A 106,766-nucleotide genomic window follows, 5' to 3' on the forward strand; every position below is an offset into this window, starting at 1 on the left:
CCAGAACACCTGACAGCGGCCCATCACTCATTGACTCACCCTCCGTCGTCCGTTCAACGGACATTGGTCCGTTGCACTCTAACCGGGAAATCCTCTGCTTGACATCCTCTCCCGCGCTTCTAGAGTTGCGCTGACCGTACAGCGGACACTCGTTCGGCAAAGCGGCGCGAGGCGGTAAGGAGAGGGCGATGGAGTCGATGGACGGACGGCCCGTGGTGCTGCGCGGCGGCACCGTGCTCCCGATGGACGAAGGGCGGCAGGTGCTCCCCCGCACGGACGTCCTCGTCGCCGGCGACCGGATCGCGGCCGTGGGGCCCGATCTCCAGGCGCCGGACCACGCCGTCGAGATCGACGCGAGCGACGGCATCGTCATGCCCGGGATGATCGACACCCATCGGCACATGTGGCAGACCGCAATGCGCGGCTACGGCGCGGACTGGACCCTGACGCAGTACTTCGTCTGGTACTACCTGGAGCACGGGAAGCTGTTCCGGCCCGAGGACGTGCACGCGGGCAACCTGCTGGCCGCGCTCGAAGCCGTCGACGCCGGGGTCACGACCGTCGTCGACTGGTCGCACGGTCTCCAGACGGTCGACCACGCCGACGCGGCCGTGGACGCGCTCCGGTCGGCGCCCGGCCGGTACGTCCTCGCGTACGGCAACATCCAGCAGCCGCCCGCGGCCTGGACGGGCACACCGGAGTTCCGCGACTTCGTGCGGCGCCGGATCACCGGGGACGACCTGCTCGGCTTCCAGCTCGCCTTCGACGTCTTGGGCGACCCCGCCTTCCCCGAGCGGCCGGCCTTCGAGGTCGCCCGCGAACTCGGCGTCCCGGTCACCACGCACGCCGGAGTGTGGGGCGCCACCGGCGACGACGGCATCCGGCTCATGCACGACCACGGCTTCATGACGCCCGAGACCGTGTACGTGCACGCCGCGTCGCTGTCGGCCGACTCCTACCACCGCATCGCCGCCACCGGCGGCTCCATCTCGGTCTCCACCGAGAGCGAGCAGAGCGCGGGCCAGGGCTACCCGCCCACCTGGGCCATCCGCGCCCACGGCATCCCGGTGTCCCTGTCGATGGACACCAGCGTCTGGTGGAGCGGCGACCTGTTCTCCGCCATGCGCGCCACCCTCGGCGCCGACCGCTCTCGCCAGCACCTGGAGGCGCACGCCAGGGGCGACACGGTCACGCACTGCAGCCTGCGCGCCGACCAGGTCGTCGAGTGGGCCACCCGCGGCGGCGCCCGCGCCCTCGGCCGCGACGATCTCGGCGTCATCGCCGCCGGGAAGAAGGCCGACCTCGTGCTCATCAAGAACGAGGCTTCGCCGGTGTCGTTCCCGTTGCTCAACCCGTACGGGCACGTCGCGTTCCAGGCTCAGCGCGGGGACGTGCACACGGTTCTGGTCAACGGCCGGGTGGTGAAGCACGAGCACCGCCTGGTCGGCGTCGACCTCGCCGCGGCCCGCCGCGCCGCCGATCGGACGATCGAGTATCTGCGCTCGACGATGGGCGAGGAGGCATGGCAGAAGGGGATGAACCCTGACATTCCCGAGACGACCATCCTCGATAATCCGTATACCTATACCGACTACCACAGCGCCTCGACCCACACCGCCGGGTGACGAATACTTATCTCTGAAGCGGTTCGCCCGATTTAATGTACAGCCGGAATAGATGTATCCTCCCGGCTGCTTTTCGACGGCTATTGACGTGCGGAATGACATGACTATCGTTGAACAGATTAAGAAGGGTGCGGTCCATGCGCTGACTGCCGCCGGGACCGCCAGACTGCCTGGCAGATTCCCACGAGGAGGCACCGTGGTCGCGGTGAAACCCGAAATGGTCATCGACGACGAATTCACCGAGCTGGACCAGCTTGAGGTGATCGAATCCAGCGAGCTCAAGCTCAGCGGGTCGTACCACTCCTACACCTACAAGGCGGCGGAGGACACCGGCGACCTACCCGCCAAGGGCTGACGAGGCTGTCGGCCGGTCCGGTGGAATCGCGCGACGCCGACGTTCTGCTCCTGTTTCCGCCGCAGACCGAAGCCAGGTTCTTTCCCTATTTGAGCCTGCCTTATCTCACCGGTCATCTACGGCGGCACGGGCGGCGGGTCCACCAGGCCGATCTGAACATCGCCCTCTTGCACGACCTGCTGGAGCATCCGGAACTGCTGGGCGACATGGTGCGCGAGCAGCCGGACGACGGGGCGGGCACCTGGTACCGAAGGGCGATGGCCGACGTCGTGGCCCGATACGTCGACGAGCTCCGTGCGCATGTCCTGCGGAAGGAGCCGGCCGGAGAGCTGGGCCCCGCTCGTGCGGTCAGGCTCGCCCATCACGCGATCGAGCTGCTGGTGCGCGATACGTTCCTGATCCGGACGTGGCAGGATCTGGCCCAGCTCGACGACGCGGTGCGGCGGTCCGCCCGGTTGCCGCCCGCCGCGTCGGGGATACCGCTTGAGCGGCTGCACCTCATGGTCGAGGCGCTGCTGGCCCGGCACCGGCCGCGCGTGGTCGGCCTGTCCGTGGCGTTCTTCAGCCAGCTCGCCCCCGCGCTGCTCATCGCCGCCTGGATCAGGCGGCTGCGGCCGGACGCCAAGATCTGCCTCGGTGGCCAGCAGGTGATGCTCCGGCACGAGGAGCTGGCGCGGCTGCCCGGCGTGCGGGCCGTGGTGGACGCGCTGTGCTGGACCGCCGGCGAACAGCCGCTCGAACGCTGGCTGGACGCGCTGGACGGGAACATCCCGGCGGACGCGGTCCCCGGCATGACCTGGCTGCCGCACGGCGCACCCGCCCATCGCGCCCAGCAGCCGGTCACACTGCGCTTTCACGACCTCGGGCCGCCCGACTTCGCCGGGCTGCCGGTCCGGTCGTACCTCAACGAGACCATGGAGGTCGCGATCATCTCGTGCGTCGGCTGCTACTGGGGGCGGTGCGCGTTCTGCTCGTACGGCAACCGGTCCCTCGCGCCGGGCGCCTACCAGCAGGGGACGGTGCGCCAGATCGCCGACGCCGTGGAGAGCGTGGTCCGCGACACAGGCGCGGCCTTCGTGTCGATCTCCGATGAGAACACCAACCTACGGCTGATCGTGAAGGCGATGCGCGAGGTACGCGAGCGCGGCGTCAACGTGGGGTTCGGCGTACGCAGCAGGCTGGACGCCACCCTGGCCGACCCGGACTTCTGCCGGAGCCTCGCCGAGGTGGGATGCGAGCTGATGTCGGTCGGCTACGAGGGGACCTCCCAGCGGCTGCTCGACCTGATGGACCGGGGCGTACGGGCGGCCGACTACCAGCGGATCGTCGAGAACGTCGCGGCGGCGGGCATCGTCCTGCGGTTCTCGGTGATGGGGTACGTCTTCGACGAGACGCCCGCCGAGTTCGAGGAGTCCCTGCGCTTCCTCGCGGCGAACCAGGAGCGCATCGGCATCGACGCGCTGGAGCTCATGGTGTCCGAGCCCGGCAGCAGGCTGGCGCGGGACCCGGACGGCTTCGGCCTTTCGCTGGACACTTCAGGCGCGCTCGCCGGCAATCCGGAGCTGAGCTACCTTTCCGGGCGGATCGGTCATCCCCTGACGGTGCCCGGCGGACCCACTCGGGCGGAGGCGCTCGACCGCCTGGTGCGCGTCTTCCACACGGTCAAGCCGGGCAAGGTGAGCGCGATCCTGCCCCGCCGCACCGGGGGCCGAGCCACCGTCGCGGCTGCCAGGCCGTATCCATGGGTACGGACGGTGCCGGCGGGCGTCGACGCGGCCGGGTTCACGGGGGCGAAGCGCGAAGCGGACCCGTACGGCCGGATTCTGGTGGCTGATCTGGTCTGGGAGCGGTTCTACGCGCTGCCGCGGAGAGACGTCGAGCAGCGCGCCGACGGCGTCCTCGTGGCGCGCACCTCCCAGGGAGGGCGGTTGCTGGCCCGCCTGGTCGAGGCGACGGCAGGCACAGAACACACGGATGAGGAACACGCGGACACAGAACGCGCGGGCGCGGAACGCGCGGATGAGGAGCATCGGGAGGCGCCGCCGGTGGTCGCGGGCGGCGAGCCCGTCAGGAGGCCGACATGACGACCGACATCACGACCGGGACCATGCGGGCCGACGAGACCGGCCCGGCCAGGCTGGGGTTCGGTCTCCTCATGGACATGCCGTGGGGCGGCGGGTCGCTCGGCCGGCGAGGCGTCGGGTTCGTGGAGACGGACGACGGCGGGGACATCACGCCACGGGTGCGCGCCTTCGCCGAGCGCCATGGCGACGACTTCGCGTACGCCGCCTTCGCCTACCAGCCCCGCTCACGCGCGACCCCGCGAGCGGCCGACTACGGCCGCGCCTACGACCGCTTCTTCCAGGCGCTGCCCGCCGGGCTCGGCCGGGCCTTCCATCAGACCGAGTTCAACATGGGCACGCCCGAGCGCTACGATCGGCGACCCGCGGCCGAGTTCACCAACGAACTCGCGGCTCGCTACGGGTTCCGCTGGGTGGTCGAGGACCTGGGCATCTGGAACCTCCGGGGCTATCCGCTGCCGTACCCGCTGCCGCCACCGCTGACCGAGCCGGGCCTGGAGATCGCCACGCGGAACGTGGCCGAGACGGCCCACCTCCTGGAGCTGCCGCTGCACGTCGAGTTCCCCGGGTTCACCGAAGGCGGGTCGTTCGTTCTCGGGCACCTCGACGCTTTCACGTACTTCGCGCGGCTGGCCGACGACGCAGACGTGCACGTCACGCTGGACGTGGGCCACCTGCTCAGCTACCAGTGGCTGCGCGGACGGACCGGCCGCCACATGGTCGACGACATCGAGGCGCTGCCGCTCGAACGCTGCCGCGAGCTGCACCTGTCCGGCTGCCAGATCGTAAAGGGCAAGTTCCGCGACCTGCATCACGGGGTGCTGCTGGACGAGCAGCTCGAACTCACCGAGTACCTGCTGCCGCGCTGCCCCAACCTGCTCGGCGTGACCTACGAGGACCCGATGTTCCGCGACGACGGCCGGCTGGTCGAGAAGTCGCGGCGGAACTACGGCCGCCTGAAGGCGCTGGTGGGCGCGTGGCGAGACGGCACCGCCCAGCGGGATGGGGCGGCGCGATGAGCACCCCGGTCGTGCGATCCCTCGACGGCGAGCAGCTCGCCGACCTGATCATGCGGCTGCTGCTCGACAGCGGCCTGCGGGAGCGGCTCGCCGCCGACGGCGCCGCGGCCGTGGCGGCGGACGCGGGCGAGCTGGAGTGCCTGGAGACCATCGACCTTGACGAGCTCGACGCGGCCGCCCGACGGTTCCGCTCGACCATCTGGCGGCTCGGTGCGGGAGGCAGCCTCGCATCCGCGTTCCCGCGCAGCGTGTCCGCCTTGGCCGCGGATGGCATCGGCGATGCGGAGTTGCTCGACGGCTTCCTCGGGTCGCCGCGTTTCAGCAGGTTCCGGCTGATCCCGTACTCGGGGCCCGGGGTGTCGGTGGAGGAGGCGTTCGCCGCGTTCCTGCTCGACCTGACAGAGGAGCGGGTCGCTGACGCCGCGATCCTGCGGGAGACCGTGGGCCACGAGCTGATGATCGCCCTGTTCGCGGCGCTGGCGTGCGAGCAGCCGCTGTCGTTCGTCATCGAGAGCGAGGGGATCGTCGAGACCGGCCGCGGTCACGCCGCCCTGCGCCGGTACGCGCCGGCCTCCCTCGTTTCCTGGGGCGAGGCCACGCCGGACGCCGGCCAAGCAAGCGTGCCGTACGCGTACTTCGCCACGCCCGCCGGGATCACTCGCGGTGTGATCTCCCAACGTGTGGCCACGGCGTTCGCGGTCGAACCGACGGCCGAGAGCGACGCGGCACGTCGCGCGCTGTCCCGGCGCGGCCTGTGGTGACCCGGTAGGACGTACGACCTGGAGATGAGGGACAAACCCATGCACATCGTGTTGGTGGACATGCCGTGGTCGTCGATCGACGCGCCGTCGCTCTCGCTCGGCGTGCTCAAGCGCCGGGTCCTCGACGTGTTCCCGGACGCCGAGGTGGACGTCGTCCATGCCAAGCTCGACTACATCGACTGGGTGGACGAGCATGTGGGCTTCACGTTCGAGGAGTACGACACCTTCGTGAGCTCCTACTTCTCCGGTCACAGCGAGTGGATCTTCTCGGCGGCGCTGAACGAGCGGCCTCGGTGGAAGGTGGCGGAGTTCGCCGAGTTCCTCGGGGGCAGTGTGCCGGAGCCGATGCTCGCCAAGGCGACGCAACTCCATGAGCTCGCGCCGCTGTTCATCGAGGAGACCGCGGCCCGGATCGCGGCCATGACACCGGACGTGGTCGGCTTCACCGCCACCTTCGCGCAGAACGCCGCGGCCCTCGCGGCGGCGCGCGCGGTCAAGAGGCAGGCGCCGCATGCCGTCACGGTGTTCGGTGGCGCGAACTGCGAGGGTCCGCAAGGCGCGGCGATGCACCGCAATTTCCCGTTCATCGATTTCGTCGTACGTGGTGAGGGCGAGCTGGCCTTCCCGCAGTTGCTCTCCGCGATCGGCGCCGACGGCGGGGACGGGGGCGATGTCAGCGAGATCGCCGGACTGTGCTGGCGCGGGCCGAGCGGCGAGTCCGTCGTGAACGCGGTGGAGGCGCGGCCGCTACCGCCCGACGCGCTGGTCCCGCCCGACTTCGGCGACTACTTCGAACAGCACGCCAGGTCCCTCGCGGGCACCTGGGTGGAACCGCGGCTCACCGTCGAAGGCTCGCGCGGCTGCTGGTGGGGCGAGAAACACCACTGTACGTTCTGCGGACTGAACGGCTCGCTCATGCAGTTCCGCAGCAAGGACCCCGGCCGGTTCGTAGCGGAGATCCTCAGCCTCGTCGAACGGCATCGGGTCCTCGACGTGTGGGTGACCGACAACATCCTCGACATGGCGTACCTGACGTCGATGGCGCCGCGCCTCCAGGAGTCCGGCTACGACCTGCGGATCGGGTACGAGATCAAGTCGAACCTGCGCCGGGACCAGCTGGAGATCCTGCGCGCGGCCGGCATCGACTACATGCAGCCCGGAATCGAGAACCTCAGCAGCCGGGTGCTCACCCTGATGGACAAGGGAGTGACTGGCTGCCTGAACGTACGGCTGCTGCGTGACGCGGAGACCGTCGGCATCAACCTGAACTGGAACTACCTCTACGGCTTCCCGGAGGAGTCCGAGGCCGACTACGACAGCGTGATCGACCAGGTGCCCGCCCTGGTCCACCTCATGCCGCCGTCGAACGCCACCCGGCTGAAGGTCGAACGCTTCAGCCCGTACTTCGACCGGCCCGAGCTGGGTTTCGGGGAGCTCCGCCCGGCCGCGCAGTACCGGCATATCTACGATCTGCCCGAAGCCGAGCTCGCCGACCTCGTCTATGTCTTCGACTCCCCGCGCCGCGGCATCGACGCGGACTGCCTCGACCGGCTGCGCGCGGCCGTCGCCGCCTGGACGGACGCCTACCCGCGCAGCCGCCTGACCCACTGCGACCTGGGCGACCACATCGTGCTCGTCGACACCCGGCCCGGCTTCTCCTGGCACCTGCTCGACCTCACCGAACCGCTGGAGCTGACGGTGTTCCGCCTGCTCGACACGCCGCACAGCCCGGCGGCGCTCGTACGCAAGGCCGCGGCCCGGCACGACGACGTGACCGAGGAGCGGATCGACGAGCTGCTCGCGCGCTGGCGCGAACTCGGCCTCATCTTCTGCGACGCCGGCCAGGCGGTCCACGTCGCCCCGGCCGTCGCCAACCAGGACCTGATGCGGCTCGACGGCGAGAATCTCAGTCGCGGCGAACCGCTCGTACCGGCACTCTCGAAGGCTGCGGTACCAGTGGGGACACCCCGATGAGCACCGTCGCCGGGCTTCCGGCTCACGTACCGATGACACTGTGGAAGGATCGCGACCCGGCGGCCATGCGCGTCCGGGGGATGTACGCGGGCCGCGTGAACGTCACCGGCGACCCCCTCGCGACCGTGTCCCGGCTGGCGGCGGACGGCGTCCAGCTCGCCCAGCTGGACGACATGGTCGATCTGGACGACCCGGGCGGCGCGGCGGCGGTGGCCGCCCTCGCCGTCATCCGCGAGCTGACCAGCCACGGGATCGCGGTCGACTGGACCCTCCGCATGTCGGTCGGCCCGGCCGGCTGGCGGCCGCTCAGTCACCTGCACCCTCCGGCGGCCGTGTACGCGGGGTCCGCCGGGGACGGCATCGCGGCCGAGTGGCGCGACACCTTCCACATCGCGAAGTGCGGCTACCGGCTCGGTCCCGGCTTCATCGAGATCCGCGACCGCCGGACGGGCTCGTTCAGGCGCCTCGTCATTCGCAACCCGAACCGCGAGGAGGCGATCGCGCCGCTGCTGCGGGGCATACGGGCGGCGAGCCTGGCGCCGGCGGTGACGGAGCGGTATCTGCGGGCGGACCTGCTGCATCAGGTGGGGCGGTACGTGTGGTGGACGCCGTACCGGATCAGACGCTGGCCGCTCAGCTCGACGATCCCCTAACGGGCCTTTAGCGGCCCTTTGCGGCCGTTAGCGGTCGGCGCCCGCCCATGCCTCGTTTCCATCTTGGGCGCTGTCCCGCTCGAACATCTCCAGCCACCGTTCGGTGACCGCACCCGCCTGGCGCTTGATGCCGGGCTCGGGGAGGGATTCGGGCGGATCGACGCCCAGGTGCCGCAGGCAGCCGAGGACGGTTCCCGGGTAGTCGGCGAGCATGTCCTCGTAGTAGACGACGTGCGGGACGCGTTCGCGGCGGTCGAAATACTGCTGCCACGCCCTCGTCTCGTCGTCGAGGTGTTGCAGGTGGCGGCGGATCTCGGCGTAGTCGTAGTGGGGCTCGGACTGCGCCCGACTGGTCGACAGGTAGATCCCGTCCACGATCCAGACGCCGGTCTGCTTCGCCAGGACGTACGAGATGGCCTGCCGGATCCGGTCCCTGCGCCTTAGCCAGATGTATTGAGGCGACATGAGAAGCTCGTCCAGATCGACTTCGAGTCCCTGTAGGTGCTCGCCATGCACCTTGATGCCGAAAACCCCGTTCGGACTGGTCCGGCAGGTCATTAACCGACCGACATAGCCTTTCACCCGCCCTTCCGGATCGGCGGTGTCGAATCCCCAGCGCTCGAAATAGTCGAGAACATGGGTGTCCGCGAGATATCCGTCGGCGAAACCGGCCCGCCCGGTGTGCCAGAGCGTACGGACGAGCATATTGCTGCCGGAACGCGGCGCCGCGGCCAGGACATAGCGGGTCGGCGGGAGTCCAGCGAACGGCGGGAAGTCGAATTCCGGGCTGTTGGTCCGGAAAAAAGGGGCCACAGTGCATACCTACCACCGCACCAGGCGATCAGTCAGGACACGGGCGCCGAACGATATCTAGCCACGACCCGCTGCGCTGCGGTCTGGTGGGGTGTCGTCGCGGGAGGCGAAGGTCAGCGCGACGGCGCGGGCCAGCTTACGGCACCGGCGTTCGACATCGCGGTCGATCCCGAGCGCCCGTATGTGGTGCATGTGCAGGAATGACGCCACCACCGACGATTCGGTCAGATGCGGGGCGCCGACTGGAAGGCGGTCCATGTAGGCGGCCACGGCTCGCCGCCGGTGCTCCCATGCCCTGACGATCCGCGAGCCGCCGGGGAGAGCCGCGAGCGTCGCCCGGTCCCCGCCCGGGTCCGCCAGGCCGACCGCTTGGCGGACGACCTCGCGGTCATTCGGGGCAGCGTGCCCGGCCGGAGGGTGGTCGATCTGCCAACGCGCCCCCGCCGCCCGGCCTCTCATCAGGGCGGCCGTCAGATCGACCAGGCTCGCCGCAGTGAGCGCGTGCGGGTGTACGTGGCGAGCCGCCGACAGGGCCGTGAGCTGGGCGACCACCGCGGCGGAGTCGGCCGCGAAGACGGCCTCCGCCCCGGCCATGACCTCTCCCGACCCATATCGTGCGGTTTCCGGGTGGTACGTAGCCAAGACCAGGTCACCCACGAGGCCACGACCACGCAACTCGGCGGCCCACGCCCCGACCCGGGCGGCGGACGGGCCGTAGTCGTGCTCGCCGACCAGGTGCAACCGCAGCCGTAAGTGCGGACGAGGGTCGCGGTAACGCACGAACCACCACATCGGCGGCTCGTCCCAGGTCTCACGCAGGTCGGGCAGGTGCCTGGTGAGGATCGTGTCGACCACACCGGGATCCCCGTACAGCTTGGCGTACAGGACACGCGCCCCAGGTAGAACCCCGTCCTCACGCCCGACCAGCGGCAGCGGCCCCGGCACCGTCACGGCGGCGGGAGCACGGGCGGGCGGCGCGGTGGCGGCCATCGAGATGACGACCTCATGCGCGCGGCGGCCGAACCAGCCGTGGTCCGCCGGTCCCGTCGCCTCCGACACGACGACGGCCTCGCCGGCGCCGTCCAGGTGGGCGCGGAGCAGCGCCAGGCTCATGGGCTCGTCCAGATCCAGGCGCAGCCGGCGATCCGCCGTACCCACGGACACGACGGCGGGCAGCCGCAGGCGGGCGCGCAGTGCTGTCATGGCCCGCACCCACTCCGGCCACGGGGTGTCCGGCCCGGGCAGGACGTCGGTGGAGATGCGCCATCGGGCGGGCGCGAGCACGCTGCGGCCGTAGCGGATTCGCGGCAGGAACGGCAGACACGCCGCCGCCCCCCAGGAGAAGGGTGACACCACAGCTGCCCGAGCACGCGGGATCTCGAACAGCAGGCGCGCGATCGGCGGCATCGCATGCCGCGCCACGGCACTGCTCAGCACCGGCTCCACCAACTGCCGCCGCGACGGCGACAGCAGGTACATGCGGTCGTTGTCCGCCGTGACCGCCAGATCCCGCCAGGAGATCCGCCCGTCCGGACTGGCACGGTGCTCGGCCAAGGAGATCAGGTTTGGCAGCAGGAGCGGGGTGCGGGCGACGTCCTGGGCGCGCGGGTGCCGAGCCGGGAACGACAACTGCACGGGCACGGCACCATCCACCGCGACGGGTAACCGACCGTAGAGACCGACCATCCGTCTCCGGTCACTGTCCTGCCAGCCACTGTCCTGTGGGTCGCGGTCGCGTGGGAGGCCATCCTGCCGGTCGCCGTCCTGCCCGTCGCCGTCCCGCAGGAGGTCGGTGAAGCGGCCCGCCAGGCCGGCCGCCGTGCCGTCGACGGCGAGGACCGTCATGGTGAAGGCTCCGGCGGCCAGCGCGTCGGCGGTGGGCGCGCAGACTTCGGCGACCAGCTCCATGTACGGGACCGGTCGCGCCCCGTCCATCCCGTCCGCCGCCAGAGCCTCGATCGCGGCGTCGTCCAGCACGATCTCCCGCGCGCCGTCCAGGGCCGCCTGCTGCGCCAGGGCGAGCAGGCGCTGATCCCTGCGCGACAGAAGCGCGGGGACGGCCGGCCCGTCGTAATGGCCAGGAAACCCCAACCCCGCCGTGGGATCGACGAGTTGCTCGATCGGTACGACGCCGCCGACCCCGTACCGGTCCAGGAACATGACGTGGTACTCCCGCCAGGCCGGATGCCCGGACGGGTCCGGCGTCAGCCGCCATAACGCCCCGGCGGCGGACTCGGCATCGGCAGCCACCTCCCGAGGAAGTACCGCGGTGCCGCCCAGCCGCAGGTCAACCGCGAGCGGCTGAGCGACCTCGACCGGCACCACGTCCCGCATCCGCTCCCCGACCGCTCGCCTGGCCCGTACGGCAGCCTCAACGGTCACGCGGTCGGCCGCCCGCAGCCCCACGTGGATCGCCCGCAGTTCCCGAACCAACCCGGCAACCTCCAACTCCCGGCCCAGCGAGCCAACCTCGGACGCCCGGCCCAGCGGGGCGGCCTCTTGTACCTGATCCTGCGAGACGGCCTCTACCTGGTCCTGCGGGACGCTCTCTTGCGCCTGATCCTGCGGGACCTCTTGTGCCTGGTCCTGTGGGTCGGCCTTTCGTACCTGGCCCTGCGGGGTGGCGTCGCCGGGCGAGTTCGCAGCCACGTCCCGTAACCGGTCGAGCACGTACGCGAGCCCGTCGACGCTGGTCGAAGGAGGACGCAGGCTGGTGATCAGCACCCCACACGTGACCAGCTCCGCGACCATCGCCTCGATCGCCGGGACCCTGGCATCGGGGAACGCGGCGGCCAGCCCGTCGACCAGATCACCGGCCCGAACGGGTGCCTGCGCCAGCTCCATGACCGTGCGGACGGCCGCGCTGTGCCGTACCGACGCCTCCGTCAGTTCGCTTCGAGCCGGATCGCCCGCGTGCGGCTGCCAGGGCACCACGAGGCGTTCCCCCCGTACGAATGCGAGATCGTTCACCATGACCGGGAGGCGATGCCGCAGCTCCGGGTCCGATTCCAGCCGGGCGATCACCGCGGCCAGCCACACGCCGTCCGCGGTCGTCCGCGTACGCGGGACTCCGGCCTCATACTCCGGTGCCGCGCCGAAGCGGAGCGGGGCCACGCCCGCGAACGTCCCGAACGGCGTGGCTCGGCCGCGCATCCGCACCAGATACCGGGCCAGTGACAGCGCCATACGCCGGAGGCGACCGGGGCGGGGCCGACGGCCCGCGCAGACTGCCTCGATCTGGGCCGCCAGAACCGGACTGGCCAGCGAGACAGCCGCTGCCACGGGTTCCCGCGCCCAGACCTGGACGAGCCACTCGCACCACCGCTCAACGGCGGCCTCGTCATCCAGCTCGCGCGACAGCGGGCCATGCGGCTCGGGCCATGGCGCCACATCCGGCTCGGGGCGCGGCGCGACATATGGCTGAGGGGGCGGTGGGACATCCGGCTCGGGCCATGGAGGGAGATCCAATTCAGTCCCATGCGCGGTGGCGCGGATCAGCGCCGTATCAAAGTGCCGGTACGGCTGCGAACGCTGCACGCTCACGCTGAGGCCTCCCACATTGCGCGCCTGACCCGGCGGCGGTGGCCGTCCAGCTGCCGCCGGGACGGCTCGGCGGGCCCGTCACCCCCGAGTGTCGCACGCGGGTCGCGACCGTTCCGTACCGCGAAGACGATCAACCACGAGCTCAGGGCCTGCTCCACCGGCTGCCGAAAATCTGTAGTGGCTGCGGTAGACATTCGCGATGACGGAAGCTAGAGTTTCTGACATCGCAAGGAACGGATCCAACCGGGCAGAACACGAAGACCCCAGCATCACGACGAACCGCCCGGATGAGTTTGACGAAATACCAGGTGATGGCAGCAGGTCGGACTGACGGGGCCAGCGCAGTGGCAAGGGGCCCTGGCCGTGGACGTGCTGCCACACGAGAAGTAGGAAAAGAAGTTCGAGTAAGAGAAGGGAGTGTTGAACGCCATCGGGATCGCCCGCTGCCGGCTGATCACTCGCCGCTCGGGTACCGGAGTTCCACAGATGGGAAGGTGGTACACGGTCACGCATCCGCGATCCCCGCGTCATGGCCGTCCACTACGGCTGATGCGGACGACAGTAGGCCGGCCAGATGGCCGGTAGATGGTGTTGAACCTCTTCGGGGCCCCGGCGCAATACGCGCCGGGGCCCCCTGACGCATGCGGAAGGCATTTATGGATCAAACACCTCCAGCACGTAGCGACCCCACACTCGCACCCAGCAAAGCCAATGACCGGTTCGACGATGAGGACTACCCCGGCTACAGCATGGGCGCGGCCGCGGAGATGCTCGGCGTCACCGCCGCCTTCCTACGTGCGTTGGGCGCCGCCAAACTGATCGAGCCGCAACGCTCCAGCGGTGGCCACCGTCGCTACTCCCGCTACCAACTACGTCTGGCGGCCAGGGCCCGCGAGCTCGTCGACCAGGGCACCGCCCTCGAAGCCGCCTGCCGCATCGTCATCTTGGAAGACCAGCTCGCCGAAGCGCTGCGGATGAACCGTGCCCGGGAGCGTTCGGACGAAGGCTGACGCCTGACGACGGTGATCACGCCTTGAGGGCTTCGTCAGGGGATCTCACCGGTGCGCAGGCGCAAGAGGTAGCCGGTGATGTGGTCGTGGGCGGCGGTGACGGCGCGGGTGGCCAGGTTGTCGATTTCCTGCGGTGGCCGGGCGTCTCTTGGGACCAGCGTGGCGTAGCCGTGCGCCATGGACAGATGAACGTAGACGAAGTCCGTCGTCTCGGCCCAGGAGACGTCGTCGGGCAGGGCGGACGAGGTCAGGGCCATGAGGGTGTCCATGAGGCGGCGGCCCTGCTCCTGAACGGTCTGTTTGTAGGGGGCGCCGAAGTCGTACGAGTAGACGAGGTCGACGCCGGCGCGATGGTCCAGGGCATAGCGGGTGTACGCGCCCGCGGTGGCGGCCAGCCGGTCGACCGGATCGGGCCCCGCCTGCTCGGCCGCCTGGGCCAGGAGGTCGGCGATGTCGGCGACGATGGCGGCCGCGCAGGCGGCCAGCAGAGCCTCGCGATCGGGAAAGTGGCGGTAGGGCGCCGCCGACGACACACCCGCGCGGGCGGCGACCTTGGACACGGAGAAACCCGCCACGCCGATCTCGGCCAGGAGTGCGATGCCCTCGCGGATCAAACCGGCGCGCAGGTCGCCGTGGTGGTAACCGCGTTGCGGTGTCGTTGGACTGCTCACGGCGAACGATTGTCCCCTCTTCCAGATGTTAGAGTACTCTTACTTTATGTAAGAGCCTTCTAACATTCGGAACAGAGGCGCATCATGCAGCAGCGAAATCTCGGACAACAGGGCCTGACGGTGTCGGCTCTGGGATACGGCGCGATGGGGATCTCCCTGGCGTACGGACCCTCGAACAAGGAGGAGGGGGCCGCGACGATCCGCCGGGCCCACGAGCTGGGAGTGACGTTCTTCGACACGGCCGAGCTCTACGGACAGGGCGAGAACGAGCGGATCGTCGGGGCCGCGCTCGCACCGGTGCGGGACGAGGTGGTCATCGCGACGAAGTTCGGGTTCGACTTCACCGGCACCCGGGAGGGCGGCGTCGACAGCCGTCCCGAGCACATCCGCGAGGTCGTCGACAACAGCCTGCGCTACCTCGGTGTCGACGTCATCGACGTGCTCTACCAGCACCGCGTCGACCCCAGTGTGCCGATCGAGGAGGTGGCCGGGACGGTCAAGGAGTTCGTCGAGGCCGGGAAGGTCCGCTACTTCGGCCTGAGCGAGGCGGGCGCCAACACCATCCGCCGCGCGCACGCCGTACATCCCGTGTCGGTTCTGCAGACCGAGTACAGCCTGTTCGAGCGCGAGGTGGAGTCCCTCTTCCCCGTCCTGCGCGAGCTCGGGATCGGGTTCGTCCCCTACTCGCCGCTCGGCCGGGGCTTCCTCACCGGCCAGGCCAAGCCCGGCGCCGAGTACGACGCCACCGACATGCGAGTCTGGGACGCCCGCTTCCAGCCCGGCAACTACGAGAAGAACGTGGCGGCCACCGACCAGCTCGCCGACCTGGCCGCTACCAAGGGCGCCACGGTCGCCCAGCTCGCCCTGGCCTGGCTCCTCGCCCAGGGCGACGACATCGTCCCCATCCCGGGCACCCGCGACCCCAAGCGCCTGGCGGAGAACGTCGCCGCCGCCGACCTCACCCTCGACGACACCGATCTGAAGCGCATCGCCGACATCCTCCCGACCGGCGGCTTCGGCGCCCGCTATCCCGACCAGCACCTCCCCACCTGGGACTGACCCCGCGCGAGTACGCTACTTCCGGCCCAGTGTGTCATGACGCGCTGGGCATGGTCGGATACGTACAGTAGTCGTCATGAATGCCGTTGATCTCGCACGCTGGCAGTTCGGGGTCACTACGGTGTACCACTTCCTGTTCGTGCCCGTCACGATAGGGATGTCACTGCTGGTGGCGATCCTGAACACGGCCTGGGTGTGGACCGGCAAGGCGGCCTACCTTCGCGCCACCAAGTTCTTCGGGACGCTCTTCCTGATCAACTTCGCCATGGGCGTGGTGACGGGGATTGTGCAGGAATTCCAGTTCGGGATGAACTGGAGTAGCTATTCAAGGTTCGTCGGCGACATCTTCGGGGCGCCGCTCGCGCTGGAGGCGCTGCTGGCGTTCTTTCTGGAGTCGACGTTTCTGGGGCTGTGGCTCTTCGGTTGGGAGCGGCTGCCGCAGAAGGTGCATCTCGCGTGTATCTGGATTGTCGCGTTCGGCACGGTGCTGTCCGCCTACTTCATTCTGGCCGCCAACTCGTTCATGCAGTGGCCGGTGGGCTTCCGGCTCGACGGGCGGGCTGAGCTGGTCGACTTCGGGGCCGTGTTGAGCAACAAGGTGCTGCTGGTCACCTTTCCGCACACGATCTTCGGGTGCTGGCTGGCCGGTGGGGTGATCTTCATGGCGGTTTCCGCCTGGCATCTGGCTAGAAAGCGGGATATTGACGTCTTTCGTCCGTCGCTTCGGCTGGGCATCGTGGCGGTGCTGCTGGGCGCGCTCGGCACCCTCGTGTCCGGTGACCTGCTCGGCAAGATCATGACGCAGACCCAGCCGATGAAGATGGCCGCCGCCGAGGCGCTTTACGAGACGCGGCAGCCCGCACCGTTCTCCCTGTTCACCATCGGGACGCTGGACGGCACCAAGCCGATCTACCAGCTGGAGATCCCGGGACTGCTGTCCCAACTGGCCACCGGCTCGTTCAGCGGCAAGGTCGAGGGCGTCAACAACGTCCAGGCGGACTACGAGCGCAGGTTCGGACCGGGCGACTACCGTCCCTACATCCCGGTCGCCTACTGGGGTTTCCGGCTGATGATCGGCTTCGGCATGCTCGCCGCGCTGGTGGCGCTTCTCCTGCTCTGGATGACCCGTGGACGACGGATCCACGGCAAGGACTGGGCCTGGAAGGCCGCCGTCTGGTCGGTCGTGCTGCCCTTCCTCGCGAACAGCTTCGGGTGGATCTTCACCGAGATGGCCAGGCAGCCGTGGATCGTCTTCAGCCAGATGAAGACCGCGCGTGGCGTCTCACCGAGCGTCGGCGCGGGGACCGTACTCACCTCGCTGATCGTCTTCACCGCCCTGTACGGCGCGCTGGCCCTGGTGGAGGTCGGCCTCATGATCAAGTACGGCAGAGCGGCCCCGCCGCCCGCCGACGGTGCCGAGCCGCAGGACGGCGGCGAGACGTCCTTCGCCTACTAGGGGGATCGGGTAGTGGAGCTCACCGAGATCTGGTTCGTGGCGATCACCATCCTGTGGGTCGGCTACTTCGTCCTGGAGGGGTTTGACTTCGGCGTCGGCATGCTGCTGCACGTCATGGCGCGGAACGACGCCGAACGCGAGGCGATGCTCGACACGATCGGCCCCGTCTGGGACGGCAACGAGGTGTGGCTGATCACCGCCGGCGCCGCCACGTTCGCCGCCTTCCCCGAGTGGTACGCCTCGCTGTTCAGCGGGTTCTACGTCCCGCTGCTGCTCATCCTGCTGACACTGATCGTGCGCGGGGTGGCCATCGAGTATCGCGGCAAGCGGAGCTCCGTGACGTGGCGGCGGTGGTGCGACGCGGGCATCGCGATCGGCTCGTTCGTGCCCGCGCTGCTGTGGGGGGTCGCGTTCGCGAACATCGTGCGGGGCGTGAAGCTCAATTCCCATCACGACTACGTCGGTACGGTCGGGGATCTGCTCAACCCGTACGCGCTGCTCGGCGGGCTGACCACGCTGTTTCTGTTCGTCACGCACGGCGCCGTCTTCGTGGCGTTGAAGACCAGCGGCGAGATCAGCAGGCGCGCGACCACGCTGGCGCTGCGGAGCGGCGGCGTCGCGGCCGTGCTCGCGGTGACCTTCCTGGTCTGGACGCAGTTCCACGGCGGCGGGCCCGGCACGGTGATCCTGGCCGCTTTCGCCGCTCTTTCCTTCGTAGCCGCGCTCGGGGCCGTCGCCATGGGCCGTCAGGGGTGGGCGTTCCTGCTGTCTGCCGTCGCTGTCGGTGTGACCGTGATCTGCCTGTTCGCGGTCCTTTATCCCAATGTCCTGCCTTCGACAGTCAACCCGGCCTACAGCCTGACCCTCCAGAACGCGGCCTCGACGCCGAAGACGCTCGGCCTCATGACCAGGATCGCGGCGATTTTCCTGCCGCTGGTCGTGCTCTACCAGAGCTGGACCTATTGGGTTTTCCGCCACCGAATCAGCGCCGGTTGAGGCCTTTTCTCTGCGCCAGTACGACCATTTGTATACATTGTCGCCCCTAAAAGGAAACGAAACTCCAACCTCCTGTAAAACGCGATTGCCAGCCTTTCTTTCGGGGCACTGAGAATCGAGAGCCGAGGAAAGGATCATCCATGACACTCGCTCTCGGCACGTCTCTCCAGGAACGCGACGAAGCCGGCCTCGCGCTGGCGGAGGACGCCGAGCGGATCGCCCGCGCGTGTCATGCCGTGGCCCTGCGCTTCCATCGGGGCGGTCGGCTGCTGAGTTTCGGCACCGGTCAGTCGGCGGCCGACGCGGCGCATCTCGCGGTGGAGTTCGTCCATCCGGTGATCGTGGGGAAGCGCGCCCTGCCGGCCTTGTCGCTGGCCAATGACGCGTCGGCGATGAGCGGGCTCGCCCGCGTGGGAGTGTTCGCGACCCAGCTGCGGCTGCTCGGACGCGCCGGGGACATCGCGGTGGGCATCACGATCGACGACGACTGTGACGAGGTGGCGGCGGGGCTCGCCGTGGCGCGTGAAATGGGCATGACGACGCTGGCGCTGACCAAGGCGGGCGGGCTCGACAGCGCGGTGGTGGATCACCTTCTCACGGCACGCAGCCCTGATCCGCGGATCGCCCGCGAGCTCCATATGACGACATATCACGTGCTGTGGGAGTTGGTGCATGTGTTCTTGAACGACCCTCTGCTCACGGCGACGGAGGTCTCCCGATGACCTCGCCGGAAGATCCGGACCGATCGAGTTCGGTGAATTCGCCAGGCGGTTCGGACCGGTCGAGTCCGATGACCTCGCCGGGAGGTTCGGACCCGTCGAGTCCGATGAATTCGCCAGGCGGTTCGGGCCGGTCGAGTTCGGAGTGTCCCGATGAGGTTTGTGTGACCTGCTCGGACACGGCCGTGCCCGTTCGGATCGTCGCCCTGCTGCCCGGCCACCTCGCGCTGGCCGAAACCGCCGTCGGTGCGGAGGAGATCAGCGTGCGGCTGGTCGACGCGCGGGCCGGCGACGTGGTCCTGGTGCACGCGAAAGAGGCCATCGTGGTGCTGGAGAGAACAGCGCCGGAAAGAGCGGTGCCGGAGTGAGCGGTGCTGGAAAGAGCGGTGCCGGAGTGAGCGGCTCTGGGGAGAAGGCTGTGAGCGACGCGCTCTATCCCTTCCTGTCCTCTGCGGCGGGCGATGTCGACTCGCTGCTGGCCACGGTGACCCGTTCCACGGCGGAGAAGGCCAGGGAGATCGTCGCGCTGCGGCGGGAAGTGCTCACCCTGCTCGGCCCCCGGATCGCCGCGTGCGCCGGGGCGCTCGCCGCGGCATTTTCCAGCGGCGGTCGACTCTTCACCTTCGGGAACGGGGGCAGCAGCACCGACGCGCAGGCCGTGGCCCACCTGTTCCTCGCTCCCGGCCTCGGACACAGAGGGCTGCCGGCGATGTCGCTGACGGCCGATGTCGCGCTGCTGACCGCGCTCACCAACGACATCGGCTTCGACGCGGTCTTCGCCCGGCAGCTCGCCGCCCTGGGCACCGGTACGGACATCGCGATGGGCATCTCGACGAGCGGCGGCTCGCTGAACGTCGTGCGCGGGCTCCAGGAGGCCAAGCGCCTCGGCATGGTGACGGTCGGGCTCGCGGGCTCGGGAGGCGGCCAGCTGGCCGAGTGCGGTGCCGTAGATCATCTGTTGGTCATCCCGTCCTCATCCGTACATCGGATCCAGGAGGCGCAGACCACCGTGTGCCATGTGCTGTGGGAGTCGGTTCGGCGGGCGCTGGACGAGGCGGACTGACCGTTGGACCCGAGCGTGCGCTCCCGGATCCGGGTCGAGGGCATCGTCCAGGGCGTGGGGTTCCGGCCGTTCGTCCACGGCCTGGCCGTCCAGTACGGCCTGTCGGGCACGGTCGGCAACGACGGCTTCGGGGTGTTCATCGAGGTCGAGGGCCCAGCGGGGGCGGTGAACGCGCTGGTCGAGGCGGTCCGATGGAACGCGCCCGCGCTGGCGGTCGTGGACCGGGTGAGCGTGGAGTCGGTGCCGCCCACGGGCGCCCGCGGCTTTCGCATCGTCCCGAGCAAGACGGGCGGATCAAGGGAGACGGGCAGACCGAGCGAGACGGGTAGACCAAGCGGGACGTGCGTACCGAGCGAGATGAGCGTCCACAACGAGACCGGCGGACCAGGCGTGATCGGCGGTGTCCCGCGCGCGCATGTGTCGCCGGACGCGGCGACCTGTGACGACTGCCTGGCCGAGCTGTTCGACCCGGCCGACCGCCGCTACCGCTACCCCTTCGTCAACTGCACCAACTGCGGCCCCAGGTTCACGATCATCACGGCCATCCCGTATGACCGCGCCGCGACCACCATGCGGACCTTCGCCATGTGTACGGCATGCGCGGCGGAGTATCGCGATCCCCGCGATCGTCGCTTCCACGCCCAGCCGGTCTGCTGCCCCGCCTGCGGTCCCACCCTCGTCCTGCACACCTCCGACGGCACGATGGTCGCGGGCGATCCGGTGTCCGAGGCGGCGGCGCTGCTCCGCGGTGGTTCCATCCTCGCGGTGAAGGGACTCGGCGGCCATCACCTCGCCGTGGACGCCACCGACGAGGACGCGGTCGCGGCGCTGCGGGCCCGCAAACACCGTGGCGACAAGGCGTTCGCCGTGATGGCGCCGGACCTGGCCACCGTACGCGAGCTGTGTGAGCTGGACGGTGAGGCGAGCGGGGTGGTAGCCGCCCTCACCGGCGCGCGTCGCCCGATCGTGCTGCTGCCACGACGCCCCGGCTCGCCCATCGCCGTCTCGGTGGCGCCCGGCAACCGGGACATCGGCGTGCTCCTGCCGTACACGCCCCTGCACCACTTGCTGGCCCGCGAACTGGGCCGCCCCTTCGTACTGACCAGCGGGAATCTGTCGGGCGAGCCCATCGCGCACCGCGACGAGGACGCGCGGCGGCTGGCCGCCGACGCCTTCCTCACCCACGATCGGCCGATTCACGCGGGCCTTGACGACTCGGTGGTCCGGGTCTTCCGCGACACGGAGGTTCCGGTACGGCGAGCCCGTGGGCACGCTCCCGCGCCGCTCGCGCTGCCGTGGACGTTCCCCCGCCCGGTTCTCGCCTGCGGAGCGCAGCTCAAGAGCACCTTCTGCCTGGCGACGGGCAGCCATGCGTTCGTCTCCCAGCACCTGGGCGACCTGGAGAACTACGCGACGATGCAGGCCTTCGCCGGCGGCGTCGCCCACTTCCGGCGGCTGTTCGGGATCGAGCCGGAGGTGGTGGCGCACGACCTCCACCCGGAATACCTGTCCACCAAGTACGCCCTCACCCTCGACGGCGTCCAGCCGCTCGGCGTACAGCACCACCACGCCCACATCGCCTCCTGCCTGGCCGACAACGGCGAGAGCGGCCCGGTCGTCGGCGTGGCTCTCGACGGCACGGGGTACGGCACGGACGGCACGATCTGGGGCGGCGAGCTGCTCGTGGCCGACCTGGCGGGCTTCGAGCGGGCCGGACACCTGGAGCCGGTGCCGATGCCCGGCGGCGTGACGGCGATCCGGCAGCCCTGGCGGATGGCCGCGGCCTTCCTGCACAGCGCGTACGGCCCCGAGAACTTCGACGACCTCGACGTGGTCCGCCGCAACCAGGACCGGTGGCCGGCCGTGGCGGCGCTCGTGGCGAACGGCCCGGCGCAACGGGTGACGTCGAGCGCCGGGCGGCTGTTCGACGCGGTGTCCGCACTCCTCGGGATCCGGGACACGGTCACCTACGACGGACAGGCGGCGGTGGAGCTGGAGCAGCGGGCGGACCCGGGCGTCCACGGCGGCTATCCGGTCGACGTCGCCGGAACGGTCATCCGCAGCACCGACCTGATCCGCGCGGTCGTCGGCGACCTTCGCCGGGGCGAGGCGTCAGAGGTGATCGCGGCGCGCTTCCACCACGGGCTGGCCGAGGCGGTGGTGACGGCCACGACGCGGGTCGCGGCCGCCAATGGGCTGGAGGTGGCGGCGTTGTCCGGCGGGGTGTTCTGCAACACCCTCCTCCTCGGCGCCGTGGTCGACGGGCTGCGCCGCCACGGCCTGCGCGTCCTGCTGCACCGGCGCGTGCCTTGCAACGACGGCGGCATCAGCCTCGGGCAGGCCGTGGTGGCAGGGGCTCAGGACCGAGCGACCCGCTGAACACGGCACGGTGGCGGGAGTTCAGCACCGAGCGACCCGTTGAACGGGTCGCCGGGCGTCAGCAGATGCGCGGCAGCGGGTCGCCGACCAGCAGGTCCACGATGCGAGTGCCGCCGAAGGCGGTCCTCAGCAGCACCAGGCCGGGCGGGTCCTCCCCGACCCACCCGATGATCGCGGCCCCGGCACCGACCGGATGGCCGCGCATGATGTCGACCGCCCGCTCGGCGTGCTCGCCGTCGACGACGGCGACCAGCCGCCCTTCGCAGGCGACGTACAGCGGGTCGATCCCGAGCAATTCGCACATCCCGGTGACCGCGGGCTGGACCGGTACGGACTCCTCGTCCATCACCACGGAGACGCCCGAGGCGCTCGCCACCTCGTTCAGCACAGTGGCCACCCCGCCACGGGTGGCGTCCCGCAACGTTCGCACCTGGGTGGGGAGGGCGTCCAGCAGCTCGGCCACCAGGCCGTTCAACGGGGCGGTGTCCGAGACCGTGTCCGCCTCGATGCCGAGCTCGCCACGGGCCAGCATGATGGCGACGCCGTGCTCGCCGATCGGCCCGGACACGATGACCGCGTCGCCGGGCCGGGCGGCGGAGATGGACGGCGTGGCCGGGCGTTCGACGATGCCGACCCCGGCGGTGGTGATGTAGCAGCCGTCGGCCTTGCCCCGCTGGACGACCTTGGTGTCGCCGGTGACGATCGTGACGCCCGCCGCCTCCGCCGCGGCCGCCATCGAGGCGACGATCCGCCGCAGGTCGCCGACCGGGAATCCCTCTTCGAGGATGAACCCGGCGGACAGGTACAGCGGACGGGCCCCGCACACCGCGAGGTCGTTCACAGTGCCGTTGACCGCCAGGTCGCCGATGTCGCCGCCGGGGAAGAACAGCGGGGAGACCACGAACGCGTCGGTGGTGAACACCGCGCGGGAGCCGCCCAGCGCCAGCGTGGCCCCGTCCTCCAGCGGGGCGAGCAGCGGATTGCGGAACGCCTCCAGGAAGACCGCGTCGATCAGGGTCCGGGTCGCCTTGCCGCCGGAGCCGTGGGCCAGGGTGATGCGTTCCTCCCGGACCACCGCGCGGCGGCGCCGTACGCGCTCGATCCGGTCGAGGACCTGCTTCTCGGTGGTCATGCCCGGGTCGCCTCCCGCACTCGTTCCCGGCTGAACCGGCCGAAGTTGTAGTACGCCGCGCACGCTCCCTCCGACGAGACCATGCAGGTCCCGATCGGCGTCTCCGGGGTGCACGCGGTGCCGAACACCTTGCACTCCCACGGCTTGAGCACTCCCTTGAGCACCTCGCCGCACTGGCAGGCCATGGGGTCGGCGATGCGCGTACCGGGGATGTCGAAGATCCGCTCCGCGTCGAAGGCGGCGTACTCCTCGGCCATCCCCAACGCCGAGTGCGAGATGAAGCCGAGCCCACGCCACTCGAAGTGCGGGCGCACGCGCATCACCGTCCCGATCGCCTCCATGGCGACCCGGTTGCCCTCCCACGGGACCACCCGCGCGTACTGGTTCTCCACCTCGCCACGGCCCTCGGCCAGCTGGCCGAGCAGCAGGTCGACGGCGTGGAGGATGTCGAGCGGCTCGAACCCGGCGACCACGAACGGCTGCCGGTAGTCGCGCGCGATGAACTCGTACGGCCGGCAGCCGATGATCGTCGAGACGTGGCCGGGACCGATGAAGCCGTCGAGCCGCAGGTCGGGCGAGTCGAGGATCGCCTTGACGGCCGGGATGATCAGGACGTGGTTGCAGAAGACGGAGAAGTTGTCGATGCCCTCCTCGGCCGCCCGCAGCACGGTCACCGCCGTCGACGGCGCCGTGGTCTCGAAGCCGATCGCCATGAACACGACCCGCCGGTCCGGATTGTCCCGGGCGATCTTGAGCGCGTCGAGAGGTGAGTAGACCATCCGGATGTCGGCGCCCTGGGCCTTGGCGTCGAGGAACGTGGCCGCTCCCCCGGGCACCCGCATCATGTCGCCGAACGACGTCATGATCACATCGGGCTGCCGGGCGATGTGGACGGCGTCGTCCACCCGGCCCATGGGGATGACGCAGACGGGACAGCCCGGCCCGTGCACGAGCGTCACGGCCTCCGGCAAATAGTCCTCGATGCCGTGCTTGTAGATGGTGTGCGTGTGTCCGCCGCACACCTCCATGAACTTGTACCGGCGTCCCGGCTCGCACCGGGCGGCTATCCGCGCGGCCAGCGCCCGGGCCGCGTCGGCGTCGCGGAACTCATCGACGAAGCGCATCGCGCTCCTTGCGTAGGAGGGTCATGAGATGTCCGATTCCTTGAGCGCGTCGATCTCGTCGGTGTACGCCTGCCCGAGGCCGTGCAGCATGTCCATCACGGCCTTGGCCTCGGACTCGGAGATCTTCGACAGGGCGAATCCCACGTGGACGAGCACCCAGTCGCCGGGCTTGAGGTGGTCGTCGGCGAGCAGTCCCATGTTGATGCGGCGGCGTACCCCGCTGACGTCCACCATGGCGAGGTCGGTGTGCTCCTCGACGTCCCCCACCAGCTCACTGGGGATCCCGAGACACATCGGCTTCCTCCTTGAACTGCACCGATTCCAGGACCAGCTCGTCGCCGCCGCTGACGTCCACGTCGTCGTCGCCGCACCGCGCGCAGACCGCGAGCACGTCGACGGACTCCGACTGGTGACCGCAGGCCCCGCAGTCCACGGTGACGGGCGTGACGACGAGGTCGAGCGCCGCCCCTTCGGCGGCGCTGCCCTCGGCGGCGAGCGCGAAGGCATGGTCGAACGCCTCGCCCACGACGGCGTGGCGGGCGCCGATCCGGACCCGCAGCCCGGTGACCCGCCGGCCGTCCGCCTGCTGCCGGACCAGGTCGACCAGGCCCTCGCACATTCCTAGCTCATGCATGAAGTGCCTACATCCTTCTCATGTTCAGGTAGCGCTTGATCTCCGGCCATTGCGCGGCGATCATCGCGACGGCCGCGCACAGCGTCACCAGAGCCACCACAGGCCCCTTTCTCATCCGTTTCCACCTCCTCGGTTTTCGGTAACCCCGGTCCATCGATGGCTTCGATCAAGTCTCGACAAGGGATCGGACCGTCTTGAGTGCCGGACCGAGGGCGGCGCGTACCGGCTCGCTCAGCTCGACCAGCACGTCTTCGTCCGGCCCCCCGGTCATCACGGTCGCCGGTTCGCAGGCGACGACGAGCACCCGGGGCGGTATCCGGCCCAGCTCGGCGGCCAGCCGGAGCACGCGTACCGGATCCATGCCGTGGGTCTCCATGGGTACGCCCGCCTCCGGCTCGGCCGGTTCGAGTACGGTCAGCGTCCCGGGAGCCTCCCCACGGGGCGCGGCGTCCACGAAGATCACCGTGTCGTAGTCGCGTTGCAGGGCGTAGGCCAGGTCCATGCCGCGGATCCCGAAGTCCACCACGTCCACTCCGGGAGGCAGGTCCTCGGCCGCCAGCAGCCGCGCCACCTCGACGCCGAAGCCGTCGTCGCCCAGGAAGATGTTGCCGATGCCCGCGACCAGGACGCGGGCGGGCCGGCTCTCCGCCACGATCGGCTCCACCTCCTCGGCGGAGTAGAAGAACCGGTGTCCGGGCAGCTTCGCCTCTCCCAGGTCGCGGCCGGGGTCCTCCTCAAGGGTGACGGCCAGGTGGAGGGCGCCCGCTTCGTCTTGTTCGACGCTCTCGACGACGGCCACCCGGCCGCCTAGGGCGAGGTCGAAGACGTCCGCCCGCGATCGTGGGCGCAGCCGCACCCGGCTGCCCGCGCCGAGTGTCACGCCGTCCACGATCACCGTGTCCGGGCCCCGTCGTTCCATCCGGGCCCAGAAGTCATCCGTCGCGGTCATGTACCGGCTCCCGTTCGATCAGCGGACGGATCTCGCGTACCGTGCCGTGCAACCGCATGAGCCGCTCGGGTGTGAGCGAGGCGCATCGGTCGAGGATCTCCCTGGCCCGGGGATCGCCGTCGCGGATCTCCCGCCGCTCCTCCTCGGTCAGGGCGAGCACGCTCAGGGTGAGCAACTGGTCGATCTCGGTGGCGTCGAAGAGGTCGCCCGGGCTCTCCGGCGCGATCCGGGGGTAGTCGTACAGGATGATCGGCGCCGACAGCATGGTGTGCCGCTCGCCCTCCTCGCCCACCAGGACCGGCCAGGCGCCGGCGTTGTCGCAGCCTTCCGCGAGCGGCCGCAGCTCCTCCGGCGGGTCGGTCAGGGAGACGAACCCGCCGCGCGGCGCGTGCAGGACCGTGTGCGCGGAGAGGAACGCCTGCTTCAGCCCTTCGGTACGGCTGCCGCCCGCCCAGCCGGTCGTGTTGGCGACCTCGACGGTGATCCGGAAGAGGCCGGACGCCGGGCGCACCGCGCTGATCTCGACCCGCCCGCGCAGCGCCCGCCAGCTGCGCGAAAGCGCCCCGACCCCGCGCCCGTCCGGGCCGATCAGCCATTCGACGTCCCCGCCCTCGGGTATGTCGATGTCCACCACGGCGGCCCGCTGGACGAGACCCGCGAGGTCGAGCCCGAGCGCGGCGACCTCCCGCTCGGTCGCCTCGTCCCTGGCCACGTGGCGCTCGCCCCCGGCCGTCAGCTCCGCGACCGGCACGAGCTCCTCGCCGGTGCCGCGCGCGACCTGGCGGGCGACGGAGTGCAGGAAGCAGACCCGGACGTCGACGGTGTCGGCCGGGTCCGCCTCGATCAGCACCTGGGTACGCATCAGCGAGGAGTCGCCCGTCTCGGCGCATCGCTCCGGGTAGACGCCGCCCAGGGTCCAGCGCTGCGCGTTCTTGAGCGCCGAGGGGCGGTAGGGCCACAGCAGGTAGCCCTCGTACAGGACCGCGCGCGCTACCTTTGTCACCTGGTCCATCGATCAGCCACCGTCCTGCTCTTTTCCCTGAGGCTCGCGTACCAGCAGCGCCGACACGACGTCGTCCCAGGTCGCCAGCGTGTGCCGGACCTTGTAGTCGTACAGCCGGTCGAAGGCGTCGCGGTCCAGCCGGAGCCAGGCGCTGCGTGGGAAGTAGTGCTCCATGACGTCCTTCCAGACCTGGACCGGCATCCGGAACGCGACGTCGGTGTCCCACGGGATCCGGGCCGCCCGCAGCAGGCCGGCGTCGAGGTAGAAGATCGTCCCGCTGAACAGGAAGGTCAGCGGGACCTCACCGTCCGGCAGGGAGTGGAAGTACTTGGCGACCGCCACCTCGAAGTCGTAGGTGCAGGCCACATCGATGCTCGCCACCGTGCGCCCGTCGAAGCCGGGTACCTGTGTCACCACCCGCGCCCACAGCAGGCTCCTCGACGTCCGGCCCCAATCCTCGGGTGCGCCGAACAGGTCGGTGAGCCGCAGCCGGGTGGGCGAATCGTACTGGCGCCGCGCGGCATCGATGCGGATGTGGGTGTCCAGCGCGACGCTGCGGATCGGCGACGGGCCGGCGCCGTCGATCCGCAGCGTGAACCGCACCGTCGGCACGGCGGCGAACTCCACCGCCTCGGCGCTCTCGATCACGAACCTGAGCGCCGGCGGCGGCGCGTCCTCCCGCGTGCCGAAGGCGGAGTCCGGCTTCATGCCGGGGACAGGTTGGGCATGGCCGGGTCGATCGGGTCGTGGTCCTTCGGGTTGATCCCGGTGGATCGCGCCGCCGTCGAGCGGCCGTCGGGAAGGTGACCCGGTTGCTGCTCGTAGTTGCCAACCGAGTTGCCCTCGTGAACGCCCTTCAGGTGCGCGGTCCTGTCGGGCCGCACATCGGGGCGGCCCACCTTGATGGAGCCGGTCATCGTGGAACTCCTTTCGACACGCCCACGGGCATGGGCATGGGCTTGGCTCGGCGCCGCAGCTCGGTGAAGAAGGCGCCGACCTCGTTCCAGACGTCCTGGCCGCCGGTCAGGCCCTTCCAGTGAGACCTGAGCACGGCGACGAGGGCGAAGCAGTCGTCGATCGGCACCAGCCAGTGGTCTCGCGCGTCGCGCGTCCGGTTGACCAGCAGCGCCTCCACGTCGGGGGCCAGCCGCCGCAGCACGGGGTTGGCCTCCTCCACCGCGGCCCAGGCGGCCGGCTCGACCGCGGCCTCGACCGCACCGGCCGGGCCGGGGTACCGGATCACGATCCGGCCCTCAGCCGAGTCGGGGCAGGCGAAGGCCATCTGAACGGGAATGTCCAGGGTCGCCCAGGTGGCGTCGTCGAGGACGAAGTCCGGCAGGTACCACCGGCGGTCGGGCACCAGGCGGTAACGGTCCCCTTCGGCCGGTGGATGCTCGAAGAGCAGCGCGCACGGACGGCAGGCACAGCGCGGTTCGCGAACCGCCGGTTCGAGCAGGTGCCGGTGGTCGGCGGGGATGGGCGCGGCACACAGCTCACACCGGCAGGGGCTGTCGTCGTGGTCGACCGCAGGCTGGTCAGCCGCAGGCCGGCCAGCCGTACGCCGCTCGGCCGACTGGTCGATGAGGCCGCGCAGACCCCCTCGTGCCATGTCGCGCTCCCTCACGACATCCGCGCGCCGGGGTCGCGGCGCAAGGCGTCGATGGAGATCAAGACGGGTGGCGGGCCGATCTCCTCGATCTCCACCCGGTCAAGCTCCGGGGCCGCGTTGCGGATCGCCTCCTCCAGCAGAGCCGCCCGATCGGCGGTGCCGCAGCCGCCGCGACCGCGCAGGAGTCGTACGCTCGCCACACCGTCCGCCACGGCCACCGTCTCCACGGCCGCGCCGCCGAGCCGGGGCCGTACACCGCTCACGGCCTGCTCGACCCGGGCGGACACGTCCAGCGGGTGCAGGTCGTGCAGCACCAGCAGGTAGGAGACCAGTTCGTCCTGCGCGAGCGCCGGCCCGAGCCGTTCCCCGCCGATCGCGACGATCCGGGCGAGCGCCTCGCCGTACAGGTCGAGCAGCGCCTGGAGCACCTCGATGGTGGACTCCGGGTCGGGCAGCGACTCGACGCCGTCCAGCAGGGCGTCCACCCGGGCCAGCCGGTCGGCCACCTCACGGTCGGTCAGTGACATCACCCGCCCCCTAACCGGAGAGGCTCGTGCCCAGCGTCGGGGAGTGCACCTGCTTGAGCACCTTCCCGTCGCCGAGGTACATGTGGACGCCGCACGGCAGGCAGGGGTCGAAGCTGCGGACCGTACGCATGATGTCGATGCCCTTGAAGTTCTCCGGGCCGTTCTCCTCGAAGATGTGCATGCCCTGGACCGCGTCCTCGTACGGACCGGGAGTGCCGTAGACGTCCCGCGGGCTGGCGTTCCACGGAGTGGGCGGGTACGGGTGGTAGTTGGCGATCTTGCCGTCGCGGATCACCATGTGGTGGGACAGAACCCCGCGTACCGCCTCGTGGAACCCGCAGCCGATCGCGTCATCGGGCACGTCGAAGTCGGCGAAGACCCGCGTCCGGCCGGCGCGTACCTCGGCCATCGCCTGGTCCAGGAAGTGGAAGGCCATCGCGGCGGAGTAGGCGACGAAGTAGATGCGGGCCCGGTTGCGCTCGATCGTGTTTGACCATTTGGGGATCTTCCACTCGAACCGCATCTCCGGCAGGACCGCGCTCTTGGGCAGGTTGATCTCCACGCTGGTGCCGGTCGCCCGGACGCCTCCGGTGTCGACGATGCCGGCCAGCGCCGTCGTCCAGAGCCGCGCGAGGGCCCCGCCCCCGGTGTCGAGCGCGAGGTGATCGCCCGTGCGGTCGTCGTACCAGCGGGGGCTCATGACCCAGCTGTAGTTGCCGCCCGCCAGGTCGCGCTTCTGCGGCTTCGGCAGCGTCGTCTGGTTCCACGGATGACGCCGGTCCACCGGGTTGCCCAGCGGGTCATGGGTGACGAAGACCTCCTCGTTCACCCAGTCGTCGTAGAACGAGCTGCCCAGCAGGATCCGCATGCCGAGGTTGATGTCCACCAGGCTCGTGGTGCGCAGCTCGCCGTCCAGGACTATGCCCGGAGTGACGAACATGCCCCGGCCCCACTCGCCCATGTTCCGGTAGTCGTAGTCGACCACGGCCGGGTCCTGGAACGAACCCCAGCAGCCCAGCATCGTCCGCCGCTTGCCGACCTCCTCGTAGCCGGGCAGCGCCTCGTAGAAGAAGTCGAACAGGTCGTCGTTGACCGGGACGACCTTCTTCACGAAGTCGAGCACCCTGAGCAGCCGGGACAGGTAGTCGGTGAACAGCTGGGGCGTCGCCACCGTGCCCACGCCACCCGGGTAGATCGTCGAGGGGTGTACGTGCCGCCCCTCCATCAGGCAGAACATCTCCCGGGTGACCCGGCTGACCTGCAGCGCCTCGCGGTACATCGCGCCGGTGAACGGGTTGAACGCCCGCATGATGTCGGCGATCGTCCGGTACCCGTGGATGTCGCCGTGCGGTGCCTCGGTGGTCTCCGCCCTGCGCAGCAGGGTGGGGTTGGTCTCCTTGACGATCTGCTCGCAGTAGTCGACGAAGACCAGATTGTCCTGGAACAGCGTGTGGTCGAACATGTACTCGGCCGCCTCGCCGAGATTGATGATCCACTCGCCCAGCGGCGGCGTCTTGACGCCGTAGGCCATGTTCTGGGCGTAGACCGAGCAGGTCGCGTGGTTGTCGCCGCAGATGCCGCAGATGCGGCTGGTGATGAAGTGCGAGTCCCGCGGGTCCTTCCCGCGCATGAACACGCTGTAGCCCCGGAACAACGAGGAGGTGCTCTTGCACTCGACGACTTCCTTGTTGTTGAAGTCGATCTTCGTGTAGATCCCCAGGTTGCCGATGATGCGGGTGATCGGGTCCCAGGACATCTCGACCAGCTGCCGAGTCTCCTGAGCCTCCTTGGATCGGATGGTCACCGCGACGTTCCCTCTCCCCTAGCTATGGTCCGGTTGGTAGCCGCTGGTCAGCTCAGGCCGGTTGTGGCGCCACTTCGGCTCCTTGTTGACCGTCCTGTTGGTGATGCCGCGCAGCTTGCGGATGAACGACCCGTACGCCCCGGTGGCGGTGGAGGACACCAGCGCGCCGGGTGGCTGGTCCATGAATGGCATGAACTTGTCCGGAAAGCCGGGCATCGTGCAGCCGATGCAGATGCCGCCCACATTGGGGCAGCCGCCGATCCCGCCCATCCAGCCGCGCTTGGGGACGTTGCAGTTGACCACCGGCCCCCAGCAGCCGACCTTGACCTGGCATTTGGGGGAGTTGTAGTCCTTGGCGAAGTCGCCCTGCTCGTAGTAGCCGGCGCGGTCGCATCCCTCGTGCACCGTCTTGCCGAACAACCAGGTCGGTCGCAACTCCTTGTCCAGGGGGATCATGGGAGCCAGCCCCGCGGCCTGGTACAGCAGCCAGGTCAGGGTCTCCATGAAGTTGTCGGGCTGCACCGGGCAGCCCGGCACGTTGATGATGGGCAGCCCGCCGGCCGAGCGGAAGTCGTGGCCCAGGTAGTCGCCGAGCCCCATGCTGCCCGTCGGGTTGCCCGCCATGGCGTGGATGCCGCCGTACGTCGCGCAGGTGCCGATCGCGACCACCGCCCACGCCTGCGGCGCGAGCCGGTCGATCCACTGGTTGACGGTGATCGGCTGTCCGGTGACCGGGTCGTTCCCCATCGACGTCCAGTAACCGTCGCCGTTGATCTGCTCGTTGGGTATCGACCCCTCGACCACGAAGACGAACGGGCGTAGCTGGCCCTCCGCGGCCTGGTGGAAGGGGGCCATGAAGTCCTTGCCCGTCTCCGCCGCCAGCACCTTGTTGTGCAGATGCACCTTCGGCAGTCCGGGCACCAGGCCGAGCAGCACCGCTTCGAGGCTCGGATTGGAGGCCGCCGTCACCGAGACCGTGTCACCGTCGCAGCTCATGCCCTCCGAGGTCCACAGCACGTGAACCTCGTCCACAGCGGTTTTCGTCGTGGTTTCGCTCATGTACCCGGCCCTCGTCTCGACAGCTGGGGGAATGCCGTAGGTATCGCCCCTAATGACAACGAGTAAGCGTTCGATGCACATAGTGACCACGTCGATGGAGGAATGCGGACGACCAAGTCACTTCCCTTACCGATTCCTGCACGTTCGGGGACGCGGTCCGCATCATGCGCCGCGTGGTCAGGGAGCGTGTATTATCCATACTATTTAGGTAGGAATAAGGGAATGCAAAGGGTCGGTGAGCAGCGGTGTCGCACTCCACGTCGTGGCCTAGCCTCGACTCCATGTCGAACCCCACGGACGTTCCCGCTGCCCTGCTCCCCGACCCTGACCGCGCGACCGTCGCGATCGCGCCACCGATCGCGGGCGAAGGGCACTGGGCGGGGGGTCCCAGCGCGGTCGCGGCGGACGGGCTGATCTATCTCGCCTACCGGCTGCGCCGCCCCGTGGGGGAGGGTCGCGGGTACGCGGTGGTAGTGGCCCGTTCGGTGGACGGCGAGCGGTTCGAGACCCTGACGACGATCACCCGCGAGGAGATGGCCGCCGAGTCCCTGGAACGGCCCACCCTGGTACGCACCGAGGACGGGCGCTGGCGGCTGTACCTGAGCTGCGCCACCCCGGGCACCAAGCACTGGCGGGTGGAGGTGCTGGAGAGCGACGACCCCGCCGGATTCGACCCGCGCTCGCGCGAGACCGTCCTGCCCGGCGACCCCAAGACCGGCGTGAAGGATTCGGTGATCGTCCGGCGCGACGGGAAGTGGCACCTGTGGGCCTCCTGCCATCCGCTGGCCGACTCCGACGAGGCCGACCGGATGGTGACCGACTACGCCACCAGCGCCGACGGCCTGGAGTGGACGTGGCACGGCACGGCGCTGAGCGGGCGGCCGAGGCTGTGGGACGGGCGGGGCGTACGGATCAGCTCGGTGCGTTTCGACGGTGACCGGGTGCTGGCCTTCTACGACGGCCGGGCCAGCGCGGCCGAGAACTACGAGGAGCGCACCGGGATCGCCGTAGGAACCGACCCCGGCGAGCTGACCCCGGTGGGGACCGCCCCGGCGGCCATGTCGCCGCACGCGGGCGGCGGCCTGCGTTACCTCGACATCGTCGACCTGCCGGACGGCCGGATCCGGCTGTACTACGAGTACACCCGCGCCGACGGCGCCCACGAGCTACGCACCGAGCTGCGCTGATCGTCAGGACGGGTGCGGGCGCCCGTTCCTGGACTGCCGCTGGCCGGGCGGTCGGCTGCCGACCAGGCCGCCCGAACGCTCCCTGGGCCTGAGCCAGTCGCTGAAGTCCTCGCCGGTCACCTGCTGAAGGAGCCGGATGTCCTCGGTGAAGTACGGGATGAGCTGCCGCCGCTGCTCCCAGGTCAGCGGGCGGCGCGGGGCGGCCCGCCGCTGGAGCAGCTGCTCGACGGGATCGGCCAGAGTCCCGGGCAGGAGCCGCCGGACCGAGGACAGCACCGCGTGCCGCGGGCTCGCGGCGGGATGCGCCGTCACGTTCTCCCTCGGCATCTCGGTCAGCAGCCCCCGCTCCACCCCGAGGAAGCCGCAGATCCGGTCGAGCGTGTCGGCCGGCCGGTCGACGAGGTCCCGGTAGCGGAAGAGCAGCACCTGCTCGCGCGGGAACAGCTCGTACAGGGCGGCCAGCTGCTCGCCATACCTGCCGAGTCCCACGTAGTGCCAGAAGTGCGCCCACCCGGCCGCGATCCGTTTGCCCTCCGCCTCGCAGGCGCGCACCACGTCGCCGATCGGTTCGAGCCCGGCCGACCACAGGTGGGTCCAGTTGGAGTGGGCGCGCTCGACCGGGTCCCGCACGATCACGATGAGCCTGGCCTGCGGGATGGCCGCCTTGATGCGCCGCTGCGCGTCCCGGTCGTACAGGTAGAAGGGCGTGCACTCGCCGGCCAGCGTCCCGGCGGGCGCCGCGGCGAACAGCGCCTCGTAGTCCTCGCGGCGCCAGACGTGCTCCCGGTACGTCTCCACGTCGCCGGGCCCGCCCCTGGCCGGTGGCGGGCCGTCGGTGAGGAAGTACTTGGGCTCCTTCACCTGTGGCAGGAAGAGCTGCGGATGCCGCTGGAGAGCGGCGTGCAGGGCCGTCGTTCCCGCCTTCGGGACCCCTACGACCAGGAAGTTCGGCATAGCCACGGTCATCCCTCCAAATCCCGGCGCCTAACATCCAATTTCCTACCAGTTATATAGGATGTTCAAGTAGGCAATTGGACAGGGGATGCTCACCGTGGAGGACCCGGGGCCGGTTACTGGATGCCGCGGAGGGGAAGTCCCGCCTTGCGATAGATGTCGTCGATGACCGTCATGTTGGCGACGGAGTCCGCAGGCGGGGTAAGCGGCGGGGTGCCCTGCTCCACCGCCGCCACGAAGGCGCGCAGCTGGCAGGTGTACGTCGCGTCGCCCGCGACGCGCTCGCGGCGCCGCCGGCCGTCGACGGTCACAGTCATCCGGTGGAAAAGCTGCGGGGCGATGAAGTTCGTGATGCGCAGCGACCCGCGTTCGCCGTCGACCCGCGCGGCGATCTTGAGCAGGTTTCCCGACCACATGGAGGCGTGAATCCGCCCGGTCGCGCCGCTGGAGAACCGCAGGTCGGCGGCCATCGCCCGGTCGACGCCCGGCGATCGCAGCAGGGCCGCCGCGCTCACGACGGAGGGCTCGCCCGGCCCGAGCGTACGCAGGCAGTGCACCGCGTAGCAGCCCGCGTCCATGAGCGCGCCACCGCCGAGCTCCAGCGAGTAGCGGATGTCGGAGAAATTGGGGAGTGGAAAGCACATCCATGTCTCGACATGCCGGACCTCGCCGAGTTCGGTGGCGACGATCTCCAGAGCCCGTTCCATCAGCGGGTGATACCGGTAGTGGAACGCCTCCATGACCACCACGCCGGACTTCGCGGCGGCGTCCGCGACGGACCGCGCCTCGGCGGCGTTGGAGGTGAACGGCTTCTCGGCGAGCACGTGCTTGCCCGCCTCGATCGCCTTGAGCGTCCACTCGGCGTGCAGAGCGTTCGGCAGCGGGTTGTAGATGGCGTCCAGGGAGGGGTCGGCGATCACCTGCTCGTAGGAGTCGTGGACGAGCGGGATGCCGTGCTTGGCCGCGAACTTCTCGGCCCGCGACCGATCCCGGGCGGCCACCACCGCCACCTCGACCTCGGGCACGGCGCGGGCGGGCTTGACGAGCGCCATGGGGGTGATGCGAGCTGCGCCGAGCGTCCCGATTCGCATGATCGCATGATGCCAGACCGCCGTGCCGCGTGTCGCTTTGCCCGGACTTGACAGCCAATCTGTTGGAGTGGACGGGGTCCCTCGCGTATGGAGGAGCGAATCGCGTCCGTTCAGGACACAGTCCGTTCAGGAAAGGAGCCGCGTGGAAAGGATCATCTCGGCCGCGACGCGGTTGTTCGCGGCCCTCGGTTACGACGCGACGACGATGGTGCAGATCGCCGAGGCCGCCGACCTGGACATCGACACCGTCATGGAGCTCGCCGGTTCGAAGCGGGAGCTCTATCTGGCGGTGATGGGGCGCGGTTACACCTCGCAGAAGGCCCTGCTGGAGCACGCCCTCGCTCGTTTGGACGAGTCGGGAGCGCCGCAGCTGGCGGTGAGTGTCCACGCCCTGGTCGACGACTACCTGAACTTCTGCCTCGACAACCCCGACATCTCCGCGCTGCTGATGCACCGCTGGCTGGGCGACGCCGCCGATTTGCAGAACCTGGAGCAGATCTACAACGAGCCGTTGGTCCATACGGTCTACAGCAAGTTCAACAGGGCCGCCGAGATGGGTCTCATGGACTCCGAGGCCGACGTGGAGCTCTGCGTGCGAGCGATCGCCTGGTCCGTCATCATTTTCGTGCGCTACGCCACGATGAGCCCGCCCCTTTCCAGCTTCTCCGAAGGCGAAAGGAGCGTGGACCGCTTCCGCACCCACCTGCACCGGATCACCACCCGGATGCTCGGCCTGTCGCCCACGAGCACGGGCGAAACGTCTCCCTGACTCCCGCAGGGGCCAGGTTCCGCCCGACGCGAGATTCCGGAATTCACCGTCAACATCAAGCAAGCGCGCCGAAGCATGCGCCTTTCCGAAGCCTTTCCGTATGGGGGATCGCCCCGCGCGATGATGCCACGCGGAGCGACCGTTGTGCGTGGGTCGGTGCTGGTGGATCAGTGGTTGTTGTGATCCCACCAACCATTGTCGTGGTGGTGATTCCACCAACCATGGCCGTGGCCGTGGCCGTGACCGCCCATGCCGCCACCGCCGCCGCCGCTCTTGCACCACTGCTTGGACCAGTGGCCGTGGCTCCAGCAGAACTTGCACCAGTTGTGGTGGCTGTCCCACCTCCACTCGCACTTCTTGGCCACGTTCTGCGGCGTGGTGCCCACCTGCTGGGCGGTGGGCGAGCAGGCGCTCGCGGCGCTGGCGGCCTGCGTGGTGGCCGTTCCGGTGACGATTACGGTGGACGCCGCCAGGGCGGCGCTGAGAAGCAGACGCTTGAGCACCAGAGATCACTCCCTGAATGACGATCGTTCCCCCGATGATGATGGGGATCGGATGAGAGCGCCGGATTCGGTTTCCCCGGGATACGCCGATACGGCATGAACATATCCCACCATAATCGCGGCGAGCGGCCCGGTCTCCCGGCGACAGGCAAAGCCTCATTTCACAACATGCCTCCACATAATACGAATGCGCCAGATATGTCGGGAAATGCGGGATTGCGCGAGGAGCGGCACCCCAAAGCATCGCGCCGGGAATTCATCGTCTTCACTGGAGAGGCGCTCGGCGCTTCCCCTGGCTCTTCAACGACGCACCAGGAAAATGGTAAATGACGGAAAAGGTGATTGCCTGGCGCTCGCCCACGAGCGGCCCTCCCAGACCGGCTGCCCGCGCCGCCGCATCGACGGGACCTCCCGGGGAATGGGCGGCCGCGTACCTGTACGACGAGTCCGCGTCATATGGTGGGCTTTTACTGAGGAATCGGGCCGGTCGGAGTGGTGGTGAGCGGCGAGGGTTGGCTTCGTGTACCGATCGGCTCAGGGTCTCGTCGTTGGCGCACGGTCGGCACCAGCCGGAACATCCTCGCGGTGGCGCGTACGGTCACCTCGGCGAGCCGGCTGCTGGACGTGCTGCCGCTGTTCCGTTCGGATCCTCGCGTCCAGGTGCTGTTCACGGTCGCCGCGGGTTCGGCGTTCGACGACGGGATCGGCGACTATCTGCGGGACGTCGAGGCACGTGTCGTCTCTTGGGCGCAGGCCGTGGACACGCCGTTCGACCTGGCCGTCTCCGCCAGCGCCAACGGCGACCTGCACCGGCTGAGGGCCCCGCTGCTGCTGGTCCCGCACGGTGCCGGGCACAACCGGCTGCTCCCGGCCGCGGGCGGCGTCTCGGGTCTCGCCCGGCGCCAGCTGGTGCACGACGGCCGGCTCGTACCGGCGGCCATCGCCCTGCCGCACCACGAGCAACTGACCCGGTTGGCGGGCGAGTGCCCGGAGGCGGTGCCTCTGGCCGTGGTGACCGGCGATCCGTGCTTCGACCGGATCCTGGCGAACGCGGCGCGGCGCGACCGCTACCGGCGCGCCCTCGGCACCGGCGACCGCAAGCTGGTGCTGATCAGCTCCACCTGGGGCGAACACTCCCTGCTCGGCGCCAACGACGACCTGGTCGCGCGGCTGACGGCCGAGTTGCCGGTGGACGAGTACCAGGTGGTCCTGGCCGCGCATCCGAACGTCTGGTACGGCCACGGCGGCCTGCAGGTCCGGCTGTGGCTGGGGGACGCCCTCGACGCCGGCCTCGTGCTGCTCCCTCCCCGGCAGGGCTGGCAGGCGGCGCTCCTGGCGGCGGACGTGGTCGTGGGCGACCACGGGTCGGTCACCTTCTACGGCGCCGCGCTGGGCCGCCCGACCCTTCTGGCCTCGTCCGGTCGCGAGGCCGAGGAGCTCGATCCGGCCTCCCCCACGGCCGCGCTGTCCCGGGCGCTGCCCCGCCTGGACCCGCGGCGGGACCTGCGGGGGCAGATCGAGCGGATCATGGAGACGTACCGGCCGGGTGCCTATGACGAGGTCACCGGGCGGACACTGGGCGAGTCCGGCCGGGCGGGCACGTTGTTACGGCACGTCGCGTACCGGCTGATGGACCTCGAACCCGGACCCGAGCCCGCCGCCACCGCGCTGCCCGATCCCTTGGGGGAGCGTGGCGAGGTGCTCTCGTTCCTGGTCGAAGCCGAGGTCCAGGACGGCACCGTGTCCCTGCGCCGCTTCCCGGTGACCGGCGCGGGGCAGCGCTTCCCCGTGACCGGCGAGGGGGAGCGCGTACGAGACCCGCATCTCGTCGTGGACGCCGAGGAGCCGGACCGGCGGCGGCTGGAGACCGCGGCCATCATCGTCCGCGGGGACCCGGCCGACGGCTGGGCGGCGGAGACCCTGCGGCGCTACCCCGGCTGTCTCATGGCGGCCGAGGTGGCCGGTGCGCGGCGGGTCCGCCTGGCGCTACGGGACGGGCGGCGGTTCGACGTCACCGCCTCCGCCGGAGCGCGCGGCGAGCTCGACCCCCGGTGCCTGCCGTCCGCGGTGTACGGCTGGCTGGTCAACGGCGACGGCCCCTTGACCAGCGTCCGGGTCGGCGACCGGGAAGCGGCCATCGACCTTCGTTAGCCGCTCAGGCGAGCGAGCAAGGGCCGCCGACCTCGCTCAGCCGAGCGGAAAGCGAGCCGCCGACTTCGCTCAGGCGAACGGGAAGCGGCCGTCTCAGTCGCTCAGGCGGGCGCGGAGTTCCTCGGCCTTGGGCAGGTTGCCGGAGGCGAGGCAGACCGCGATGGCCTGCCGCAGATGGCCCCCGGCGTCCATGTGGTCGAGGTCGGCCAGCAGCTCCAGGGCGCGCGTCTGCTTGGCCGGAATGCGGCGCTCGCGCATGATGTCCGCGGCGATCCGCGCCGAGTGCAGCGCCTGCGCGGAGTGGCCGAGCTCGCGGTGGGCCTCGCCCAGGACGAGGTGGATCTTCCCCTGGCTGAGCCGGTCATCGGCCGAGATCATGAGAGCCAGAGCCCGGTCGAAGGCGGCGATCGCCGCTTCGTGCCGACCAGCGCGGCTGTGGACCAGGCCGAGATGGTAGCTCTGCAGGCCGATCCCCCGCGTGTTGCCCAGCCCTTCGTGGATGGCCAGCGCGGCGGCGAAGTGGGCGGCGGCATCCTCCATCAGCTCCCGGGCCTGGCCGAGCGACTCCAAGGCGTCCCCTTGGGCCCGGGCAGCCTGCCCGAACGGTCCCAGGGCGGCCGCTTGGGCCAGGGCGACCTGCCCGAGCGACTCCAGGACGACCGCCTCCATCCTCGGGTCATCCGCCTCGCGGGCCGCCTGATGCGCGTGGACCAGCTCGGCCTGGGCCTGGTCGGTTTCGCCGAGCTCCAGATGGGCGCGGGCCACCTGGTTCCGCATCCTGGCCTCCACGGCGCGGTCGCCGACGCGGAGCGCCGCGGCCACGCCCAGCCGGTTGGTCTCGATCCAGTCCGCGTAGTGCTTGCGCTCGTGATAGAGCGGCCACAGGGCCTCGGCCAGCTGCCAGACCAGCTCGTCCCATTCACCTGCCGCCACCGCGCGCAGCAGCGCGAGCACGTTGGGGCGCTCCTTCTCCAGCCAGTCGAGGGCCGCGCCGGGCGTGGCGAACGGCAGGCCGACGGCCGACAACCGCTCCCGATGGTCGGCCAGGCGCAGCCGGGGACCCATGGCGGCGTCGGCGGCGGCCACCTGCCCCAGGTACCACTCCGCCACCCGCCGCAGCGCGGCTTCCCGTGCCTCGGGCGGGTCCAGGCGCCGCGCGCACCGGGCCGCGTGCAGCCGGACCAGGTCATGGAAGCGGTAGGTGTCGCCGTCGAGCTCTTCGATGAGACTCGCGTCGAGCAGCAGGTCCAGCGCGTGGTCCGGCTCGCTCTCCAGGACGGCCCGCGCCACCCCGGCCGAGAAGCCGGTGCCGGGCAGCGTGCCCAGCAGGCGGTAGAGCCGGGCCGCCTGCTCCGGCAGCCCGGTGTACGCGGAGTCGAAAACCGCTTCGACGATCGCTCTGCCCTCCGTCATCAGGTGGTCCAGCCGTCGTTCGGCGTCCCGCAGCTCGCCGACCAGCCGATCGACCGTCCACCTCGGCCGTTGGACCAGCCGCGCCCCGGCCACCCGCAGGGCGATCGGCAGGCCGCCGCACAGCCGTACGAGCTCACTCACCCGCTCCCGCTCGGCGACGACCCGATCCTCGCCCAGCATGCCGGACAGGAGTCGTACCCCCTCCTCGTCCTGGAGCGGCGCGACCCTGACCGGCCGCGCCCCCGCGACCAGCAGCTCGCCGAGCTGGTGGTGGCTGGTCACGACGACCGCGCTCGCGGCGGAGGCGGGGAACAGCGGCGTCACCTCGGCGGCATGCTCGGCGTCGTCCAGCAGCACGAGCAGCCGCAGGTCGGCCGTCATGGAGCGGAACATGGCCGCCCGTTCCGGCAGCTCCGCCGGGATCCATTCCTCGTGGACGCCGAACGCGCGCAGGAACCCGCCGAGGACGTCACTGACCTCGGTGCCGCCCCGGTGCCGCAGCGCGCCGAAGTCGGCGTACAGCTGGCCGTCACTGAACCGCTCGTGGACCTGGTGCGCCCAGCGGCGGCTGACCGCGCTCTTGCCGACTCCCTTGAGGCCGCTGACCACCGCGATCGCGGGTCCCTCCTCAAGGAGAAGCAGGCGGTCGAGAAGCGCCAGCTCCGTGGTCCGGTTGACGAAGCCGGGTGGCGCGGCGGGCAGCTGCCGGGGGATCCGTACGGGCGGCGGAGGCGTGGCGCCTATGGTCACGGACCCAATGTCCCTGGCCTGCACCACCCCGCCGGACACCTGTCCGGACACCTCGTTGCGTATATCAGCGTCGTTCGCCTGCCCAGCGCTCTCCGGCCCAGCCACGGTTCAGTAGTGTTCCCGCCGCACTGGATCGTGGCAAGCGGAGCGCTAGTGTGGGAGAACGTCCTTGACGGAAAAGAGCTGCCGGCGAAAAGAGCTGCGATGGATCCGAGTGTCATTCCCGCTCTGGCGGCGGTCATCTCCGCGATTGTCGGCGGCGCCGCGGGCGAAGCCGGCAAGAATGCCTGGACCTCTTTGACGGGCCTCGTACGCCGCCGTTTCGGCGACGACGCCGTAGCCGCCATCGAAACAGCGCAAACCCCGGAGGAAACCGCCAAAAACCTGGTCGAACGCGCCCAGGAAGACGCTGAATTCGGGCAGAACCTGACGTCGTGGACCACGGAGACGGCCAGGCTCGTCCAGACCAAGCACGACGTGTCCAACACGATCAGCGGCGATGCCCGGATCACCGGCCCGGTGCTCCAAGCGGGTGACATTTTCGGGTCGATCAATTTCGGCAAATCCAGTTAGGACTGAAAGGCCCGCCCGATACCGCCATTCCAGCGGTTAAGCGCTTGATTTGTACGAGTCCTTCCGTTCCCGTCCATAGACCAACCGCCTACGCGCGGATACGTTGCACGTATCCCGATATGACGACACCCCCAAACCCTTGGGAGGACTCTCGCATGTGCGGAATCGCCGGATGGGTGGACTTCAGCCGCGACCTGGCCAGTGAACACGGCACCGCCCAGGCCATGACCGAGACCATGAGCTGCCGCGGCCCGGACGATCGGGGCCTGTGGCTGTCACCGCACGCCATACTCGGCAACCGGCGGCTCGCGGTCATCGACGTCGAGGGCGGCCACATGCCCATGACGGCCGAGGGCCCGGTCGTCATCACCTACAGCGGGGAGATCTACAACTTCGTCGAGCTGCGGGCCGAACTGGCGGCCAAGGGGCACCGCTTCCGCACCAGGAGCGACACCGAGGTCGTGCTCCACGGCTACCTCGAATGGGGCGCGGGCGTCGCCGACCGGCTCAACGGCATGTACGCCTTCGCCATCTGGGACGACCGCGCCCAAGAGCTCTTGCTGGTGCGCGACCGCCTGGGCGTCAAACCGCTCTACTACTACCCGCTGCGCGACGGCGTGCTGTTCGGCTCGGAGCCGAAGGCGATTCTCGCCAACCCGCTGGTCGAGCCGGTGGTGGACACCGACGGCCTGCGCGAACTGCTCACCTTGGGCAGGAGCCCGGAGCGGGCCGTCTTCAAGGGCATGCGCGAGCTGCGCCCCGGCCACCTGCTGCGGGTACGCCGGGAAGGGCTGGCCATCCGCCGCTACTGGGCGCTGGAGCCGCGCGAGCACACCGATGACCTCGACGTCACCGTCAGCACGATTCGCGCCCTGCTCGAAGACATCGTGGGCCGCCAGCTCGTCTCGGACGTGCCCCTGTGCAGCCTGCTGTCGGGCGGCCTGGACTCCAGCACCATCACCGCGATGGCCAGGAAACACGGGCAGATCCGGTCCTTCGCCGTGGACTTCGCCGGATACGCGGAGCAGTTCCAGCCCGACGAGCTGCGTGGTGATCCGGACGCGCCGTTCGTACAGGAGCTCGCGCGCTACGTCGAATCCGACCACACCGACATCATGCTCGACACCGCGGAGCTGACCGACCCGCGCCTGCGCTCGTCGGTGGTGCGTGCCTTCGACATCCCGAACTTCCTCGGTGACATGAACGGCTCCCTGTACATGCTGTTCAGGGCGATCCGCGAGCACTCCACCGTGGCCCTGTCCGGCGAGTCGGCCGATGAGCTGTTCGGTGGCTACGCGTGGTTCCACATGCCACAGGCGGTCGAGGCCGACACCTTCCCGTGGCTCGCGATGGTCATGCGTGACCACGATCCGGCCGATCTGCTCGACAAGGCGCTGTTCGACCGGCTCGACCTGCCGTCGTACACCGCCGACACTTACCGGAGCGCGCTGGCCGAGGTGCCGTACCTGCCTGGCCAGAACGCCCTCGAACGGCGGATGCGGGAGGTCTGCTACCTGCACCTGACCCGGTTCCTGCCGGTCCTGCTGGACCGCAAGGACCGGTTGAGCATGGCCGTCGGCCTGGAGGTCCGGGTGCCGTTCTGCGACCACCGGCTGGTCGAGTACGTCTTCAACACGCCGTGGGCGATGAAGACCTTCGACGGCCGGGAGAAGAGCCTGCTCCGCGCCGCCGCCGGCGACCTGGTTCCCGAGTCGATCCTGCGGCGGGTCAAGAGCCCCTACCCGGCGACTCAGGACGTCGCCTACGAGCAGGCGCTCCGCGACACGTTGAGCGACCTCGTCCGCGCCGGGAAGGCGCCGGTCCTGCCGCTGCTCGACGCGGCGGCCGTCAGGGAGCTCACTGCGGCCCCGGTCGGCAAGACGACCACGACGATGTCGAGGATGAGCCTGGAGCTGGCCCTGGACCTGAACGTCTGGCTCGAGTCCTACGGCGTCCGCCTGGACCTGTAGACCGGGCCTCCTAGCCCACGCTCAGGCCACGCCTAGCCCAGCCGTACGGTGATCGTCTTCGAGCTGCCACCCCGGTCCGACAACCGCCCCCACCGGAGGGTGAGCCGCGCGCCCGTCGTGGCGCTCACCAAGAGCGGATGGCCGCGCAGCACCCGGGTCACCGGCCGGTCCCAGGTCACGGTCAGCTCGCTCAGGTCGCGCCGGGGATCCGACACGGTCAGCGTGGCCGTGCCGTCGCCGCACTCCTTGACGAGGACCGCGCACGGAGCGGAGGCGGTCAGGCCGTCGACCGCTCCGGCGTTCCAGAAGTTGACGGCGGTCAGGCCGAGCGACGGCACCTGGACACCCTGCTGGCGCGCGGTGTTGGCCAGGACGCGTAACCAGGTCGGGTCGGTGGCGCGGGCGCGGGTCCGCGCCGGGGTCGCGCCCGGGAGGAGCACGTAGAAGTAACCGGCCGCGTCCGGGTCGGTCCCGTGGTCGAGCCAGAGGGTCACATAGTTCCGGGTCACCGAGCCGGCGGCGCGGTTCTCGCGCAGCGTGCGCAGGAGGCCGTGGAAGACGTAGCCGCCGTGGCCCGCCAGGTGCGCCCAGCCCGCCTTCTGGTCGAGGGTGAGGAGCGCGCCGGTCCGGCGGTTGTCCACGATGGTCTCGACCGGCACGCCGTCCCGCCCGGTGATCCCGGCCCCCAGGCAGACCACGGCGTCGTCGAGGAAGAACCACGACTTGAACGCCTCCATCGTGCTCTGGAGGCCGTTCAGGTGCTGGCCGACCGTCGCGTACCTGCCGTCGGTGGCGCCGCCCACCCAGCGGCCCGGCGGGCAGGTGTCGCCCCACGCCGCCCCGGCGCCGTCGGCCAGCCGCTTGGTGGAGACGGTCGTGCCCGGCAGCCGGTAGGGGTCGACGGTGGCCCAGAAGGAGTCGGAGTACTGGTCGCCGTGGCCCTTGGCCCACCAGTAGAGCATTCCCGAGCCGGTGTGCCAGCCGCGTAAGTTCTCGCCGTTGCCGTGCTCGTAGTGACCGATCCGGTAGGAGGCCATGCTGAGCCCCGCGCACCAGCCCGGCCCTCGGTGGACGGCGCGGGCGCTCATCGGCAGCAACCTGTGCCCGGCCGGTTCCGGCGCGGCGGGGATCGTCTCGTCGTCCAGGATCGCGGCCAGGCGGGCGTGAAACCCGAGGTCGGCCTCTTCGAGCATCGGCTGGACCGTGTCACGTACCGCCCAGCCCTTGACCATGCCCTGCCAGCGGGTCCGGGCCGCGACGGGCGCCGCGTCCCCGAGCAGCAGGATCGCCGAGGCGATCAGCCGTCCCCTCCTGTGGTCGCCGTACGGATCCCGGCCGATCCCCCGCCCGCTGACCAGGTCCATGCAGAAGCCGTCGTGAACGAACGGCGCGAATGACCGCTCGACCATGTCGAAGAGGTTCGGGGCGGCGAGCTCCCACGGAGTGCCGCGCAGCACCGCGAACAGCGTCGCGAGGCCGGACAGCATCACCATTCCGTATCCGCCCTGGTAGGGGATGGAGGTGTGCTGGATGAACGAGCCGTCCCGGTAGAAGCCGTCGCCCTCGGTGACGTACGGGAAGACCGGGTCCAGCGCCGAGACGGCCAGCGCGGCCTTGTCCGCGTCGGATCTGAGGATGGCCCGCAGCAGCATCACTGTGCACAGGTCCACCCGGTTGGCTCCGGTGCTGTTGCCGCTGTAGTCGTCCAGGCGCCACTCGGGTACGAAGTGGTCCACGGCCTCGCTCAGCGCCCGGCTCTGCGCGTCCGTCAGGTGCGGGCCGATCAGCAGGGCCACGTCGAGGAGCCGCTTCGGGGTGCCGATCTGCCAGGGCCACCAGTTGCCGACCGGGCGGGCGCCCGCCGCGTACACCTGCCGCCGGTAGTGGTCGAGGCCGGTGGCGACGGCCGCGGCCAGGCTCGCGTCGCCGGTCAGGCCGGTCCCGGGTAAGGCGTACGCGCGGGCCATGGCCTGCAGCCGCACCGGGGTCTGGACGAAGGACGGGAACGCCAGGCCGGGCCAGAGCGACGTGCCGGTCGGCGCCATGGTGTCCCGGTAGCCGGCCGCGGTGCTGCCCAGCTGTAAGAGCCTGGTCCGGTACGGCTCCGCGGTCGCGTCGAACCCCGCGCCCGCCGTCACGTCCCGCCACCGGCGGCGCAGGAGGGCGAAGTCCGCCGGGTGGGCCGATCGCCACGCGGCGGGGACCAGCCCGCCGGCCACGGCGGCACCGCCGAGCCGGAGGAACAACCGCCTGGAGTACTCGTTCACGCAGGGATCAGTGGCCGGAGACGATCTGGATGAGCTGGGTGGCGGCGGAGAAGTCGGCGGTCAGCCGGTTCTTGGTCACCGCGAACGCGAGGCCGCCGGCCGTGTCCCCGTACGCGAAGCTCCCGCCCGCACCACCCATCCCGAACGCGCTCATGACCGGCTCTTCGACCCCCGGCAGACCGATGGAGAACCCCAGCCCCCACGAGGAAGGATTGCCGAAGACCTGGTCGACGCCCTCGGCCGTGACAGCCGTGACCTCGCGCAGCCGCTCCGGAGAGATCAGGCGCACACCGGGGACGTCGCCCATGAGCGCGGCGTACACGCGCGCGATGGCGCGGGCCGAGGTCTTGCCACCCGCCGGGATGTCGGCCGCCAGAATGTCCGCCCGGTTGCCCAGAGCGGCCGACGCGAACGTGGCCGGCGGGCCCGCCCTGAACATCGGCGAGTCCGCCGGCATGCCCGCCATCAAGTCCGCGGCACCCTCCTGGTCCTCCAGCACGGCCAGGCGGCCGTGCTCGGCGGCCGGCACGCCGAAGTAGAGCTCGTCGGCCACGCCCAGCGGCCCGGTGACCTCCTCCCGCAGCACCTGCGAGATGGGCTTGCCGGTCGCCCGGCGAACGATCTCACCGACGAGGTAGCCGAAGGTGTAGCCGTGGTAACCGACCGCGGTGCCCGGCTCCCACCACGGCTCGGCGTCGGCGAGCGCCGCGCACATCTTGTCCCAGTCGCACAGGTCCGCCGCCGTGGTGTCCGCGGGCAGGCCCGGCACACCGGCCGCGTGGGTCAGCACGTGCCGGACGGTCACCGCGCCCTTCCCGTGCGCGGCGAACTCCGGCCACAGCTCGGCCACGCGCGTGTCGTACGAGAAGGCGCCGCGCTCGGCGAGCACGTGTGCCACCGTCGCGGTCGCCGCCTTCCCGATCGAGTAGTTGTTGAACACGGTGCCCGGCGTCACCTGCCGCCCGGTCGCCGGATCGGCCACTCCGGCGACCGCGTCCACCAGCTGCTCGCCGTGCAGGTAGACGGCCACCTGCACGCCACGCTCCGCCCCTGACTCGACCATCCGGTCGATGGCTTGCTGGACCTGCTGCTGGATGTCGCTCATCACCGCGCCCCTCCCCCTGCTGCTACCGCTGTCGCGGGTGTAGACAGGCTAACGGCCGGAACCTCATCGGAAAGGGCGACAACGGCTTGTCAGGCGACTGGCGAGCGGCTGTCAGGCGGCCGGGGAGCGGCGTCTGAAGCTCGCCAGACCCAAGCCGCCGCCCAGGAGCCCGACGATGATGCCCGCCACGCCCATGACCCGGGCCGTGCCGTCGGACGCCGGCGACGAGGCGGACTGCTTCATCACGGCGACCGTCTGCTGCGCGGCGGGCGGAGCCGCCGTGGTCATGGCCATCCTGGCGTGCTCCCCGCCGGACGCCGCCGCCACCAGCTTCAGCGTGGGCAGCGGGTGCTCCGCCTCCTTGCCGTCGCTCTTGGGCGCGTCCGCCCACTTGACGACCTCGCCGCCGGTGTAGGTCTGCTCGGTCGGGAAGGCGATCTCGTCCACGTCCTTGGGCAGAGGCCCGACCGACACCTCGAACTCCTGGAACTGTCCCGGCTCGATCTTGCCGCCGGTCCACGTGACCTTCAGGACGGATTCGGTGACCTTGTCCCCGTCGTCGGCGACCACGGGCTCGGGCAGCTTGCCCTCGGTCATCTCGGCCTTCCAGCCGGGCACCGGCTTGACCGAGACGAAGGGCAGGGGATGGTCGGTGGGGAAGGTGACGACGAGTTTGGTGGTCGAAGCGTCGTCACGCTCGTTGGGCACCCGGAAGGCGAGCTTGGTCCAGCCGCCCTTCTCCGCGGTCCCGGGGTTGATCGTGACATGGGCGAGGGCGGGGATCGCGAGGCCCACCGTGAGGGCCAGGGCTGCCGCGGCGACGGTGCCGACTCGGCGGTAAAGCATGGGAGTCTCCACTTCGTTTTCGGAAATGCCGGACACGACGCGCTCGACTGCTCGCGTCGTTGGGGGGTCAGGCAGAACGAAGTGGTGGACCGCGCCGTACAACCGCGTACCGCAACATGCGCTCGCGCGGCCGGTCGAGAACGAGATCCGCGGCCACGGGGGCGGCGGGCGGCCAGACAGGGCCGGCGACAGGCGTGAGGATCCGTACGGCGCGCGAGGCGAGCCGGCGCAGCAACGACCAGAGGGCGGCCTCACCACCGGCCAGCCACCACGCGGTCAGCAGCGTGGCGACGGCGTGACACAGGAACATGCCGGGCCAGGTGCTCTGGCCATGAACACCGGTCAGGTGCGGGGACTCGCCCGTCGAGGCGAACAGCACGTGCAGGCCCACCTGCGCCGTGCCCAGCAGCCCGATGATCAGCGGCTGGGATCGCTCCCTGCCGGCCATCGCGGTGGCCGCGACCAGCACGACGGCGCCCGCGCCCGCGACCATGCCCGGCCCTGGGGCGTTGCCGCCCGCCAGCCAGTGCCCGATGGCGGACAGGGCCACGCAGACGACCGTGAACGAGGCCGACCGCGCAAGACGCATCGGCAGCCTGGCGCGCGTCGCGCCCACCTGCCGCTGCGAGTCCTGTGTACGGGTCACGATCAGGCCTGGTGCTCCTTGATCTCCGCGATCTGGGCGGTCTGCTCGGAGACGAGCCGGGTCGCCATCTCGATCGTGGGACCGTGCTTCCCGCCGCTCTGGGCGGACGTGGCCATCATGACGCCGTGGTCGAGGTGCTGCGAGATCAGCGACAGCCAGAGCTTGTCGAAGGCCTTACCGGACTTCGGGGTCAGCTGGGCGACCTGGTCGGCGACGCCCTTGGCGTCCTCAGCCGGTACGGCCACCTGCCAGGACTTCAGCCACGACGACATCTTCTCGATGTCGGCCTTCTCGTTGGTCTCCAGCTTCTGGCTCAGTTCGCGTACGTACGGCGTGTCCGTGCGCTTCGCGACCAGTTCGGCCAGCTGGATGGTCTGCCGGTGATGAGTGATCATCTCCTGGCTGAAGGTGACGTCCTGCTGGTCGTAGGCGGCCATGGCGGCGGGCGCTCCCGCCGCCGACGCGGCACACCCACCGGCCAGTGTCGCGCAGAGCAGGGCGCCGACGATCGTGGTCCAACGCATGCTTCCCCTTGGGGGGTGTGGGGATGGGTCACGTGGAGATACGCGGTGCGCCGGATAACAGTTCAACAACGGGCCGGTCGGCGCGTCACTCACGAGATGGCCTGGAGTGACGCGCTCGCCGGCGCTGCCGTACCAGGTATTCGCAGCCGACCTCCGGATGGATGGGCGACGGTGGATGAGTGGCGGTCGGGGTCGGGTGGCGGTCGAGGGCAGATGGCGAGCGCCGCGCGGTGACCGTGCCGCGCGGTGTCGGGGGTCAGGTGGCGGGCAGGTTCACCAGGAACAGCGGCCGGGTGGTCGGCTGTGCGGAACCGCCGGCCGGTTCGACGGTGACGCCGAGCTTGGCCACCCCGGGTCCAGGCGCGGCGATCACCGGCTGCGTGCGGCCGGCGGCGTCGGCGCTGAGCAGCCCGGCCGACCTGATCCGCCCAGGGGCCAGCTGCCAGAGCTGATAGACCTGGCCTTCCGGCAGATTGGCCAGCCCGGCGGCCAGGAACACCATCTTGCCCCGCGAGCGCGACACGACCACCGTGCCGCGACCGCCCTGCTTGGCCGCGGCCGTGGCGATGCGGGAGTCCGGCGCGGTCAGCACCGCGGCGACCTCCTGGTTCATCCGACGTACCTGGTTCAGCTCGTCACGGGCCTGCAAGGCGCCGGCACCGAACACGACGGCCGCCGCCAGGCAGGCCGCGACGCCCACGCCCGCCATCAGCGGCCGCCACCGCAGCCACGTCCGAGGCCGCCGGGACCGCCCCTGGGGGCGACGCCCAGCCCCATGCCCGGAGCGCCGCGGTGTCCCCCAGTTGTCTTCCTGGGCGGGTACGGCGACGGTCGGCGGGACCTGCCGAACCTGATCGATCTGGGCGAATACCCGCTCCTTGAGGCCGGGCGGCGGCTCGACGGCCACGGCGGAACCCAGCCGGGCCGCGGTCTCGGCGAACGCGGCGACCTCCAGCGCGCACTCGGCGCACCCGGTCAGATGGTCCTCGAAGTGACGCCGCTCCAGCTCATCGTCGACGGCGTCCAGCGCGTACGCGCCGACCAGCGTGTGCGGATCGGGCCCGCCGGTCATGCCTCTCATCGCTCCACCCCCAGGCAGTCGCGCAGCCGGATCAGCCCGTCGCGCATCCTGGTCTTCACCGTCGCGAGCGGGACTTTCACCAGCTCAGCGACCTCACGATAGGAATATCCGCCGTAATAAGCGATGGTGACCGACTCTCGCTGCAACGCGGTCAGGCCCTGCAGGCAGCGGCGCAGGCGCTCGCGTTCGAGCCGGGTTTCGACGGATTCGGCGACCTCGTCGAAGGGCCGGTGCACGTCCATCCGGGCCGCTCGCTCCTCGCGATCCATACTCGCCTGAGCCGAACGGACCCGGTCGATCGCCCGGCGATGCGCGATCGTCAGCACCCAGGCCATCCCCGAGCCCCGGCCCGACTGGAAGCGCGCGGCGTTGCGCCACACCTCCACCAGGACCTCCTGAGCCACCTCCTCGCTCTGGGCCCGGTCTCGGAGCACCCGCAGCACGAGCCCGAACACGCGCGGCGCCACGACCTCGTACAGCCGCTCGAACGCCGCCCTGTCCCCCCGCGCGACGTCCTCCAGCAACTCCTCGACCCCGGGGACCCGCTCGCCTCCCCAGCCCGGCTCACGTCCCGCTTCGACGCGGCTCGACGACCCATACCGAGCTTCGAAACCCCCCGGCGCACGTCCTGGTTCGATGCGGCCCGACGTGGGTCCCGGTTCGATGCGGCCCGGTTCGCGTCCCGCTTCCATGCACCCTCCCGCCGTGGCCGACTTGGCGCCGGCCACAAGTGGTTCGGATCAGAGAGCGCGATGGATGTCCTGGAGCTCCTACGGCTTTCGCGCGACCCCGCACACCGCGCTCACCAGCTTGGACGGCTCGTCCCACGCGTCGCTGGGTCGCCGCCACTGGGGAGTGGGTACGACGCCGGGCTCGACAAGCTCAAGCCCCTCGAAGAAGGTGGCCATCTGGGCGGGACTGCGCAGGTGATAGGAGTTGGCGGCCGCCTTGTTGTAGGCGCTGACGGCCTCCATCAGGGCCGGGTTGGTGTTGGTGCCGTCGCTGAGCACGAGGTAGCTGCCCGGCGATAACGCGGCCATCAGCCGGTCGACGATCCCCCACGGGTCGTCCTCGTCGGGCACCTGCCCGGCGATGCTCAGCATCACCAGGGCGATCGGCTGACTGAAGTCGAGAGTCTTGGCCGCGCCTTGGAGGATGACGTCGGGGTTGCGTACGTCGGCGTCGATGTATGCGGTGACGCCCGGCTCGGTGCTGGTCAGCAGGGCACGGGCGTGGACGAGCACGATGGGATCGTTGTCGACGTAGACGACCCGGGTCTCGGGGGCGGTGCGCTGGGCGACCTCGTGGATGTTGTTGGCCGTCGGCAAGCCGGTCCCGATGTCCAGAAATTGCCGGACTCCGACCTCTTCCACCAGGTACGTGACCGCGCGGATGAGGAACTCCCGCTGCAGCCGCGCAACTTCGGCGAAGTCAGGAAATGTCCGAAGCAGCAGCTCACCGGCCTCGCGGTCGGGCGCGAAGTGATCCTTGCCGCCCAGCAGATAGTTCCACACGCGGGCTGAATGGGGGATGGTCGTGTCAATGCGTTCCCATGCGGACTGGCCGGTGGGGCTGCCATCGCTCATGACACTCCATTCCTGAGGTTGACCGCGGCCCCCGGCCACGCTCGTCCAAGAGCCACTTTAGTGGTCTCTTCGGGCATAACGCGTACGAGATATCAGTCGGCGACCGAGTGCCACATTCTCCTCAATCCCGGCGGGTCTGGAGGTGGGCGGTCGCGGTCGCCACGGCCACGGTCTTGCCGTCGGGCGCGATGAGCTCGCCGGCCAGGAAGCACACCTCCCTGCCGCGCCGCACCACCCGCCCCCGGCCGGTGAGCCGCCCCGGCCGCGCCGGGCGAAGGTATTGGACGTGCAGGTCGAGGGTGACCGCGAACTGGTCTTCCGGCAGCGTCGCGACCAGCGCCGGCCCCAGTGTGTCGTCGAGCATCGCGGCGAGGAAACCGCCCTGGATCACCCCGACGGGATTGACGAACCGCTCGCTCGCCTCGAACGCCACCTCGATGGTGCCCCGCTCGGGATCCACTTCCATCAGCTGCCAGCCCAGGGTCTCGGCCGCGGCCGGCGGCGGGACCCGCCCGGCCAACACATCCCAGAATGGCCCGCGCCGCCGCGGTTCGGTGTCCATGAACACAGTGAACAGACCCGCACCGACAGTTCCGCCGCTGTTCCGCCACGGCCCCGCGGTCGGCAGCTCGAACAAGCCATCCGACAGCTCCAACAGACCGTCCGACAGCTCGCACGAACCGTCCGACAGCTCGAACAGGCCGTCGGGCAGCTGAACAAGCCGTCCGGCAGCTCGAAGGCAGCGCACATCACGCCGTCAGCGGCCACCAGCACGTCGCCGGTCACGGCGCTGCCGTCGATCACGGTGCTGCCGTCGGCGAAGCCGGCGCAGCGCAAGCCCGATGCCCACACCCGATGCCCCCAACCACCGATGCCCACAAACCGGGAAAACCGCCCATTTCCCGGTCGATCAGGAAAGTTGGGGAAGTTTGCCAGGCAAAGGAGCGGAGGGGGTTAGCGCTTTGGGCGGATTTTGTCGAGGTTTTGGGTGATTAGCGGCTCCCGAGTGGCGAGCGCGCGTGCCACATCCCGTAGCTGCTTGGCCCGATGCACCTGGGCCCGCCAGCCCGTGCCGGAGGCCCGATGAGCCATCTCCACCTGGACCTCCTCCACCCGATAGCCCTTGCGCAGCAGGTCGATCGTCAGCGCCGTCTCCACGCCCCACCCGTGCGCCAGCGGCCGGGCGGCCTCGAAGGCGTCTCTGGTGATGCAGCGCTGGCCGTTGAGCGGCTGAGCGGGCTCGAAGCCGGTGGCCCTGCGGATGCCGTCCCTGGACAGGCGGACGACCAGGCCGTGGCCGCCCAGCTTGACGCGGGTGACGAAGACCGCGATGGTCATGTCGGCCTTGCCGGCGCGCACCGGCTCGATCAGCGGGGAGGCGGCCCGGGCGGTGTCGCCCAGGTCGGCGTCCAGGAAGAGTAAGTGGTGCGGCGTCTCACCGTCGAGCAGGCGCACGGCTTCGGCGCCCGACTCCATGGCCGCCGCCTTGCCGCGGTTACGGCTGTGACGGACCACCCTGGCCCCCGCCGCCCGCGCCACCCGGCCGGTCTGGTCGGTCGAGCCGTCATCGACGACCACGACCAGATCGACGCCGGGCAGCGCGAGGGCCGCGGTGACCGTGGCACCGATGCGGTCGGCCTCGTCCTTGGCCGGGACGATGACCGCCGTATCCTTCATGACCCCTCGGAGATGAGGAACTCCTGCGGCACCTCGTCATGCACGGTGAAGACCGAATCGAGACCGGTGACCTGCAGAATCTTGCGTACGGCCGGCCGTGGGGCGGCGACGTCGAGCGCCCCGCCCTGCTCCTTGACGCGTTTCAGCGCGGACAGCAAGACGTTCATCCCCGTGGAGTCGCAGAAATCCACGCCGGACATGTCGATGACCACGCGGCTGGGCCCGTCCTGCAGCAGCCGAGCGAACTCCGCCTGCAGGTGGGGTGCCGTATAGAGGTCGATTTCACCGGTGATGGCGACTAGCGCATGGCCGGCATGTGATCGAGTCGAGACCTTGAGCTCCACATGGGCAGGCTAGCGGCGCGGAGGCTTCCGGTCACGTTGTCACGCCGATAGGGCAACCTCAGGATTTTGTCCTCCGTTTGGACTCCATGAAAACAGAGAGTACGCGAAGCTTGACTGTGTGACACCGGCATGGCCGGAGAGGGGGGCGGCCCGGCACCTCGCTTCTGGTCACTACTTCACTTGAGAAGGAGGGGCCGGGCGAGACCCACGGGCCCGAGCATTCATGAGAACAGAGAAACCCGAAGACCCGCACCGACGACGGCTCCGCGAACGACTGGAAGCCATCCTCATCCGCACAGAGAAGGCCACCTCGTGGCATGACAGAGTGGGGCGCCTGCGTAGCCTGATCAATCACGAAGGCTTCGTCCCCGTACACACGAAACTCGCCGGCGAAGACCTCGACTTCCTCGCCGACGCCCGCGACGACCTGCTCAGATTCTCCGAGCTCGGGCTGCGGCTGTTCGACCTCCACCAGCCGCGCGACGCGGGCGGCATCACGAGCGACGCCGAGCACCCCATCCTGCGGTGCCGGAGTTGTATGTGGCGCTGGCCGTGCCCGACGTTCCGCGCGATGTCGGAGTCGTTCGGCGCCGGCCACGACAGCGCCCTGCCGGAGTCCGGTTGAATAGCCCGACCTGAGCGACCTGACGGGCGCGCTATCCCGAGACCAGCGGCAGCCGGATCTCGAAGCGGCAGCCCGGCCCGTCGTTGACCACACCGATCACCCCGTCGTGCGCCTCCACGATGCCCTGCGCGATCGCCAGGCCGAGCCCGGCCCCGCCGTCTTTGGTCGGGGTCCGGGCCGCCTCGCCCCTGAAGGCCACCTCGAACACCCGGTGCAGGTCCTCGTCGGGGATCCCCCCACAGCAGTCGCTGACCGACAGGCACGCCATGCCCGAGTCGACGGCCGCCCGCAACACGACCGTGCGGTCCGACGGCGTGTGCCTGATCGCGTTCACGACGAGGTTGCCCAGCGCCCGGCTCAGCGCGTTCGGGTCCGCCCGCACGGGGACCGCCTCGGCCGCCTCGGCGGTCAGTCGCACCCCCTTGGCGCGGGCCAGTGGCTCGGCCCCGGCGAGCGTGTCGGCGACCAGGTCGGCGAGCCCGATCCGGGCAGGAGTGAGCCGCAGCGCCCCGGCGTGGATCCGCGACAGCTCGAACAGGTCGTCGACCATCGCCGACAACCGCTCCACCTCCAGCTTGATCTGGCCGTGATAGCGCGCGACGGTCCCGCGGTCGGACACCACGCCGTCTTCCAGCGCCTCGGCCATCGCCCGCAGCCCGGCGAGCGGGGTGCGCAGGTCGTGGCTCACCCAGGCGACCAGCTCGCGTCGAGCCCCTTCCAGGGCGCGCTCCCGCTCGTACGCCTCCTCCAGCGTGTTCGCGATCGTCTGCAGTTCCGACGGCAGCCCCTTGGGCGCGGTGAACGGCAGATCGCGTACGGCCGCCACCAGCCGCCTGCTCTCCCCCACGACCCGTCTGGCCAGCACGAACGCCACCCCCAGCCCGACCAGCCCGCCGACGGCCACCACGCTGAGCACGATGTCCCTGACCGCGCCCTCGATGATCATCTTGAGCGTGATCGCCACCACGCCGGCCAGCGTCGCCACGATCGCGACCACCATGACCACGGCCAGCATGACCCCGATCGAGCGGGTACGCAGCCGCCACATGACGGACACACCCAGGATCCCCACCAGCAGCCCCAGCCCCGCCGTGACCGCCACGATCATCCCCAGATCGCTCATCACCGCGGGATGGGGAGTCACGGCGCACCGTCGAGTGGGTCGCCAGCGATATGTGGGTCGCCGGCGGGTTCGAGCGGTTCGTACCGGTACCCCACGCCCCAGACCGTGACGATCCGCCGCGGCGCGGTCGGATCGGGCTCGATCTTCTCCCGCAGCCGCCGGACGTGCACGGTCACCGTGGAGGAGTCCCCGAACGACCAGCCCCACACCTGGTTGAGCAGCGCCGACCGGCTGAACGCCTGCCGAGGGTTGCGCACGAGGTAGGCCAGCAGGTCGAACTCGCGGGCGGTGAGCAGCACCTCGGCCCCGCCCAGCCGTACCTCGTGGGCCCCGACGTCGACCACCAGGTCGCCGTCACGCAGCACGCCCGTGCCGCCCGTGACCGAGGCGCCGCGGGCGCGGCGCAGCACCGACTGGACGCGCAGCGCCAGCTCACGCGGGCTGAAGGGCTTGGTCACGTAGTCGTCGGCGCCGGTTTCGAGCCCGACCACGCGGTCGATCTCCTCGCCGAGCGCGGTCAGCATGATCACCGGGACCGGCCAGCGCTCCCTGAGCTTCCTGCACACCTGCAGCCCGTCGATCTTCGGCAGCATCAGGTCGAGCACCATCAGATCCGGCGGGCTGGCCAGCGCCCGCCGCAGCGCCTCGGCGCCGTCGCCCACGCACTCGACCTCGTGCCCGTCGCGCTCCAGATATCGCGCCACCACTTCGGCCACGGTCGGGTCGTCGTCGACCACCAGGATGCGCGTGTTCACCCTTTCACCGTACGGCGGAGGCGTGCCGAATCGACACTTACGTCATTGCTTCGTAAGCCTCGCGGATCATGCTCGCAGGACGTACGGTGGGCGCATGAGTCGCGTCGTCATGCTCGTATTGGGGGCCCTCCTTGCCCTCTTCGTGCTGTTCAATTTCGTGATCCCCATGATCATGGGGCTGCTCAAGGTCGCCCTCATCATCGGTGTGGTCGCCCTTCTGGTGTTCATCGCCGTCACCTTGGTCGGGAAGTCGTCCTCGTCACGGTGACGCTTTTCCTGTTCGACCCCTGGCTCATCGGCGTGACCATGGTGGCGATCCTGCTGCTCGCCACCTGGGCCGCCCGGCTGCTGCCCGCCATCGGCGGCGACGCGCCCGGCTTCCCGCTGATGTACGCCCGGCGCACGGCCTTCCAGCGCCAGCGCCATCCCGCGGCGGCAGGCCGGCCACGGCCACGAGCTCCGTCATCGCGCCCCGCTTCCGGGTAAGCGGGGCTCTCTTCAGTGAGCCCTGATCCATCTCTCTTTGATTGAAGGGCTCATGTTCGACTCTTTCGTGTCATTTCTGCTGGCCGTGTCCGGCGACAACGCCGCCGTGGCCATCGTGCTGTTCACCGTGGCCGTACGCCTCCTGCTGCTGCCGCTCGGCATCCGCCAGGCCCGCGCCACACAGGTCCAGAAGCGCTTGGCGCCCAAGCTGGCCGAGCTGCGGAAGCGGTGGTCGCGCAACCCCGAGAGACTGGCCAAGGAGACCACCAAACTGTACGCGAAGGAAGGCACCTCGCCTTTGGCCACGATCCTGCCGGGATTGGGGCAGCTTCCGTTCATGTGGGTGATGTATCGGGTCGCCACGCACCCCACCGCTTTCCTGGGGCATGACCTGCTGGGCGCCCCTTTGGGGCAGCATGTGGCGGGAATCGTCACCAATTACGGTCTGGTTAGCGGGCCATTTTTGGTCTTTGCCGTGGTCATCGCGCTGATCGCGGTCGTGGCGTGGATTTCGGCCCGCAAAGTCAGCGCCACGCTGCCCGACGAGCAGCCCGCGCTGATACGGAAAATCATGCCGCTGATGCCGTTCGGCACGGTGCTGGCCGCCGCGGTGCTGCCGCTGGCCGCGGCGCTCTACCTGCTGATCTCCACGGCGTGGACCGTGGGAGAGCGGGCGATCCTGGCCACCCGGCCGCTGAGCGCGTAGCCGCTATCCAGCCTCTCGCAGTGCGTGGACCTGCCCGTTCATCAATCCGTTGGGGGCGTGCAAGATCGCCCACACCGTCGTGATGTCACCGTCGTGGCGGACTCCCCAGCTCTCCGCGACGTACTCGACGATGCCGAGTCCCCTGCCCCCGAGCGACGACAGAGTCGGCCGGCCGGCACGGGGCTCGGTGGCCGCGCCGCCATCGCTCACAGCGACCTCGATGTGTTCGTCGCTCCGCAGCCAGGCCACCCTGACCATGCCCGACGGCAGCGGATGCGCATGCCGTAGCGCGTTGCTCAGCAGCTCGCTCACCACGAGGACGGCATCGTCGATCGCGGTGGCGAAAACCCCGCGATCCTGCAGGTCAGTGCTCAGACGCTGGCGGGCGACGGCGACACTGGACGGCGCGTACGGCAGTAGCACCACGCTTGACACACCCACCTCCCCGCTCCCAGTGCCCCCCACGGGAACACTCCCCGGTACGACCGAAATGCCCCGTTACTCGATCCCAGAAACCGCATCTCGATCACAGCTTGTACACATCGGACGATAGATCAGCGTAACCGTTACCACCTCGTTACCGCATCGGTGTGTCGGATCGGATAGGGGAAGCGTTGCCCAACACGAGCCGCATTCGAGTGCCTCCACCGGGTCGCGGATGGGCACTCACATCGCCGCCCTGAGCCCTGGCCAGACTGCGCACAATGTAGAGCCCGAGGCCGACTCCGCCGAACCTGCGACGGTCACCGCTGTCGACCTGGACGAACCGCTCGAAGACCCGCTCCCGATCCGGCGCGGCGATGCCGACGCCCTCATCGTCCACCACCACGACCACGGCGTCGTCCTCGGGCCAGGCGCCCACACTGATCAGGCCGCCCGTCGGCGAGTACTTGAAGGCGTTCTCCAGCAGCTGGCCGAGGATGATGTCGGTGGCGAGCGCGTCGCCTCTGACGTACGGCAGCGCCTCGGGGATGGCCACCTCCACCCGGTGCCTGTCGGACAGCACAGGCAGGCCGAGCGTGGCCGCGTGGATCCGCTCGGCCAGATCGAACGCCTCGATGCGCACCGGCGGCTCGTCGGCGCCCGCCCTGGCGCCGAGCAGCAGGTGGTCCATGAGCTGGCCGAGCGACCTGGCCCGCTCGGCGATCGTGTGGACGGCGGAGCGCCGCTCGGTGTCGTTCAGCTTGTCCCAGCGCGCGTCGAGCGTGCTGGCGAACCCGCGCACGATCGTGATGGGCGTGCGCAGCTCATGACTGGTCGTGGCCAGGAACAGGTCCTTGGCCTCCTCCAGTTCCTTGGCCGTGGTCACGTCGCGGAAGTCGACGACCACCTCTCCGGTCTCCTCGATCTTGGCGCTGACCACGTCCAGCCAGCGCCCGCTCTCCAGCTGGTAGGTGAGCTTCTCTCCCGGGCTGGGCAGCGGGAAGGGCAGCGGCCCGCCGATGACGGCCTCTCCCGGCGTCGCGGTGAGCTCGGCGGCGGCCGGGTTCCACTGGCTGACCCGCCCGGCGCGGTCGAGCACGGCGATGCCGTCGGCGCTGGCATCGAACACCGCCCGCTCGTGCGCCCGCTGACGTACGGCCTCCTGATAGGCCACCGCGTTGCCGACCGCGATGCCGGCGTGCCCGGCCAGCAGCTCCAGGAGTTCGAGCTCCAGATGGCCGGGCTTGCGGTCGGCGAACAGCGCGTACAGGGCCCCGTAGGGACGGCCACCGACCGCGGCCAGGCCGAGCGCGATCGTGTGCAGCCCGTCGAGCTCGGCCCACACCAGGTCGCCGAGCCCCTGCGACTCCAGCATCACCGTCTTCCCGGTGCGTAAGAGCTTGCCGACCAGGCTGGTACGCAGCTCGGCCGTCACGTCCTTGAGCGAGTCGGGCAACTGGTGCGCGCTCACCAGCCGCAGCCGCTCGCCCTCGATGAGCACGAAGCCGCCCGCGTCGGCGCCGGTCAGCTCGGTCAGGCTGGCCGCGATGCGGTCGAGCACCGTGGACAGCTCCAGCTCGGCGTTGATGTCGCCGACCACGTCGGTGAGCCGGCGCACCAGCCGGGCCCGCCGCGCCATGCGGTTCCTGGCGGCCTCGTCGGCCTCGGTCAGATGGTGCACGAAGACGTAGCCCGCCACGGCGCTGCCCGTGAGCAGCGCGCTCGTGTCGACCCTCAGGTCGAGCACGGTGCCGTCCCTGCGCAACCGCTTGGTACGCAGCGACACCTGGCCGCCCGTACGCACCCGTTCGAGCACCGCGTTGTGCTCCGCTGTCAGCTCCCCCGGCACGATCGGCGCCCTGCGGCCCAGCATCTCCTCGGCCGACCAGCCGAAGAGCCGCTCCGCCGCCCGGTTCCAGACGAGTACGGTCTGGTCCCTGTCGAGCGCGACCACGGCGTTGGGCGAGCTGGCGAGCACCGCGCGAGCGATCTCATCGTCACTGCCTGCTCTGTCGTCACCCACACCTCCATAGTGCCTGTGGCGTGCGGCGTTCGTCGGGCGATCCGTCCGATACGCTGCGGGCACGGCCTTTCAGGGCGGCGGAAGAGGGTGGCGGGTATGTCCAGTGGAGACCTCGATGCCCTGCTGCGGGTGACTTCCGCCACCTATCGCGGCGAGGTGCCGCCCGATGTGGCGTTCGGCACCTATGACGGCGCGGTCGGCCGGCTGGTGCTGGCGGTGAGCGGCAAGGGCATCGTGGCGTGCAGCTTCGAGTCGGAGGACACCGTCTTCGAGTTGGTCGTCCGCCATGTGGGCGCGTTCGTCGGGCCCGACCCCGGGCGGCTCGACCCGGTGCGCAGGGAGCTCGACGCCTACTTCTCCGGCCGCCTGCGGGCCTTCGCCACACCGGTGGACCTGTCCATCGCCACGACGTTCGCCCGTACGGTGCTGCAGAAGACCATGGCCGTGCCCTACGGCGAGACGGCGACCCTCGACGAGATCGGCGAGAGCATCGGCCGCCCGCGCGCGCTGCGCGCGGTCGGCAACGCGCTCAACGCCAACCCCGTCTGTGTGGTCGTGCCGTGCCACCGGATCGTGCCGGTCGACGGCGAACTCGGCGACTACGCGGGCGGCCAGGCCGCCAAGCGTCATCTCCTCAACATCGAGAAACGCTCACGGGCCTGAGGTACGTACTCAGAAGCGAGCTCAACGACGCGTGATCGACGCGCGCCTGGTCGCCCAGCCGATCGCCAGCGTCACCAGGGCCGCCACCAGAGCCGCGCCCAGGGCCCCGTTCATCCACGGCTGCCTGGTGAACCCGGTGGCCTCGCGTACGGCCGCCCAGAGGCCGTCCCACCGCTCGACCGTCGGCGTGGAGGTGGTCAGCCAGTAGGCCACGAAGCCGAGCGCCCAGGGCACCAGCATGGACCAGCGGGCGGGCGCGTCCTCGTTGGTGTTCCACCCCGAGGATCCGCCGAGCACGAAGTAGTCGACCGCCAGCACCGCGAACATCGGCACGAACACCGCCCCGATCACGCCCAGGAACGCCCCGTACGAGTTCACGTCGACCACCAGCGCGATGGCGGTGGTCAGCACGCCGATGGCGATCGAGAAGACCCGCCGGTCGACGCGCGGCATGAGGTTCTGCAGGGACATGGTCGTGGAGTAGACGTTCGCGAACGACTGGTCGGCCTCCCGCAACACCAAGATCGCGAAGAACAGCGCGCCCAGCGGCACCGCCACGAACGCCCCGAACACGGCCGTGCCGTCGGCGGCCACCGCGGCGGACCCGGCGATGGCCACCGCGTAGACGCCCAGCCCCAGGCAGGCGACCTGCGCCAGCGTGTAGCCGCCGACCACGCCCGCGAAGGCCGCCCGGCTCGACCTGGAGTGCCGGGCGAAGTCCGCCGCGATCGGCACCCACGAGACCGACAGCGCGATGACGTAGTCGACCGCGGGCGCGAACGCCGTCCACGACCCGCCGCCCTGCGGCGGAGCCTTCGACAGGAACGCCACCGCGAACCAGACCAGCGAGATGATCACCCCGATGGTGACGTAGCGCCGCAGCAGCCGGACCGACCCGAGCGGCCAGATGGTCAGCGACGTGGTCAGCGCCCCCGCCACCACCACCCACACCTGGTACGGCACCACGGCCCCGAAGATGGCCATCGCGCCCTTGGCGATCACCCACAGCTCGAAGGCGCCCCACCCGATCATCTGGACGATGTTGAGCACGGTCGGGATGTAGGACAGCCGCGCCCCGAACAACCCGCGCAGCAGCACCATCGCCGGCCGCCCGGTCTGCGTGCCCGGGATGGCCGACAGCCCCACCATGGCCGTGCCGACCAGGCTGCCGACGAGGGCGGCGAGCAGGGCCGCGCTCAGGCTGAGCGGGCTGCCGCCGAGCGGGTCGAGCAGGAACAGCGCACCGCTGAACCCCAGCAGGCTCACGGCCAGGTTCGCCCACAGGGCCCCCTGGTCGAGCAGCCCGAGCGTCTTGGGGGGCGTCCCTTCGAGGGTCAGCGGGACTTCGTCGACGACATGCGTCATCTCACACTCCCTACGCCGGCATTACCCGGACAGGTTCATGCGGTCGGCGACAGGTCAGTCGCCCTCTCAGCCCGGTGCACCCCGAGCTCCCGCGGTTTGTGTAGTTGTCGAGCGGATTATGCCATCCGTCAGGCGACGAACGGCGGGCGCCCCGTCTCACTGACCATCGGGCGGCGCGCGCCCGCCCACGACTGCATGCCGCCGTCGACGTTGACCGCCTCGCGCCCGAGCTGGTTGAGCCAGGCCGCGACCTGGAACGACCGGCCGCCGACCCGGCAGACCACGTAGACGGTCCGGTCGCCCGGCACCTCCTCGACCCGCCCCTGGATCTGCGTCATCGGGATGTGCACCGCCTCGGGCGCGTGCCCGGCCACCCATTCGTCCTGTTCACGCACGTCGAGCAGGTAGGCGTCGGCGGGAACGTCGCTGGCCGAGATCTCTGGAACCGTCATGCCTCCATCATCTCGCGTCGCTGGTCATCTCGCGTCGCTGGTCATAGGCGGCACGCGCCGTGGCGATCTCCTGCCGGTGCTCCTCGGTCCAGGTGACCAGGCTCTTGATCGTCTGGTGCAGGGTCCGGCCGAGCGGCGTGAGCGCGTAGTCGACCCGCGGGGGCACGACGGGGTGAACCGTGCGGCTGACCAGGCCGTCGCGCTCCAGGTGGCGCAGGGTCACGCTGAGCATCCGCTGGCTGACCCCGTCGATCTCGCGGCGCAGCTGGGTGAAGCGCAGGCTCTGGCAGTCGAGCAGCGCGATGACCAGCAGCGACCACTTGTCGGCGACGCGGTCGAGTATCTGCCGGACCTCGCAGTCCTCCCTGGTGTCCCACTGCCACACGTCGTAGTCGTCGTCCACGGTGCTCTCGCAGTAACCGGGTGACTTAGAAGTGCCGTCTTCCATGACATTTCATACTGCCGGATGATTTGGACGGTTACCAGAGATAACCGAATGCCGATAAGTAACCAGGAGTTGACCATGTCCAAACGCGCTTGGGGCATGTTGATCGTGCTGTGCGGAGCCATCTTCATCGAGGGCACCGACGTGGCCATGCTGAACGTGGCCCTGCCCTCGATCAGGGCGGATCTGGGGCTGTCCACGGGCATGCTGAGCGGGGTGGTGAGCGCCTACGTCCTGGGCTGTGGCGGTTTCATCCTGCTCGGCGGCCGGGCGGCCGACCTGCTGGGCAGGCGCAGGATGTTCCTGCTCTGGCTCGGCGTCTTCGTGGTGTTCTCCGGGTTGGGCGGGTTCGCGACCGAGGGGTGGGTGCTGCTGGTCGCCAGGTTCCTCACCGGGGTCGCGGCCGCGTTCATGATGCCCGCCGGGCTGTCGCTGATCACCACGAGCTTCCCCGAGGGCAGGCAGCGCAACCGCGCGCTGCTGGTGTACGCGGGGACGGGGGCCGCCGGGTTCGCGCTCGGGCTGGTGATCGGTGGTCTGCTGAGCTCGATCGGCTGGCGCTGGGTCTTCTTCGCGCCCGTCCTCTTCTCGCTGGCGATCCTGATCGCCGCCGTCCCGCTGCTGAAGGAGCGGCCGACGCCCCGGCCCGCAGGTGGCGTCGACCTGGCCGGGGCCGCGACCATCACCGGCGCGATGACGCTGCTGGTCTACGGCCTGGTACGGCTGGAGCACCCCGCCGACGGCCCGGCCTGGACCGTCGGCGCGTTCGCGGGCGGCGTGGCGCTGCTGGCGGCGTTCGTGGCGATCGAGCGGCGGTCGGCCACGCCGCTCGTCCGCCTGGGCATCCTGCGCTCCGCGCCACTGGTGCGCGCCAACCTGACGGCGCTGCTGCTCACCGCGTCGTTCTTCGGCTTCCAGTTCCTGGTCACGTTGTACCTGCAGGAGTTGCGCGGCTGGTCCACCGTCCAGACCGGCCTGGCCCTGCTCGCCGCCGCCGCCGACGTGGTGCTCGCGCCGACGCTGACCCCGTGGCTGGTGCAGAGGTACGGCAACGCCCGGGTGATCTTCGGCGGCCTGCTGTCGGGGCTCGCGGCTTACGGCCTGTTCGTGGGGGTCGGGATGGACTGGTCGTACGCGGCCATGCTGCCGTCGATGCTGCTGATCGGGCTGATGTTCGCCTTCGTGTACGGCCCGCTCACGATCGTCGCCACGGAGGGCATCGCGGAGGACGAGCAGGGCTTGGCCGGTGGGCTGCTTAACTCGGCCTTCCAGTTCGGCGCGGCGCTCGGGCTGTCCATGGTCACGGCGGTCAGCGTGGCGGCACTGGGCGACGCGACCTCCGCCGAGGCCGGACTGGCGGCCATCAGGACGGCACTCCTGGTACCGCTGGCCGCCACGGCCGTCGCCGCGATCATCATGGCCACCGGCCTACGCCGACGCCCACCCTCCCCCGCACACGAGTCCGGAGAGCCAGAGAAGCCCGTCATAGTCGGAGCGTGACCACCAGCACGGAGGCGTTACTTCAGCAGGCGGGACAGGCGGCGGTCGGCCAGCGGCTTGCCGCCCGTCTGGCAGGTGGGGCAGTACTGCAGCGAGGAGTCCGCGAAGGACACCTCGCGAATGGTGTCACCGCAGACGTCGCACGGCTGACCGGCGCGATTGTGCACGCGAAGGCCGGACTTCTTCTCCGCCTTGAGGTCCTTGGCGGCCAGGCCGTGCGCCCGCTCGACCGCCTCGCGCAGCGTGGTGACGATGGCCTCGTGCAGGTCGGCGATCTGGGCGTCGGTGAGGGTCGAGGCGATCTTGAACGGTGACATCTTGGCCGCGTGCAGCACCTCGTCGGAGTAGGCGTTGCCGATGCCCGCGATCACCTTCTGGTCGCGCAGCAAGCCCTTCACCTGGGTGCGGCTCCCGTTCAGGATGGCCTTGAGCGTGGCCACGGTGAAGGCGTCGTCGAGAGGGTCGGGGCCGAGGGCGGCGACCCCCGGCACGTCATCCGGATTTTTCGTGACATAGACGGCTAGGCGCTTCTGAGTCCCCGCCTCGGTCAGCTCGAACCCGGGCGCCAGGCCCTCGTCGTCGGGCGCCAGGCGTACCCGTACCGCCAACGGGCCCTTGCCCGGACGGACCGGCTTCGCGCCCGAGAGGTCCTCGCGCCAGCGCAGCCACCCCGCGCGGGCCAGGTGGATGACCAGGTGCAGGCCGTCGCAGTCGAAGTCGAGGAACTTGCCATGCCTGGCCACGCCCGTGATGGTCAGCCCGCCGAGCGCGGTGACCGGCGGGTCGAACGTCTTGAGCGCCGAGAAGGCGACCACGTCGACGCCCAGTAGCGTGCGACCGACCGCCCGCTCGCGCAGGAAACCGGCGAGCGATTCCACTTCGGGGAGTTCAGGCATGCCACCAGGGTACGACGCACCTTCGTCCACAGCCTGTGGATAACTATGGGACATCCCAGAACGCCAGCTCGTGCGCCATCCCCTCACGGAACAGCGCCTCCGCCCGCGCGGGCTCGGGATCGGCCTGGTCGATCATCTCGGCGATCCGCACGGTCAGCGCCGCGAAGCCGGGATCGGCGTACGTCTCCACCCACCGCCGATAGCGCGGCTCGGTGGGCAAGTCCTCCGCCAACAGCCGACCGAGCGTCGAATATCCCCACATGCAGGGATAAAGCGCGGCCAGCCCTTCGCCATAATCGGCGGCCGACTCCAGCAGGAACGCCGTGTAGGCCGCGCACGCCGGCCCCTTCCGCGCGCCTTCCAGATCCGCCCCGAACGAGGCCGACAGCTCCCGGTGCAGGCTCAGCTCGTCATGGAAGGTCGTGTGCGCCAGGTCCACCAGATCGCCCAGATGCGCGGCCGGCGCCTGCCAGGCCAGCCGCGCGAACACCCGCACATAGTCCAGCAGGAACAGGTAGTCCTGCTCCAGCCACGACCGGAACACCGGCTCCGCCAGATCGCCGCGCCCGATGCCGACGACCGTGGGATGCGCGAGCTGCGCGTCGAGGAGGGGGCGCCCGGCCGCGTGCAACTTCTCGGAGATACCCATGAGCGGCAGGCTAGTGTCAGGGAATGAGTGTGACGATCGCGGAAGAACTCCTCTTGCTCGCCTACAGCGAGAAGGAGGGCAAGCAGCTCATCAGCGCCAGCCAACTGGATCCGGCGCTCGGCGGCGCGATCCTCGCCGAGCTGGCGATCACCGAGCGGGTGGCCCTGACCGGCAAGAAGGTGTCCCTCGAGGACGCCACGCCGCTGGGCGATGACGAACTCGACGCCGCGCTGGCCCGCATCGCGGAGGAGCGCAAGGAGCGCAAGCCGGACTGGTGGGTCCAGCGGTTCCACTCCACCAAGCTGCGCCGGCGCCTGCTCGTCCGGCTCGCCGAGACGGGCGTGCTGGCCGAGGAGCGCGGCAAGGTGCTCGGCATCTTCCCCACCACCCGCTGGCCGGAGGCCGACGGCGGCGTCGAGGCGGAGGTCAGGCAGCGCGTGAGCGGCGTCCTGGCGGGCGCCGAGCCCGACGGGCGCACGGCGGTGCTCATCGCCGTCATGCACGCCGCCAAGCTCGACCGCAAGGCGTTCCCCGGCGCGAACAAGGCCCGCATCAAGGAGATCTCCGAGGGCGACTGGGCGGGCGACGCGGTGGCCAAGACGATCGCCGCGATCAACTCGGTCATGGTGATCGCCGCCACCACCGCCGCCATCGGCGCCACCACCGCAGGGAGCTAGGCACCCCCAAGGGTCGGCCAGAGGATGGGATCAGCCGGCGTCGAGGATCTCCTTCGGCACCGGCTTGTCCTCCTTGATCGCGTTGAACAGGGCTGTGGCCTTCTCCCTGTCCCACTTGACCGCGCTGCCGCCGCCCGCGATCTCGTTGCCGCCGAACGGCACGACCGTGGTCACCGGGCTGTCGCCCATGGCCAGGCCCAGCGAGAGCATGTCGAACGCACCCGTGCTCGAATCGACCGCCACCGCGTCGGTGGCGCTCATGGCCAGCGGGATCGAGGTGAACGGATTGATCAGCGTGCCGGGACTGGCCGCCTTCTTCACGACCGCGCCGAGGAACTGGCGCTGGCGCTTGGTCCGCTCGAAGTCGGGCAGCGCGCCGCCCTTGCGGGTACGGACGTAGCCGAGCGCCTGGGCGCCGGTCAGCATCTGGACGCCCTTCTTGAGCTTCAGCCCCGCCTTGGGGTCGTCGACCGCGGCGCGGACGTTGATCTCGACACCGCCGACCGCGTCGACGATGTCCACGAACCCGGCGAAACCAATCTCCATGTAGTTGTCGATGCGCACCCCGGTGACGGACTCGATCGTCTGGGCGAGCAGCTTGGGGCCGCCGATGGCGTACGCGGCGTTGAGCTTGTTGCGGCCCTTGCCGGGGATGGTGACCGCCGAGTCGCGCGGCAAGCTGATGAGAGTCGGCTTGTCGCTGCCCGCCGGGATGTGCAGCAGCATCATCGAGTCGGTGCGCTGGCCGGCCGCCTTGCCGGTGGCGAGCTTCTTGCGGTCGGCCGCCGACAGGCCCTTGCGGCTGTCGGAGCCGACGAGCAGCCAATTGGTGCCTGGGGTGTCGTCGGGGTGGCCCTCACCGTCGAGCACGCCGGGGATCCCGGTCAGCCGAGAGTCGATCCAGAAGAACAGCCCCACGGCCGCCACGATCAGCAGTGCCACCACGGCGGCGACGATCTTCAGGATGGTGCGGCCCTTGATCCGCCTGCGCGGCGGCTTCGGCCCCGACGGGGTCGGTTCCGCCTTGGGCGTGAACGGCTTCATCGGGCTGCCGCCTGAGCGCTCGCGGCCGTACACGCGCGAACCACCGGCGCGCGGCGCGTCGGAGGGCGACTGGTTCGTCGGCGGCGCCTGTTGAGCCGGCGGAGGGACCTGCTGCGTCGACGGAATCCGATGCGCGGGGGCACCACCCGACCGCGGCCCGTCGCCGTTCCTGCCCGGCAGCGGGCGACCATCGCCCGGCGAGCGCATGGCTCTCGTCCGGTCTTCCTCAGACACTTGGCCTCTTTCCCCTTCGGTTGTCATAGACGCTACGTCCAACCCCCCACCAGTGAAGACGTCTCGCCAAGGTTTTCCCACGGAAAAGTACGCAGAACTAGCGGAGCGTCACGTCGGAAACATTGCTGCCATCTGCATCGTTACGGTTTATGGACTTCCGCCATCGAAAGGATGATCGTGTCCGCCCCGGACCCTTGGAATATTCGCCCGTGCGAACGCACGGGATCCCCTGATCGCTCACCTCTTCGGAGCTCGTCCCGGTGAGCGCGTACCTCGGGCTCATCGCCCTCTTCCTGCTCACCGCCGCGACAGGTTACTTCGTCGCGCAGGAGTTCGCCTTCGTGGCCGCTGACCGGGGCCTCCTGCGTGAGCAGGCCGCCGCCGGCGACCAGGCCGCGGAGAAGGCCCTCCAGGTGACCTCCCGCCTGTCGTTCATGCTCTCCGGCGCGCAGCTCGGCATCACCGTCACCGCGCTGCTGGTCGGCTTCCTGGCCGAGCCCGCCATAGCGACGATCGTTCGTCCGTGGTTGACGGACACCGGCATGCCCGACGGCCTCATCACCGGCCTGTCCGTGGCCATCGGTGTGTTCGTCGCGACCATCGTCCAGATGGTCCTCGGCGAGTTGGCGCCCAAGAATCTCGGCATCGCCAGGCCGGAGGCCGTCGCCAAGTTCCTCGCCGGATCGACGCTGGTCTACCTGGCCGTGGTCGGCCCGGTGGTCCGCCTGTTCGACTCGGCGGCCACGGGACTGCTCAGGCGCATCGGCATCGAGCCCGTCGAGGAGGTGGAGCACGGCGCGACCCCCGAGGAGCTCTCGCGGATCATCGCCGAGTCCACTCTGGCGGGCGAGCTGCCGCCGCGGCTGTCGGAGCTGCTGGAGCGGGCGCTGGAGTTCGGTGACCGCAACGCGGAGGAGATCATGGTCCCGCGCCCGCGCGTGGTCGTGCTCCGCGACTCCCAGCCGATCTCCGACCTCGTGGAGGTCATACGCGAGTGCGGCCACTCCCGCTACCCGGTGCTCGGCGCCGACGGCGACGTGGTGGGTGTGACGGGCGTACGCGAGCTGATCACCTCCGGTCTCGAAGACGGCCCGATCATCGGCATCACCCGCCCCGCGGTGCTGGTGCCCGACTCGCTGCCGCTGCCGGCCGTACTGAACCAGATGCGCTCGGCCAAGGACGACTTGGTATGCGTGATCGACGAGTACGGCGACCTCGCCGGCGTCATCACCGTCGAGGACCTGGCGGAGGAGCTGGTCGGCGAGCTCATCGACGAGAACGACCCGGAGCCCGACGGCGCGGTCGCGCAGCCGGACGGAATCTGGGAGGTGCCGGGCCGGTTCAGGCTCGACGAGGTCGAGCGGGCCACCGGCGTCTCGCTGCCCGAGAGCGACGACTACGACACGCTCGCCGGGCTGGTCCTCGCCAGGCTGGGGCGCATGCCGGAGCCCGGTGACACCGTGACCGTCCCCGTCATTCCGGAGACGGACCCGTTCGCCGAGGACGAACAGGAGCACCAGGCCGAACTCACCGTCCTGTCCCTCAACCGCCGCGTCCCCGAATGGGTACGGCTGGCACCGGTCCAGCACGCGGAGGCCGTCCGATGACGATGATCCTGATCAGCCTGGCCCTACTACTGCTCAACGCGCTGTTCGTGGCGGCCGAGTTCGCCTTCGTCTCCGCCAAGCGGCACCGCCTGGAGGAGATGGCCGCCAACGGCAACCGCCTGGTGCGGATCACCGCGAAGTCGGCGGTGGGCGGTGGCCGGCGACTGTCCCTGATGCTGGCCGGCGCCCAGCTCGGCATCACGCTCTGCACGCTGGGTCTGGGCCAGGTCACCGAGCCCGCGATCGAGCACTACCTGGAGCCGGTCTTCGCCGCGGTCGGCGTGCCCGAGTCGATGCGGATGCCGATCGCGCTGACCATCGCGCTGGCGTTGGTGACGTTCCTGCACATGGTGGTGGGCGAGATGGCACCCAAGTCCTGGGCGCTGACCCACCCCGAGCGGGCCGCCCTGTTGCTGACGCTGCCCTTCCGCGGCTTCACGTCGCTGATGAGCCCGCTTCTGTCGGCGCTCAACGGCCTGACCAACGTGATCTTGCGCCTGTTCGGCGTGGTCCCACGTGACGAACTGGCCACCACCAGAACCCCGCGCCAGCTCGCCATGCTCGTAGGAGAGTCGGGCCGGATGGGCCTACTGGACAGAGAGGAGCATGACCTGCTCACCAGAGCCCTCCGCCTCCAGGCGGAAGGCATCGAGCGCCTCATGGTCCCCATCGACCAGGTGGTGACCGTGCCGGCGTCGGCCAACGCCGCGCGCATCAAGCAGGCGGCGGCGGAGAGCGGCCACCTGCGCCTCCTGGTGGGCGCTCCAGAGGACGTACAGGGCGTGCTGCATGCCCGAGACGCCCTGATCAATCCCAACCGCGCAGCGGGCGACCTGGCCCGCCCGGTCCCCCGCCTGCCTTGCGTCACCCAGGTCCCCGAGGCGGTGACAGCACTCCAGGAGGCCCACGCCCACCTGGCGCTGGTCACGGGCCAGGGCGGCACGGTCATCGGAATGGTCAGCCTGACCGACCTGGTGGGCGAACTCCTCGACACCCGAGCAATGGCCGCCTAACCCCACGAGTGTGGGCAATAACACACGCCCGGCCGGAAAGCCATCCGAAAGTGATCTGCAACCGGCCGGGCGTACCGTTCCCAACGCCGCCCACAAGGTTCCCAAAAACAGGAGGCCCCGCCCCTTGCGATCCGGGTCCTCTTTCGCCAGTGTGGGTCTGCCCGTACAGAAGACGAAGCCCCAGATGCACTACAGGCATTAACGCAAGGAACCGCCCGAAGAGCCCCACAGGCGGCGGTTCAACGCAAGGCCCCGCCCAAAGAGCACCACGGGCGGGCTGGGTTAACGCAAGGAGCCAGCCGGTGAACAACCACCAGCGGGCAAGGCAAGGAACCGGCCGGTAAACAACCACCAGCGGGTTAAGGCGAGGAACCGGCCGGTGGCCAACCACCAGCGGGTTAAGGCGAGGAACCGGCCGGTGGCCAACCACCAGCGGGTTAAGGCGAGGATTCAACCGGTGAGCAACCACCAGCGGGTTTCCTGCTGGGGGTCCGGGGGTCGCCCCCCGGTGTAAACGACGAGGGGACCCGAGGGAAGCAAGCCCCGGAGGGGCTGGCGACCATAGGGTCCCCGTCAACGAGTGGGCGAGGAGGGATTTGAACCCTCACGTCCTTTCGGACACACGGACCTGAACCGTGCGCGTCTGCCGTTCCGCCACCCGCCCTTGTGGGTGCGGAGAAACAGTAGCACGGAACAGCCGCTGGTACTGAACCCGGATACGATCGCATAAGACACGGGAGCGGAGGAGCTGGGCGCGACAGCCGACGAGCGCCGGGACCACCCGCGACGTGGGAGGAGCGGCGGCCAGGCGCGGTGCGCGTTTGGTGGCCGCGATCATATGCACGGAGGAAGGGAGGTACCCGGTGGGAGTCCTTCAGCGCTTCGAGCGAAGGCTCGAAGGCTTGGTTGAGGGGGCCTTTGCGCGGGCGTTCAAATCTGACCTTCAGCCGGTCGAGGTCGCCAGCGCGGTTCAGCGGGAGATGGATGAGCGTGCGGCGATCGTCGCTCAAGGTCGGACGCTCGTGCCCAACGACTTCGTGGTTGAACTGTCCACGACCGACAGCGAGCGGCTTGAGGTCTATGCCGACAGCATCAGCCACGAGCTGGCCAACCTCGCCAGGGAGTACGCCAAAGAACAGGGCTACTCCTTCGTGGGACCGGTCCGGGTTCGTTTCGAAACCGCCGCCGACCTGGCAGTGGGGTTGTTCCGCATCAGGTCGGGAGTCATCCGCGGCGCGACGGTGGAGCAGGACGAAATTCGCCAGCCGGCGAGTGATCTGCCACCATCCAGGCCCAACGCGTTCAACGGGCGGCCCCGGCTGCTCGTGTCCACTCAGGACGATCCGCAGGGCGACCGCTCCTACGAGCTCACCACTCCGGTGACCTTGCTGGGCAGGGGCACCGACTGCGATCTTCGTCTCGTCGACCCCGGCGTCTCTCGCCACCACGCGGAGTTGCGCGTCGAGGGTCAGCTAGTCGCCCTAGTCGATCTCGGATCGACGAACGGCACGTTCGTCAATGGCCAGCCGGTACGCAGAGTCGAGCTCCAGAACGGCACGCGAGTGACCCTGGGGCGTACGACACTGGTGTTCCGGCGCGATTAGGGGTAGACAGACGGTCCATGTCCGAGCTCACGCTGCTGCTGATCCGGCTCGCCTTCCTGGCTGTGCTGTGGTTCTTCGTCATTGCCGCAGTCGGCGTGATCCGGACAGATTTGTTCGGATCACGTACGGCCCCCGCGGGTCCACGCAAGGGCATCAAGCCCACCAAACCGGCGGCTAAGCCGAAGAATAAGAAGGGCGAGCCACGCCAGCTCGTTGTGACGGGTGGCCCGCTGCAAGGCACCACCATTAATCTCACGGAGACGCCCATCAGCATTGGCCGGGCGAACGACGCCACGCTGGTAGTCACCGACGACTACGCTTCCAGTCGGCATGCCCGGCTCTTCCCTCAGGACGGTCAGTGGATCGTGGAAGATCTCGGTTCGACCAACGGCACATATCTCGACCGCTCAAAAGTCACCCGCCCGACCCCGGTGCCGCTCGGTGTTCCGATCCGCGTCGGCAAGACAGTCATTGAATTGCGCAAATGACCATCGCACTCCGCTACGCCGCCCGCTCGGACGTCGGCCTCCTCCGCGAAGGAAACGAGGACTCGGCGTACGCGAGCGGCCGTCTGCTAGCCGTCGCAGACGGTATGGGCGGACACGCACACGGTGAGGTGGCGAGTTCTGTCGCCATCGCCGCAATGGCCTCTCTCGACGAGGCCCAACAGGGTGGTGACCTGCTCAACGCCATCGAGGCAGCGGTACGCGACGCCAACCGCAAGCTGCACGAGATGGTGGGCCGGGACCCCAGCCTCAAGGGCATGGGCACCACGCTGACCGCCATGCTCTGGAACGGCACCTCGGTGGCCCTGGTGCATGTCGGCGACTCGCGCGCCTACCTGCTCAGACGCGGGGAGCTCTACCAGATCACCCACGACCACACGCTGGTGCAGCAGTTGGTCGACGACGGACGCATCACGCCGGAGGAGGCCGCGACGCACCCGCAGCGCTCGATCCTGCTGCGGGCGCTCGACGGGAGCGGCGAGGTCGATCCCGACCTCACGTTGCGCGAGGCGCAGGTGGGCGACCGTTATCTCCTCTGCTCCGACGGCCTGTCCGGAGTGGTGAGCGCGGAGACCCTGCATGCCACGCTGACCAACATCGACGACCCGGAAGAGGTCGTGCGCCAGCTGATCGACCTGGCCAACCGGGGCGGTGGGCCCGACAACATCACCTGCGTCCTGGCCGACGTGCTGGAGCTCGCCGAGGGGCAGCAGGCGCCCACCACCGAGTCGGCGACCGTCGGGGCGGCGGGCATGACGCGCCTGCGGCTCGAAGCGCACGACACCTCGCCGGGACGGCCGGGTGCGGTGACCGCGCCCCAGCCGGTGCTCACCGACGACGACTTCGACGAGCCGGGCCCACAGGCGGCCCGGCGGCCGGTCAAGCGGCGCCGGGCCTGGCCCATGCTGGTCTCCGTCCTGGGTGTGGCCGTCGTCGCCATTGGCGCCGGCGGCTATTTCGGCTGGCAGTGGACCCAGGACCAGTTCTTCGTCGGGGCCAAGGGCGACGAGGTGGTCGTGTTCCGTGGCATCCGTCAGGAGGTGGGGCCGTTCCAGTTCTTCTCGGTAGCCCAGCACACCGGCAAGCCGCTCTCCCAGCTCTCCGAGCCCGACCAGGCGCTGATCAAGGGCGGCATCGAGGTCACGACCTTGGCGGAGGGCATGACGAAGATCAACGGTTTCAAGGCCACCGCGGAGCCGACCGATCAGAAGGCCACCCCGACCGCGACCGCCTCGCCCAGCGCGAGCGCGACGAAGACGAAGGCGAAACCGCAGTAGATGAGTGAAGTGGCGGAAGCCCCCGTCCTCATGCCGGCCAAGCGGCGTGGGGCCCAGCTGGCCATGCTCGCGTTCGCGGTCGTGATCGTCATGGGCGCCTATGCCAACGTCGGGCTGGCTCTCGACGGCGCGATCCCCTCGGGCATGCTGACGTACGGCCTGGGGCTGGGCGGGTTCATGCTGGCCGCCTATCTGGTGCTCGCCAAGTTCGCGCCATGGGCCGACCCCTTGATCCTGCCGCTGGTCACGGTGGTCAACGGCATCGGCCTGGTGATGATCTACCGGATCGAGGCGTCGGGCGCGAGAGGCACCGGCGGCGCGTCCGCCACCAACCAGCTGATCATGACCGGCGCGGGCGTGGTCCTGTTCGCCATCACGCTGGTCGTGCTGCGCGACCACCGCACGCTGCAGCGCCTGACCTACACCGCGGGCTTCGCCGGGCTGTTCCTGCTGATCTCCCCGCTGATTCCCGGGCTGGGCAAGAGCGTCAACGGCGCCACCATCTGGATCGGTTTCGGCCCCGCCATCATCCAGCCCGCGGAGCTGGCCAAGATCGCTCTGGTCATCTTCTTCGCCGGCTATCTCGTGGCCAAGCGCGACGTGCTGGCCCTGGCCGGACGCCGACTGCTCTTCATCGACCTGCCCCGCGCCCGCGACCTCGGACCGGTGCTCATCACCTGGGCGGTCAGCCTGGGTGTGCTCGTGCTGCAGAAGGACCTGGGCTCCTCGCTGCTGCTGTTCGGCACATTCATCGTGATGCTGTACATCGCCACCCAGCGCACCTCCTGGGTGCTGATCGGCATCCTGCTGTTCGTCGGCGGCGCGTTCCTCGCCAGCCAGATCTTCGACCACGTGCACGCCCGCATCGAGGTCTGGCTCGACCCGGGAAACGCCGAGTTCTTCAACCGCGAGCTCGGCGGCAGCGCGCAGCTCATGCAGGGCCTGTTCGCGATGGGTGCGGGCGGCATCCTCGGCACCGGCCTCGGCCAGGGCCACCCCTACCTCATCCCGCTGTCGTTCTCCGACTTCATCTTCACCGCGACCGGCGAGGAACTCGGTCTGACCGGCCTGATGGCGCTGCTCATGGTCTACGCGCTGATCGTGCAGCGAGGGCTGCGCACCGCGCTCGCGGCCCGCGACCCCTACTCCAAGCTGCTGGCCGGCGGCCTGTCGTTCATCCTGGCCTGGCAGGTCTTCATCATCGTCGGCGGCGTGACGAACCTCATCCCCCTGACCGGCCTGGTCACCCCGTTCATGTCCCAGGGTGGCTCGGCATTGCTCGCTAACTGGATCCTTATCGCGCTATTGGTACGCATGTCAGACTCGGCACGGCGACCTCCGCCCCAGGCGATCCAGAACGAGGGAATGACGCAGGTGTTCCAGCGATGAACGGCACTCTGAAGCGTGCGGCCGTGGCCTGCCTGGTCATGTTCGCGCTTCTGATGATCAACGTGAACGTCGTGCAGGCCGTACGGGTGGAGCAATACAGCAAAGACCCCCGCAACCAGCGCAACTACTACGCGCGCTACGCCGTGGAGCGCGGTCGCATCACCGCCGGCGGCAAGGTGATCCTGGCGCAGTCGGTGGAGAAGAAGGACGGCGACTTCCGCTTCCTCAGGGAATACCCCGACGGCAAGCTCTTCGCGCACGTCACCGGCTTCTTCTCGCCGGAGAGCGAGTCCAACATCGAGCGCTCCGAGAACAAATGGCTCGACGGCTCCAGCCCCGACCTGCTGCTGCGCCGGAGCATCGACCTGTTCACCGGTGAGCCCACCAGGGGCGCCAACGTCGACGTGACGATCAACCCCAAGGCCCAGAAGGCGGCCTACGACGCGCTGCGCGAGAGCGGCAAGCGGGGCGCGGTCGTCGCGCTCGACCCGAAGACCGGGGCGATCCTGGCGATGGTGTCGCTGCCCACCTACGACCCGGCCGAGCTCTCGGGCACCAACAAGGGCGAGGTGTTCCCCCTCTACGACAAGTTGGCCAAGGACAAGGGCCAGCCGCTGCTCAACCGCAACATCGACCGCACCTATCCGCCCGGCTCCACGTTCAAGGTGGTGACCGCGGCGGCCTACCTCGAAGACGACTCCAGCCGCGGCCCCCAGACGGTCGTGGACGCCCCGCAGCGCCTCCCGCTGCCCGGCACCAACATCAGCCTGCCCAACTACGGCGGCGCGGCCTGCGGAGCCGGGAAGGTCCCGCTGGTCTACGCGCTGGAGAAGTCCTGCAACACGCCGTTCGGCCAGATCGGCATGGACCTCGGCTACGACAAGATGCAGAAGCAGGCGGAGAAGTTCGGCATGGGGACGCAGATCGGCATTCCGATGTCGGTGGCCCAGAGCTCCTTCGGCCCCAAGGAGGACAAGGCGGCCATCGCCATGTCCTCCATCGGCCAGCGCAGCAACCAGATGACGCCGCTGCAGATGGCCATGATCGCCGCGGGCATCGCCAACGACGGCAAGGTCATGAAGCCGTACCTGGTCAACAAGATCACTGACTCCAAGGGCGACTCGGTCGAGGACGCCAAGCCCGAGGAGCTGTCGGAGGCGGTCAGCTCCGAGACGGCGGGCAAGCTGCGCGAGATGATGGTCAGCGTCGTCAACAACGGCACCGCCAACCTGGCGCAGATCCCCGGCGTCGACGTGGCGGGCAAGACCGGCACCGCCGAGACGTCCAACGGCCAGCCGCCGCACGCCTGGTTCATCAGTTTCGCGCCGGCCAACGACCCGAAGGTCGCGGTCGCGATCATCGTCGAGTCGGGCGCGGCCAACGTCGGCGCCGAGGCGACGGGCGGCCACACCGCCGCGCCGATCGGCAAAGCCGTGATGGAGGCGGTGCTGAACAAGTGATGACCGCTACTCTGCTGGATCATGCGGCTCGGTAACCGCTACCTCTTGCTCTCCCGCATCGCCTCGGGCGGTATGGGGGATGTCTGGCGTGCTCGTGACGAGTTGCTGGGCCGTGAGGTCGCGGTCAAGGTGCTGCGCAGTCACATCCAGGACGACCAGTCCTTCCGCGGCCGCTTCCGCAACGAGGCCAGGATCACGGCCGCCCTGGCCGACCCCGGCATCGCGCAGATCTTCGACTACGGCGAGCAGCGCGACCTGGCCTACCTGGTGATGGAGCTGGTGCACGGCGAGCCGCTGTCCGCCATCCTGACCCGCAACGGCTCGCTCATGCCCGAAGTGGCGCTCGACGTCGTGCACCAGACGGCCAAGGCGCTGCACGCCGCCCACTCGGCGGGGGTCATCCACCGCGACATCAAGCCCGGCAACCTGCTCGTCACGCCCGAGGGCACCATCAAGGTGACCGACTTCGGCATCGCCCGCGCCATGGAGTCGGCTCCGGTGACGCTGACGGGCACCGTGCTCGGCACGGCCCAATATGTCAGCCCGGAGCAGGCGCAGGGTCTGCCTCTCACCCCGTCGACCGACCTCTACTCGCTGGGCGTGGTGGCCTACGAGTGCCTGTCTGGGCGCACGCCGTTCCAGGCCGAGGGGCCGGTGGCGATCGCGCTCATGCACCTCAACGACCCGCCGCCACCGCTCGGCGTCGACGTGCCCGCGGCGGTGCGCGAGCTGGTCATGGTGCTGCTGTCCAAGGATCCGCGGCAGCGGCCCGCGTCGGCCATGGAGGTCGCCGACCGCTCCCAGCGGCTGGGCCAGTCGCTGGCCGCCAACAAGTCGGGTGCCGAGCTCAGCATGCTCACCGATCCGGCGGGCTTCCGCGTACGCCAGCAGGAAGAGGGCGTCCGGGGCCGGCAGCGGCAGGAGGGCTTCCAAGAGTGGCGGCGGCAGGGAGAGGGTTCTGTCACCGACGACCTCGCCACGCCGACTGCCACGACGCTGCGCTCACCGTCCCCCGGCTCGATCGCCGGGCGGTCCGGTGCGGCGCCCGCCCCACCCCGGCGCCGCAGGGGCAGGCTGACGTTGGCACTGTTCGCCAGCGCGGGCTGCGCCGCCGCAGTCGGGCTCAGCGCCTTCACTTTCATGGACCGCGAGGCGATGCCCAGCCAGCCCAGCATCGCCGACCCGTCGGAGTCGGTGAGCGTGACTCCGGTATGGAAGCCGTCCAAGACCAAGACTCACACTCGACGACCTCCCGTCGTTACGGTGAAGTCGAAGAGGCCGGTACCCTCACGGTCGGCTACGGTAAGCGTGACGGCAATTCCATCCAGGAAGCCAACCCCCAAGTCCACCCCGACAACCCGTACCCCGACTCCCACACCGACCCCCAGGCCCACCACTACACCGACAACTCCGACACCAAGTGCTTCGCCTGACCCGGGTGTCACAAACCCGCCGAAGGAGGAGACGTGATGCGCCACGGGGTCGATGATGGACACCGGCGGCCCGCGAGCAGGCCGGTACCCAAGATGAACGGTAAGGGACAGTGCAGGAAATGACTCAGCCTCGGCGACTCGGAGGTCGTTACGAGCTCGACGGCGTCGTCGGGCGCGGCGGCATGGCCGAGGTCTATCGCGCCCGAGACATCCGGCTGGACCGCGTAGTCGCGATCAAGACCCTCCGCTCTGACTTGGCGCGCGATCACACCTTCCAGGCGCGTTTCCGCCGTGAGGCGCAGTCCGCGGCCTCGCTGAACCACCCGGCGGTCGTCGCGGTCTACGACACCGGCGAAGACGTCAGCGAGGGCGCCCCGGTGCCCTACATCGTGATGGAGTACGTCGATGGCAGGACGCTGCGCGACCTGCTGCGGGCCGACCGGCGGCTGTTGCCGGAGCGGGCGGCCGAGCTGGTCGACGGCATCCTGCGGGCGCTGGACTACAGCCACCGCGGCGGCATCGTGCACCGCGACATCAAGCCGGCCAACGTCATGATCACCCGCAACGGCGACGTCAAGGTGATGGACTTCGGCATCGCCCGCGCGATGGCCGACTCGGCCGCGACGATGACGCAGACGGCGCAGGTGATAGGGACCGCCCAATACCTGTCGCCCGAGCAGGCGCGCGGTGAGCGGGTCGACGCCCGCAGCGACATCTACTCCACCGGATGCGTGTTCTACGAGCTGCTCACCGGCCAGCCGCCGTTCACCGGCGACTCCCCCGTGGCGATCGCCTACCAGCACGTACGCGAGGAGCCCATCCCGCCGTCGCAGATCGACCCCGAGATCCCCGCGTGGTGCGACGCGATCGTGCTGAAGGCCATGGCCAAGGACCCCGCGCATCGCTACCAGAACGCGGGCGAGATGCGGGCCGACATCCAGCGGGCGATGTCCGGCATGCCGGTCGACGCCCAGACGATGGCGATGACCAGCAACTACGGTGCGGGCACCCGCATGATGACGGCGACCCAGTCCGCCACCGGCCCGGCCACTCAGGGCACCCGCGCGGTGCCCCCCTACGAGTACGACGAGGGCGGGCACGGCGGCCGGGGCGGGCGGCGGCGCGCCAACAGCGGCGGCGGCAACACCGCGCTCAAGACCGCGGCCTGGATCGTCATCCCGCTCCTGATCATCGGCGCGTTCATCGGCGTCGGTTACGCGGTGTTCAGCAGCGGCGGCGACAAGACCACGGGCGAGATCAAGGTCCCCTCGCTCGCCGCGCAGCGCCTGCAGGCCGCCCAGGCCCAGCTCACCACTTTGGGGCTGAAGGCCGAGGTGGTGAAGGAGGCCAGCGCCGAGTACGACAAGGACACCGTGATCAGGACCGAGCCCGCCGAAGGCACCAGTGTGGCGAAGGACTCCACGGTCAAGCTGGTCGTGTCCAAGGGCCCGCCGAAGGTGAAGGTCCCCGACGGGCTGATCGGCGCCACGACCGCGGAGGCCAACGACATCCTTGAGAAGGCCGGGCTGACCGGCACGGTCAAGACCAAGGTCTCCAGCAAGCCGCAGGGCAAGGTCATCGAGACCGATCCCAAGGCCGGCGAGGAGGTCGAGAAGGACGGCACCGTCACGCTTTACGTGCCCAAGGAGCAGATCGCCATCCCCAGCGTGATCGGCCTGACCCAGCAGGACGCCACCAAGACGCTCAGGGCGTCAGGCTTCAAGGTCAGAGCGGTCCAGCAGGCGAATGAGCAGCCTGAGGGCACTGTCATCCAGCAGAACCCCGAGGCGGGCACACCGCAGAACCCCGGCACCACCATAACGATCGTGGTCTCCACGGGTCCGGAGCAGCAGCCGACCGATCAGCCGACGGACCAGCCGCAGCCGACCGATCAGCCGACGGACGGCCAGCCGACCGATCAGCCGACGGACGACCAGCCGACCGACGACTCACCGATCGACGACGGCAGCATCGAAGGCTGACCCGCGGGCGTTGAGCAGAGCCCGGCGACAGAGCCGCCCTCCCACATCGGGAGGGCGGCTCTGGCACGTCGAACACGTGAAAGAGCGCCCCCGCCGCTCGGGGGCAACGGCGGGGACGCTCATCTGTCTGTCGTCCGGCGGCGGCCGAGTGTTACACGATCCCGCGCAGCCAGTTGCCGAGCAGCTGGTGCCCGTGCTCCGACAGCACCGACTCGGGATGGAACTGGATGCCCTCGACGGGCGCCGTGCGGTGCCGTAGCCCCATGATGACGCCGTCCTCGGTACGGGCGGTCACGTCGAGCTCGGCGGGCACCGTGTCGGGCCGTACGGCCAGCGAGTGGTAGCGGGTCATCCGCACCGGCGAGGGGATCCCGGCGAACACCCCGAGCCCGTCGTGCGATACCGCGCTGGTCCGCCCGTGTACGAGCTCAGGCGCCCGCGACACGGTGGCACCATAGGCCAGGCCGATCGCCTGGTGCCCGAGGCAGACGCCGAGCAGCGGCAGGCCGCGCAGGGCCGCGTGGCGCACCAGGGGGACGCTCACGCCCGCCGCTTCCGGTGTGCCGGGCCCCGGGCTCACCAGGACGCCGTCGAAGCCGTCGGCGTCGCTCACGCGCACGTCGTCGCGCGGGCGCACGTCACACGTGGCGCCCAGCTCGCGCAGATATTGGACGATGGTGTGGACGAAGCTGTCGTGGTTGTCCACGACCAGCACTCGGGTCATTTCCGTACGGTCACCTCGTCGAGCGTCACCGCGGGTTCGAGAAGCGGGAACACGGCATACCAGAGTACGACGCCCGCCACGGCGACCAGCACGGTGGCCGCCAGCAGTTTGGTGCCCGTGCCGCCCGGCAGCCTGTCCCAGAGCCATCCGTACATGTCATTCCATCCTGAGCTCGGTCTTCTTCAGCACACCGAACACGATGAGCCGCTGGGCGGCGGAGTATTCGGGATGGCAGGTCGACAGCGTGATGTAGGCCCTGATGGGCTTGGTGTCGGGCTTGCCGGGCACCGAGGCGATCACGTCGACCTCGTCGGGGTACACGACGTCCTGCGAGGTCACCCGGTAGGTGTAGCGGGCTTCGGGGGCGTCGACGATGATCTCGTCGCCGCGCTGGAGCTCGTCGATCCGGTTGAACGGCGCCAGGTACGTGGTCCGGTGACCCGATATGACGAAATTTCCGATCTGTCCGGGGAGGGCGGTGCCGGGGTAGTGGCCCGGGCCCTTCTTCAGGTGCTCCGCATCCACGCCCTCGACCACGGCGTAGTGGTAGTCGCGCCCGAGCCTCGGGATGCGCAGCATGGCCACGGCCCGGCCCAGCTCGATCTTCCGGAGCTTGGCCGGCTCCGGGCGCGCGTGTTCCTCCACCAGCTCCTGCTGCAGTTGCAGCTGCATGCGCTGGGTATAGACGCCCGTCCCCCATAGCAGGTAGGCGCAGAACAACAACAGGATCAGGCCCGCGGTGATGCTCGATTCCCCCGCGGCCCGCAGCACGGCCCTCACTCACTCAGCGTAAGCGCGGCCCATCCGGAGGCCGGGGATCGCCATCTCGTGCGCGTGGCGACTATCCTGGGCACGCTTCCACTACGCTCAAAGCAATTACGCTCAAAACTAATAGCCTGTGGACAACCCGGATGCCCAGGCGCCCAGCAGGAGTTTCCAGTGCCCAAGTCCAAGGCTCGCAAGAAGGCGGTCTACACGCCGCCGCAGAAGTCCCAGCAGGTCACGGTCAGCCCGCGCTGGCTGGCTCCCACGATGGTGGTGTCGTGGATCATCGGCATCCTGTGGATCGCCGTCTACTACGTGGCGCCCAGCGCACCCTTCATCGGCGATCTCCACAACTGGAATCTGCTGATCGGGTTCGTCTTCATCATCTTCGGGGTCGTGCTCTCCACCCGCTGGCGTTAGTTTTTTCCACAGTTTTTCCACACCCTGGGGAAGTCAGCCCACGCCGCCCAGGAGGGCCGAGGATCTGACGGCCACGAGCACGACCAGGATGGCCAGCGCTCCCACGACCGTCAGCACTTGCCAGAGGGTCCTGTTGCTCTTGGGAGCGTAGGCCAGGGCCCCGGCAAGGGCCGATCCCGTGATCAGGCCGCCGATGTGGCCGGTCCAGCTGATGCCGGAGACCAGGAAGGTTATCGCCAGGTTGATCGCGATCAGCACGGCGATGCCGCGTACGTCCATGTTCAGCTTGCGCCCCACCACGAACACGGCGCCGAACAGGCCGAAGATGGCTCCTGACGCCCCGACCGTGTACTGGCCGAGCGGGTCGAGCCAGTAGCCGAGCACCGAGCCGCCCAGCGCGCTGACCAGGTAGACGGCCAGGTAGCGGGTGTGCCCGAAGGCCCGCTCCAGGTAGGGGCCGATGACGTAGAGCGCCCAGCAGTTGAACAGGATGTGGAACGGCCCGTCGTGCACGAACGCCGACGTGAGCAGCCGATAGTACTCATGCCCGGCGACGACGTTGTACGGCCGCATGGCCAGTTGTTCGGTGACCGCGTTGCCTGTCAGATATTGGGCGCCGAAGACGAGCACGTTGAGCGCCAGGGTCACCCACGTGACGTATGGCGTGGTGACCACGGCGCCGCCGAACGCCGACCGCGCCTGGCGTACCCCTCGATTGCCCTCGCTCACGCACTCGGGGCACTGGAAGCCCACGGCGGCGTCACGCATGCAGTCGGGGCAGATGGGGCGCTCGCAACGCTGGCAGCGGACCCAGGTCTCTTTGTTGGGGTGCCGGTAGCACGTCGGCACGGTCTCCGCGGGCTGCTCGGGCTGCGGGGGCGGGCTGGGCGGCTGGCTGGTCATGACCGCAGCCTATGGCCTGCGCGGCATCGCCGCGCTGGCGTGTTCAGCCCGCCCCGTGCGCCTTGGGCGGCCTCGGACGGTCCGCCTGAGTCAACCCAGGATGTGTGCCTAGGTCAACCCTGGATGGTACGTCTGGTCAGCCCACGTAGGTCAGCCCCGGACGATGCGTCTGGTCAGCCCTGGACGCGGTCGATCGTGACCGACTCCAGGACCACCTCGTCGATCGGCTTGTCGCGCTGGCCGGTCGGCGTCTTGGCGATCGCGTCGACGATGTCCTGGCCCTCGATCACCTCGCCGAAGATGGTGTGCTTGCCGTTGAGGTGCGGCGTGGGCACCACCGTGACGAAGAACTGCGAGCCGTTGGTGCCCTTGCCGAACCGGATGCCGGCGTTGGCCATGGCCAGCAGGTAAGGGCGGTTGAAGTAGAGCTCCGGGTGGATCTCGTCGTCGAAGTCGTAGCCGGGGCCGCCGATGCCCTCGCCCAGCGGGTCACCGCCCTGGATCATGAAGCCGGGGATCACCCGGTGGAAGATCGTGCCGTCGTAGTAACGGCCGGTGCTCGTCTCCCCGGTGCCCGGGTGGGTCCACTCACGGCCGCCTTCGGCGAGCTCGACGAAGTTGCGGACCGTCTTGGGAGCCTTGTTGGGGAAGAGTTCTATCTTGATATTTCCGCGATTTGTCTGCAGGTTTGCGATCAGCTTCTCGGCCACGAGACAGCTGCCCCCCTCTATGTACAAGGTTGGTTTTGTGGATTTTGATGACCACGGTCGTTAGGCCGCAAAAGCCATCCTGCCACGGACGGCCATGATTGAGCCGCTTCGCTACGGGAAGGTCAGGCTCGGGGCCCCATCAAGCAGGGGAGGTTGTTGTGTCCCTGACACTGAAAAATCGCCGCGTGGTCATCGTAGTCCCAACCACGTGGATGGGCCGTATGAAGGCCCGGGCCATGAGAACTGGCCGGCAAATGGCGCCGATGGCGGATCAGGCCAAGGTGATGGCGGATCAGGCCAAGGTGGTCGCCGCTCATCGCATCGAGGACGCCCGCTACTGGGCGGCCCCGAGGCTGGAAGAGGCCGCGCATCGGGTCGAGGATGAGCTCGCCCCCATGGTCAGCGCCATGCTGGTCAACGCCGCCGAGCGGATCGACCCGACCCCGCGCAGGTCGCGGGGGATGCCGGTGATGATCCTTCTGACCGGTATCGCTGTGGGCGCGATCGGTTATCTGTTCTACCGGCGTAACGCCCGCCAGTGGACCGAGCACATGAAGGACTCGGCCTCGGACGCGTCGCAGTGGGCCAGCGACAAGGCGGACAAGACCGCGGACACCACCGAGAGGATGGCGTCCGAGATGTCCGACAAGGCGGATGAGGCATCGCGCAAGATGACGTGATCCGCGCGAAGCGCGCCCCCCACTCGATCGAGTGGGGGGCGCGCTTCGCGTTTCCGCCCGTAGGCGTTGACGTCCATACCAAGCGCTTGCTACAACCGGCGGCATGGCGCTGTCCCCGCTCGACGACTACCCCATCCACCAGGCGGCTCAGGTCATGCGGCACGTGGCGACCTCGGACCGCAATTTCTACGACCGCTACTACTTCAACTGCCACCCCGGCACCGACGAGCTCATGCTGATCGTCGGCGCCGGCCAGTACCCCAACCTGGGCGTCACCGACGCCTTCGCCTGCGTCCGCTACGGCAACCTGCACCGGGTCGTCCGCGCCTCACGCGAGCTCGGCACCGACCGGATGAACACCGAGATCGGCCCGTTCCAGGTGAAGGTCATCGAAGGGCTCAAACGGCTCCAGATCATCCTGGAGCCCAACGAGCATGGCCTGTCCTTCGACCTCACTTGGGAGGGCACGATCCCGGCGACGCTCGAGCCACGGCACTTCGTCCGCTGGCAGGAGCGGGTCATCTTCGACTCCGTACGGCTGGCTCAGACCGGGCTCTGGTCCGGCCACATCCGCATCGGGGACGACGAGATATCCGTCACCCCTGACCGATGGCAGGGCACCCGCGACCGGTCCTGGGGCATCAGGCCCGTCGGCGAGCCCGAGCCGCCGGGCATCCAGGCGAAGAACGCGGGCAGCTTCTACTGGCTGTACACGCCCATGCGGTTCGACGACCACGCGATCCTCTGCATCATCCAGGAGGACGAGAAGGGCCGCCGCGTCCTGGAGGAGGCCACCAGGGTCTGGTCCGACGGGCGCGAGGAGGAGTATCTGGGCCGGCCCGAGTACCACCCCGTCTACGCGCCCGGCACCCGGGACGTCGTCGAGGCCACGATCACGTTCTCACCTCCCGGCGGCAAGGCGTTCGACGTGCGGTGCACCCCTGTGCTGCCGGTCCACCTCATGGTCGGCACCGGTTATGGCCTGGAGCCGGACTGGAAGCACGGGATGTACCAGGGCGCGGAGCCGGTCGTGCAAGGCGTGACGTACACGCTGCCCGACGACGCGTCCAAAATGTGGGGGATGGTCGACGCCGTGGGCCGCTTCGAGTACAACGGGCTCGTGGGTCACGGCCTGTTCGAGTACTGGGCCCTGGGGCCGCACCCGTCGCTCCCGGAGTGAGTGAACGCGCCCCCGTGGATGCGCACCCGTCAGGTCCAGGTGAGCGCGCCCGCCGTACACCCCCGGGTACTACGGCGGGCGCGGCCCTCACTTACTCGGCTCGCACTTGACGGCGAGCGTCTTGGCGAAGGTCTTGGTCGGTAGGCTGCCGTCCTCCATCGGCCGGGCGATGCCCGTCTTCCCGGCGTCGTCGGCCGGCTCGCCGCCTTCGGCGGTGAACCCCTCAGCGGGCTTGGCCGGGACCGCCTCCGTGACCGCGCCCTCCGGGAGCGACTCGATCTCGATCGTCTGGTCGTCCAGGCGGCGCACGGCCACACCCCCCTCAGGCGCCTTCTCGCCCGGCTTGGCGACGAAGTCCTTGATGGCGCGCGCCCGCTCGGCGAACGCGATGGTCTTGCCGTCGCTCGTCGTACACGTCACCTTGACACCCGGGACGGTCGACGGAGCCTCGTCGGCCATCGCGGATCCGCCCAGGCCCGTGAGCACGAGCACGCCCACCGCGCCGAGGACCGCGAGACGTCGCTTGAACATGGAATCTCCTTGCTGGAAACGATCGGACGCCCCGAGCCTGGCCCGCCGTACCTGAAGTGATCCTGAAGGCAGCCTAAATGATCTTCAGGTTGGCTTTAGGTTGGGTGCGGGACCCTGTTCGGTGTGCGAGTGCTACTGGTGGAGGACGAGCAGCGGCTGGCCGATCTGGTCAAGGGCGGCCTGGCGGGTGAGGGGTTCGCCGTCGACGTGGCATATGACGGGCGCGACGGGCTCTGGATGGCCTCGGAGAACACCTACGACGTGATCGTGCTCGACGTGATGCTGCCCAGGCTGAACGGCTACACCGTGTGCTCCCGGCTGCGCGAGGCCGGCAACTGGACGCCGATCATGATGCTCACCGCCAAGGACGGCATCTACGACGAGGCCGAGGCGCTCGACACGGGCGCCGACGACTATCTGGCCAAGCCGTTCTCGTACGTAGTGCTGCTGGCCAGGCTGCGCGCTCTCGTACGGAGGGGCGGGCACGAGCGGCCGGTGACGATCACGGTCGGGGACCTGGTCGTGGATCCGGCCGGGCTGCGCTGCCGCCGGGGGGAGGTGCAGATCGCGCTGACGCCGAAGGAGTTCGCGGTGCTCCACGGGCTGGCGCGGCGGGCCGGCGAGGTGGTCTCCAAGAGCGAGCTGCTGGCGCAGGCCTGGGACTTCTCCTACGACGGCGATCCGAACATCGTTGAGGTGTACATCAGCGCGCTGCGCCGCAAGATCGACCAACCGTTCGGCAGGACGACCTTGGTGACGGTGCGCGGCGCCGGGTACCGACTGGAGGCGGCATGACCTGGTGGCGCGGACACCTGATGTTGGGACGGTTGCCCGTGGGGATGGCGTCCGTACGGCTGCGCGCGACCGCGGCGGCGACGCTGGTGGTGGCCGTGGCGCTCGGGTTGGCGGCGGTCGTGCTGGTGCTGGCGCTGCGGGGCAGCCTGCAGAGCAGCGCGGGCGCGGAGGCGGCCAGGAAGGCCGTGGCCGCGGCTCCGTACGCGGAGACCGTCGACCTGACCGCCGTAATCAGCCGGCCCACGACTGTCCAGACGCCCACCCCCGGGGAGCCGGCCACAACCGGACGGGCGCGCGCCTCGAGTGACGCGCCGACGGCGGGGCCGACCGCGGGCGGACGGGCGCGCCTCGCCGATGACCCAGTGGCCGGGTTGGTGGTTCAGCCGGCGCTCGCGCTGCGGATCGCCGATCCAGACGTCATGCTCACGACGGTGGGGGCTCCGGCGGCGACGAGCTGGGCGCAGGCCAGTGATTTCGCGGTCGCGCGCATGCCCGTGTCGACGTCCAGCGGATCGGCGGAGATCTGGGCCAGGGCCTCGCTCGTCGGTGCCGACCAGGCGCTTGGGACGCTCAACGGCGCCCTCCTGCCGGGCGTGCCCGCGCTGCTGCTCGTGGTGGCGGGCATGACCTGGTTCTCGGTCGGCCGCACGCTCGCCCCGGTCGCGGCCATCAGGGCCAAGGTGGCCGACATCACGGCCCGCGACCTGCACCAGCGAGTGCCCGTGCCCAGCTCGGGCGACGAGATCGCCGCCCTGGCGACCACCGTGAACGGCACGCTCGACCGGCTGGAGACGGCCGTCGAGACGCACAAACGGTTCGTCGCGGACGCGGCCCACGAGCTGCGCAGCCCCATCGCCACCCTGCGGGCCCGGCTGGAGCTGGCCGAGCCGAGCGAGCTGACCGCCGAGGCGCTCGCCGATGTGGAGCGCCTCCAGTCGCTGGCCGCCGACCTGCTCCTGCTGGCCAAGCTCGACGCGGGTGAGCCGCTGCGTACGAGCGACCTCGACCTCGGCCAGGTGGCGGCGGAGGAGTCGCTGCGCATCAAACGGCGGCCCGAACTGCGGATGGAGCTGGACGTCGAGCCCGACGTCGTCTTCCAGGGCTCGCGGGCGCACCTGGCCCGCCTGGTGACCAACCTGGTCGACAACGCGGTACGGCACGCTGCGGCGGTCGTACGGGTGCGGGTACGTCAGGAGGACGGCCAGGCCGTGCTCCAGGTGCTCGACGACGGGCCGGGGATTCCGGTGGGGCAGCGTGAGGCGGTGTTCGACCGGTTCACCAGGCTGGACGAGGCGCGGGCCAGGGATGTCGGCGGGGCCGGGCTCGGGTTGCCGATCGCGCGGGACATCGCGCTGCTGCACGGCGGCACGCTGGTCGCCGAAGAAGGTGGATTTATCGCGAGATTTCCCCTGAACCACTAGCCACTTCTCCTCGTGTGGTTAGTTGAAGGAGGCAATCATGCTCACACGCCGTGCACTGATCACCCGAGGTGGCGCCGCAGCGGGCGCAGCAGGAGCCGTTTTCCTGTGGGCGCGACCCGCCGAGGCCGAAGAGGAGGCCGCCGGTCCGGTCCTGGCCAGCGCCAAGAGCATCCCGGTCGGCAAAGGCAAGATCGTTAGTGGCAAGTACGTGATCACCCACCCGTCGAAGGGCGTCTTCAAATGCTTCAGCGCCATCTGCACCCATCAGAGGTGCACGGTGGCGAGCGTGAGCGGTGACAAGATCCACTGTCCGTGCCACGGCAGCCAGTTCAGCGCCCTGACGGGTGCGGTGGTGCGCGGTCCGGCCAAGCGTCCGCTCGCCAAAAAGAAGATCAAGCTGGTGAAGGGCAAGATCAGGCTGGCGTGATCGGCAGCGAGTACATCGTGGCGCGCCGATAGATCTCGAACCTGGCACTGGCGTAGACGCCGACGGCTCCCGTGGGGTTGTCGGCGTCTACGCTCAGCGATGATCCGCAGCCTAGGTCAGGTGCGCGGAGCACCCCAAGTCTGCTCCTATCTGAGCGAGCCGCTCGGTGAACCTCTTGCGCGTCGCCTCGTCGAAGCCGATGAAGAACCGGTTCGCCAACGGTACGGCCCACCGCAGCCACTCGGCGACATTGTGGACCCGATGGACGACGAGCGTGCCCTGCGGGTGCTCGGCCAGCGACCATTCACCCCGGTACCACCAGCCGCCCTGGTAGGCGATCGAACGGTCGGTGACCTCGACGGTCAAGGTGTGACCCGGTAGGTCTTCAACGGTGAAGCGGCCTTCGCCTTTGACCAGCGGGTCGCGGTTGACCAGTGCCTCGCGTACCCGCCCAGGCGGCGCCTCGACCACTCCGGACACCTCGACGAGCAGGGACTTCCTCATGGCGTGCGCACCCGGGTGTTCTGGAACGAGGCGAAGCGCCAGCCGCCGGGCGTACTGACGGCGGTGAAGGTGACGATCGAGTCGCGGCTCGGATCGGGCCGCCCGTCGACGGTCGAGCCACCACCGGAGATCACCAGCGCGGCGCCGTCTCCCAGCGGCTTGACGATGGGCTCGCCGCCGCCTCCGGTCAGCTTGATCGGGCTCTGGAAGAGCTGCCGGTGGGCGACCTCGATGGCCTCCCGGCCCTGGAGGTGCAGGCCGAAGAAGGTGATGTAGTCGGCGTCCTCGGTGAACAGCGCGGCGTAGGCCGCCGCGTCGCCGGAGTTCCAGGCTGCGGTGAGCCTGGCGAGGAGGTCTCTGATCTCAGTGGACATGGCACTGCTCCTGTTGTCGCGGCGCCTATCCTGAGACTGCGAGTCCTGGACAGGGCAGGCGCCTTGTTCGGATTTCCGGCCGCTGGGGTGTTGGCGCACCCCGGCGGCCACTCAACTTTCCAGCACTTGCTCCATCAGCGACTGCTTTACCGTGCCCGACCAGTCGAGCGCGCCCTTGTCCAGCCGGTCGAGCACGCTGCGCAACCAGGCCAGCTCGGCCGTGTAGAGGGCCTGCTCGCACTCCATCTCGAGCATGAGGATCTCCGGCAGGCCGTTCTCCGCCATCGCCCGCCGGTGCGCCTCGATGCCGCTGATCGTCCCCTCGATGGAGGCCGTACGCGTGCGCAGCGCCCGCTTGGCGTCGGGCACCTGCAACGCGCCGATCAGGGAGACGGCGGCCACCAGCGTGCGCCGGTCGGCATCCGGCTGCTCCAGCATCCTGCGCAGCCTCGTCGCCAGCTCCTGGCGGCCCTCCTCGGTGATCTCGTACACCGTCCGCTCGGGCCGGCGGCCTTCGCGGTCGGTCTTCGCCGGCACGATCAGCTCGTCCTTCGCCAGCCGTTCGACCGCGTGGTAGAGGCTGCGCGGCAGCCCGGTCACGTAGTCCTTGTGCGTGTCGACGATGAAGCGGTGCAGCTCGTAGGGGTGGCTGGCACGAACCGAGAGCATGGCGAGCACGGTCAGCCCGACCAGGTCGTGGCGTCGCGCCATGATGCCTCCTTCTATATTGCAATATGCACTATAGAAAACGACAGTACGGCTGTCCAGCCTGGTGCGCGACGGGTCAGGCCAGTTGGCTGTCGAGCTGCAGGAAGGCCCGTTCGATGGCCTGCCTGGCGACGTCCTCCGGGTAGGGGAACCGGGTGATCAGGTCACGCAGGCCCTCCACGTGCGCCCGCGTGGCGAGCTCCGCCACGGCGACCAGCTCGGCCTGCTGGGCGACGGCGAAGGCGCGGTCGACCACCGCGCCGTGCCCCGGCACGATCACCCGCTCGGGCAGCTCGGTCAGCATCGCGGCCACCGTGGCAGGCCAGTCGAGCGGGTAGGAGTCGCCGAAGGCCGGCGGGGCGCCCTCTTCGATCAGGTCACCGGCGAACACCACCCCGGCATCGGGTACGTGCGCCACGATGTCGTTGCTGCTGTGGCCGAGGCCGAAGTGATTCAGGTGCACGATCCGGCCGCCGATGTCGAGCGTGGCCGTCGAGGTGAACGTGTGGTCGGGCGCCACGATCTCCACCTCTTCCAGCTCCGCCCGCCGATCTTCGGGCAGGCGCTCGATCCACTTGGCCCGCTGCTGCTCGCCGTACAGCTCGATCTCCTCGGCGCACCTGGAGTGACCCCAGATCTCGCCCGGCAGGAACAGCGCGTTGCCGAAGTAGTGGTCGAAGTGGGAGTGGGTGTTGACGACCGTCCACGGGCTGGTGGTGACCCGCCTGATCGCCTCGATCAGGTCGGCGGCCTCCCGGTGGGACACGCGGGTGTCGAGCACCAGGCAGTGGTCATCACCGACGATCAGGCCGACGTTCATGTCGAAGGACTCATGGCGCCGGACATAGACCCGGTCGCCGATTTCCCGCCACTGCTCGTTCATCGCTCGATCCTGAATCTCCCGTGGGACCCTGCGAGAACTCTACTTACGATCGCAACAGGCCATATGGGTTTCAGGTCGTGATCTACACCGAAGATCCGCACCGGCTCGGGGAAAGGACGGCCGCGCGTGGCGGGCCGTTGAATGGGGAACGCTTCGTTACGACACGTGCTCGACCGATGACATAGGGCAATCAGTGGAGCGTCAGGAACGCGTCGTGGGCGGGGGCGGCTGACCGGACAGCCGGTGCCCTCAATGCTCATCTGCCTGGCATCAGCGGGTTGCTCTCCCCTCAACTCCGCGTCACACGTGGTTGTCAAGTTCGGTTTGTCGGCTGCCTTCCCAAGCCAGAGGAGCCCCCATGTTCCCCCGACTCGGAGCCATCATCGCCACGTCCCTCGCCGCCCTCGCCACCGTAGCCCCCACAGCGACCGCCACCCCGTCATCGGCGATCTACTTCGAAGCCCCCCAGATCACGGTCGTCGCGCATCGCGGAGCCTCCGCGGACGCACCCGAGAACACCATCACCGCGTTCCAGCTGGCCGACAAGCTGGGCGCCGACGCGTTCGAGCTCGACGTGCAGGAGACCAAGGACCACAAGCTCATCCTGATGCACGACACGACACTGTCCCGCACCACGGACGTCGAGAAGATCTTCCCCGACCGGGCGCCCTGGCGGGTCGGCGACTTCACGCTCGCGGAGATCAAGCGGCTGGACGCGGGCTCGTGGTTCGCCGCCAAGTACGACGGCGAGCCCGTACCGACCCTCGAAGAGACCCTGAGCGAGATGGACGGCAGCGGCCTCAGTCTGCTCCTGGAGATCAAGGCACCGGAGCTCTACCCGGGCATCGAGAAGCGCGTCGCCGACGAACTGCGGAAGGACGAACTGCGGAAGGACGAACTGCGGAAGAACGCCTCATGGCTGAGCTCCGGTCGGCTGGTCGTGCAGTCGTTCAGCTGGGCCTCGATGCGTACGTTCCACCGCGCCATGCCTCAGGTTCCCATCGGCCTGCTCGGCACGCCGGCCATGGCGGACCTGCCGAAGGTGGCGGCGTACGCCACCCATATCAACCCGCCGTACGGCAACATCACCGAGCAGTACGTGCGGCGCGTCCACAGCCTGGGGATGGCGGTCTTCGCCTGGACGGTGGACGACCCCGACGTCATGCGCCGGCTGATCGGCTATGAAGTGGACGGCATCATCACCAACAAGCCGGACACGCTCATGTCTCTGGCTCGATAGGACGCCCCTGGTTGCCCGTCGTCCTGCGACGACGGGCAACGCTGGGGTCGGTGCCCACTTCATGGCGATAGTGGCGCCATCTCACGGCGCCGCCCAGGAACGCACGCGTCGGCGCGTTCCTCCTGCCGCTCTGCGCGTTCCTCGTGCTGCTCTATGGCTTCCTTGTGCTGCGTCACGACTTTCTCGTGCTGCTCGACGACGCCGGCGCGTACCTGGGCCTCGGCGATCCTGGCCAGCGTGGCGCGCGCCTCGTGCCGCCGCTGCCCGGTGGGCGCGAGCCGTACGGGAGCGAAGAGGGTGACCTCGGCGACCAGGTGGCGGGTCGCGGTCACCCGCAGGAGGGAGGCGAGAAGCGAGTCGTCTCCGACAAAGCAACCGCGGGTCGACGTCGAGTCTCCTTCGCGGTAGCGCAGTGTGGCCGGGCGTACGGCGGCGCCCGCGTCGATCGCCGCCTGGAACACGGCCGGCCGGAACTCCCCCATCCCACGCCCGCACCACGTCGTGCCCTCGGGGAACGCGATCACGGTGTCGCCCGCTCTGAGGGCGTTCGCGACCGTGGCGACGGCCGATGGCAGGGCGGAGAGCCGTTCCCTGTCGATGAACAGGACGCCCGAGCCCGCGGCCAGCGTACGGATGAGCGGCCATTCGCCGATCTCCCGCTTCGCCAGCGGCCGTGACGGCACCGTGGCCGCCATGACCAGTGGGTCGAGCCAGGAGACATGGTTGGCCACGAGAAGCGCGCCTCCCTGTCCCGGGACGGTCGGCGCGCTTGGTGCGGGCTGCGGCTCGTTGAAGAAGGCGACACCGGCCGTGGTTCTGACTCTGATGCCGAGGGCGCGCAGCAGCAGCCGCGCCCACGTCTTCGTGATCTCCGCCCGCCAGGCCGTACCGGCTCGGCGAGTCGCCAGGGCGATCGAGAGGCCCGCGAGCAGCACGAGGACGGCCGCGAGGAGCCGTGCCACGCGGTGGAGGGGACCGGCGAGCACGGCGGGGGGCTCCACACAGGCGTCGGGAGTGCATGGGCCCATGCGGAGCCAGGGGTTGATCTCCACCGGACCGACCGCGGTGACGGTCATTGTGGTTCTCCCAGGAAGTGCCGCAAGTAGCGGGCGTTGACGTTGGCCATCGCGAGCAGGACGAAGAAGTCGGCGGTACCGAAGTCACGGTCATGCGCGGGCGCCCCGCATACCCAGGAGCCCAGCCGCAGGTAGCCGCGGAGCAGCGCAGGCGGTACGAACTGGTCGGAACGGGCGGCGCCCTTGATCCGCCACGGGTCCCGCGGCGTTACGCGGTACTCCGCCGGGCCCAGCGGCACCCGCTCGACGACACCGGCCGCGACCGCGCCCTCGTCGTCGAGGGGTACCGAGCAGCAACCCGCCAGCCACTTGTGGCCGCCGTTCACCATGTAGCGCGCGATGCCCGCCCACATCAGGCCGACCACCGTGCCGGCGCGGTGATCGGGATGTACGCAGGTGCGGCCCGCTTCGACCAGGTCCCGCCTGAGGACGGCCAGGTTGCGGAGATCGAATTCGGCGTCGGAGTACAGCCGGTCCGTACGTCCCGGAGGGAGCAACCGGTAGGTGCCGACCACTTTGTCGTCGTAGCGGACCAGGAGGTGGTCGCAGTACGCGTCGAACCTGTCCGCGTCGAGACCGGAGATCGGGCTGTCGAGCCGCGCCCCCATCTCCTCGACGAAGACCTCGTGGCGAAGCCGTTGCGCGGCCTGTACGTCGGCAGCGCTCATGGCCATGCCGACTGTGTAGCGGCCGGTTGTGGGGCGGCCGGTGAGAGAGATCGTCATGGGCGGGCGTCCTTCCCTGAAAGCGTCTCGCGACCATGTCGACATGCCGAAATGACGGATGCGTCTCCCATCGGGGGCAGCGAGGCGTCCGCGTGGTGAACCTCGTAGACGACCACGGTCGAGGGGTCAGGACTCCGGCGGTCGAGAGCGGGGAATCGGCAGGTCGGCCGCCCGCTGTGCTGCCCCGTCAAAAGGCAAAGCTTACGTGCGAGCTGGGCGAATCCCCCGTGTGGACTCCGTGGGAGGCGGCAGCCGCATCCTAAGATCAATCCGTGCTAGAAACGGTGATTTCTCTCATCTTCGCCGGACTCTTTCTCAGCTTCCTCATCTATTGGGTCATGCAGCTGGTCAAGGTCATGCGGCAGCGGCGCATACACAAGTACACAGACCCGATGAGGGCCATGGACATCACTGGTCGCGTGCGCCAGCTCAAGGTGCGCGGCGACGAGGACGAAGCCGTACGGCTCGTGCAGGACGAGCTGGCGATGCCCATGGCCAAGGCTCGTTCGTGGGTGAAATCCATATAGGGCAGGGCGCGTGGCCCCTGCAGCCGCGCGACTTCACGTACGCGTTGATGGCCGGTACGGCGTTCGCGCCCTTGGTGCCGGAGGTCGTGGTCTTCGCTCAGAACAGGGTCAGCGGCTCGCTCGGCATGGGCTCGGGCAGCGGCTCGACCTCGGGCACCCGGGCCCGTACCTCGTCGTGAAACCGGCGGGCGAGAGTCAGGGCGTCGGCGTTGTCGGGGGTGTGGACGAACACCGTCGGCGAGCGGCCTTCCCGCAGCCATTCGGCGACCGTGGCGACCCACGCCTGCCAGCCCTCGACCGTACGTTCCGTGGCATCCCGGCCGAGGTAACGCACGATCGGACGTTCGGTGAGAGCCGTCGACCGGCGCGGCACGCGCGGCTTCTTCGTCCACGCGTCTCGTTCGGCGTCGCTGGTCGGAGGGCTCTGGAAAAGGGTGGAGGTGTCGAACGGGACCCATTCGGCACCGGCGCGGGCGAGCACACCTTCGAGCAGCCGTTCTGACCGCGCGTCGTCGAAGAACGCCCGGTGACGCACTTCGACGGCATATCTGTACGAAGGAGGCAGGCCACGGAGAAAACCCGCCAGGGTGCCGAGATCGGTGGGCGCGAATGACCCCGGCAATTGGACCCAGAGGGCGTGGGTCCGCGATTCGAGCGGCTCGATCGCCGACAGAAACGCGCGCAACTCCTCGTCGACGCCTGGGCCGGTAAGGCGGCGCTCGTGCGTGATCGACTTGGGCAGCTTGACCACGAAGCGGAAGTCGGGGTCGGTCTGCCGGGCCCATGACTCCACGGCGTTGCGCGCCGGTGTCGCGTAGAACGTCGTGTTGCCCTCCACCGCATTGCACCAGGTGGCATAGGCCCGCAGGCGTTCGCCGGGAGGAAGCGGATGAGGCAGGAAGCGTCCCTGCCAGGGCACGTGCGTCCACATCGCGCATCCCACATGAAGCCGCATGGCCTCGACGCTACCGGTCGCGCGACGCGCACGCCGGAGGTGCCGTCGTCTCCCGGGGTTCGACTCACCGCTCTCGCACGAAGGCCGCTCACAGGTCGCGTCCTAGTTGAACGCACGACCATAAGTGGAACAGCCGCGAAATTTCATGTCGCAGAGATTGATGAAAAGAACTTTCAGAGTTATCTTCATGATCGACCCTCCCGACGCAGCTCTGTCACCACGAGGCTCACCGACATCAGGACCTGGGCGCCTAACCGTATCCCCCCATACGACTCGTTCAGAGAGGCAAGCATGCCCACAACTGGCAAGCCGACCTGGCCCAAGACCCTCAGAACCACGATCACCGCCCTGACGCTCACTCTCGCGACGGCGCTGGTTCCCCAAGCCGCCTCAGCGCAGGACAGCAGCGTCATGGCCGTGTCCCACAAGAGCCCGTTCAACTGTGGGAAGACCTTCTACGCCAACAACTGGACCCCCACCCACAACCCATCGGGTTCCATCGACTGGCAGGACTACGGCGGCGATGACATCAACGGTGAGACCGTACGCGCCACCGCTGCGGGCACCGCGTACTTCTACGACGCGGGAAGCACGAGTTATGGCAAGTGGATAGAGATCCAGCACAGTGACGGCACCAGAACCCGGTATGCCCACCTCGCGACCCAGGTGAAGTCGGCCGGCAGCTCCATGACCGTCAGCCAGGGCACCGCGATCGGGACCGTCGGCTCGACGGGCGGCGCCAACGCTCCCCACCTGCACTACGAACAGCGAACCTCCAGCGGCGCGATGGACACCAGCCCGACCGTGGACGGCGTGACCGTGTCCTTGGGCCAGAAGAAGGCCGTCACGAGCACCAACGCCTGCGGTGGCAACCCCTACACCGCCGAAGAAGTCTGCGGCAGCGGCTACTCCGTCATCGACTCCGCCGCCCTCACCGGCGGTCGCACCTACCTGCTCTACAACTCGGGTAACGGCTACAACTGCGTCGCGACGTTGAAGACGACGAGCCTCGGCACCGCGTCGGCGGTGTCGGCCTTCCTGGAACCGGAAGGGGAAAACCGGACGACCGACTCGGGCAGCTACGACTATTACGCGGGCCCGGTCAAGCGCAGCGCGCCCGGAAAGTGCGTCAAGTGGGGCGGCTCGGTCGGCAGCAGCACGTACACCAGTGGCTTCGAGCACTGCGATTAGCCTAAGAACAGTGCGATAAAGAAGCACGACATCGAAGGCCACTACCCACTCATGGGTGGTGGCCTTCGACCTCAAATGGTGTTACTGACGGGACCGGGCGCTTCTCCTCTTTAGCGATTTCGAGCTATTCGCCAGTCACGTGTTGGTCGAAGAAGCCGAACGTACGCTGCCACGCGTCGTCCGCCGCTGAGCGGACAAGACCATGACGCAACGGAAACAGCGCGAGTTTCGCGATGGGATGATGGCCGTCGGTCATGAAGGAATGCCCGGCAGCCGGATAGATCTCGACGTCGTGCTCGATGCCGAGCGCCGCCATATGCTCCTGCAGCCGCCTGCCGTGCGACCGAAACCCTTGGTCGCGGCCCCCGTAGGACCCCACGACCGGACACACCGACCGCAGCTCCTCCTGATGCCGGGGAACCGCCCCATAATTCACCGATGCGGCCCGCACACCGGGCGGCGCGCCCGCCGCATACGCCAGAGCGAACCCGCCCCCCATGCAGAACCCGATCACACCCAGCCGACCACCGTTGACGTCTTCACGACCGGCCAGCCACCGCCGGGTCGCGTCAATGTCGGCCGTCGGCCGACCCGGCTTACCGGTCGCGAGCTGATGCATAGCCCGCGCCAGGCACGCGATCCTGGTCCCGTGGCTGTACAGATCAGGCAGGACCGCCACGTACCCACGCTCGGCGAACAGATCCATCACATCAAGCATGTCCGGTTCGACGCCGTAGATTTCGTGCACGACCACCACCCCCGGCCAGCCGGCCACGGGCGCGGCCCCCTCCGGCAGTGCCACCATCGCCGCCAGTGAGTCGCCGTCGGGCAACGGAATGCGCACGTGTTGTCTCATCAGTACTCACTCCTTGGAGAGCGCCACAATGGAGTCGCCGGTGCGTACGTTGAGGACTCCGTCGCCACCGGCGCGTTCGATGCGCTCGGTACGCATGTCCTACCACCGCACGTATCCCGTCATGATCCCCCTCTTCCGCCTGACGTCCGCCGGCCCTCCTCAGCGTGGAGAGCGATACGCCGTCACCCGTAACGGCCGGCACATCGGTGTGCGATCATCAAGCGCATGACATCGACCAGAAAGGGCCATGCCGCGTAGGCGCCCTTCTGAGGTCCGTACGCGAGGATCGGCGTGCGGAACCCACAGAGCTCTGATCCATCATGTTCCCGGGCTCGGCCGTCGCCCCATGGCGGCGGTGATCGCCCTTGAGCACACCCGGATACGGCCGGGTGCGATAGCGGCGGCCTTCCCCGTCGACCAGTATTACCTCCGTCGAACCTCACCAACTCCGCCTACGTCCCCCGACTCCAATTGGGCATGGTGGGAACGACGGCGCCTGCATGGGAACCAGACCGCGTAGAGGCGGACATGGAGCCCTCAGAGACAGATGGAACGGGATGGCACGCCCATCAGGAGTAGGCCCATCTGTCGAACCACGGGGAAATCCATGAAGTACAAGAAGTCATCCCTGTCCATCTGGTCGTCCACGCGAGCGGCCGGTGCCGTCCTGGCCGCGGCCGCGCTGCTCGCCGTCTCCTCTCCCGCCCTGGCCCAGGCCACCCCGGGACCGGTCCTGCCGCCGGCAGGCGGCGTCGTCTACGTCACGAACGCCCGCTCCGGCGATGTTTCCTCCCTGGCGATCGGCCCAGGGGCGGTCCTCAGACCGCTTGGGAAACCCGTGTCCACCCTCGGCGAGTTCCCCCGGGGCATCGCCCTCACCCCCAACGGGGCCACCGCGTACGTCGTCAACAGCGACTCCGACACGCTCTCAGTGTTCCGCGTGGGGGCGCAGGGCGCGCTCCAGCCGGATCCGCAGATCGTCCAGACCGGCGACGAGCCGTGGGGGGCGACCGTCTCCCCGAACGGGCGCACCCTGTACGTGACCAACACCGCCGACAGGACGATCTCGGCGTACCGGATCGGTCTCGATGGCAGGCCCAGCAAGCTCGGCGACTTCCGCGCCACCTCCGACAACCCCAAGCAGACGGTGCTGTCCCCCGACGGGCGCTTCCTCTACCTCTCGTACGCCGATGTGGACGAGACCGCCGACAGCCCGCCACGAGTCATCACCAGATTCGACGTGCGCTTCGACGGCACACTCGGACCCGCGCAGGACGTGGCGAAGGTCGGGCAGGCCAACTTCGGGATCGCGATCAGCCCGGACGGCGGCCTGGTGTACGTGACCTCGTTGGTCGGGCAGAACGTGTGGGGATTCCGGCGCGGCGCGGACGGCGCGCTGACGCCCGTGCCCGGATCGCCGTTCCCCGCGCCCACCGGCCCGGTCGGTCTCAAGGTCACGCCAGACGGTCAGCACCTGTATGTCGCCAGCAACGACCCCGACGTCGACACGGCTCCCGGCGGCCTGCTCGGCTTCACGATCCTCACGGACGGCTCGCTCAAGCCGACCGCCGACTCCCCCGTCCACACCCCTGACCACGCCGAGGTGGCGGCGGTCGCGATCACGCCGGACGGCCGGGACGTCTTCGCCGCCATCCGGGACACGAACCAGCTGGCCGCGTTCCAGATCGGATCCGGCGGCACGCTGAAGGAGGCCACGGGATCGCCGTTCCTCACGGGTGGGGAGCGTCCGCTGAGCCAGTCCATCGCCGTACGCCCGGGACCCGCGCCCACCACTCCGCAGTAACGAGCGGCCTGGACCCAGTGCCCTTCGCGGGTACGCCCGACATTCACACAACGCATAGTGACCTTCCGGTGACAACAGCGGCGTAAAAGGCCTGCTACACCGGGAGGTCTGATGCTGTTATGCGCCCCGCCTTCCTCGCTACAACCCCGGTGAAGAAACCGGCTGCTCGTGCGTAGTCTGCCGCTTCGGATACGAGCCAGCCACCCGCAGACGGCCCGAGGAATGGCCATGCAGAAATTGCCGCAGTGAGGTCACCCCTGGTGGCCAGTTTTAGGTCCCCACATTTTCGTGCCGCCGACAGTTCCTGTGCCTCGGATAGGCAGCTCGACCATCCTGCTCGACACCGGTCAGGGGTGTGCAGGCGAAGCCTGGCGCCCAGGAGGCCCTTTCAACGGGAGCGAAGAAACATCGGGCCGGCGTGAACTCTTCGGCGGAGCAGCGGTAAGTACATGCGAATCTGCCCGTTGCCGCACGAGGCACCACGCGAAGGAGCTGACCAGTTCATGGCCGAACCGGCGATAGCCGAGGCCGCCGACACCGATCTGATCCGCCGATCGTTGCGGGAGCCGGAGGCGTTCGCCATGGTGTTCGACCGGCACGCGCCCGCCCTGCACCGCTTCGCGGCTCGCAGGCTCGGTCACGACTCGGCCGAGGACGTGGTGTCCGAGACCTTCCTGGCGGCGTTCGAACATCGGGACCGCTACCAGTACGGCCAGGTCAGCGCCCGGCCCTGGTTGTACGGCATCGCCTCGAACGTGATCGGCAAACGGCGGCGGCGCGAGGTGGCCCGCTATCGGGCGTACGTGCGGGGCGGGGTGGACCCGGCGGAGATCACCGGCGGTCCGGTGGAGGACGGAGTGGGCACGCTCGCGGTCAACCGGCCGCTGATGGCGGCGCTGGCCGGGTTACGCACCGGGGACCGGAACGCGCTGCTGCTGGTGGCGTGGGCGGAGCTGACGTACGAGGAGGTGGCCGAGGCGCTGGACGTTCCGGTCGGGACCGTGCGATCCCGGCTCAACCGGGCGCGCAAGAAGGTTCGCCAGGCGCTGGAGGGAGCAGATCATGGATGAGATGGAACAGCTCGGCCGGTTGTGGGCCGAGGTGCCCGAGGCGACCGAGCGCGAACTGGCGGGCTCGCGTGCCGCCCTGGTGTCCCGGTTCGACCGTCCGCGCCGCAGGTGGCGTACCGTGCTGCCGGTCCGGCGCGTCGCGCTGGTCGGCGCGATGGCGGTGACGCTCACCGCCGGCATCCTTGTCACCGAGGTGGGTCTGGGCGGCTCTGATCCGCGCACCCCCGGGTATCTGGTCGCGGCGCCTCCTGCCGACGCCAAGGCGCTGCTCAACCTGGCCGCGCGGGCCGCCGCCGACCAGCCTGACATGGTGCCGCCCCGCGGCCAGTACGTCCACACCAAGATGCTGGCCCAGCGCGGCTATTACAGCGCGGACAAGTCCGGACGGATCAAGTACTCCAAGGTCATGGTCAGGGAGGAGCGCTGGGAGGCCGCCGATGTAGGCAAACCCTGGCTGAGCCGCGAGCAGGCACTGTCGGCCACAGACTCGGTGCCGAGGCGGGAGTGGGACTACGGGGTCGAGGACATCGTGTCCGAGCCGGCGGCCTGCCCCGGCGAACCGGCCTACGCCCGGCTGGGCGTCTGGCCGACGGACCCGGCCCAGGTCCGGGCGAAGCTCGTAGCGAAGGAGGGCGAAGCCCCACTGCGCGTCTGGTCCTCCCTCAAGGTCCTGGTCATGGAGTCGGTGGTACGGCCTAGCCTGAGCGCCGCGCTGTACCAGGTCGCCGCCAGCCTCGACGGCATCGTCCTCATCCCCGACGCGGTGGACGCGGCGGGTCGCCCCGGCCTGGCCGTCGCCATGGACGAGGGCGACGGCACCCGATCCGAGCTGATCTTCGACCGGCAGACGTACCACTACCTGGGCGAGCGCACGGTCAACCTCAGGGACAGAGAAGTGCGGCTGCCCAATGGTCACAAGTTCCCCACCCCGGCGGGCGCGACGAGCGGCACCGCCGTGCTCGCCGTCGATCTGGCCCCCGGGCTGCCCGAGGTGTCGCCGAAGGCGTCCCGCATGAAGATCCCCTGCTGATCCGGCGTTCTTGGCCGGAAGTTCTGTTTCGCATGTCCACAGAGATGAAGGAGCATTGCCATGTTCATCGCAGCGAAGGCCGTCGCGGCCACCCTGCTCATCGGTTCGTTCGGCGGTCTCACCTCGCCAGATACGGAGGCCGTGTACGAGAAGAAGGCCGCCATCGAGCAGACGCGGGTCACCTGCATGCGGGAGCAGGGCTTCACCTACCTGGCCGAGCCGGTGATCAAGCGCACGTGGCAGGCCGGGGAGCGGGAGCGGCTCGCGGGTGACTACAAGGCGCTGCACGAGTACAGGGCCAAATACGGGTTTGGCGTCTGGTCCAAGCTCGTCTTCCCGAAGGACTCCGTGGTCAACCCTGTGTCGGGAGAGAGTCCGAACAATAAGAACCTGATGGCGATGCCGGAGGGCGAGCTGAAGAAGTGGCGCACCGCCGATGATGGCTGCTTCGCCAAGGCCGCCAAGCAGCACCTGGGCATGACCGTCACCTCGTACTGGAACGACTACCTCATCAAGCTCGACGTGGCGCTGGACAAGTCCGTCGTCGCGCTCGACAAGGACAGGCGGCTCACGCAGCTCGGCGAGCGGTTCGCCAAGTGCCTGGGCGTCAACCAGACCAAGCCTTCGGCCTTGGCCGAGCTTGGTGAGTCGCAGTACACGAAGCAAGCCACGGAGGTTGCCAAGAAGACCTGGAAGGACCCACTGCCGAAGGTGCCCAAGGGCCGCACCCTGATCCTGAAGCCGGTGCTGAAGCCGGACGAGGCGAAGCCGTACCTGGCCAAGGAGATCAAGGCGGCGCTGAACGACCTGGAGTGCGGCAAGTCCTTCTACGCCGCCTACTCGCCCCGGGCTCGGGCGGCCAAGGAGCAGGTGTACCAGGAGTTCGCCGTGGACTTCGCGCTCTGACTCGGGCGAGGACGTGAGCGGGGTCGTTCGGGGGCAAGCGAGCGGCACCCACGGTAACGGAAGGGGTGCCGCTCGTGGCACGCGAGCAGGTCGTCACGCTCGGGGCCGCATAGGATGATCTTTCGGAGAGGGTCGAAGTCGGCTCGGCCGTCGTCGCCATACGACCCCCTAGCCGGGCTGAGTCGGCAAGTCCGCTGTACCGACACGAGGAGAGCTGACCAGTGTGAGCCTGGCCTTCGCCACTGAGGTGGGTGGTCTCAGGCCGAGCACACCGACCCCCACGGCGCCCGCTGGCCACGCGGCAAGGCACACGACGACGCCACCGCCGTCTACTGGCGACTCTGACGTCCGGAACGGTTTGTCCGGCAGCAAACGCGCCGGGCGATGCGCGCGCTCACCCGGGCCGCGTGCGCCTACCCCAGTTGAGCGAGGTCTTCTTCGCTCAGCTTCAGCGTGCCGGCGGCGATGTTCTCCTCCAGATGCGCCAGTGAGCCGGTGCCGGGGATCGCCAGGATGTTCGGGGATCGGGCCAGCAGCCAGGCCAGGGCCACCTGCGGCACTGTCACACCGTGGCGGGCGGCGATGGCGTCCAGATGCCCGGCCTTGATCGGCTGGAACCCGCCGACCGGGAAGTAGGGGACATAGGCGATGCCCGCGTCCGCGCAGGCGTCGACCAGTGGGTCGTCATCGCGCTTGGACAGGTTGTAGAGGTTCTGGACGCAGGCGATGGGCGCGATCGCGCGGGCCTGGGCGAACTCGTCAGCGGTGACGTTCGATACGCCCAGGTGGCGGATCAAGCCCTCCTCGCGCAGCGCGAGCAGCGTTGTCAAGGGCGGCGCCAGGGGCGTCTGGGAGCGGGATCGGTCACCCATCCGCAGATTCACCACGTCCAGGCGGTCAACCCCGAGCGAGCGCAGGTTCGCCTCCACGCCGCGGCGCAGGCCGTCCGGTGTCAGGCCGGTCATGTCGGCCGCCGGCAAGGCGACATCGGAGCCCTCGACCAGCGCGCCCACCTTGGTCACGATCACCAGGTCAGCCGGGTAGGGAGACAGCGCCTCCCGGATCAGCTCATTGGCCGCCACTCCGTCACGCGCGTAGTAGTGCGAGGTGTCGATGTGATTCACGCCGAGCTCCACCGCCCGGCGCAGGATCGCCAGGGCCGTCTCCCGGCTGGGCCGATCACCTCGCGGCCAGCCGGTCAGCTTCATCGCTCCGTAACCGATCCTCGCGACGCCCAGGTCGCCGCCCAGCGCCCATCGATTCATTGCCACGATCGACCACTTTAAGGGCTCGCGGATGATCAGCTCGCTTCGTCAAGGAGGCGCTGGAAGGCTTCCTGAACACGCATCGCCTTCTGCAGATCTTTCACCGTCGCGTTCGGGATCGTGCGGAAGTAGGAGCATGCCGTCTCCTGGTGCGCGACGATGAGGTCCTTGATGTTGGGATCGTGGATGCCGGGATAGTCCTCGGTGTGCTGGAGGACGGCGTCGAAGACGTCTGGAATCTGGGCGGCGAAGTCGTCGATATACGCATCCCAGTCGCCATCGAAGTTCGTGGCGAACAACAGTCGGGTGTCATTGTCGAAGAGCACCCATCGCGCGTCGTGCAGGGTGCCGATGCGCGCGCTCATCTCCTTTCTCTTTTCCTCGAATCCCGGCTGCTGGAAGATGTCGCGGATCTGTTGTCCATGACCGGGCTTGACGTTGAAGAAGAGGGTGAACTCGCTGGTCCTGCCGTCCTTTATGCCTGGGCGGCCAGGCTGTTGGGTGTTCGTGGTCATGATGGTCGTCCTATTCTGGGCAAGTCAGCCGTTGCTCCGCGCTGTCGGGCGTTGATGTTGGACATCAGTTGCCGGCGCGCTCGTGCCTGAACCATGAACGGTGGCTCATGTGTTGAGTTCGGCGAGCCAGTTCAGCGCCCGGATGCCGGGCATGAACAGGTATTCACCCCCCTTGGTTATCGCGAAGCGTGGGAGCTCCTTCAGCCGTCGGCGGATGGGCTGCTGGGGGATCGTGAAGGTCCCGGTGGCATCGTTGTCCCCCACGACGGGGTCCTTCTCGGTGCCGAGACCGACGAAGTCTCCGTCATTGGCCCACTGGGTCTTGATGAACTCGAACTGCCGTACCAGGTCGGCGCCCATGAAGATGAACACGATGCCGCGATCGACCCCATCGTCTTCCAGTTGCCCTTCCGGGAGCATGGGACCGTAGGTCGTGCCTCGGCGCAGGGCTCGGTGGATCTTGATGTCGACGAACGTGTCCGAGAGGGCGTCACGTGGGTTCATGCGGCGGATGTGGGAGCCGAGTGGGCAGCGCAGGCCGCGGGGATCCTCCTGCTGGTAGTTGAAGTCGTTGGCTCGGTGCGGGTCCGCCGCGAGGGCCGGGTCGTCATGTTCGGGAGTCAGTACGAGGGGTGCGCCGCTGCGCCAGCGACCGACCATCTTCGCCGCGAGAAACTCCTCCTCTTCGGGCGAGGAGGCGTTGTCCTTCAGATATCGGCGGAAGGCGGCCACTCGCATGTGCAGCTTGCGGAAGGCGACGTAGGTGCCGTTGCGCCCGAGGACGTTCGGTTGGGGCATCGGCCCGACCTGCCCGGACTCGTTGGCGTAGCCGAGAAGGAACTCGCCGGCCCTGATGGTCGGGCCGAAGCCCGGCAGGTAGCCATAGTGGTCGTCGCCCGCACGGAGGATGCTGGCCACCCCGGCGCCTTCGATGTCGGGCTCGCCGATGCCGTCCACGAATCCCAGATGCGTACGCCTGGTGGGCAGTTGGCTCGCGACCAACCGGTAGATCATCGACACTCCGGGCAAGCCGTTCAGGGTTTCGCGGGCTCCGTCCAGCACGGACTGCAGTGCCGTATCGTCCGGCGCGAACACCGACAACGCGACGTGGACGTCAGTGGTTCCCAGCGGCGGATCCCAGTGCTCGGGACTGCTCTCAGCGACATCACCGAGCCTTGCCGCGCGGGCAGCCATTCCCTGGCGGAACTCGGGAGGGAAGCTGTCCAGCGATGCCTGCGGTACGCCGAGGGCGCGCAGACCTGCGTGGCTCAGCGCGACGCTGAACCACGCGTGACTGGGAGGGTTCCACCATCGGTCGGCCGAGGCCACTTGAGGCGCCAGCTGCCGCAACATCTTCCGGCCGTCCGCCGGATCGTCGATGCGCAGCAGGAAGTAGGCACCCGTATAGGGCCACGGGCGCTGCCTCAGCACGGTGCCTTGGATGTCCGCCAACTCCAAGGTCTGGGCCTTGCCGTCGCTGTCTGTCATCGCACCACCTCGTGTATCCGTGGAGTACGTCAGGCCGTTGAGCGCTGTCTCCTACGGCAGCACCTCGTCAGCACTGCGCCGCTCTTGGCGCTCTTGTCCGTTGAGCCGGTGCCGCTGGAGGGAGGAGTGGCGGTAGACGTCCTTGCGTGCTCGCATGATCTCGCCAAGAGGTGCGTGCGCGGCCGGCACCCGCCATGGAGTGAAGGACAGCGCGTCCATCTTCATAAGCGTCCCCTCATCGAAGATGTCCTGCTGCGGGAAGCGGAGCTTGGCCACCGTGACGAACGGCGACAACTGCTCGGGCCACTCGACGGTGAGATCCTTGACCGGCATGAGCTCCAGGTCGGCGCAGAGCTGAACCTGGAGGTCGAATGCGTAAGGCCGGTCCCTCAGCTCGGCTATCAGAGCCGGCCGGAACATCTCCTCCGCCGCCGTGACATCGATGCTGCGATGGACCACCGCGGCAGCGAAGGCGGGGTCAGGAGCGAGGCGCACCTTGGCCATGTAGTCGCCGTGCCGTACCGCGCCCATTGTCCAGTACGTCGACAACAGAACGTTCACCATGGCCCGCTGCTGCACTTTGAGGAATGCCAGGAACTCCTCCCACGCCCACTCGTCCTGGGCCAGCGTCCCCTTCCCGGTCACGAACTCGCGGTAGAAGCGATGGCGACCGGGCGCGCCCTCGGCGAAGTACTTCGGCGCATCGAGGAACAACTCCTGGATGAACAAGTAGTGATCCACGGTGTTGCAGAAGAAGACCGGCGCGTTGATCAGGAGGTAGTCGAACGTGCCGGAGTCGGGTTCGTCTTCCAGCAGAGTCGGGCCATCGATGTCGAACACCTTCAGCGCCAGGCCGATCGCACGCCCCAGCCGCGCGTCGGCTCCCGTATGCGGCGAGCCGTTGGAGAAGCGCACGAGCGCGCCATGCCTTCCCGGCGTGGCGTAAATGCCCTGCGCGTACTCGGCGGGGAGCCGGTCGAGAATCTCGATCTCCCCTTTGACCAGGCCATACCCCTTGGCGTGTGCGTCGCGAACGGCCAGGCCCGTGCCTTCGGCCGTGACCGATTCCGCGATGTACTGCTCGGTCTTCCCGATCACCGTCTGCAACTTCTTGTCGAAGTCGGGATCGATAGTCTCCACATCAGGCGAGTAAGGAACGAACCGTGATGACATGAGCTCGACCGTTTCTTTCTGCGGTCTGCGGGCCGTATCCATTCACGCCTGTGATTGATCAGGCGTTTTGCGGTGGCATCCAGGGGTTCCCGGCCAGGGCGTCACGGAGGGCATCGAGTGGGTGGATG

At 69.2% G+C, this 106,766-nt stretch carries 108 protein-coding genes, 1 tRNA gene and 1 riboswitch (1 of these 110 only partly in view); of the genes, 49 read left to right on the forward strand and 60 right to left on the reverse strand.

Annotated elements, in window-relative coordinates; translation table 11 throughout:
* On the reverse strand, positions 1-31 hold the start of the coding sequence (locus AB0L53_RS42990; protein WP_364007462.1) for a CoA transferase. The gene continues 1,109 nt to the left of window position 1, outside the view; the window shows 31 of its 1,140 coding nt (coding positions 1-31); its start codon is at positions 29-31; its stop codon lies off the left edge, out of view.
* A gap of 157 nt (positions 32-188) precedes the next feature.
* On the opposite strand from AB0L53_RS42990, the gene AB0L53_RS42995 reads away from it, so the two are divergent.
* The 7 genes from AB0L53_RS42995 (at position 189) to AB0L53_RS43025 (ending at position 8,468) form a co-directional block, all read left to right on the forward strand.
* The gene (locus AB0L53_RS42995) at positions 189-1,625 is read left to right on the forward strand and encodes an amidohydrolase family protein (RefSeq protein WP_364007465.1); all 1,437 of its coding nucleotides are present in this window, start codon (positions 189-191) and stop codon (positions 1,623-1,625) included.
* A 196-nt stretch (positions 1,626-1,821) separates the two neighbouring features.
* Positions 1,822-1,980, forward strand: coding sequence for a hypothetical protein (locus AB0L53_RS43000; protein WP_357938498.1), 159 nt, complete (start codon positions 1,822-1,824; stop codon positions 1,978-1,980).
* Positions 1,981-2,069: 89 nt separating this feature from the next.
* Positions 2,070-4,064 (forward strand): B12-binding domain-containing radical SAM protein, encoded by a 1,995-nt coding sequence (locus tag AB0L53_RS43005; RefSeq protein ID WP_364007469.1) that lies wholly within the window; start codon positions 2,070-2,072, stop codon positions 4,062-4,064.
* Positions 4,061-5,080 carry a DUF692 family multinuclear iron-containing protein gene (locus AB0L53_RS43010; RefSeq protein ID WP_364007473.1) on the forward strand — a complete coding sequence of 340 codons (1,020 nt, stop codon included), beginning with the start codon at positions 4,061-4,063 and terminating at the stop codon, positions 5,078-5,080. Before AB0L53_RS43005 ends, AB0L53_RS43010 begins: the two co-directional genes overlap by 4 nt.
* A complete protein-coding gene (locus tag AB0L53_RS43015; protein WP_364007476.1) occupies positions 5,077-5,841 on the forward strand; it encodes a hypothetical protein in 765 nt (254 codons plus the stop codon). Before AB0L53_RS43010 ends, AB0L53_RS43015 begins: the two co-directional genes overlap by 4 nt.
* A 39-nt stretch (positions 5,842-5,880) precedes the next feature.
* Complete coding sequence (locus tag AB0L53_RS43020) at positions 5,881-7,815, forward strand: RiPP maturation radical SAM C-methyltransferase (protein ID WP_364007479.1); 1,935 nt, start codon at positions 5,881-5,883, stop codon at positions 7,813-7,815.
* Positions 7,812-8,468, forward strand: coding sequence for a DUF5825 family protein (locus tag AB0L53_RS43025; RefSeq protein WP_364007482.1), 657 nt, complete (start codon positions 7,812-7,814; stop codon positions 8,466-8,468). Before AB0L53_RS43020 ends, AB0L53_RS43025 begins: the two co-directional genes overlap by 4 nt.
* Before the next feature lie 27 nt (positions 8,469-8,495).
* On the opposite strand, the gene AB0L53_RS43030 is transcribed toward AB0L53_RS43025, so the two are convergent.
* Together AB0L53_RS43030 and AB0L53_RS43035 are read right to left on the reverse strand one after the other, a co-directional pair.
* Positions 8,496-9,281, reverse strand: coding sequence for a Stf0 family sulfotransferase (locus tag AB0L53_RS43030; protein ID WP_364007485.1), 786 nt, complete (start codon positions 9,279-9,281; stop codon positions 8,496-8,498).
* 57 nt (positions 9,282-9,338) lie between these two features.
* Positions 9,339-12,824 carry a lantibiotic dehydratase gene (locus tag AB0L53_RS43035; RefSeq protein WP_364007488.1) on the reverse strand — a complete coding sequence of 1,162 codons (3,486 nt, stop codon included), beginning with the start codon at positions 12,822-12,824 and terminating at the stop codon, positions 9,339-9,341.
* Positions 12,825-13,480: 656 nt separating this feature from the next.
* On the opposite strand from AB0L53_RS43035, the gene AB0L53_RS43040 reads away from it, so the two are divergent.
* Complete coding sequence (locus tag AB0L53_RS43040; RefSeq protein WP_364007491.1) at positions 13,481-13,834, forward strand: helix-turn-helix domain-containing protein; 354 nt, start codon at positions 13,481-13,483, stop codon at positions 13,832-13,834.
* 35 nt (positions 13,835-13,869) lie between these two features.
* On the opposite strand, the gene AB0L53_RS43045 is transcribed toward AB0L53_RS43040, so the two are convergent.
* Positions 13,870-14,505 carry a TetR/AcrR family transcriptional regulator gene (locus AB0L53_RS43045; RefSeq protein ID WP_364007494.1) on the reverse strand — a complete coding sequence of 212 codons (636 nt, stop codon included), beginning with the start codon at positions 14,503-14,505 and terminating at the stop codon, positions 13,870-13,872.
* An 84-nt stretch (positions 14,506-14,589) separates the two neighbouring features.
* On the opposite strand from AB0L53_RS43045, the gene AB0L53_RS43050 reads away from it, so the two are divergent.
* From AB0L53_RS43050 to hypF, 7 genes are all read left to right on the forward strand, one after another.
* Entirely contained in the window at positions 14,590-15,564 is a 975-nt protein-coding gene (locus AB0L53_RS43050; RefSeq protein ID WP_364007497.1) for an aldo/keto reductase, read from the forward strand.
* 76 nt (positions 15,565-15,640) lie between these two features.
* Positions 15,641-17,020, forward strand: a complete 1,380-nt coding sequence (locus AB0L53_RS43055) for a cytochrome ubiquinol oxidase subunit I (protein ID WP_364007500.1) — start codon at positions 15,641-15,643, stop codon at positions 17,018-17,020.
* Between the two features lie 12 nt (positions 17,021-17,032).
* Positions 17,033-18,016, forward strand: coding sequence for a cytochrome d ubiquinol oxidase subunit II (gene cydB / locus AB0L53_RS43060; protein WP_364007503.1), 984 nt, complete (start codon positions 17,033-17,035; stop codon positions 18,014-18,016).
* Positions 18,017-18,156: 140 nt separating this feature from the next.
* Entirely contained in the window at positions 18,157-18,738 is a 582-nt protein-coding gene (locus tag AB0L53_RS43065; RefSeq protein WP_364007506.1) for an SIS domain-containing protein, read from the forward strand.
* Between the two features lie 161 nt (positions 18,739-18,899).
* A complete protein-coding gene (locus tag AB0L53_RS43070) occupies positions 18,900-19,103 on the forward strand; it encodes a HypC/HybG/HupF family hydrogenase formation chaperone (RefSeq protein WP_364007509.1) in 204 nt (67 codons plus the stop codon).
* Between the two features lie 50 nt (positions 19,104-19,153).
* Positions 19,154-19,798 (forward strand): SIS domain-containing protein, encoded by a 645-nt coding sequence (locus AB0L53_RS43075; protein WP_364007512.1) that lies wholly within the window; start codon positions 19,154-19,156, stop codon positions 19,796-19,798.
* 15 nt (positions 19,799-19,813) lie between these two features.
* Entirely contained in the window at positions 19,814-22,177 is a 2,364-nt protein-coding gene (gene hypF, locus AB0L53_RS43080; protein ID WP_364007515.1) for a carbamoyltransferase HypF, read from the forward strand.
* Between the two features lie 58 nt (positions 22,178-22,235).
* Here hypF and hypE read toward each other — a convergent pair whose 3' ends face one another.
* From hypE to AB0L53_RS43140, 12 genes are all read right to left on the reverse strand, one after another.
* Positions 22,236-23,309 carry a hydrogenase expression/formation protein HypE gene (hypE, locus tag AB0L53_RS43085; RefSeq protein ID WP_364007518.1) on the reverse strand — a complete coding sequence of 358 codons (1,074 nt, stop codon included), beginning with the start codon at positions 23,307-23,309 and terminating at the stop codon, positions 22,236-22,238.
* The gene (gene hypD / locus AB0L53_RS43090; RefSeq protein WP_364007521.1) at positions 23,306-24,433 is read right to left on the reverse strand and encodes a hydrogenase formation protein HypD; all 1,128 of its coding nucleotides are present in this window, start codon (positions 24,431-24,433) and stop codon (positions 23,306-23,308) included. Before hypD ends, hypE begins: the two co-directional genes overlap by 4 nt.
* A 21-nt stretch (positions 24,434-24,454) precedes the next feature.
* A complete protein-coding gene (locus AB0L53_RS43095) occupies positions 24,455-24,727 on the reverse strand; it encodes a HypC/HybG/HupF family hydrogenase formation chaperone (protein WP_364007523.1) in 273 nt (90 codons plus the stop codon).
* Positions 24,705-25,067 (reverse strand): hydrogenase maturation nickel metallochaperone HypA, encoded by a 363-nt coding sequence (locus tag AB0L53_RS43100; RefSeq protein WP_364007525.1) that lies wholly within the window; start codon positions 25,065-25,067, stop codon positions 24,705-24,707. Before AB0L53_RS43100 ends, AB0L53_RS43095 begins: the two co-directional genes overlap by 23 nt.
* A gap of 166 nt (positions 25,068-25,233) precedes the next feature.
* Positions 25,234-26,016, reverse strand: coding sequence for a hydrogenase maturation protease (locus AB0L53_RS43105; protein WP_364007528.1), 783 nt, complete (start codon positions 26,014-26,016; stop codon positions 25,234-25,236).
* On the reverse strand, positions 26,000-27,028 hold the full coding sequence (locus AB0L53_RS43110) for a hypothetical protein (RefSeq protein WP_364007531.1): 1,029 nt from the start codon (positions 27,026-27,028) through the stop codon (positions 26,000-26,002). The genes AB0L53_RS43105 and AB0L53_RS43110 overlap by 17 nt, the downstream gene beginning before the upstream one ends.
* A gap of 3 nt (positions 27,029-27,031) precedes the next feature.
* Positions 27,032-27,727 (reverse strand): DUF6084 family protein, encoded by a 696-nt coding sequence (locus AB0L53_RS43115; protein WP_364007534.1) that lies wholly within the window; start codon positions 27,725-27,727, stop codon positions 27,032-27,034.
* Complete coding sequence (locus AB0L53_RS43120) at positions 27,724-27,936, reverse strand: hypothetical protein (RefSeq protein ID WP_364007537.1); 213 nt, start codon at positions 27,934-27,936, stop codon at positions 27,724-27,726. The genes AB0L53_RS43115 and AB0L53_RS43120 overlap by 4 nt, the downstream gene beginning before the upstream one ends.
* Positions 27,933-28,628 (reverse strand): DUF5947 family protein, encoded by a 696-nt coding sequence (locus AB0L53_RS43125; RefSeq protein ID WP_364007540.1) that lies wholly within the window; start codon positions 28,626-28,628, stop codon positions 27,933-27,935. The genes AB0L53_RS43120 and AB0L53_RS43125 overlap by 4 nt, the downstream gene beginning before the upstream one ends.
* 11 nt (positions 28,629-28,639) lie before the next feature.
* Entirely contained in the window at positions 28,640-29,155 is a 516-nt protein-coding gene (locus AB0L53_RS43130; protein WP_364007543.1) for a NifU family protein, read from the reverse strand.
* A gap of 10 nt (positions 29,156-29,165) precedes the next feature.
* Positions 29,166-30,959, reverse strand: coding sequence for a nickel-dependent hydrogenase large subunit (locus AB0L53_RS43135; RefSeq protein ID WP_364007546.1), 1,794 nt, complete (start codon positions 30,957-30,959; stop codon positions 29,166-29,168).
* Positions 30,960-30,977: 18 nt separating this feature from the next.
* Positions 30,978-32,018: a hydrogenase expression protein HypE gene (locus tag AB0L53_RS43140; protein ID WP_364007549.1), complete on the reverse strand. Its 1,041-nt coding sequence runs from the start codon at positions 32,016-32,018 to the stop codon at positions 30,978-30,980.
* 281 nt (positions 32,019-32,299) lie between these two features.
* Here AB0L53_RS43140 and AB0L53_RS43145 point away from each other — a divergent pair, with 281 nt between their 5' ends.
* The gene (locus tag AB0L53_RS43145; protein ID WP_364007552.1) at positions 32,300-33,205 is read left to right on the forward strand and encodes a hypothetical protein; all 906 of its coding nucleotides are present in this window, start codon (positions 32,300-32,302) and stop codon (positions 33,203-33,205) included.
* 3 nt (positions 33,206-33,208) lie between these two features.
* On the opposite strand, the gene AB0L53_RS43150 is transcribed toward AB0L53_RS43145, so the two are convergent.
* Together AB0L53_RS43150 and AB0L53_RS43155 are read right to left on the reverse strand one after the other, a co-directional pair.
* A complete protein-coding gene (locus tag AB0L53_RS43150; protein ID WP_364007555.1) occupies positions 33,209-34,171 on the reverse strand; it encodes a sulfotransferase in 963 nt (320 codons plus the stop codon).
* Positions 34,172-34,275: 104 nt separating this feature from the next.
* A complete protein-coding gene (locus AB0L53_RS43155) occupies positions 34,276-35,250 on the reverse strand; it encodes a Gfo/Idh/MocA family oxidoreductase (RefSeq protein ID WP_364007559.1) in 975 nt (324 codons plus the stop codon).
* 142 nt (positions 35,251-35,392) lie between these two features.
* Here AB0L53_RS43155 and AB0L53_RS43160 point away from each other — a divergent pair, with 142 nt between their 5' ends.
* Positions 35,393-36,019 (forward strand): TetR/AcrR family transcriptional regulator, encoded by a 627-nt coding sequence (locus AB0L53_RS43160; RefSeq protein ID WP_364007562.1) that lies wholly within the window; start codon positions 35,393-35,395, stop codon positions 36,017-36,019.
* A gap of 167 nt (positions 36,020-36,186) precedes the next feature.
* Here the strand turns inward: AB0L53_RS43160 and AB0L53_RS43165 are convergent, their stop codons facing one another.
* Positions 36,187-36,522, reverse strand: coding sequence for a hypothetical protein (locus tag AB0L53_RS43165; protein WP_364007565.1), 336 nt, complete (start codon positions 36,520-36,522; stop codon positions 36,187-36,189).
* A gap of 585 nt (positions 36,523-37,107) precedes the next feature.
* On the opposite strand from AB0L53_RS43165, the gene AB0L53_RS43170 reads away from it, so the two are divergent.
* Complete coding sequence (locus tag AB0L53_RS43170) at positions 37,108-38,673, forward strand: hypothetical protein (protein WP_364007568.1); 1,566 nt, start codon at positions 37,108-37,110, stop codon at positions 38,671-38,673.
* 93 nt (positions 38,674-38,766) lie between these two features.
* Here the strand turns inward: AB0L53_RS43170 and AB0L53_RS43175 are convergent, their stop codons facing one another.
* A complete protein-coding gene (locus tag AB0L53_RS43175) occupies positions 38,767-40,887 on the reverse strand; it encodes a tetratricopeptide repeat protein (RefSeq protein WP_364007571.1) in 2,121 nt (706 codons plus the stop codon).
* Between the two features lie 153 nt (positions 40,888-41,040).
* Between AB0L53_RS43175 and AB0L53_RS43180 the strand changes: the two genes are divergently transcribed.
* Entirely contained in the window at positions 41,041-41,409 is a 369-nt protein-coding gene (locus tag AB0L53_RS43180; protein ID WP_364007573.1) for a hypothetical protein, read from the forward strand.
* 155 nt (positions 41,410-41,564) lie between these two features.
* Positions 41,565-43,379, forward strand: a complete 1,815-nt coding sequence (asnB, locus tag AB0L53_RS43185; protein ID WP_364007576.1) for an asparagine synthase (glutamine-hydrolyzing) — start codon at positions 41,565-41,567, stop codon at positions 43,377-43,379.
* Between the two features lie 32 nt (positions 43,380-43,411).
* Here the strand turns inward: asnB and AB0L53_RS43190 are convergent, their stop codons facing one another.
* The 11 genes from AB0L53_RS43190 to AB0L53_RS43240 all read right to left on the reverse strand — a co-directional run bounded on the left by AB0L53_RS43190 (position 43,412) and on the right by AB0L53_RS43240 (position 53,455).
* On the reverse strand, positions 43,412-45,646 hold the full coding sequence (locus AB0L53_RS43190; RefSeq protein WP_364007579.1) for a polysaccharide lyase 8 family protein: 2,235 nt from the start codon (positions 45,644-45,646) through the stop codon (positions 43,412-43,414).
* Positions 45,647-45,653: 7 nt separating this feature from the next.
* Positions 45,654-46,751: a serine hydrolase domain-containing protein gene (locus AB0L53_RS43195; protein ID WP_364007582.1), complete on the reverse strand. Its 1,098-nt coding sequence runs from the start codon at positions 46,749-46,751 to the stop codon at positions 45,654-45,656.
* Positions 46,752-46,862: 111 nt separating this feature from the next.
* Positions 46,863-47,597: a YcnI family protein gene (locus AB0L53_RS43200; RefSeq protein ID WP_364007585.1), complete on the reverse strand. Its 735-nt coding sequence runs from the start codon at positions 47,595-47,597 to the stop codon at positions 46,863-46,865.
* A gap of 67 nt (positions 47,598-47,664) precedes the next feature.
* Positions 47,665-48,243: an MFS transporter gene (locus AB0L53_RS43205; RefSeq protein WP_364007588.1), complete on the reverse strand. Its 579-nt coding sequence runs from the start codon at positions 48,241-48,243 to the stop codon at positions 47,665-47,667.
* 2 nt (positions 48,244-48,245) lie between these two features.
* Positions 48,246-48,767 (reverse strand): DUF305 domain-containing protein, encoded by a 522-nt coding sequence (locus tag AB0L53_RS43210; protein ID WP_358534014.1) that lies wholly within the window; start codon positions 48,765-48,767, stop codon positions 48,246-48,248.
* A gap of 256 nt (positions 48,768-49,023) precedes the next feature.
* Positions 49,024-49,848 carry an anti-sigma factor gene (locus AB0L53_RS43215; protein ID WP_364007591.1) on the reverse strand — a complete coding sequence of 275 codons (825 nt, stop codon included), beginning with the start codon at positions 49,846-49,848 and terminating at the stop codon, positions 49,024-49,026.
* Entirely contained in the window at positions 49,845-50,540 is a 696-nt protein-coding gene (sigK, locus tag AB0L53_RS43220; RefSeq protein ID WP_364007594.1) for an ECF RNA polymerase sigma factor SigK, read from the reverse strand. Before sigK ends, AB0L53_RS43215 begins: the two co-directional genes overlap by 4 nt.
* A gap of 78 nt (positions 50,541-50,618) precedes the next feature.
* The gene (locus AB0L53_RS43225; RefSeq protein ID WP_364007596.1) at positions 50,619-51,434 is read right to left on the reverse strand and encodes an SAM-dependent methyltransferase; all 816 of its coding nucleotides are present in this window, start codon (positions 51,432-51,434) and stop codon (positions 50,619-50,621) included.
* A 121-nt stretch (positions 51,435-51,555) separates the two neighbouring features.
* On the reverse strand, positions 51,556-51,996 hold the full coding sequence (locus AB0L53_RS43230) for a PaaI family thioesterase (RefSeq protein WP_364007599.1): 441 nt from the start codon (positions 51,994-51,996) through the stop codon (positions 51,556-51,558).
* 392 nt (positions 51,997-52,388) lie between these two features.
* A complete protein-coding gene (locus tag AB0L53_RS43235; protein WP_364007602.1) occupies positions 52,389-53,111 on the reverse strand; it encodes a glycosyltransferase family 2 protein in 723 nt (240 codons plus the stop codon).
* The gene (locus AB0L53_RS43240; RefSeq protein WP_214635395.1) at positions 53,108-53,455 is read right to left on the reverse strand and encodes an STAS domain-containing protein; all 348 of its coding nucleotides are present in this window, start codon (positions 53,453-53,455) and stop codon (positions 53,108-53,110) included. Before AB0L53_RS43240 ends, AB0L53_RS43235 begins: the two co-directional genes overlap by 4 nt.
* A gap of 223 nt (positions 53,456-53,678) precedes the next feature.
* Here AB0L53_RS43240 and AB0L53_RS43245 point away from each other — a divergent pair, with 223 nt between their 5' ends.
* Entirely contained in the window at positions 53,679-54,080 is a 402-nt protein-coding gene (locus tag AB0L53_RS43245; RefSeq protein WP_357938409.1) for a hypothetical protein, read from the forward strand.
* A 31-nt stretch (positions 54,081-54,111) separates the two neighbouring features.
* On the opposite strand, the gene AB0L53_RS43250 is transcribed toward AB0L53_RS43245, so the two are convergent.
* Positions 54,112-55,203: a HAMP domain-containing sensor histidine kinase gene (locus AB0L53_RS43250; RefSeq protein WP_364007606.1), complete on the reverse strand. Its 1,092-nt coding sequence runs from the start codon at positions 55,201-55,203 to the stop codon at positions 54,112-54,114.
* A gap of 17 nt (positions 55,204-55,220) precedes the next feature.
* Positions 55,221-55,958, reverse strand: a complete 738-nt coding sequence (locus tag AB0L53_RS43255) for a response regulator transcription factor (protein WP_364007608.1) — start codon at positions 55,956-55,958, stop codon at positions 55,221-55,223.
* Between the two features lie 94 nt (positions 55,959-56,052).
* Here AB0L53_RS43255 and AB0L53_RS43260 point away from each other — a divergent pair, with 94 nt between their 5' ends.
* Genes AB0L53_RS43260 through yidC form a run of 3 tightly spaced genes read left to right on the forward strand, consistent with a single transcriptional unit; the run spans position 56,053 to position 57,150 of the window.
* A complete protein-coding gene (locus tag AB0L53_RS43260; RefSeq protein ID WP_358430709.1) occupies positions 56,053-56,226 on the forward strand; it encodes a hypothetical protein in 174 nt (57 codons plus the stop codon).
* Positions 56,223-56,444: a DUF6412 domain-containing protein gene (locus tag AB0L53_RS43265; RefSeq protein ID WP_357938401.1), complete on the forward strand. Its 222-nt coding sequence runs from the start codon at positions 56,223-56,225 to the stop codon at positions 56,442-56,444. Before AB0L53_RS43260 ends, AB0L53_RS43265 begins: the two co-directional genes overlap by 4 nt.
* A 52-nt stretch (positions 56,445-56,496) precedes the next feature.
* A complete protein-coding gene (yidC, locus tag AB0L53_RS43270) occupies positions 56,497-57,150 on the forward strand; it encodes a membrane protein insertase YidC (RefSeq protein ID WP_364007613.1) in 654 nt (217 codons plus the stop codon).
* Between the two features lie 3 nt (positions 57,151-57,153).
* Here the strand turns inward: yidC and AB0L53_RS43275 are convergent, their stop codons facing one another.
* On the reverse strand, positions 57,154-57,585 hold the full coding sequence (locus AB0L53_RS43275; protein WP_357938397.1) for an ATP-binding protein: 432 nt from the start codon (positions 57,583-57,585) through the stop codon (positions 57,154-57,156).
* Between the two features lie 142 nt (positions 57,586-57,727).
* Positions 57,728-59,596, reverse strand: a complete 1,869-nt coding sequence (locus tag AB0L53_RS43280; RefSeq protein ID WP_364007617.1) for a PAS domain-containing sensor histidine kinase — start codon at positions 59,594-59,596, stop codon at positions 57,728-57,730.
* Between the two features lie 96 nt (positions 59,597-59,692).
* Here AB0L53_RS43280 and AB0L53_RS43285 point away from each other — a divergent pair, with 96 nt between their 5' ends.
* Complete coding sequence (locus AB0L53_RS43285) at positions 59,693-60,259, forward strand: methylated-DNA--[protein]-cysteine S-methyltransferase (RefSeq protein ID WP_364007620.1); 567 nt, start codon at positions 59,693-59,695, stop codon at positions 60,257-60,259.
* Positions 60,260-60,280: 21 nt separating this feature from the next.
* On the opposite strand, the gene AB0L53_RS43290 is transcribed toward AB0L53_RS43285, so the two are convergent.
* The 3 genes from AB0L53_RS43290 to AB0L53_RS43300 form a co-directional block, all read right to left on the reverse strand.
* Positions 60,281-61,624, reverse strand: coding sequence for a cytosine permease (locus tag AB0L53_RS43290; protein ID WP_364007623.1), 1,344 nt, complete (start codon positions 61,622-61,624; stop codon positions 60,281-60,283).
* Positions 61,615-61,727, reverse strand: a riboswitch (TPP riboswitch). (Overlaps the previous gene by 10 nt.)
* A 25-nt stretch (positions 61,728-61,752) precedes the next feature.
* Complete coding sequence (locus AB0L53_RS43295) at positions 61,753-62,076, reverse strand: rhodanese-like domain-containing protein (RefSeq protein WP_364007626.1); 324 nt, start codon at positions 62,074-62,076, stop codon at positions 61,753-61,755.
* Between the two features lie 7 nt (positions 62,077-62,083).
* Positions 62,084-62,524 carry a helix-turn-helix domain-containing protein gene (locus AB0L53_RS43300; RefSeq protein ID WP_358534044.1) on the reverse strand — a complete coding sequence of 147 codons (441 nt, stop codon included), beginning with the start codon at positions 62,522-62,524 and terminating at the stop codon, positions 62,084-62,086.
* Positions 62,525-62,599: 75 nt separating this feature from the next.
* Between AB0L53_RS43300 and AB0L53_RS43305 the strand changes: the two genes are divergently transcribed.
* Entirely contained in the window at positions 62,600-64,021 is a 1,422-nt protein-coding gene (locus AB0L53_RS43305; RefSeq protein ID WP_364007629.1) for an MFS transporter, read from the forward strand.
* 17 nt (positions 64,022-64,038) lie between these two features.
* Here AB0L53_RS43305 and AB0L53_RS43310 read toward each other — a convergent pair whose 3' ends face one another.
* Entirely contained in the window at positions 64,039-64,917 is an 879-nt protein-coding gene (locus AB0L53_RS43310) for a DNA-formamidopyrimidine glycosylase family protein (RefSeq protein ID WP_358176594.1), read from the reverse strand.
* A 43-nt stretch (positions 64,918-64,960) separates the two neighbouring features.
* The gene (locus AB0L53_RS43315) at positions 64,961-65,566 is read right to left on the reverse strand and encodes a transcriptional regulator (RefSeq protein WP_364007633.1); all 606 of its coding nucleotides are present in this window, start codon (positions 65,564-65,566) and stop codon (positions 64,961-64,963) included.
* A gap of 23 nt (positions 65,567-65,589) precedes the next feature.
* On the opposite strand from AB0L53_RS43315, the gene AB0L53_RS43320 reads away from it, so the two are divergent.
* On the forward strand, positions 65,590-66,243 hold the full coding sequence (locus AB0L53_RS43320) for a GPP34 family phosphoprotein (RefSeq protein ID WP_364007636.1): 654 nt from the start codon (positions 65,590-65,592) through the stop codon (positions 66,241-66,243).
* 30 nt (positions 66,244-66,273) lie between these two features.
* Here the strand turns inward: AB0L53_RS43320 and AB0L53_RS43325 are convergent, their stop codons facing one another.
* Positions 66,274-67,521, reverse strand: coding sequence for an LCP family protein (locus AB0L53_RS43325; protein WP_364007639.1), 1,248 nt, complete (start codon positions 67,519-67,521; stop codon positions 66,274-66,276).
* Between the two features lie 260 nt (positions 67,522-67,781).
* Here AB0L53_RS43325 and AB0L53_RS43330 point away from each other — a divergent pair, with 260 nt between their 5' ends.
* Entirely contained in the window at positions 67,782-69,128 is a 1,347-nt protein-coding gene (locus AB0L53_RS43330) for a hemolysin family protein (protein WP_364007642.1), read from the forward strand.
* Positions 69,125-70,141 (forward strand): hemolysin family protein, encoded by a 1,017-nt coding sequence (locus AB0L53_RS43335; RefSeq protein WP_364007645.1) that lies wholly within the window; start codon positions 69,125-69,127, stop codon positions 70,139-70,141. The genes AB0L53_RS43330 and AB0L53_RS43335 overlap by 4 nt, the downstream gene beginning before the upstream one ends.
* 581 nt (positions 70,142-70,722) lie before the next feature.
* Here the strand turns inward: AB0L53_RS43335 and AB0L53_RS43340 are convergent.
* Positions 70,723-70,805, reverse strand: a tRNA-Leu gene (locus AB0L53_RS43340).
* A gap of 199 nt (positions 70,806-71,004) precedes the next feature.
* On the opposite strand from AB0L53_RS43340, the gene AB0L53_RS43345 reads away from it, so the two are divergent.
* From AB0L53_RS43345 to pknB, 7 genes are all read left to right on the forward strand, one after another.
* Entirely contained in the window at positions 71,005-71,745 is a 741-nt protein-coding gene (locus AB0L53_RS43345) for a DUF3662 and FHA domain-containing protein (protein ID WP_214635378.1), read from the forward strand.
* Positions 71,746-71,762: 17 nt separating this feature from the next.
* Positions 71,763-72,233: an FHA domain-containing protein gene (locus AB0L53_RS43350; RefSeq protein WP_364007648.1), complete on the forward strand. Its 471-nt coding sequence runs from the start codon at positions 71,763-71,765 to the stop codon at positions 72,231-72,233.
* Positions 72,230-73,528 (forward strand): Stp1/IreP family PP2C-type Ser/Thr phosphatase, encoded by a 1,299-nt coding sequence (locus tag AB0L53_RS43355; RefSeq protein ID WP_364007651.1) that lies wholly within the window; start codon positions 72,230-72,232, stop codon positions 73,526-73,528. The genes AB0L53_RS43350 and AB0L53_RS43355 overlap by 4 nt, the downstream gene beginning before the upstream one ends.
* Entirely contained in the window at positions 73,529-74,917 is a 1,389-nt protein-coding gene (locus AB0L53_RS43360; protein WP_364007654.1) for an FtsW/RodA/SpoVE family cell cycle protein, read from the forward strand. It abuts the gene before it with no gap.
* Complete coding sequence (locus AB0L53_RS43365) at positions 74,914-76,377, forward strand: penicillin-binding protein 2 (RefSeq protein ID WP_364007656.1); 1,464 nt, start codon at positions 74,914-74,916, stop codon at positions 76,375-76,377. The genes AB0L53_RS43360 and AB0L53_RS43365 overlap by 4 nt, the downstream gene beginning before the upstream one ends.
* A 21-nt stretch (positions 76,378-76,398) precedes the next feature.
* Positions 76,399-77,847 (forward strand): serine/threonine-protein kinase, encoded by a 1,449-nt coding sequence (locus tag AB0L53_RS43370; RefSeq protein WP_364007659.1) that lies wholly within the window; start codon positions 76,399-76,401, stop codon positions 77,845-77,847.
* An 82-nt stretch (positions 77,848-77,929) separates the two neighbouring features.
* Positions 77,930-79,792 carry a Stk1 family PASTA domain-containing Ser/Thr kinase gene (gene pknB, locus AB0L53_RS43375; protein ID WP_364007662.1) on the forward strand — a complete coding sequence of 621 codons (1,863 nt, stop codon included), beginning with the start codon at positions 77,930-77,932 and terminating at the stop codon, positions 79,790-79,792.
* Positions 79,793-79,943: 151 nt separating this feature from the next.
* Here the strand turns inward: pknB and AB0L53_RS43380 are convergent, their stop codons facing one another.
* From AB0L53_RS43380 to AB0L53_RS43390, 3 genes are read right to left on the reverse strand one after another with little or no spacing between them, the layout of a single operon-like run.
* Positions 79,944-80,516, reverse strand: coding sequence for a gamma-glutamyl-gamma-aminobutyrate hydrolase family protein (locus AB0L53_RS43380; protein WP_364007665.1), 573 nt, complete (start codon positions 80,514-80,516; stop codon positions 79,944-79,946).
* Positions 80,513-80,671 (reverse strand): hypothetical protein, encoded by a 159-nt coding sequence (locus tag AB0L53_RS43385; protein WP_358176611.1) that lies wholly within the window; start codon positions 80,669-80,671, stop codon positions 80,513-80,515. The genes AB0L53_RS43380 and AB0L53_RS43385 overlap by 4 nt, the downstream gene beginning before the upstream one ends.
* A 1-nt stretch (position 80,672) precedes the next feature.
* The gene (locus AB0L53_RS43390) at positions 80,673-81,296 is read right to left on the reverse strand and encodes a class E sortase (RefSeq protein ID WP_358430668.1); all 624 of its coding nucleotides are present in this window, start codon (positions 81,294-81,296) and stop codon (positions 80,673-80,675) included.
* 159 nt (positions 81,297-81,455) lie between these two features.
* Between AB0L53_RS43390 and AB0L53_RS43395 the strand changes: the two genes are divergently transcribed.
* Positions 81,456-81,701 carry a cell division protein CrgA gene (locus tag AB0L53_RS43395; RefSeq protein WP_225301770.1) on the forward strand — a complete coding sequence of 82 codons (246 nt, stop codon included), beginning with the start codon at positions 81,456-81,458 and terminating at the stop codon, positions 81,699-81,701.
* A 33-nt stretch (positions 81,702-81,734) separates the two neighbouring features.
* On the opposite strand, the gene AB0L53_RS43400 is transcribed toward AB0L53_RS43395, so the two are convergent.
* Positions 81,735-82,604, reverse strand: a complete 870-nt coding sequence (locus tag AB0L53_RS43400; RefSeq protein ID WP_358176614.1) for a rhomboid family intramembrane serine protease — start codon at positions 82,602-82,604, stop codon at positions 81,735-81,737.
* Positions 82,605-82,777: 173 nt separating this feature from the next.
* The gene (locus AB0L53_RS43405) at positions 82,778-83,314 is read right to left on the reverse strand and encodes a peptidylprolyl isomerase (protein WP_364007670.1); all 537 of its coding nucleotides are present in this window, start codon (positions 83,312-83,314) and stop codon (positions 82,778-82,780) included.
* Between the two features lie 263 nt (positions 83,315-83,577).
* Between AB0L53_RS43405 and AB0L53_RS43410 the strand changes: the two genes are divergently transcribed.
* The gene (locus tag AB0L53_RS43410; protein ID WP_364007673.1) at positions 83,578-83,994 is read left to right on the forward strand and encodes a YtxH domain-containing protein; all 417 of its coding nucleotides are present in this window, start codon (positions 83,578-83,580) and stop codon (positions 83,992-83,994) included.
* 103 nt (positions 83,995-84,097) lie between these two features.
* Positions 84,098-85,174, forward strand: coding sequence for a hypothetical protein (locus AB0L53_RS43415; protein ID WP_364007676.1), 1,077 nt, complete (start codon positions 84,098-84,100; stop codon positions 85,172-85,174).
* 87 nt (positions 85,175-85,261) lie between these two features.
* Here AB0L53_RS43415 and AB0L53_RS43420 read toward each other — a convergent pair whose 3' ends face one another.
* A complete protein-coding gene (locus AB0L53_RS43420) occupies positions 85,262-85,705 on the reverse strand; it encodes a hypothetical protein (RefSeq protein WP_364007679.1) in 444 nt (147 codons plus the stop codon).
* Between the two features lie 123 nt (positions 85,706-85,828).
* On the opposite strand from AB0L53_RS43420, the gene AB0L53_RS43425 reads away from it, so the two are divergent.
* Genes AB0L53_RS43425 through AB0L53_RS43435 form a run of 3 tightly spaced genes read left to right on the forward strand, consistent with a single transcriptional unit; the run spans position 85,829 to position 88,348 of the window.
* Entirely contained in the window at positions 85,829-86,500 is a 672-nt protein-coding gene (locus tag AB0L53_RS43425; protein ID WP_357938343.1) for a response regulator transcription factor, read from the forward strand.
* Positions 86,497-87,921: a HAMP domain-containing sensor histidine kinase gene (locus AB0L53_RS43430; protein ID WP_364007682.1), complete on the forward strand. Its 1,425-nt coding sequence runs from the start codon at positions 86,497-86,499 to the stop codon at positions 87,919-87,921. Before AB0L53_RS43425 ends, AB0L53_RS43430 begins: the two co-directional genes overlap by 4 nt.
* A 37-nt stretch (positions 87,922-87,958) precedes the next feature.
* Positions 87,959-88,348: a Rieske (2Fe-2S) protein gene (locus AB0L53_RS43435; RefSeq protein ID WP_364007685.1), complete on the forward strand. Its 390-nt coding sequence runs from the start codon at positions 87,959-87,961 to the stop codon at positions 88,346-88,348.
* Between the two features lie 111 nt (positions 88,349-88,459).
* Here AB0L53_RS43435 and AB0L53_RS43440 read toward each other — a convergent pair whose 3' ends face one another.
* The 4 genes from AB0L53_RS43440 to AB0L53_RS43455 form a co-directional block, all read right to left on the reverse strand.
* A complete protein-coding gene (locus tag AB0L53_RS43440) occupies positions 88,460-88,852 on the reverse strand; it encodes a hypothetical protein (RefSeq protein ID WP_364007688.1) in 393 nt (130 codons plus the stop codon).
* Positions 88,849-89,226 (reverse strand): SgcJ/EcaC family oxidoreductase, encoded by a 378-nt coding sequence (locus AB0L53_RS43445; RefSeq protein ID WP_364007691.1) that lies wholly within the window; start codon positions 89,224-89,226, stop codon positions 88,849-88,851. Before AB0L53_RS43445 ends, AB0L53_RS43440 begins: the two co-directional genes overlap by 4 nt.
* A gap of 111 nt (positions 89,227-89,337) precedes the next feature.
* Positions 89,338-89,937 (reverse strand): PadR family transcriptional regulator, encoded by a 600-nt coding sequence (locus AB0L53_RS43450; protein ID WP_364007694.1) that lies wholly within the window; start codon positions 89,935-89,937, stop codon positions 89,338-89,340.
* A 73-nt stretch (positions 89,938-90,010) separates the two neighbouring features.
* Entirely contained in the window at positions 90,011-90,817 is an 807-nt protein-coding gene (locus AB0L53_RS43455) for an MBL fold metallo-hydrolase (protein ID WP_364007697.1), read from the reverse strand.
* 358 nt (positions 90,818-91,175) lie between these two features.
* Between AB0L53_RS43455 and AB0L53_RS43460 the strand changes: the two genes are divergently transcribed.
* On the forward strand, positions 91,176-92,057 hold the full coding sequence (locus AB0L53_RS43460) for a glycerophosphodiester phosphodiesterase family protein (RefSeq protein ID WP_364007700.1): 882 nt from the start codon (positions 91,176-91,178) through the stop codon (positions 92,055-92,057).
* A gap of 59 nt (positions 92,058-92,116) precedes the next feature.
* On the opposite strand, the gene AB0L53_RS43465 is transcribed toward AB0L53_RS43460, so the two are convergent.
* Together AB0L53_RS43465 and AB0L53_RS43470 are read right to left on the reverse strand one after the other, a co-directional pair.
* A complete protein-coding gene (locus AB0L53_RS43465) occupies positions 92,117-93,133 on the reverse strand; it encodes a lysophospholipid acyltransferase family protein (protein WP_364007703.1) in 1,017 nt (338 codons plus the stop codon).
* Positions 93,130-93,858, reverse strand: a complete 729-nt coding sequence (locus AB0L53_RS43470) for a GNAT family N-acyltransferase (protein ID WP_364007706.1) — start codon at positions 93,856-93,858, stop codon at positions 93,130-93,132. Before AB0L53_RS43470 ends, AB0L53_RS43465 begins: the two co-directional genes overlap by 4 nt.
* Positions 93,859-94,130: 272 nt before the next feature.
* Between AB0L53_RS43470 and AB0L53_RS43475 the strand changes: the two genes are divergently transcribed.
* Complete coding sequence (locus AB0L53_RS43475; RefSeq protein WP_357938325.1) at positions 94,131-94,385, forward strand: hypothetical protein; 255 nt, start codon at positions 94,131-94,133, stop codon at positions 94,383-94,385.
* Between the two features lie 97 nt (positions 94,386-94,482).
* On the opposite strand, the gene AB0L53_RS43480 is transcribed toward AB0L53_RS43475, so the two are convergent.
* Entirely contained in the window at positions 94,483-95,340 is an 858-nt protein-coding gene (locus AB0L53_RS43480) for a DUF72 domain-containing protein (protein WP_364007709.1), read from the reverse strand.
* Positions 95,341-95,631: 291 nt separating this feature from the next.
* Here AB0L53_RS43480 and AB0L53_RS43485 point away from each other — a divergent pair, with 291 nt between their 5' ends.
* Positions 95,632-96,531 carry a M23 family metallopeptidase gene (locus tag AB0L53_RS43485; protein ID WP_364007712.1) on the forward strand — a complete coding sequence of 300 codons (900 nt, stop codon included), beginning with the start codon at positions 95,632-95,634 and terminating at the stop codon, positions 96,529-96,531.
* A gap of 124 nt (positions 96,532-96,655) precedes the next feature.
* Here the strand turns inward: AB0L53_RS43485 and AB0L53_RS43490 are convergent, their stop codons facing one another.
* The gene (locus tag AB0L53_RS43490; protein WP_364007715.1) at positions 96,656-97,387 is read right to left on the reverse strand and encodes a dienelactone hydrolase family protein; all 732 of its coding nucleotides are present in this window, start codon (positions 97,385-97,387) and stop codon (positions 96,656-96,658) included.
* Positions 97,388-97,994: 607 nt separating this feature from the next.
* Between AB0L53_RS43490 and AB0L53_RS43495 the strand changes: the two genes are divergently transcribed.
* The 4 genes from AB0L53_RS43495 to AB0L53_RS43510 all read left to right on the forward strand — a co-directional run bounded on the left by AB0L53_RS43495 (position 97,995) and on the right by AB0L53_RS43510 (position 102,197).
* Positions 97,995-99,191, forward strand: a complete 1,197-nt coding sequence (locus tag AB0L53_RS43495) for a beta-propeller fold lactonase family protein (protein WP_364007718.1) — start codon at positions 97,995-97,997, stop codon at positions 99,189-99,191.
* Between the two features lie 503 nt (positions 99,192-99,694).
* Positions 99,695-100,261 (forward strand): RNA polymerase sigma factor, encoded by a 567-nt coding sequence (locus AB0L53_RS43500; protein WP_364007721.1) that lies wholly within the window; start codon positions 99,695-99,697, stop codon positions 100,259-100,261.
* Complete coding sequence (locus tag AB0L53_RS43505; protein WP_364007724.1) at positions 100,254-101,291, forward strand: CU044_5270 family protein; 1,038 nt, start codon at positions 100,254-100,256, stop codon at positions 101,289-101,291. The genes AB0L53_RS43500 and AB0L53_RS43505 overlap by 8 nt, the downstream gene beginning before the upstream one ends.
* Before the next feature lie 60 nt (positions 101,292-101,351).
* A complete protein-coding gene (locus tag AB0L53_RS43510) occupies positions 101,352-102,197 on the forward strand; it encodes a hypothetical protein (RefSeq protein WP_364007727.1) in 846 nt (281 codons plus the stop codon).
* A 413-nt stretch (positions 102,198-102,610) separates the two neighbouring features.
* Here the strand turns inward: AB0L53_RS43510 and AB0L53_RS43515 are convergent, their stop codons facing one another.
* The 4 genes from AB0L53_RS43515 to AB0L53_RS43530 form a co-directional block, all read right to left on the reverse strand.
* The gene (locus AB0L53_RS43515; protein WP_364007739.1) at positions 102,611-103,462 is read right to left on the reverse strand and encodes an oxidoreductase; all 852 of its coding nucleotides are present in this window, start codon (positions 103,460-103,462) and stop codon (positions 102,611-102,613) included.
* A 35-nt stretch (positions 103,463-103,497) separates the two neighbouring features.
* Entirely contained in the window at positions 103,498-103,977 is a 480-nt protein-coding gene (locus AB0L53_RS43520; RefSeq protein WP_364007730.1) for a hypothetical protein, read from the reverse strand.
* Positions 103,978-104,082: 105 nt separating this feature from the next.
* Positions 104,083-105,465: a Dyp-type peroxidase gene (locus tag AB0L53_RS43525; RefSeq protein ID WP_364007733.1), complete on the reverse strand. Its 1,383-nt coding sequence runs from the start codon at positions 105,463-105,465 to the stop codon at positions 104,083-104,085.
* 51 nt (positions 105,466-105,516) lie between these two features.
* A complete protein-coding gene (locus tag AB0L53_RS43530) occupies positions 105,517-106,605 on the reverse strand; it encodes a catalase family protein (RefSeq protein WP_364007736.1) in 1,089 nt (362 codons plus the stop codon).
* Positions 106,606-106,766 lie beyond the last annotated feature (161 nt).

Origin of the sequence: Nonomuraea sp. NPDC052129 (assembly GCF_040680095.1) — a bacterium.
GTDB lineage: Bacteria > Actinomycetota > Actinomycetes > Streptosporangiales > Streptosporangiaceae > Nonomuraea.

Coding starts and splice junctions, on each gene's coding strand:
- AB0L53_RS42995 (WP_364007465.1), top strand. CDS start 189: ATGGAGTCGATGGACGGACGGCCCGTGGTGCTGCGCGGCGGCACCGTG.
- AB0L53_RS43010 (WP_364007473.1), top strand. CDS start 4,061: ATGACGACCGACATCACGACCGGGACCATGCGGGCCGACGAGACCGGC.
- AB0L53_RS43015 (WP_364007476.1), top strand. CDS start 5,077: ATGAGCACCCCGGTCGTGCGATCCCTCGACGGCGAGCAGCTCGCCGAC.
- AB0L53_RS43020 (WP_364007479.1), top strand. CDS start 5,881: ATGCACATCGTGTTGGTGGACATGCCGTGGTCGTCGATCGACGCGCCG.
- AB0L53_RS43025 (WP_364007482.1), top strand. CDS start 7,812: ATGAGCACCGTCGCCGGGCTTCCGGCTCACGTACCGATGACACTGTGG.
- AB0L53_RS43040 (WP_364007491.1), top strand. CDS start 13,481: ATGGATCAAACACCTCCAGCACGTAGCGACCCCACACTCGCACCCAGC.
- AB0L53_RS43050 (WP_364007497.1), top strand. CDS start 14,590: ATGCAGCAGCGAAATCTCGGACAACAGGGCCTGACGGTGTCGGCTCTG.
- AB0L53_RS43055 (WP_364007500.1), top strand. CDS start 15,641: ATGAATGCCGTTGATCTCGCACGCTGGCAGTTCGGGGTCACTACGGTG.
- AB0L53_RS43065 (WP_364007506.1), top strand. CDS start 18,157: ATGACACTCGCTCTCGGCACGTCTCTCCAGGAACGCGACGAAGCCGGC.
- hypE (WP_364007518.1), bottom strand. CDS start 23,309: ATGACCACCGAGAAGCAGGTCCTCGACCGGATCGAGCGCGTACGGCGC.
- hypD (WP_364007521.1), bottom strand. CDS start 24,433: ATGCGCTTCGTCGATGAGTTCCGCGACGCCGACGCGGCCCGGGCGCTG.
- AB0L53_RS43095 (WP_364007523.1), bottom strand. CDS start 24,727: ATGTGTCTCGGGATCCCCAGTGAGCTGGTGGGGGACGTCGAGGAGCAC.
- AB0L53_RS43100 (WP_364007525.1), bottom strand. CDS start 25,067: ATGCATGAGCTAGGAATGTGCGAGGGCCTGGTCGACCTGGTCCGGCAG.
- AB0L53_RS43105 (WP_364007528.1), bottom strand. CDS start 26,016: ATGACCGCGACGGATGACTTCTGGGCCCGGATGGAACGACGGGGCCCG.
- AB0L53_RS43110 (WP_364007531.1), bottom strand. CDS start 27,028: ATGGACCAGGTGACAAAGGTAGCGCGCGCGGTCCTGTACGAGGGCTAC.
- AB0L53_RS43115 (WP_364007534.1), bottom strand. CDS start 27,727: ATGAAGCCGGACTCCGCCTTCGGCACGCGGGAGGACGCGCCGCCGCCG.
- AB0L53_RS43120 (WP_364007537.1), bottom strand. CDS start 27,936: ATGACCGGCTCCATCAAGGTGGGCCGCCCCGATGTGCGGCCCGACAGG.
- AB0L53_RS43125 (WP_364007540.1), bottom strand. CDS start 28,628: ATGGCACGAGGGGGTCTGCGCGGCCTCATCGACCAGTCGGCCGAGCGG.
- AB0L53_RS43130 (WP_364007543.1), bottom strand. CDS start 29,155: ATGTCACTGACCGACCGTGAGGTGGCCGACCGGCTGGCCCGGGTGGAC.
- AB0L53_RS43140 (WP_364007549.1), bottom strand. CDS start 32,018: ATGAGCGAAACCACGACGAAAACCGCTGTGGACGAGGTTCACGTGCTG.
- AB0L53_RS43145 (WP_364007552.1), top strand. CDS start 32,300: ATGTCGAACCCCACGGACGTTCCCGCTGCCCTGCTCCCCGACCCTGAC.
- AB0L53_RS43150 (WP_364007555.1), bottom strand. CDS start 34,171: ATGACCGTGGCTATGCCGAACTTCCTGGTCGTAGGGGTCCCGAAGGCG.
- AB0L53_RS43155 (WP_364007559.1), bottom strand. CDS start 35,250: ATGCGAATCGGGACGCTCGGCGCAGCTCGCATCACCCCCATGGCGCTC.
- AB0L53_RS43180 (WP_364007573.1), top strand. CDS start 41,041: ATGGATCCGAGTGTCATTCCCGCTCTGGCGGCGGTCATCTCCGCGATT.
- asnB (WP_364007576.1), top strand. CDS start 41,565: ATGTGCGGAATCGCCGGATGGGTGGACTTCAGCCGCGACCTGGCCAGT.
- AB0L53_RS43195 (WP_364007582.1), bottom strand. CDS start 46,751: ATGAGCGACATCCAGCAGCAGGTCCAGCAAGCCATCGACCGGATGGTC.
- AB0L53_RS43200 (WP_364007585.1), bottom strand. CDS start 47,597: ATGCTTTACCGCCGAGTCGGCACCGTCGCCGCGGCAGCCCTGGCCCTC.
- AB0L53_RS43210 (WP_358534014.1), bottom strand. CDS start 48,767: ATGCGTTGGACCACGATCGTCGGCGCCCTGCTCTGCGCGACACTGGCC.
- AB0L53_RS43215 (WP_364007591.1), bottom strand. CDS start 49,848: ATGAGAGGCATGACCGGCGGGCCCGATCCGCACACGCTGGTCGGCGCG.
- sigK (WP_364007594.1), bottom strand. CDS start 50,540: ATGGAAGCGGGACGCGAACCGGGCCGCATCGAACCGGGACCCACGTCG.
- AB0L53_RS43225 (WP_364007596.1), bottom strand. CDS start 51,434: ATGAGCGATGGCAGCCCCACCGGCCAGTCCGCATGGGAACGCATTGAC.
- AB0L53_RS43230 (WP_364007599.1), bottom strand. CDS start 51,996: ATGGACACCGAACCGCGGCGGCGCGGGCCATTCTGGGATGTGTTGGCC.
- AB0L53_RS43235 (WP_364007602.1), bottom strand. CDS start 53,111: ATGAAGGATACGGCGGTCATCGTCCCGGCCAAGGACGAGGCCGACCGC.
- AB0L53_RS43245 (WP_357938409.1), top strand. CDS start 53,679: ATGAGAACAGAGAAACCCGAAGACCCGCACCGACGACGGCTCCGCGAA.
- AB0L53_RS43250 (WP_364007606.1), bottom strand. CDS start 55,203: ATGAGCGATCTGGGGATGATCGTGGCGGTCACGGCGGGGCTGGGGCTG.
- AB0L53_RS43260 (WP_358430709.1), top strand. CDS start 56,053: ATGAGTCGCGTCGTCATGCTCGTATTGGGGGCCCTCCTTGCCCTCTTC.
- yidC (WP_364007613.1), top strand. CDS start 56,497: ATGTTCGACTCTTTCGTGTCATTTCTGCTGGCCGTGTCCGGCGACAAC.
- AB0L53_RS43285 (WP_364007620.1), top strand. CDS start 59,693: ATGTCCAGTGGAGACCTCGATGCCCTGCTGCGGGTGACTTCCGCCACC.
- AB0L53_RS43290 (WP_364007623.1), bottom strand. CDS start 61,624: ATGACGCATGTCGTCGACGAAGTCCCGCTGACCCTCGAAGGGACGCCC.
- AB0L53_RS43295 (WP_364007626.1), bottom strand. CDS start 62,076: ATGACGGTTCCAGAGATCTCGGCCAGCGACGTTCCCGCCGACGCCTAC.
- AB0L53_RS43300 (WP_358534044.1), bottom strand. CDS start 62,524: ATGGAAGACGGCACTTCTAAGTCACCCGGTTACTGCGAGAGCACCGTG.
- AB0L53_RS43305 (WP_364007629.1), top strand. CDS start 62,600: ATGTCCAAACGCGCTTGGGGCATGTTGATCGTGCTGTGCGGAGCCATC.
- AB0L53_RS43310 (WP_358176594.1), bottom strand. CDS start 64,917: ATGCCTGAACTCCCCGAAGTGGAATCGCTCGCCGGTTTCCTGCGCGAG.
- AB0L53_RS43315 (WP_364007633.1), bottom strand. CDS start 65,566: ATGGGTATCTCCGAGAAGTTGCACGCGGCCGGGCGCCCCCTCCTCGAC.
- AB0L53_RS43320 (WP_364007636.1), top strand. CDS start 65,590: ATGAGTGTGACGATCGCGGAAGAACTCCTCTTGCTCGCCTACAGCGAG.
- AB0L53_RS43335 (WP_364007645.1), top strand. CDS start 69,125: ATGACGATGATCCTGATCAGCCTGGCCCTACTACTGCTCAACGCGCTG.
- AB0L53_RS43350 (WP_364007648.1), top strand. CDS start 71,763: ATGTCCGAGCTCACGCTGCTGCTGATCCGGCTCGCCTTCCTGGCTGTG.
- AB0L53_RS43355 (WP_364007651.1), top strand. CDS start 72,230: ATGACCATCGCACTCCGCTACGCCGCCCGCTCGGACGTCGGCCTCCTC.
- AB0L53_RS43360 (WP_364007654.1), top strand. CDS start 73,529: ATGAGTGAAGTGGCGGAAGCCCCCGTCCTCATGCCGGCCAAGCGGCGT.
- AB0L53_RS43365 (WP_364007656.1), top strand. CDS start 74,914: ATGAACGGCACTCTGAAGCGTGCGGCCGTGGCCTGCCTGGTCATGTTC.
- AB0L53_RS43370 (WP_364007659.1), top strand. CDS start 76,399: ATGCGGCTCGGTAACCGCTACCTCTTGCTCTCCCGCATCGCCTCGGGC.
- pknB (WP_364007662.1), top strand. CDS start 77,930: ATGACTCAGCCTCGGCGACTCGGAGGTCGTTACGAGCTCGACGGCGTC.
- AB0L53_RS43380 (WP_364007665.1), bottom strand. CDS start 80,516: ATGACCCGAGTGCTGGTCGTGGACAACCACGACAGCTTCGTCCACACC.
- AB0L53_RS43385 (WP_358176611.1), bottom strand. CDS start 80,671: ATGTACGGATGGCTCTGGGACAGGCTGCCGGGCGGCACGGGCACCAAA.
- AB0L53_RS43400 (WP_358176614.1), bottom strand. CDS start 82,604: ATGACCAGCCAGCCGCCCAGCCCGCCCCCGCAGCCCGAGCAGCCCGCG.
- AB0L53_RS43410 (WP_364007673.1), top strand. CDS start 83,578: ATGGCGGATCAGGCCAAGGTGATGGCGGATCAGGCCAAGGTGGTCGCC.
- AB0L53_RS43415 (WP_364007676.1), top strand. CDS start 84,098: ATGGCGCTGTCCCCGCTCGACGACTACCCCATCCACCAGGCGGCTCAG.
- AB0L53_RS43420 (WP_364007679.1), bottom strand. CDS start 85,705: ATGTTCAAGCGACGTCTCGCGGTCCTCGGCGCGGTGGGCGTGCTCGTG.
- AB0L53_RS43430 (WP_364007682.1), top strand. CDS start 86,497: ATGACCTGGTGGCGCGGACACCTGATGTTGGGACGGTTGCCCGTGGGG.
- AB0L53_RS43435 (WP_364007685.1), top strand. CDS start 87,959: ATGCTCACACGCCGTGCACTGATCACCCGAGGTGGCGCCGCAGCGGGC.
- AB0L53_RS43440 (WP_364007688.1), bottom strand. CDS start 88,852: ATGAGGAAGTCCCTGCTCGTCGAGGTGTCCGGAGTGGTCGAGGCGCCG.
- AB0L53_RS43445 (WP_364007691.1), bottom strand. CDS start 89,226: ATGTCCACTGAGATCAGAGACCTCCTCGCCAGGCTCACCGCAGCCTGG.
- AB0L53_RS43450 (WP_364007694.1), bottom strand. CDS start 89,937: ATGGCGCGACGCCACGACCTGGTCGGGCTGACCGTGCTCGCCATGCTC.
- AB0L53_RS43455 (WP_364007697.1), bottom strand. CDS start 90,817: ATGAACGAGCAGTGGCGGGAAATCGGCGACCGGGTCTATGTCCGGCGC.
- AB0L53_RS43460 (WP_364007700.1), top strand. CDS start 91,176: ATGTTCCCCCGACTCGGAGCCATCATCGCCACGTCCCTCGCCGCCCTC.
- AB0L53_RS43465 (WP_364007703.1), bottom strand. CDS start 93,133: ATGACCGTCACCGCGGTCGGTCCGGTGGAGATCAACCCCTGGCTCCGC.
- AB0L53_RS43470 (WP_364007706.1), bottom strand. CDS start 93,858: ATGACGATCTCTCTCACCGGCCGCCCCACAACCGGCCGCTACACAGTC.
- AB0L53_RS43480 (WP_364007709.1), bottom strand. CDS start 95,340: ATGCGGCTTCATGTGGGATGCGCGATGTGGACGCACGTGCCCTGGCAG.
- AB0L53_RS43485 (WP_364007712.1), top strand. CDS start 95,632: ATGCCCACAACTGGCAAGCCGACCTGGCCCAAGACCCTCAGAACCACG.
- AB0L53_RS43490 (WP_364007715.1), bottom strand. CDS start 97,387: ATGAGACAACACGTGCGCATTCCGTTGCCCGACGGCGACTCACTGGCG.
- AB0L53_RS43495 (WP_364007718.1), top strand. CDS start 97,995: ATGAAGTACAAGAAGTCATCCCTGTCCATCTGGTCGTCCACGCGAGCG.
- AB0L53_RS43500 (WP_364007721.1), top strand. CDS start 99,695: ATGGCCGAACCGGCGATAGCCGAGGCCGCCGACACCGATCTGATCCGC.
- AB0L53_RS43505 (WP_364007724.1), top strand. CDS start 100,254: ATGGATGAGATGGAACAGCTCGGCCGGTTGTGGGCCGAGGTGCCCGAG.
- AB0L53_RS43510 (WP_364007727.1), top strand. CDS start 101,352: ATGTTCATCGCAGCGAAGGCCGTCGCGGCCACCCTGCTCATCGGTTCG.
- AB0L53_RS43515 (WP_364007739.1), bottom strand. CDS start 103,462: ATGAATCGATGGGCGCTGGGCGGCGACCTGGGCGTCGCGAGGATCGGT.
- AB0L53_RS43520 (WP_364007730.1), bottom strand. CDS start 103,977: ATGACCACGAACACCCAACAGCCTGGCCGCCCAGGCATAAAGGACGGC.
- AB0L53_RS43525 (WP_364007733.1), bottom strand. CDS start 105,465: ATGACAGACAGCGACGGCAAGGCCCAGACCTTGGAGTTGGCGGACATC.